General features: G+C 46.7%; 104 protein-coding genes and 1 pseudogene (1 of these 105 running past the window's edge). 58 read left to right on the plus strand and 47 right to left on the minus strand.

Annotated elements, in window-relative coordinates; translation table 11 throughout:
- Window positions 1–188 (plus strand): annotated as a pseudogene (locus FCL48_RS14150) (IS110 family transposase); the annotation flags it as partial.
- Between the two features lie 605 nt (window positions 189–793).
- Here FCL48_RS14150 and FCL48_RS14155 read toward each other — a convergent pair.
- Window positions 794–1330, minus strand: coding sequence for a WbuC family cupin fold metalloprotein (locus tag FCL48_RS14155; protein WP_136872944.1), 537 nt, complete (start codon window positions 1328–1330; stop codon window positions 794–796).
- A complete protein-coding gene (gene nudC / locus FCL48_RS14160; protein ID WP_136872945.1) occupies window positions 1323–2174 on the minus strand; it encodes an NAD(+) diphosphatase in 852 nt (283 codons plus the stop codon). Before nudC ends, FCL48_RS14155 begins: the two co-directional genes overlap by 8 nt.
- Window positions 2175–2447: 273 nt before the next feature.
- On the opposite strand from nudC, the gene FCL48_RS14165 reads away from it, so the two are divergent.
- Together FCL48_RS14165 and FCL48_RS14170 are read left to right on the plus strand one after the other, a co-directional pair.
- Window positions 2448–3026: a response regulator transcription factor gene (locus tag FCL48_RS14165; protein ID WP_136872946.1), complete on the plus strand. Its 579-nt coding sequence runs from the start codon at window positions 2448–2450 to the stop codon at window positions 3024–3026.
- Window positions 3027–3454: 428 nt separating this feature from the next.
- Complete coding sequence (locus FCL48_RS14170) at window positions 3455–6283, plus strand: FAD-binding and (Fe-S)-binding domain-containing protein (protein ID WP_136872947.1); 2829 nt, start codon at window positions 3455–3457, stop codon at window positions 6281–6283.
- 165 nt (window positions 6284–6448) lie between these two features.
- Here the strand turns inward: FCL48_RS14170 and FCL48_RS14175 are convergent, their stop codons facing one another.
- A complete protein-coding gene (locus FCL48_RS14175; RefSeq protein ID WP_136872948.1) occupies window positions 6449–7180 on the minus strand; it encodes a dienelactone hydrolase family protein in 732 nt (243 codons plus the stop codon).
- Window positions 7181–7461: 281 nt separating this feature from the next.
- Between FCL48_RS14175 and pyk the strand changes: the two genes are divergently transcribed.
- Entirely contained in the window at window positions 7462–8880 is a 1419-nt protein-coding gene (gene pyk, locus FCL48_RS14180; RefSeq protein WP_136872949.1) for a pyruvate kinase, read from the plus strand.
- A 55-nt stretch (window positions 8881–8935) separates the two neighbouring features.
- Here the strand turns inward: pyk and rsgA are convergent, their stop codons facing one another.
- Both rsgA and FCL48_RS14190 read right to left on the minus strand, forming a co-directional pair.
- Entirely contained in the window at window positions 8936–9871 is a 936-nt protein-coding gene (gene rsgA / locus FCL48_RS14185) for a ribosome small subunit-dependent GTPase A (RefSeq protein ID WP_240744849.1), read from the minus strand.
- Window positions 9872–9910: 39 nt separating this feature from the next.
- On the minus strand, window positions 9911–10549 hold the full coding sequence (locus FCL48_RS14190; RefSeq protein WP_136872950.1) for a LysE family translocator: 639 nt from the start codon (window positions 10547–10549) through the stop codon (window positions 9911–9913).
- A gap of 151 nt (window positions 10550–10700) precedes the next feature.
- Here FCL48_RS14190 and FCL48_RS14195 point away from each other — a divergent pair, with 151 nt between their 5' ends.
- The 5 genes from FCL48_RS14195 (at window position 10701) to FCL48_RS14215 (ending at window position 19193) form a co-directional block, all read left to right on the plus strand.
- Entirely contained in the window at window positions 10701–11234 is a 534-nt protein-coding gene (locus FCL48_RS14195; RefSeq protein ID WP_136872951.1) for a nitroreductase family protein, read from the plus strand.
- Window positions 11235–11410: 176 nt separating this feature from the next.
- Window positions 11411–14068 (plus strand): pyruvate dehydrogenase (acetyl-transferring), homodimeric type, encoded by a 2658-nt coding sequence (aceE, locus tag FCL48_RS14200; RefSeq protein ID WP_136872952.1) that lies wholly within the window; start codon window positions 11411–11413, stop codon window positions 14066–14068.
- 31 nt (window positions 14069–14099) lie between these two features.
- The gene (locus tag FCL48_RS14205) at window positions 14100–15383 is read left to right on the plus strand and encodes a 2-oxo acid dehydrogenase subunit E2 (protein WP_136872953.1); all 1284 of its coding nucleotides are present in this window, start codon (window positions 14100–14102) and stop codon (window positions 15381–15383) included.
- A gap of 11 nt (window positions 15384–15394) precedes the next feature.
- Complete coding sequence (gene lpdA, locus FCL48_RS14210; RefSeq protein WP_136872954.1) at window positions 15395–16807, plus strand: dihydrolipoyl dehydrogenase; 1413 nt, start codon at window positions 15395–15397, stop codon at window positions 16805–16807.
- Between the two features lie 82 nt (window positions 16808–16889).
- Window positions 16890–19193 carry a UvrD-helicase domain-containing protein gene (locus tag FCL48_RS14215; protein WP_136872955.1) on the plus strand — a complete coding sequence of 768 codons (2304 nt, stop codon included), beginning with the start codon at window positions 16890–16892 and terminating at the stop codon, window positions 19191–19193.
- 65 nt (window positions 19194–19258) lie between these two features.
- Here FCL48_RS14215 and FCL48_RS14220 read toward each other — a convergent pair whose 3' ends face one another.
- Window positions 19259–19474: a hypothetical protein gene (locus FCL48_RS14220; RefSeq protein WP_136872956.1), complete on the minus strand. Its 216-nt coding sequence runs from the start codon at window positions 19472–19474 to the stop codon at window positions 19259–19261.
- A 26-nt stretch (window positions 19475–19500) separates the two neighbouring features.
- Window positions 19501–19710, minus strand: coding sequence for a SlyX family protein (locus FCL48_RS14225; protein ID WP_136872957.1), 210 nt, complete (start codon window positions 19708–19710; stop codon window positions 19501–19503).
- Between the two features lie 137 nt (window positions 19711–19847).
- Between FCL48_RS14225 and FCL48_RS14230 the strand changes: the two genes are divergently transcribed.
- From FCL48_RS14230 to cooS, 6 genes are all read left to right on the plus strand, one after another.
- Entirely contained in the window at window positions 19848–20762 is a 915-nt protein-coding gene (locus tag FCL48_RS14230) for an AEC family transporter (RefSeq protein ID WP_136872958.1), read from the plus strand.
- 174 nt (window positions 20763–20936) lie between these two features.
- Entirely contained in the window at window positions 20937–21146 is a 210-nt protein-coding gene (locus tag FCL48_RS14235; protein WP_136872959.1) for a hypothetical protein, read from the plus strand.
- A gap of 256 nt (window positions 21147–21402) precedes the next feature.
- A complete protein-coding gene (locus FCL48_RS25005) occupies window positions 21403–21561 on the plus strand; it encodes a hypothetical protein (RefSeq protein ID WP_169309230.1) in 159 nt (52 codons plus the stop codon).
- A 315-nt stretch (window positions 21562–21876) separates the two neighbouring features.
- Window positions 21877–23052, plus strand: a complete 1176-nt coding sequence (locus FCL48_RS14240; protein ID WP_136872960.1) for an MFS transporter — start codon at window positions 21877–21879, stop codon at window positions 23050–23052.
- A 3-nt stretch (window positions 23053–23055) separates the two neighbouring features.
- The gene (locus tag FCL48_RS14245) at window positions 23056–23715 is read left to right on the plus strand and encodes a Crp/Fnr family transcriptional regulator (RefSeq protein WP_136872961.1); all 660 of its coding nucleotides are present in this window, start codon (window positions 23056–23058) and stop codon (window positions 23713–23715) included.
- A 168-nt stretch (window positions 23716–23883) separates the two neighbouring features.
- Entirely contained in the window at window positions 23884–25773 is a 1890-nt protein-coding gene (gene cooS, locus FCL48_RS14250) for an anaerobic carbon-monoxide dehydrogenase catalytic subunit (RefSeq protein WP_136872962.1), read from the plus strand.
- A 103-nt stretch (window positions 25774–25876) separates the two neighbouring features.
- Here the strand turns inward: cooS and FCL48_RS14255 are convergent, their stop codons facing one another.
- The gene (locus FCL48_RS14255) at window positions 25877–27487 is read right to left on the minus strand and encodes a YdiU family protein (protein ID WP_136872963.1); all 1611 of its coding nucleotides are present in this window, start codon (window positions 27485–27487) and stop codon (window positions 25877–25879) included.
- Window positions 27488–27660: 173 nt separating this feature from the next.
- On the opposite strand from FCL48_RS14255, the gene FCL48_RS14260 reads away from it, so the two are divergent.
- The 3 genes from FCL48_RS14260 to FCL48_RS14270 all read left to right on the plus strand — a co-directional run bounded on the left by FCL48_RS14260 (window position 27661) and on the right by FCL48_RS14270 (window position 29975).
- Window positions 27661–28491: an AraC family transcriptional regulator gene (locus FCL48_RS14260; RefSeq protein WP_169309231.1), complete on the plus strand. Its 831-nt coding sequence runs from the start codon at window positions 27661–27663 to the stop codon at window positions 28489–28491.
- 48 nt (window positions 28492–28539) lie between these two features.
- Entirely contained in the window at window positions 28540–29157 is a 618-nt protein-coding gene (locus tag FCL48_RS14265) for a LysE family translocator (RefSeq protein ID WP_136872965.1), read from the plus strand.
- A gap of 104 nt (window positions 29158–29261) precedes the next feature.
- Window positions 29262–29975 carry a hypothetical protein gene (locus tag FCL48_RS14270; RefSeq protein WP_136872966.1) on the plus strand — a complete coding sequence of 238 codons (714 nt, stop codon included), beginning with the start codon at window positions 29262–29264 and terminating at the stop codon, window positions 29973–29975.
- Window positions 29976–30009: 34 nt separating this feature from the next.
- Here the strand turns inward: FCL48_RS14270 and FCL48_RS14275 are convergent, their stop codons facing one another.
- The 5 genes from FCL48_RS14275 to FCL48_RS14295 all read right to left on the minus strand — a co-directional run bounded on the left by FCL48_RS14275 (window position 30010) and on the right by FCL48_RS14295 (window position 33299).
- Window positions 30010–30933 carry a P-loop NTPase gene (locus FCL48_RS14275; protein WP_136872967.1) on the minus strand — a complete coding sequence of 308 codons (924 nt, stop codon included), beginning with the start codon at window positions 30931–30933 and terminating at the stop codon, window positions 30010–30012.
- Between the two features lie 21 nt (window positions 30934–30954).
- On the minus strand, window positions 30955–31266 hold the full coding sequence (locus FCL48_RS14280; RefSeq protein WP_136872968.1) for a hypothetical protein: 312 nt from the start codon (window positions 31264–31266) through the stop codon (window positions 30955–30957).
- Between the two features lie 303 nt (window positions 31267–31569).
- Window positions 31570–32076, minus strand: a complete 507-nt coding sequence (locus tag FCL48_RS14285) for a DUF1992 domain-containing protein (protein WP_240744850.1) — start codon at window positions 32074–32076, stop codon at window positions 31570–31572.
- Window positions 32049–32711, minus strand: coding sequence for an alpha/beta hydrolase (locus FCL48_RS14290; protein ID WP_136872969.1), 663 nt, complete (start codon window positions 32709–32711; stop codon window positions 32049–32051). The genes FCL48_RS14285 and FCL48_RS14290 overlap by 28 nt, the downstream gene beginning before the upstream one ends.
- Window positions 32712–32780: 69 nt before the next feature.
- Window positions 32781–33299 (minus strand): (deoxy)nucleoside triphosphate pyrophosphohydrolase, encoded by a 519-nt coding sequence (locus tag FCL48_RS14295; RefSeq protein ID WP_205747723.1) that lies wholly within the window; start codon window positions 33297–33299, stop codon window positions 32781–32783.
- A gap of 46 nt (window positions 33300–33345) precedes the next feature.
- Here FCL48_RS14295 and FCL48_RS14300 point away from each other — a divergent pair, with 46 nt between their 5' ends.
- Entirely contained in the window at window positions 33346–33744 is a 399-nt protein-coding gene (locus FCL48_RS14300) for a GatB/YqeY domain-containing protein (RefSeq protein WP_136872970.1), read from the plus strand.
- A 177-nt stretch (window positions 33745–33921) separates the two neighbouring features.
- The gene (gene htpX / locus FCL48_RS14305) at window positions 33922–34785 is read left to right on the plus strand and encodes a protease HtpX (RefSeq protein ID WP_136872971.1); all 864 of its coding nucleotides are present in this window, start codon (window positions 33922–33924) and stop codon (window positions 34783–34785) included.
- Between the two features lie 94 nt (window positions 34786–34879).
- Here htpX and FCL48_RS14310 read toward each other — a convergent pair whose 3' ends face one another.
- Together FCL48_RS14310 and FCL48_RS14315 are read right to left on the minus strand one after the other, a co-directional pair.
- Window positions 34880–35719, minus strand: coding sequence for a 50S ribosomal protein L11 methyltransferase (locus FCL48_RS14310; protein WP_136872972.1), 840 nt, complete (start codon window positions 35717–35719; stop codon window positions 34880–34882).
- A 28-nt stretch (window positions 35720–35747) separates the two neighbouring features.
- Window positions 35748–36419: a hypothetical protein gene (locus FCL48_RS14315; RefSeq protein WP_136872973.1), complete on the minus strand. Its 672-nt coding sequence runs from the start codon at window positions 36417–36419 to the stop codon at window positions 35748–35750.
- A 343-nt stretch (window positions 36420–36762) separates the two neighbouring features.
- On the opposite strand from FCL48_RS14315, the gene FCL48_RS14320 reads away from it, so the two are divergent.
- Entirely contained in the window at window positions 36763–37179 is a 417-nt protein-coding gene (locus FCL48_RS14320) for a GNAT family N-acetyltransferase (RefSeq protein ID WP_136872974.1), read from the plus strand.
- A gap of 165 nt (window positions 37180–37344) precedes the next feature.
- Here the strand turns inward: FCL48_RS14320 and FCL48_RS14325 are convergent, their stop codons facing one another.
- The 3 genes from FCL48_RS14325 to FCL48_RS14335 all read right to left on the minus strand — a co-directional run bounded on the left by FCL48_RS14325 (window position 37345) and on the right by FCL48_RS14335 (window position 38602).
- Window positions 37345–37812: an Lrp/AsnC family transcriptional regulator gene (locus FCL48_RS14325; protein ID WP_136872975.1), complete on the minus strand. Its 468-nt coding sequence runs from the start codon at window positions 37810–37812 to the stop codon at window positions 37345–37347.
- A 104-nt stretch (window positions 37813–37916) separates the two neighbouring features.
- Window positions 37917–38204, minus strand: a complete 288-nt coding sequence (locus FCL48_RS14330; protein ID WP_136872976.1) for a hypothetical protein — start codon at window positions 38202–38204, stop codon at window positions 37917–37919.
- Window positions 38201–38602 (minus strand): HEAT repeat domain-containing protein, encoded by a 402-nt coding sequence (locus FCL48_RS14335; RefSeq protein ID WP_136872977.1) that lies wholly within the window; start codon window positions 38600–38602, stop codon window positions 38201–38203. Before FCL48_RS14335 ends, FCL48_RS14330 begins: the two co-directional genes overlap by 4 nt.
- 118 nt (window positions 38603–38720) lie before the next feature.
- Between FCL48_RS14335 and FCL48_RS14340 the strand changes: the two genes are divergently transcribed.
- Together FCL48_RS14340 and FCL48_RS14345 are read left to right on the plus strand one after the other, a co-directional pair.
- Window positions 38721–39191: an HAD family hydrolase gene (locus FCL48_RS14340; RefSeq protein WP_136872978.1), complete on the plus strand. Its 471-nt coding sequence runs from the start codon at window positions 38721–38723 to the stop codon at window positions 39189–39191.
- A 216-nt stretch (window positions 39192–39407) separates the two neighbouring features.
- Window positions 39408–39692 (plus strand): hypothetical protein, encoded by a 285-nt coding sequence (locus FCL48_RS14345; RefSeq protein WP_136872979.1) that lies wholly within the window; start codon window positions 39408–39410, stop codon window positions 39690–39692.
- A 53-nt stretch (window positions 39693–39745) separates the two neighbouring features.
- On the opposite strand, the gene FCL48_RS14350 is transcribed toward FCL48_RS14345, so the two are convergent.
- On the minus strand, window positions 39746–41581 hold the full coding sequence (locus FCL48_RS14350; protein WP_136872980.1) for an ABC transporter ATP-binding protein: 1836 nt from the start codon (window positions 41579–41581) through the stop codon (window positions 39746–39748).
- Entirely contained in the window at window positions 41578–43389 is a 1812-nt protein-coding gene (locus FCL48_RS14355) for an ABC transporter ATP-binding protein (RefSeq protein ID WP_240744851.1), read from the minus strand. Before FCL48_RS14355 ends, FCL48_RS14350 begins: the two co-directional genes overlap by 4 nt.
- Window positions 43390–43890: 501 nt before the next feature.
- Between FCL48_RS14355 and FCL48_RS14360 the strand changes: the two genes are divergently transcribed.
- Window positions 43891–44283 (plus strand): H-NS family nucleoid-associated regulatory protein, encoded by a 393-nt coding sequence (locus FCL48_RS14360; protein ID WP_136872981.1) that lies wholly within the window; start codon window positions 43891–43893, stop codon window positions 44281–44283.
- 315 nt (window positions 44284–44598) lie between these two features.
- On the opposite strand, the gene tenA is transcribed toward FCL48_RS14360, so the two are convergent.
- Window positions 44599–45294, minus strand: coding sequence for a thiaminase II (gene tenA, locus FCL48_RS14365; protein ID WP_136872982.1), 696 nt, complete (start codon window positions 45292–45294; stop codon window positions 44599–44601).
- 132 nt (window positions 45295–45426) lie between these two features.
- Here tenA and FCL48_RS14370 point away from each other — a divergent pair, with 132 nt between their 5' ends.
- From FCL48_RS14370 to FCL48_RS14425, 12 genes are all read left to right on the plus strand, one after another.
- Complete coding sequence (locus FCL48_RS14370; RefSeq protein WP_136872983.1) at window positions 45427–46107, plus strand: ABC transporter ATP-binding protein; 681 nt, start codon at window positions 45427–45429, stop codon at window positions 46105–46107.
- Entirely contained in the window at window positions 46107–48605 is a 2499-nt protein-coding gene (locus tag FCL48_RS14375) for an ABC transporter permease (RefSeq protein WP_136872984.1), read from the plus strand. The genes FCL48_RS14370 and FCL48_RS14375 overlap by 1 nt, the downstream gene beginning before the upstream one ends.
- Before the next feature lie 55 nt (window positions 48606–48660).
- Window positions 48661–49335 (plus strand): arylesterase, encoded by a 675-nt coding sequence (locus tag FCL48_RS14380; RefSeq protein ID WP_136872985.1) that lies wholly within the window; start codon window positions 48661–48663, stop codon window positions 49333–49335.
- Complete coding sequence (locus FCL48_RS14385; protein WP_136872986.1) at window positions 49335–50717, plus strand: sigma-54-dependent Fis family transcriptional regulator; 1383 nt, start codon at window positions 49335–49337, stop codon at window positions 50715–50717. Before FCL48_RS14380 ends, FCL48_RS14385 begins: the two co-directional genes overlap by 1 nt.
- A gap of 244 nt (window positions 50718–50961) precedes the next feature.
- Complete coding sequence (locus FCL48_RS14390; RefSeq protein ID WP_136872987.1) at window positions 50962–51342, plus strand: NifB/NifX family molybdenum-iron cluster-binding protein; 381 nt, start codon at window positions 50962–50964, stop codon at window positions 51340–51342.
- A gap of 67 nt (window positions 51343–51409) precedes the next feature.
- Window positions 51410–51739: a DUF5320 domain-containing protein gene (locus FCL48_RS14395; protein ID WP_136872988.1), complete on the plus strand. Its 330-nt coding sequence runs from the start codon at window positions 51410–51412 to the stop codon at window positions 51737–51739.
- 72 nt (window positions 51740–51811) lie between these two features.
- On the plus strand, window positions 51812–52192 hold the full coding sequence (locus FCL48_RS14400) for a hypothetical protein (RefSeq protein ID WP_136872989.1): 381 nt from the start codon (window positions 51812–51814) through the stop codon (window positions 52190–52192).
- Window positions 52193–52211: 19 nt separating this feature from the next.
- On the plus strand, window positions 52212–53063 hold the full coding sequence (locus tag FCL48_RS14405; RefSeq protein ID WP_136872990.1) for an ATP-binding protein: 852 nt from the start codon (window positions 52212–52214) through the stop codon (window positions 53061–53063).
- 2 nt (window positions 53064–53065) lie between these two features.
- On the plus strand, window positions 53066–53971 hold the full coding sequence (locus tag FCL48_RS14410; protein WP_136873076.1) for an ATP-binding protein: 906 nt from the start codon (window positions 53066–53068) through the stop codon (window positions 53969–53971).
- Window positions 53972–53992: 21 nt separating this feature from the next.
- Window positions 53993–54376, plus strand: a complete 384-nt coding sequence (locus tag FCL48_RS14415) for a NifB/NifX family molybdenum-iron cluster-binding protein (RefSeq protein WP_136872991.1) — start codon at window positions 53993–53995, stop codon at window positions 54374–54376.
- A gap of 120 nt (window positions 54377–54496) precedes the next feature.
- Complete coding sequence (locus FCL48_RS14420; RefSeq protein ID WP_136872992.1) at window positions 54497–54856, plus strand: NifB/NifX family molybdenum-iron cluster-binding protein; 360 nt, start codon at window positions 54497–54499, stop codon at window positions 54854–54856.
- Between the two features lie 29 nt (window positions 54857–54885).
- On the plus strand, window positions 54886–55329 hold the full coding sequence (locus tag FCL48_RS14425) for an iron-sulfur cluster assembly scaffold protein (protein WP_136872993.1): 444 nt from the start codon (window positions 54886–54888) through the stop codon (window positions 55327–55329).
- Window positions 55330–55513: 184 nt separating this feature from the next.
- Here the strand turns inward: FCL48_RS14425 and FCL48_RS14430 are convergent, their stop codons facing one another.
- Window positions 55514–55864: a DsrE family protein gene (locus FCL48_RS14430; protein ID WP_136872994.1), complete on the minus strand. Its 351-nt coding sequence runs from the start codon at window positions 55862–55864 to the stop codon at window positions 55514–55516.
- 271 nt (window positions 55865–56135) lie between these two features.
- On the opposite strand from FCL48_RS14430, the gene FCL48_RS14435 reads away from it, so the two are divergent.
- From FCL48_RS14435 to FCL48_RS14445, 3 genes are all read left to right on the plus strand, one after another.
- A complete protein-coding gene (locus FCL48_RS14435; protein WP_136872995.1) occupies window positions 56136–57011 on the plus strand; it encodes a DMT family transporter in 876 nt (291 codons plus the stop codon).
- 198 nt (window positions 57012–57209) lie between these two features.
- A complete protein-coding gene (locus FCL48_RS14440; protein ID WP_136872996.1) occupies window positions 57210–58625 on the plus strand; it encodes a pyridoxal-dependent decarboxylase in 1416 nt (471 codons plus the stop codon).
- Window positions 58626–58829: 204 nt separating this feature from the next.
- Window positions 58830–59381: a DUF2058 domain-containing protein gene (locus FCL48_RS14445; RefSeq protein ID WP_136872997.1), complete on the plus strand. Its 552-nt coding sequence runs from the start codon at window positions 58830–58832 to the stop codon at window positions 59379–59381.
- A gap of 7 nt (window positions 59382–59388) precedes the next feature.
- On the opposite strand, the gene FCL48_RS14450 is transcribed toward FCL48_RS14445, so the two are convergent.
- Entirely contained in the window at window positions 59389–60006 is a 618-nt protein-coding gene (locus tag FCL48_RS14450; protein ID WP_136872998.1) for a hypothetical protein, read from the minus strand.
- Window positions 60007–60011: 5 nt separating this feature from the next.
- The gene (locus tag FCL48_RS14455) at window positions 60012–60914 is read right to left on the minus strand and encodes a hypothetical protein (protein ID WP_136872999.1); all 903 of its coding nucleotides are present in this window, start codon (window positions 60912–60914) and stop codon (window positions 60012–60014) included.
- A 158-nt stretch (window positions 60915–61072) separates the two neighbouring features.
- Here FCL48_RS14455 and FCL48_RS14460 point away from each other — a divergent pair, with 158 nt between their 5' ends.
- Both FCL48_RS14460 and typA read left to right on the plus strand, forming a co-directional pair.
- On the plus strand, window positions 61073–62425 hold the full coding sequence (locus FCL48_RS14460; protein ID WP_136873000.1) for a DEAD/DEAH box helicase: 1353 nt from the start codon (window positions 61073–61075) through the stop codon (window positions 62423–62425).
- 339 nt (window positions 62426–62764) lie between these two features.
- Complete coding sequence (gene typA, locus FCL48_RS14465) at window positions 62765–64564, plus strand: translational GTPase TypA (protein ID WP_136873001.1); 1800 nt, start codon at window positions 62765–62767, stop codon at window positions 64562–64564.
- A gap of 394 nt (window positions 64565–64958) precedes the next feature.
- On the opposite strand, the gene FCL48_RS14470 is transcribed toward typA, so the two are convergent.
- The 6 genes from FCL48_RS14470 to FCL48_RS14495 all read right to left on the minus strand — a co-directional run bounded on the left by FCL48_RS14470 (window position 64959) and on the right by FCL48_RS14495 (window position 70613).
- Window positions 64959–65384 (minus strand): NUDIX hydrolase, encoded by a 426-nt coding sequence (locus tag FCL48_RS14470; RefSeq protein WP_136873002.1) that lies wholly within the window; start codon window positions 65382–65384, stop codon window positions 64959–64961.
- Between the two features lie 6 nt (window positions 65385–65390).
- A complete protein-coding gene (locus FCL48_RS14475) occupies window positions 65391–66014 on the minus strand; it encodes a hypothetical protein (RefSeq protein WP_240744852.1) in 624 nt (207 codons plus the stop codon).
- Window positions 65980–66924, minus strand: a complete 945-nt coding sequence (locus FCL48_RS14480) for a ketopantoate reductase family protein (protein WP_169309232.1) — start codon at window positions 66922–66924, stop codon at window positions 65980–65982. Before FCL48_RS14480 ends, FCL48_RS14475 begins: the two co-directional genes overlap by 35 nt.
- Before the next feature lie 10 nt (window positions 66925–66934).
- Window positions 66935–67750, minus strand: coding sequence for a DNA-binding protein (locus tag FCL48_RS14485; protein WP_136873004.1), 816 nt, complete (start codon window positions 67748–67750; stop codon window positions 66935–66937).
- 52 nt (window positions 67751–67802) lie between these two features.
- Window positions 67803–68324, minus strand: a complete 522-nt coding sequence (locus FCL48_RS14490; protein ID WP_136873005.1) for a GDSL-type esterase/lipase family protein — start codon at window positions 68322–68324, stop codon at window positions 67803–67805.
- Window positions 68325–68582: 258 nt separating this feature from the next.
- The gene (locus FCL48_RS14495; RefSeq protein WP_240744853.1) at window positions 68583–70613 is read right to left on the minus strand and encodes a glycogen-debranching protein; all 2031 of its coding nucleotides are present in this window, start codon (window positions 70611–70613) and stop codon (window positions 68583–68585) included.
- A 184-nt stretch (window positions 70614–70797) separates the two neighbouring features.
- Between FCL48_RS14495 and FCL48_RS14500 the strand changes: the two genes are divergently transcribed.
- Together FCL48_RS14500 and FCL48_RS14505 are read left to right on the plus strand one after the other, a co-directional pair.
- Window positions 70798–71739 (plus strand): DUF1566 domain-containing protein, encoded by a 942-nt coding sequence (locus FCL48_RS14500; protein WP_136873006.1) that lies wholly within the window; start codon window positions 70798–70800, stop codon window positions 71737–71739.
- Window positions 71740–72468: 729 nt separating this feature from the next.
- Window positions 72469–74184: a methyl-accepting chemotaxis protein gene (locus tag FCL48_RS14505; protein ID WP_136873007.1), complete on the plus strand. Its 1716-nt coding sequence runs from the start codon at window positions 72469–72471 to the stop codon at window positions 74182–74184.
- Between the two features lie 53 nt (window positions 74185–74237).
- On the opposite strand, the gene FCL48_RS14510 is transcribed toward FCL48_RS14505, so the two are convergent.
- The 5 genes from FCL48_RS14510 to FCL48_RS14530 form a co-directional block, all read right to left on the minus strand.
- Entirely contained in the window at window positions 74238–75059 is an 822-nt protein-coding gene (locus FCL48_RS14510) for an MBL fold metallo-hydrolase (protein WP_136873008.1), read from the minus strand.
- A 134-nt stretch (window positions 75060–75193) separates the two neighbouring features.
- Entirely contained in the window at window positions 75194–75940 is a 747-nt protein-coding gene (locus tag FCL48_RS14515) for an N-acyl homoserine lactonase family protein (protein ID WP_136873009.1), read from the minus strand.
- Window positions 75941–76368: 428 nt separating this feature from the next.
- The gene (locus FCL48_RS14520) at window positions 76369–76797 is read right to left on the minus strand and encodes a hypothetical protein (RefSeq protein WP_136873010.1); all 429 of its coding nucleotides are present in this window, start codon (window positions 76795–76797) and stop codon (window positions 76369–76371) included.
- A 93-nt stretch (window positions 76798–76890) separates the two neighbouring features.
- A complete protein-coding gene (locus FCL48_RS14525) occupies window positions 76891–81303 on the minus strand; it encodes a choice-of-anchor O protein (RefSeq protein ID WP_136873011.1) in 4413 nt (1470 codons plus the stop codon).
- A 345-nt stretch (window positions 81304–81648) separates the two neighbouring features.
- Window positions 81649–83016 (minus strand): PAS domain-containing protein, encoded by a 1368-nt coding sequence (locus FCL48_RS14530; protein ID WP_136873012.1) that lies wholly within the window; start codon window positions 83014–83016, stop codon window positions 81649–81651.
- A 390-nt stretch (window positions 83017–83406) separates the two neighbouring features.
- Here FCL48_RS14530 and FCL48_RS14535 point away from each other — a divergent pair, with 390 nt between their 5' ends.
- Window positions 83407–83667 (plus strand): hypothetical protein, encoded by a 261-nt coding sequence (locus tag FCL48_RS14535; protein WP_136873013.1) that lies wholly within the window; start codon window positions 83407–83409, stop codon window positions 83665–83667.
- An 89-nt stretch (window positions 83668–83756) separates the two neighbouring features.
- Here FCL48_RS14535 and FCL48_RS14540 read toward each other — a convergent pair whose 3' ends face one another.
- The 5 genes from FCL48_RS14540 to FCL48_RS14560 all read right to left on the minus strand — a co-directional run bounded on the left by FCL48_RS14540 (window position 83757) and on the right by FCL48_RS14560 (window position 88712).
- Window positions 83757–84698, minus strand: coding sequence for a glycerophosphodiester phosphodiesterase family protein (locus tag FCL48_RS14540; RefSeq protein ID WP_136873014.1), 942 nt, complete (start codon window positions 84696–84698; stop codon window positions 83757–83759).
- 14 nt (window positions 84699–84712) lie between these two features.
- Window positions 84713–85993, minus strand: a complete 1281-nt coding sequence (locus FCL48_RS14545; protein ID WP_136873015.1) for a TRAP transporter large permease — start codon at window positions 85991–85993, stop codon at window positions 84713–84715.
- Window positions 85994–86060: 67 nt separating this feature from the next.
- Entirely contained in the window at window positions 86061–86546 is a 486-nt protein-coding gene (locus FCL48_RS14550; RefSeq protein ID WP_136873016.1) for a TRAP transporter small permease, read from the minus strand.
- A 55-nt stretch (window positions 86547–86601) separates the two neighbouring features.
- Window positions 86602–87606: a C4-dicarboxylate TRAP transporter substrate-binding protein gene (locus FCL48_RS14555; protein WP_205747724.1), complete on the minus strand. Its 1005-nt coding sequence runs from the start codon at window positions 87604–87606 to the stop codon at window positions 86602–86604.
- Between the two features lie 65 nt (window positions 87607–87671).
- Window positions 87672–88712 (minus strand): LacI family DNA-binding transcriptional regulator, encoded by a 1041-nt coding sequence (locus FCL48_RS14560; protein ID WP_169309233.1) that lies wholly within the window; start codon window positions 88710–88712, stop codon window positions 87672–87674.
- 205 nt (window positions 88713–88917) lie between these two features.
- Here FCL48_RS14560 and FCL48_RS14565 point away from each other — a divergent pair, with 205 nt between their 5' ends.
- Window positions 88918–90204: an MBL fold metallo-hydrolase gene (locus FCL48_RS14565; protein WP_136873018.1), complete on the plus strand. Its 1287-nt coding sequence runs from the start codon at window positions 88918–88920 to the stop codon at window positions 90202–90204.
- 106 nt (window positions 90205–90310) lie between these two features.
- Here the strand turns inward: FCL48_RS14565 and FCL48_RS14570 are convergent, their stop codons facing one another.
- The gene (locus FCL48_RS14570; RefSeq protein ID WP_136873019.1) at window positions 90311–90505 is read right to left on the minus strand and encodes a hypothetical protein; all 195 of its coding nucleotides are present in this window, start codon (window positions 90503–90505) and stop codon (window positions 90311–90313) included.
- 926 nt (window positions 90506–91431) lie between these two features.
- Here FCL48_RS14570 and tyrS point away from each other — a divergent pair.
- Window positions 91432–92724 carry a tyrosine--tRNA ligase gene (gene tyrS, locus FCL48_RS14580; protein ID WP_136873020.1) on the plus strand — a complete coding sequence of 431 codons (1293 nt, stop codon included), beginning with the start codon at window positions 91432–91434 and terminating at the stop codon, window positions 92722–92724.
- 54 nt (window positions 92725–92778) lie between these two features.
- On the opposite strand, the gene FCL48_RS14585 is transcribed toward tyrS, so the two are convergent.
- Entirely contained in the window at window positions 92779–93135 is a 357-nt protein-coding gene (locus tag FCL48_RS14585) for an MGMT family protein (protein ID WP_136873021.1), read from the minus strand.
- 980 nt (window positions 93136–94115) lie between these two features.
- On the opposite strand from FCL48_RS14585, the gene FCL48_RS14590 reads away from it, so the two are divergent.
- The 7 genes from FCL48_RS14590 (at window position 94116) to FCL48_RS14620 (ending at window position 105171) form a co-directional block, all read left to right on the plus strand.
- The gene (locus tag FCL48_RS14590) at window positions 94116–96191 is read left to right on the plus strand and encodes a PAS domain S-box protein (RefSeq protein ID WP_136873022.1); all 2076 of its coding nucleotides are present in this window, start codon (window positions 94116–94118) and stop codon (window positions 96189–96191) included.
- Window positions 96192–96258: 67 nt separating this feature from the next.
- The gene (locus FCL48_RS14595) at window positions 96259–97956 is read left to right on the plus strand and encodes a sigma-54-dependent Fis family transcriptional regulator (protein ID WP_136873023.1); all 1698 of its coding nucleotides are present in this window, start codon (window positions 96259–96261) and stop codon (window positions 97954–97956) included.
- A 461-nt stretch (window positions 97957–98417) separates the two neighbouring features.
- Window positions 98418–102656, plus strand: coding sequence for a choice-of-anchor O protein (locus FCL48_RS14600; RefSeq protein ID WP_136873024.1), 4239 nt, complete (start codon window positions 98418–98420; stop codon window positions 102654–102656).
- Between the two features lie 102 nt (window positions 102657–102758).
- Window positions 102759–103385 carry a PEP-CTERM sorting domain-containing protein gene (locus FCL48_RS14605; protein ID WP_169309234.1) on the plus strand — a complete coding sequence of 209 codons (627 nt, stop codon included), beginning with the start codon at window positions 102759–102761 and terminating at the stop codon, window positions 103383–103385.
- Window positions 103386–103543: 158 nt separating this feature from the next.
- Entirely contained in the window at window positions 103544–103867 is a 324-nt protein-coding gene (locus FCL48_RS14610; protein WP_136873026.1) for a hypothetical protein, read from the plus strand.
- 63 nt (window positions 103868–103930) lie between these two features.
- Window positions 103931–104872: a hypothetical protein gene (locus tag FCL48_RS25220; RefSeq protein ID WP_205747725.1), complete on the plus strand. Its 942-nt coding sequence runs from the start codon at window positions 103931–103933 to the stop codon at window positions 104870–104872.
- Window positions 104873–104946: 74 nt separating this feature from the next.
- Window positions 104947–105171, plus strand: coding sequence for a hypothetical protein (locus FCL48_RS14620; RefSeq protein WP_136873027.1), 225 nt, complete (start codon window positions 104947–104949; stop codon window positions 105169–105171).
- A 180-nt stretch (window positions 105172–105351) separates the two neighbouring features.
- Here FCL48_RS14620 and FCL48_RS14625 read toward each other — a convergent pair whose 3' ends face one another.
- Window positions 105352–105861 carry a ferritin family protein gene (locus FCL48_RS14625; protein WP_136873028.1) on the minus strand — a complete coding sequence of 170 codons (510 nt, stop codon included), beginning with the start codon at window positions 105859–105861 and terminating at the stop codon, window positions 105352–105354.
- Window positions 105862–106227: 366 nt separating this feature from the next.
- Between FCL48_RS14625 and FCL48_RS14630 the strand changes: the two genes are divergently transcribed.
- The 5 genes from FCL48_RS14630 (at window position 106228) to FCL48_RS14650 (ending at window position 111494) form a co-directional block, all read left to right on the plus strand.
- Complete coding sequence (locus FCL48_RS14630) at window positions 106228–107376, plus strand: hypothetical protein (RefSeq protein WP_136873029.1); 1149 nt, start codon at window positions 106228–106230, stop codon at window positions 107374–107376.
- A 197-nt stretch (window positions 107377–107573) separates the two neighbouring features.
- Window positions 107574–108320, plus strand: a complete 747-nt coding sequence (locus FCL48_RS14635) for an ABC transporter ATP-binding protein (RefSeq protein WP_136873030.1) — start codon at window positions 107574–107576, stop codon at window positions 108318–108320.
- Window positions 108317–109489: an ABC transporter permease gene (locus tag FCL48_RS14640; protein WP_136873031.1), complete on the plus strand. Its 1173-nt coding sequence runs from the start codon at window positions 108317–108319 to the stop codon at window positions 109487–109489. Before FCL48_RS14635 ends, FCL48_RS14640 begins: the two co-directional genes overlap by 4 nt.
- Entirely contained in the window at window positions 109486–110760 is a 1275-nt protein-coding gene (locus FCL48_RS14645; RefSeq protein ID WP_136873032.1) for an ABC transporter permease, read from the plus strand. Before FCL48_RS14640 ends, FCL48_RS14645 begins: the two co-directional genes overlap by 4 nt.
- A complete protein-coding gene (locus tag FCL48_RS14650; RefSeq protein WP_136873033.1) occupies window positions 110757–111494 on the plus strand; it encodes an outer membrane lipoprotein-sorting protein in 738 nt (245 codons plus the stop codon). Before FCL48_RS14645 ends, FCL48_RS14650 begins: the two co-directional genes overlap by 4 nt.
- A gap of 129 nt (window positions 111495–111623) precedes the next feature.
- Here the strand turns inward: FCL48_RS14650 and FCL48_RS14655 are convergent, their stop codons facing one another.
- The 4 genes in view from FCL48_RS14655 to FCL48_RS14670 are tightly spaced (at most 15 nt apart) and all read right to left on the minus strand, a layout consistent with a single transcriptional unit that may run on beyond the window.
- Window positions 111624–113750 carry an FAD-dependent oxidoreductase gene (locus FCL48_RS14655; protein ID WP_136873034.1) on the minus strand — a complete coding sequence of 709 codons (2127 nt, stop codon included), beginning with the start codon at window positions 113748–113750 and terminating at the stop codon, window positions 111624–111626.
- Window positions 113751–113765: 15 nt separating this feature from the next.
- A complete protein-coding gene (locus FCL48_RS14660) occupies window positions 113766–114341 on the minus strand; it encodes an electron transport complex protein RnfA (protein ID WP_136873035.1) in 576 nt (191 codons plus the stop codon).
- A gap of 12 nt (window positions 114342–114353) precedes the next feature.
- On the minus strand, window positions 114354–114971 hold the full coding sequence (gene rsxE / locus FCL48_RS14665) for an electron transport complex subunit RsxE (RefSeq protein ID WP_136873036.1): 618 nt from the start codon (window positions 114969–114971) through the stop codon (window positions 114354–114356).
- Between the two features lie 15 nt (window positions 114972–114986).
- Window positions 114987–115343, minus strand: the 3' portion of a protein-coding gene (locus tag FCL48_RS14670) for an FMN-binding protein (RefSeq protein ID WP_136873037.1). The gene runs 231 nt beyond the window's last position; 357 of the gene's 588 nt are visible here — the last part of the coding sequence; its start codon lies off the right edge, out of view — the gene reads right to left on this strand; it ends in the stop codon at window positions 114987–114989.

A 115343-nucleotide genomic window follows, 5' to 3' on the forward strand; every position in this document is an offset into this window, starting at 1 on the left:
GTAAGCGGCAAGATAGATTGCCTAAAGAAGTAATTGATATTTCATGGAAAGCTCAGTGCCGACTGTGCACCCGTTATCAGTATTTAACAGCCAAGGGGAAAAAATCAAATGTTGCAAAAACAGCAATCGCCAGAGAAATTGCAGGATTTTCCTGGGCAATCGCACAGGTGCTCCCTAAGGCCGCATAACTTTTGAGCATCGGTAGCAGTGAATAGTCGGGGTGTCAAGGTCAAGCTTTGTGCTCGTACCTCGCAATCTTGACACCCCAACTATTCACTGCTCAACCTGAAGGTGGCGATGCGGAAGAGCGCCTCTGGCAGGGCTCTTCCAAAAGAGCTGACTTAACCATATTTACCAAAAATTATTTAACAACTTAACCTTACAGGATTTTTTGATAAACACACAGCCCTTCCAGTTTATTGCCAGGGGCGCGGTCACGGATAGGAGAACCCTCGAAGGTACTATGGGAATAAGCATAATAGCTGAAACACCCGTCTTTAGATAGAGGCAGCTCCACGACGAAGCCAATTCATTCGGTACCCAACCCGCGCATATCAGATTGATCAACCGTCGTTAAATGATGACCCCGTCTCTGGCCATGAACTGGAAAGATGTTGATTAACCTTTTTGCAAGCGCCGGGAAACCCGGCGAAAAAAGAGGCAATGGATAACTGTTTATTATTGACAGTGTCAACCATATCAGTACCTTGGAGAATTATTCGAAGACTGCGCTTATCTTTTTTATGAATGAATTTCGTGAAAGCGCTTGTCCCGTTTATCGGGGTTAGCATATTCAGGGAGTTTCTGCCTGCTTGCCTCTTTCATAGAGTTTTGTCATATATTTTTTCACCCCATGGGTACCTTCTACTGGTGCCCATGGGGCAAAGTCCTTGTCGTCTGCCTGGTTATATGGTCCTGGTTTAACTTCAAAAATAACCGTATCCGCCCGGGTGGCCAGAAAGGTGTGGTAGACACCTGGTTCTGAGTCGATGCCTATGGTCGCGGATCCCGCTGTAATGGTGTGCACCGTTTCAATCTGACCGCTCTCTGTAAAGATAAAAACAAAGATTTCACCTTGAAGAATAATGACTGATTCCGCTTTTGGGGGGAAGAGATGGCGGTGCGGCTGGATGTAGCTACCGGGTTGGATGGCGTTAAGCATCCTGTGCAGGTTTGCCGCAGGTGATTTATGTAGAGGCTGGATGATTCGCCCCCTGGGGCTTTGTCGGGAAGCCTTGACCAGCCTCTCTACAAGTTCTGTGGTGACAAGGGTGTTCTTTGTTGTCGGAGGAGACAGTGCTTTGGGGAAGCCGTCTTTTGTGTCAGTCATATTTTTCCTTGGCTGAACGGATAAACTTGTCGATGAGCAGCCGGGCGATGGTTATCCGCGAGGGCAATTGAGGCAGATCTTTGTAATGAAACCACCTTGCATCTTCAAGCTCTTGTGTGTCGATGTGGATTTCACCTTTGCGGTACCGGGCGGTAAAGCCTATCATGACAGAGTGTGGGAAAGGCCAGGCCTGACTTGTAACATAGCTTACCTGATCAATACTGATAGCTGTTTCTTCCTTGACCTCCCGGCAAACGGCCTCTTCAAGGGTTTCTCCTGCTTCCACAAATCCTGCCAGTGTGCTGTACATATCTTTTGCAAAATGAGGTCCCCGTCCGAGGAGAATATGCTCGCCATTGACAACAGACATTATGACCGCGGGGGATATTCTTGGAAAGCAGATAAAACCACAGGCAGGACAGAATCTTGCCAGCTCACCCCTGCGGTCCTCCAGTGAAGTTCCGCATTTCGAGCAGTATCTGTGCTCTCTTGTATGATGGAGTATCTGTAAGGCCCTGCCGGCGAGGCTGAAATAATCCTCATCCACAGCTCCAAACAGAGCCCGCAGGCTGACCGGAGACATGAAGGGTACATGTTGTGCTGGATCTATGGTTGCAAGGAAACAGGGGACAGACTCATAATAGCCGAAGAGCCGGGTGAAAGTGGTTTCTATCCCAAGTAACTTGGGGGTAAACGGTTTTTGGGTACCGGAGTTCGGCTCTGTCTCTGCAATCAGCAGCCGGTCTTCTGAAAAGATGAACCAGTAGCCCAACGTATCGGCTGATCCTTCTTCTACCGAGGGAATAAATCGGTTTTTTAAGGCAAAATGTTTGCTCTGTTTCATTTTAAAGGTTTATAATGATTTACATATCTTCGGATTTTGCAGCAGTCGTTTTACACCGGTGGTACCGGTGAAAACGTACCTGAAATGTTTGCCTCTTGATGTATTGACACTGTGATGGTAAAAAGTCAAGATAGGCGCTACGTATTGCCTGTAAACAGATGTAATTATTAAACTGCTATTGCAGCAAAGACCGGGCTTTTGTCTCAACAGTTTTCAGATGCATGCACCACTTACGGTCCAGTTGCTGTGTCATTGTAACACAGAGGAAAGAACTTGAAGATACTTATAGCTGAAGATGAATTTACCACGCGGATGATGGTCCAGGTGTGTCTTGAAAATTGGGGCTATACCGTCACCAGTGTGACCAATGGGGAGGAAGCCTGGCTCAAGCTGCAAAATGCAGACGCTCCTCAGATTGCAATCCTCGATTGGGAGATGCCTGAGCTGGATGGGATTGAGGTGTGCCGCCGCGTCAAAGAAATGGATCTCGAAAATCCCCCCTATGTTATTCTTCTCACCGGGCGTGACAGCAACACTGATATCGTCAGAGGCTTTGATGCAGGGGCTGATGATTATATGACCAAACCGTTTAATGACAATGAATTACAGGCGAGGGTTCGGGTGGCTGAGAGGCTGGTGAGAACTCAGACTTCGCTTGCCTCAACGGTTTACGAGCTGAAAGAAGCTCTCAATCAGCTTGAAATGCTCGAGACTGAAATAAATGTATGCAGTCAATGTCAATCCGTTTTCAGCCCCTATGATGGCGATTGGCATAGCATGGAAGAGATCATTAATCAGGGGGCCGATCCCAGATTTATCGTTTCTACCTGTCCGGGTTGCCAGCGGAAATAGCTCGCTTTCGTCAGCATGGTTGATCCTGTTCCATATTTTTGTGATATTTTTACAAAAAGGTGGCGGTTTTTTACTGTCATTTCCTCTGCTCTTTCACTCCTTTTTTAAATCGGTATCTCCCCGATTACTCCCCGCTTATTTATGTTTTCTGCTTCTTTTCCGGGAAGCATAGGACATGGCGGGGATTGGCTTCTGCCATTTCCTCTTGTGTCTCAGGTCTGAAAAGAAGGCAAATGTACTGTTATTTTCGGGTTACCGAAAATGTCTCACTATTATCGTAACATCGTTAGTATTGTGGGATTTTTTGTGCATAGCTCCTGTCTGGTACCTTCATTGTACCTGTGTGTTAGGGAGATTATATTTGTGGAATGATGTAATTTAATGAGTATTATTCTCATCTGATAATTAACCTTAGAAAGAGGCCTGCCATGTTACCTGAGCGATATCAGACGTTTTATCAAAAAATTATTGGAACTATTGCAGTTGATAATATTATTACAGATCCTTTAAAAACCATAACCTATGGGACGGATGCCAGCTTTTATCGTCTCATTCCAAAGATTGTCGTTAATGTGCAGGATGAGAAAGAGGTGCAGCTTATCCTTCGTGAAGCAAGTAAACTGAGGCTCCCTGTAACCTTCCGGGCTGCAGGAACCAGCCTTTCCGGACAGGCCATTTCCGACTCGATTCTTGTCCGACTTGGTGCGGGCTGGAGAAAGTTCAGGGTCTTTGAGAGTGCAACTAAAATTCAGTTAGAGCCTGGGATCATCGGCAGCCAGGCCAATGCGATTCTTGCTGAGTTCGATAAAAAGATCGGCCCTGATCCTGCTTCCATTGACAGTGCAAAGATTGGAGGCATTCTTGCCAACAATGCAAGTGGTATGTGTTGTGGGGTAGAACAGAACAGCTATCAGACCATTGACAGCATGCGGGTGGTCCTCGTTGACGGAACGGCTGTGGATACGGCCGAAGATAAGAGCAGGGCGGAATTTGAACGGGTTCACAGAGATATTCTGGAAGGCCTTGCAGCACTACGGGCAAAGGTCCTGGCGGATGAGCAGCTGAGCGATCGTATACGCTACAAATTTAAAATAAAAAATACCACCGGCTACAGCCTCAACGCCTTCGTCGACTTTGAAGATCCCTACGATATCATGACCCATCTGATGATAGGCAGTGAGGGAACCTTGGGCTTTATCTCCGATGTGGTCTATCGCACGGTGGTGGAACATCGCCATAAGTCAAGTGCACTGATCATCTATCCCGATGTAAAGACGGCCTGTGAGGCGATCCCGATCCTGCAAAAGCAACCTGTGGCAGCGGCTGAACTGATGGATCGAGCCGGGCTGAGGTCCGTCCAGGATAAAGAGGGAATGCCCACCTACCTTAAAGAACTCTCAGAAACGGCTACCGCACTTTTAGTGGAGACCAGAGCAGAGTCTGCGGATCTTCTCAAGGAGCAGATTGATGAGATTGTTGCGGCGATAAATGGTCTCACCACCGTTTTCCCCATTGAGTTTACGGACATTCCAGCCGAATATGGCAAGCTATGGAAGATTCGGAAAGGGTTGTTTCCAGCGGTGGGGGCCGTACGCAAAACGGGAACGACGGTAATCATAGAGGATGTAGCCTTTCCAGGAGAGCATCTGGCTGACGCGGCCCTTGACTTGCAGGAACTTTTTAAAAAATATGCATATGACGAGGCTCTCATCTTTGGCCACGCCCTTGACGGAAACCTTCATTTTGTCTTCACTCAGGATTTTTCCATTCAATCGGAGGTGGTTCGCTACCGCGATTTTATGGCTGATGTGGTACGGTTGGTTGTTGAAAAATATGACGGTTCGCTCAAGGCAGAACATGGAACCGGGCGGAACATGGCCCCATTCGTTGAAAAAGAGTGGGGTGAGGCCGCGTTTAATCTGATGCGCGAAGTAAAGGCACTCTTTGACCCCCTCAACCTGCTCAATCCCGGGGTTATACTCAATGAAGATGCCGAGGCCCATGTCAAGAATCTCAAACCTCTGCCAGCAACCCATGGATTGGTCGACAAGTGTATTGAGTGTGGTTTTTGTGAGCCGGTCTGTCCTTCAAAAGATATTACCTTTACCCCGCGGCAGCGTATTGTTGGGCGCCGGGAAATCAGCAGACAGATGGCCTCGGGTGCGGACCCTAAAATGCTCAAGACGTTGATAAAAGCCTATCAATATCCTGGAAAAGATACCTGTGCCGCTGACAGTCTCTGCTCAACCCGCTGTCCTGTTGGCATCGATACAGGCAAGATGGTTAAGGCTCTACGGGAGGAATCCAACGGCAAGCTTGGCAACATGGTTGCAGAGCTGGTGGCAGGAGGCTTTTCACCCCTGGCGAAAACAATCAGTACGACACTCAGTGTCGTTGATTCTGTACATAAGATGACAGGCACTTCATTTATGGAGGGGGCCTCTGGGATTGCCAGAAAGGCAACGCTTGACAAGCTGCCTCTCTGGAATAAAGAGATGCCGGCGGGTGTGCCGAAGATTGTCCCGCCAGCTGTCAACAGGGAGAACCCGCGTAAGGTGGTGTATTTCCCAAGTTGTGCCAGTCGGGCCATGAGTGGTCCTGCCCGTGAAGAGTCTGAGCGGGATGCCTTGCCGCAAAAGACCATGTCCCTGTTGAAAAAAGCGGGCTATGAAATTATTTTTCCGGAGAATCTTGATAAGTATTGTTGTGGTCAGGCCTTTGAGTCCAAAGGCTTTATGAAGCAGGCCGATGCAAAATCAAAAGAGCTGTCCGATGCCTTACTTGCCGTCTCGGACAATGGTGCAATTCCGGTGCTTTGTGACACAAGCCCTTGTCTGTATAGAATGAAAGCAAATAGTGATGAGCGTCTTGAGCTGCTGGAGCCCATTGAATTTGTCCTTACCCACCTCATGGATAAGCTCGAATTTACTCAGCAGGATGTTAAGGTGGCCGTTCATCCTACCTGCTCTACGCGCAAGATGGGGCTTGAGGAAAAACTTGAGAAGCTTGCCCGGGCATGTGCCAAAGTGGTTGTGATGCCTGAGGATATTTATTGTTGCGGGTTTGCAGGGGATAGAGGCTTTAATTATCCGGAGCTCAACGAATCAGCCTTAAAGGACCTGAAAGATCATGTCTGCACCTGTGATGCGGGGTATTCAACGAGTAAGACCTGCGAGATAGGTCTGTCCCTTCATGGTGGTATTCCCTATCGCTCGATTCTCTACCTTGTTGACGATGCCAGCAAGGCAAAAGTCTGATTGGCAGTTCTGGCATGAGAACCTTAGAATTTTTTCTGGCTTTTTGTGGCGGAAAAACTGCTGAAGGTGCGTATCCCGGCTTCTCAACTGATTATCGGGGGAGAGATCAAAGAGGGGGGAAAAATTCCCCCCTCTTTATTTTGAAGATGAGTGAGGCCAAAAACTTTACAGGGTAGCTTTGAGCCAGCGGGTAAAATAGTCCCAGGATTTTTTGTCCGCGTCTTCCCGGTAATTGCCTGTTCCAAAAACCGTAAAAGCGTGGGGCGCCCCACTATACGTTACCATTTCATGGGTGAGCTCTTCTGATTCCAGTTGTTCGGCAAGACGGGCAAACTCACTCATACTGACAACGGAGTCGGCTGTTCCGTGGAGAATAAGGTATCTGCCCTGAGCTGCTTCGTAGTTTTGACCTTCCGGAGTAGCAAGGCCACCGTGGAAGGTGACAAAACCTTTTACATCTGCGCCTGAACGGGCATATTCGAGAGCCGCAGCGCCACCAAAACAATATCCTGCCAGCACTGCATTATTGGTGTCAAGGCCCAGATCTTCAGCTGTCTGAAAGGCAGCAGTGATGAGAGTCCTCATTTTTTGCCGGTTTTTATAGAGGTCTCCTGTCAGCGCTTTTTTGTCATTGATCTCGACAGGACGAACACCTGCTCCAAACAGGTCGGCAGCAAAGACATTATAGCCAAGATCAACCAGCATTTTCGTCCTCATGATCTCGTATTCAGTAAGGCCGTCCCAGTCGTGGATGACCACAACGAGGGGGGCTGTTTTGTTTGCTCTCGCGTAGTATCCTTCGTAGTTTTTCCCGTCTACCGTATAAGGTACGGTTTCCCCAGCCAGGCTGCTGGAGGAACAGGCGAAAATAAATAAAAGTAGAAGTATTGGTTTCATGCATTACCTCCTTAGAGAAAAAGAGAGACTGCGTAGGCTGTCTATTTGGTGTATGCTGTGGCGCGTCTGCGCTTTGCAAACTCTGCAATTACACTAGTAACCATAGCAAGCGGTTGCAAGGTGCGCACTACCTCAAACAATTACCAACCAAGGTAAAATGCAGTGAAATAGATTGAGCACTATGTTGAAATGAAGCTATTTTGCTTTATAACTATATTGCTGTCGGAGAAATTACTCCTTTCTTGAAAAACACACAAAGAATCCCCCAGGAAGATAAATATATGCGTCGAAAAACAAAAATTGTAGCAACCATCTCCAGCCTGAATTGTTCCGTCCCTTTTTTAAAAGCCCTTTATGCCGCCGGCATGAACGTGGTTCGTCTTAATACCGCCCATATGGGGCATGACGATGCGCTCGAGGTGATCCGTAATACAAGGGCCGTGTCAGAAAATATTGGTATTCTTTTAGACACGAAAGGGCCTGAAATCAGGACGTGCTCAACAGACGAACCTCTAGCTGTAAAATTTGGAGATATTGTCAGGATCAAGGGTGCACCGGGTGAAAAGTCCAAAGGGGATGTGATCTGCGTCTCCCATGCCGATTTTGTAGCGGATGTTCCTGTTGGCAGTTCCATCCTCATTGACGATGGCCTCCTTGCCCTGGCTGTAGAGAACAAGGATGAAGAGTATCTCTATTGCAGTGTGGAAAATGATGGGGTTATCAACCCGCGAAAAAGTATCAATATTCCCGCTGTCCATGTGACCTTGCCAGCTCTGAGTGAAAAGGATAAGGGTTTTATTGCCTTTGCAGCAGAGAATGATCTTGATTTTATTGCTCACTCCTTTGTGAGAAATAAAGAGGACGTCATGGCCGTTCAGTCGATTTTGGATGAAAAAAAGTCCAAGATCAAGATAATTGCCAAGATTGAGAATTCGGAAGGGGTGGAAAATCTCTCTGAGATCCTGGATTGTACGTATGGTATTATGATAGCACGGGGAGATCTGGCGGTGGAAATTCCAACAGAGCAGATTCCTCTGGTACAAAAACGTATCATTAAAGCGTGTATCGAAAAAAGAAAACCTGTGATTGTGGCAACTCAGATGCTGCACTCAATGATTGATTCACCGAGGCCAACAAGGGCTGAAGTCTCAGATGTGGCCAATGCCTGCCTGGATCACACGGATGCCCTGATGTTGTCTGGGGAGACGGCCAACGGTAAATACCCGGAACTGGCCGTTCGCATAATGGCTAAAATTGCCCTGGAAGTGGAGGGGGACAACCCCCTCAGTATCGATGTTCCCTATAGCAGTAATAAACTTGCAGCCTATCTGGCCAAAGCCGCTGTCAAAGCTGCAATTCGTCTGCACACTAAAGCCATTGTTGCAGATTCGCTGACGGGAAAATCCATTCTTGCTCTCGCTGCTTATCGCGGTCCAAATGTGATTTATGCCCAGGTGTATGACAAGCGAGTCGCAAGGCAGCTCTCGCTCTCCTATGGTGTTCATGCGGAATACCAGCCATTGGATCTGACCAAGGCACAACCTCTCAGGTCGTCGATATGCCGTCTCATCTCAGAGAACCGCTTCAAAGACAACGATCTTATTGTCGTACTTGCCGGGAGTTTTGGTATTGCAGAAGGGGCGTCTTATATTGAGATAAGCTCGGCTGGAAATTTTAGGCGAAATTGCGGACGGATATAACGCTGCAATCCAGGAAAATGCCTGAGTAGGTTCTGAGAGAAAGAAGTATCTGCTTTTAGTTTTTCTTACGGCGGTTTCTTCTTTCTCTGTATTTTGGCTCCTGGTCGATGGTTTCCACCTCTTCGAGAATCTGCAGATAGGTATTGTAACGTGCCTGGTTGATAGTTCCTGCATTCAGCGCTTCAATGACGGAGCAGCCAGGTTCGTTTCGATGTTTGCAGTCCCTGAATTTGCATGGGGTTTCTGTGGCTTTTTCAAAGCCTGGAAAGTAGACGGTCAGCTCGGCCACACTGGTGTCAACCAGGCCAAAATCATTGAAGCCGGGGGAGTCTACAAGTTCGCCGCCGTCCTCGAGAAGGTGCAGGGTTGATACTGTGGTGGTATGTCGTCCCCTCTTTTTCGACTCACTGATCTCGCCGGTTGCCAGATTAATCTCAGGCAGCAATTTATTGAGAATAGAACTTTTACCGACTCCCGTGGAACCAACAAAGATTCCCCGGTGCCCTTTTGCAAAAAAATGTTTCAACTCGTCCAGATTGTCACTTTTTTCTGCACTTACTGAAAAGATCTCCAGAGAGTTCCTGTACAGCGGCCGTATCGACTCTTCGTAGTTCTTAAAGCAGGCCAGGTCGGATTTATTGAGTACCAGGACCGGCGTATGGCCGGAAGCCCTGGCTGCAACGATTGCCCTGTCAATGAAGCCAGGAGGGGGCAAAGGTTCGCAGGTCACAACGATACAGAGAATATCAAGATTGGCCCCGACAATGTGAACCCCGCCTCTGGCGTCCATCCGGGCGAGTTCTGAGCGTCTTTCAAGGCGTATAAGGGTGTCATCTTCAATCAGAACAGCGTCGCCGACAACGTGACCAGAGTTCCTTTTGACCCTCACCATGGCTCGGCTGCTGTCATCTGTGTACTGTACATCAACTGCGACACCGTAATGGGCGACAATGACACCTTCTCGTTTGCTGTTATCGTTTTCTTTTTTCAAAATTTTCTGGCCGGTCCTTATGGGGTTGCGGGATGTAGCTTATTGTTTTGCAGAGGCGAGTCGTACGCCAATATAAACAAGGATACTACCGCTGAGGCCGTTGAGCACTCTACCGGTAGTTCCACCTTTTATGAGTTGCTTTGCTTTTGTCACCATGGCCGCAAGGCTGCACTGATAAAACATGCCGATGCAGAAGTGGACAAGCGCCACCAGCAGCGACTGCTGCAGGTGTGGGCCTTCCGGGTCAATAAATTGCGGTAAAAAAGCCATGTAAAATAGAATCGTCTTAGGGTTCAGCACATTGGAGAGAAAGCCTTCTCTGAGTGAGCGAATTATTCTAAAGGGAGAAATCAAGGTCTCAAGAGAGAGTTTCTGGGAGGGGAGCCCATTCTTTGAGGCCTGGCGCAAACTGGAGAGTCCAAGATAGATAAGGTAGGCCGCGCCAATGTATTTCAGGATGTTAAAGGCCCAGGCCGTTTTTAAAAGAATAATAGAGATACCAAGGGCCGAGAGGGTTGCATGGACGAAGAGTCCGCAACAGATACCAAGGGATGTGGTGGCACCATCCCACCAGCCGCCCCTGCCGCTGTTGCGGATAACGAGCATGGTATCCACCCCGGGGGTCAGGGTGAGCATGGTAACTGCGATGAGGCAGGTAATAAATGTATGAGGATCCATTTATATTTCCAGATTGATGAACAAATTTTAAAATTGTTTGTTTTTGATTATTTTCATTCTTTTTTATCGGGGGAGAATGCATACTGTTTATCCCCATGTCATTTGGATGTTACACTTTTACTTACTCCATATCTACGAAAAAGGTGGAATAATGTTCCTTGATCTCCTCAGAAAAAGAAGAAGCATACGTCTATATGATTCCAGGCCAGTTGAGAAAAAACACATTGACCTTCTGATTGAAGCCATGCTGCGTTCCCCTTCCTCACGAAGTCTCAATCCGTGGCATTTTGTGGTGGTGACGGATCCAGGACTCATTGAAGGGCTGTCAAAGGCCAAACCCCATGGTGCCAAGTTTTTGAAAAATGCCCCACTGGCCATTGTTGTCTGCGCTGATCCATCTGTTTCAGATGTCTGGGTTGAAGATTGCTCTATCGCTTCTCTTCATCTTCACCTGGCGGCAACGGATCTTGGTCTTGGCAGCTGCTGGATCCAGATCCGGAAGCGACAGCACGATGAATCGCTCAGTTCTGAGCAGTACGTGGCCAAAATTCTCCATATACCTGAGGAGATGCGGGTTGAGGCAGTTATAGCGGTGGGTTATCCCAAAGAGGAAAAACAGGGCCAGCCCGGCTCCTCTCTCCTTTATGAACGGGTAAGCTATGATAAATATGGCCAGGCAAAGTAGGTTTTGCTGTTTTACGTTACCATTTTAAAATGTGTTATGAACATAATGTTGTATGCACGGTCCGGAACCTTTGAGATCTCTTTTTCCCCTCAGGTAGGCAGTGTTTTTTATTAGGGGTGGAAGAAAGTAAGGTGTTGAGGCTGTGGTATAATCAGAATAAAACCAAGAGGTGTTGAATGAGTTTTTATTTCCGTGATCAGGATCCCCAGGAAACCCAGGATTGGCTGGATTCACTCGAAGGTGTTGTCGTTCATGAAGGTGGGGAGAAAGCGGATTATCTGTTAAACCGCCTGACTGATTTTGCCCATTCCCTCGGTGTCTCAACCGCCCCTGGTGTTTTGACGCCATATTCCAATACTATCCTGCCTGAACATGAAGAACAGATCCCAGGAGACTCTCTCATTGCAAGAAATGTTGCCGCTTATGTTCGCTGGAATGCCATGGCGACGGTGGCCAAAGCCAATAAGGATGGCAAGGGGTTAGGGGGGCATATTGCCACCTTTACCTCGGTGTCGGCCATGTACGAAGTGGGCTATAACTGGTTTTTCAGAGGTCCCGATGCCCCCTATGGCGCTGATATGATCTATTTCCAGGGCCATTCATCCCCAGGTATTTACGCCCGTGCATTTGTGGAAGGAAGACTTGAGGAAGAGCATTTGAATAATTTCCGTCAGGAAGTAGATGGGAAGGGGCTGTCTTCCTACCCGCATCCCTGGCTGATGCCAGATTTCTGGCAGTTCCCCACTGTATCCATGGGCCTTGGCCCGATGGCTGCGATTTATCAGGCACGCTTCATGAAATACATGGACAGTCGTGGCTTAAAAGACAGTGGTGATCGAAAGGTCTGGGTTTTTATGGGAGACGGGGAGTCTGATGAGCCTGAGTCCCTTGGAGCCCTGTCTCTTGCCGCCCGGGAAGATCTGGATAATCTTATCTTTGTTGTGAACTGTAATTTGCAGCGCCTTGATGGCCCTGTCCGGGGAAACGGCAAGATTATACAGGAGCTTGAAGGCCGTTTTCGAGGTGCCGGCTGGCATGTGATCAAGCTCATCTGGGGCAGTGAGTGGGATAAGATCCTGCGCCGGGATACAGAGGGCTTACTTACCAGAAAATTCGGTACCATGGTTGATGGTGATTTTCAGACCATCCGTGCGCGTGGGCCGAAATACCTGCGGGAAAAAGTCTTTGGAGACGATCCAAAGCTTATGGCTCTGGTGGAAGATATCGATGATAACGAGCTCTGGCAGATGACCAGGGGAGGTCATGACCCCAGGAAAGTGTATGCGGCCTTTGCTTCAGCCACACAGTTTAAGGGCAAGCCTACGGTAATATTGGTGAAAACTATCAAGGGCTTTGGTATGGGCCAGGCAGGGGAATCGGTTATGGTTGCCCACAATGTCAAGAAAATGGATGTGGAGTCATTGAAAGTCTTTCGTGATAAATTCCACGTGCCGTTAGACGATGACAAGCTCATCGACCTGCCCTTTATCCGGCCTGAAAAAGATAGTCCGGAGGCTCTGTTTATAAAAGAAAGGCGGAAAGCCCTTGGTGGACCGGTACCCCACCGGGAGACCAGGCATATTCCCCTGGCAGCACCTCCTCTTGAAAAATTCAAGGCACTTCTCGCCTCATCCAAAGGGCGTGAGCTTTCAACCACCATGGCATTTGTTCGCCTTCTCGGCACCCTGGTCAAAGATAAAACGGTGGGCAAACATGTGGTGCCGATTATCCCTGATGAAGCGAGAACCTTTGGTATGGAAGGGTTGTTCCGGCAGCTGGGTATCTATGCCCCCACAGGACAGTTGTATGAACCACAGGACTCAGAGACTGTTTCCTGGTATAAGGAAGATCCCAAGGGACAGATTTTAGAAGAAGGTATTACTGAAGCGGGCGCAATCTCGTCCTGGCTTGCGGCGGCAACGGCCCATACAAATTATGGGGTACCGATGATTCCGTTTTATACCTTCTACTCAATGTTTGGTTTTCAGCGAATTGGAGACCAGCTCTGGGGGGCAGGAGACAGCCGGGCGCGGGGTTTTCTGATGGGTGCTACAGCCGGACGGACAACCCTAAACGGTGAAGGCCTCCAGCATCAGGATGGACAGGCATTGCTTTTCGCCTCTGTGTACCCCTCATGTGTGGCCTATGATCCGACATTTAGTTACGAGGTGGCTGTTCTGGTGCAAAAGGGTATTGAACGAATGTTTGAAAAGGGTGAAGATATTTTTTACTATATCACTCTGCTCAATGAAAACTACGAGCAACCTGAAATGCCCGCTGGGGTTGAGGAAGGCATAAACCGGGGCATGTACCTCTTTAGCAAGGGAGGTGACGGTGACCTGAGGGTGCAGCTCATGGGGTCCGGAGCTATTTTCAGAGAGGTTATCGAGGCAGCCGAACTTCTTCGGGAAGACTTTGGTGTGCAGGCCGATGTCTGGTCCATTCTTGGGGTGAATCAGCTTCACCGGGAAGGGATGCTGCTTGAAGACTGGAACCGTCTGCATCCGGAAGAACCACGCAAGATAAGCTATGTCGAAGAGCAGTTGGCGGGCCATGATGGGCCGGTGATCATCAGTACTGACTATGTGCAGGCTTACTCCGAACAGTTGCGCCGCTTTATTGACCGACCTCTGACCGTCCTTGGAACAGATGGATATGGACGGAGTGATTCCCGGGAAACATTGCGCAGGTTCTTTAAGGTGGACAGGTATCACGTGGTTATTACCGCACTGAAAAGTTTAGCGGATATGGACAAAGTACCGTATAAAATGGTAAGGGAAGCAATAGAAAAATATAGAGTAAACGCAGAAGAACCCCACGCGTTAGAGAGATAAATAACAGCGAAATTGACTTGGAGAAAAATTAATGGCTGTAGAAAAAATTGTTATTCCCGACTTTGGCGATGTTCAGGAGATTACCGTTGTCGAGATCTTCGTGGCAGTGGGTGATACCGTTGCGGTTGAAGATTCTCTGATTGCTCTTGAAAGTGAAAAGGCGGTGATGGATATCCCTTCGCCCCTGGCCGGCGTGATCAAGGAAATACTGGTCAAGGAAGATGATGTTGTAAAAAGTGGGGCGGTGATAGCTCTTGTTGAGACCGCTGGAAGCCCTGAAGAAAAAGAAGAAAAAGAAGAAAAACCCGTTAAAGAACAAAGTGCAGCAGAGCCTGCAAAAGAGGAAGCAGCGCCAAAGGCAACCAAGCCAGAGCCTGTAAAAGCTGAAGGTGGACCTGTGGTGACGCAGCAGAAGGGTGCCGTCTCCCACGCAACCCCTTCGGTTCGAATCTTTGCCCGGGAACAGGGCGTGGATCTCAGCCAGATTGTGGGCAATGGACCAAACGGCCGCATTCTACAGGAAGACGTTCTGGCAGCCGCAGGAAAGGCCCCTGCTGGTGCGAGTACTCAAGGGTTCTCCCTGCCAGCAGCACCACCTCTTGAAGACTTTAGTAAATACGGTGAAGTTGAAGAACGTGTTCTCGGACGTATCAAAAAAATATCAGGACCACACCTCCATAGAAGCTGGGTGACAGTTCCCCATGTGACCCATTTTGAAGAAGCAGATATAACCGAGATTGAGGAATTTAGAAAAGATCTGAATAGCACTACTAAAGAAGGGGCAGTGAAATTCAGTCCTCTTATCTTTATTACAAAAGCCGTTGCAGCAACTTTGAAAGCTTTCCCGTTTTTCAATTGTTCTCTGGTTCCGGAAGGAGACAAGGTTATTCTGAAAAAATTCTACAATATTGGGGTTGCCGTTGATACACCAGACGGCCTGGTTGTCCCTGTTGTTAAAGACGTCGATAAGAAGAGTCTTACTGAAATCGCCGAGGATGTACTAAAACTCAGCACGAATGCAAGATCTGGAAAACTTGGTATTGGAGATCTGCAGGGAGCAACCTTTACCATCTCGAGCCTGGGTGGCATCGGCGGCACCGGATTTACTCCGATTGTTTCCAGCCCCCAGGTGGCAATCCTTGGCCTTTCAAGAAGTTACATGAAGCCCCACTGGGATGGAGAAAAATTTGTTCCTCGTTTGACCCTGCCTTTCTCCGTCTCCTACGATCATCGGGTGATAGATGGAGCGGAGGCCGCCAGGTTCTGTAAGACCTTGCGCATGAATATTGAAGATATGAAAAGAACCCTTATCTAAGGAGCAGACAAATGGCTGATGCAGTGAAATATGATGTTGTTGTGTTGGGTGGTGGTCCTGGTGGATACACTGCCGCATTTCGTGCAGCGGACCTTGGTCTTTCTGTTTGTCTCGTTGAACAGCAGGGGAGGCTTGGAGGTGTCTGTCTTAATGTGGGATGTATTCCTTCCAAAACCCTGCTCCATGCAGCGGCGGTCATTGAAGAGGCCGAGGAAATTGGAGAGTATGGGGTCAGTTTTCAAAAACCTGCAATCGATGTGGAAAAACTTCTAAAGAAGAAAAATGAGGTGATTGAGCAGCTGACCGGCGGCCTGGACGGACTGTGTACCGCAAGAAAGATAACCCGAAAAGAGGGCAGGGGGGTCTTTAAAGATGCCACAACCTTGGTTGTTACACGAGAAGGAAAGGATGAAGAGATCAGTTTTTCAAATGCGATCGTGGCAACGGGCTCTTACCCTTTTGTCCTACCGGGTATTCCGGATGATCCCCGGATCTGGGATTCCACCGATGCGCTCGCCTTGAAGACCATTCCCAAACGCTTTCTTATCATTGGCGGGGGGATTATTGGTCTTGAGATGGCTCAGATCTACAGCGCTCTTGGTTCTGAGATCACCATCGTTGAGATGCTCGAGCAGATTATACCTCCAGCGGATAAGGATCTGGTGCAGCCGCTGTTTCTCAAGCTCAAGAAAAAATATTCCATTATGACCCAGACCAAGGTGACTGAGATTACCCCTGGGGACAAGGGTATCACAGTTGCTTTTGAGGGCAAGAAGGCGCCTGAATCCGGTGAATATGATGCGGTACTGGTAGCGGTTGGCAGGAGACCCAACACCGCTGATCTGGGGTTTGATACGATTGGTCTGGCGCTGGATGAACGGGGTTTTCTCCAGGTCAACGAGAGGCAGGAGACCTCTGTGAAAAATATCTACGCCATTGGTGATGTGGCGGGAGAGCCTATGCTCGCGCACAAGGCAACTCATGAGGGCAAGGTCGCAGCAGAGGTGATTGCAGGCCATAATGCCGCTTTTACTCCGATGACTATCCCATCGGTTGCCTACACCAACCCGGAAGTTGCCTGGATGGGGCTTACGGAAAAAGAAGCCAAGGCCATGAATATCGATTTTGAAAAAGGTAAATTCCCCTGGGGAGCCAGTGGTCGTGCTCTCAGTGCAGGTGTCTCAGGAGGTGTTACCAAGGCCTTGTTTGATAAAAAGAGCGGCCGCATTATCGGGGCGGGGATCTGCGGTATGAATGCCGGGGAGCTTATTCATGAGGCGGTACTGGCTCTTGAAATGGGCGCCACAGCTGAAGATATCAGTCTTACTGTTCATGCTCATCCGACCCTGGCCGAAACGTTTGCTTTCGCGGCTGAGCTTGTCGATGGTTCCATAACAGACGTTCTGCCACCTAAAAAGAAATAGTTCGACTGTCCAATATTACTCTCATTCTGGGCCGCAGGTTTTTCCTGGGGCCCTGTATCTTTTTACTACTGCTCAAACTCCAATGAACCTGACCGAGGAACAGCTGCGCATTGTAAAACACGGCCATGGTCATGCCCGGGTAAGTGCTGTTGCCGGTTCTGGTAAAACCACCACCATGGTGGCCCGAATCGGTCATCTGCTGGGGGCACATGTCCCGGCGGATAAGATTCTGATTCTCATGTTTAATCGCTCGGCGAGGGATGCCTTCGAAGAGGCTATGGTGAAAAGCCTTGCGCACCTCAACAGACCGCTTCCCGAGGTCCGCACCTTTCATTCCTTTGGGCTACGGCTGGTCAATAGTTTTACCAAAAAGGCAATGCTCCCCCAGCATCGTCTCGTCACCGATGAGTATATCCAGGAACGCATCGCACGAAAAGCGGCCAATGAGGCGTATAGGGAATCTCAGGATGAAGAGGGCTATCTTGTGGGGGATGATATTGAAGAGTTCCTCACCTTTGTGGATCAGGTGAAATCAACAGTGCGGGGTGCAAAAAAAGTCTTTGACGAACAGGATTTTGCCCCTCGCCTCGGGTTTTTCCCTCTGGCTTTTGAACGTTTTGAGGACATTCGTAAAAAAGAAAAGATACGCTTTTATTCCGATCTGATCTACGAGCCACTTATGGCAATGCTGGAAAAAGAGGAACTGGCCGCCTGGGTTGGCAACCGGATTGAGCATGCCATAGTCGACGAGTATCAGGATATTAATGAGTGTCAGCAGCAGCTGTTAAAAATAGTTGCGGGCGAGCGGGCAAGCGTTATGGTCGTTGGGGATGTGGACCAGTGCATATATGAATGGCGGGGGGCAAAACCAGAGTATATCACCAAACGATTTGCCACTGATTTCGCCAGCCCTTCAAACTATCAGCTTTCATACACCTTTCGTTACGGGCATCAGCTTTCACTTGCAGCCAACCATCTTATTGCCAACAATCGCAAGCGGGACCAGAAGCTCTGCGTTTCCCATGCCTCAAACAACCATACTGTTATCTGCTGTCTTGAAGAGCGAGGTGGCAAGGCGGTTCAGCAGGAGGTCGGCCGATGGATGAGCGAGGGGAGGAAGTTGTCGGAAGCCGTCATTCTTGTTCGCCTTTTTGCCCAGACGGTTCCCGTCGAACTGGCTCTTCTTGAAGCAGGTATTGCCTACCGTCTGGAAGGCGGGGCCGACGTGTTTGATTGCCAGGAAATTACAGCTCTCATGGGTTATCTCCATATTATTGTCGGTTCATTGGCTGAAAACACCCCAGAGGTACAACAGAAATATCTGGAGGCGATGTTTGCCCAGCCCCATCTTGGGGTGAGAAGGGAGGAGCTACAGCTTATTGCCCAGACCGTTGCAGAGGATCTGCACAGGGGGGCAGAAATATTAACCGACTGGTGCGAAGCTGAGGTGCCACCCTTCATAAAGAAAAGGTTCCGTGAGGCCGCTGAAACCTGGAAGTGGCTGGAAAAGAGTGACGCATCGGCCATGGCTGGTCCGTTTCTGAAAGTTCTGGTGGAAAAACTCAAGCTCTATGAGTTTTACCATTCTTTCTCAGCGCGAGCCGCAACGGCCGAAAACAGGGTGAAAACCTGTGAGGCCTTTATCAACTTTGCAATCAGCCATCATCTGACCATTGCGGGTTTGATTGAAAAAATTAATGAACTGCAACAAGAGAAAAACCCCCAACAGGATGAGACTCTGTTGATCACCTCGATCCACCGGGCCAAAGGACTTGAATGGCCTCTTGTTATAATTCCAGGGCTTGAGGAGGGAAGTTTTCCTTTTTTCCGGGAGAGAGGCAAGGAAGATGACCTTGAAGATGAACGTCGGCTATTTTACGTGGCAATAACCAGAGGGATTGAAAAAGTTGTCTGTATTCATCCCATGGATGCCCAGCTTAAAAGAAATATAACCAGGAATGCCAGTAAGGTACCGCCTGGAATTCTTCGGGCAAGCCGATTTTTATACGAAGCTAATCTTGGACTTTCTATTGGGCTTGGAGATTCCATCCTCGCCAGGGAAAATGGTAAAGGCCTGTGCGCTGATGAAGTTCTCATTGCGGAGAAGTATTTGAGTGCCCTTGGCCTGGAGGCAAGGCTGATACAGGAAAAAACAGAGGTCATCTCCGAGCCTGAAAGACCGGAAGGGAAAAAGACCCAATCCCAGCAAGTTTTAGGTATCGCTGAACTCACCGAGGGGCTTATGGTCTTTCATCCAACCTTTGGTCCAGGGACGGTGACGGCCATAAAGGACAGAAAGCAGGGGCGCCTCACCGTCCTCTTTGAAAACCATGGTGAGATGGTTCTTCTTGCATCCTATGCCAGACTCGAACCGCTGGCCGTGTAAAAAAGTTTGATTACCTCCTTTTCATGGCGTTACTTCCTCTATCGGTTGTTACATTGCTGTCCCGGTCAGCCCCTGAAGGGGGGCTCCACGCCTTTTTCTTTACACGACTGGATGTGGGCTTCAACGACTCTTTTGAAATCATCTTCCAGCTCGGCAAAGGTTTTTCCGCTATAACAGATTTCCTCATCGATAAAGAGAATAGTGCCAAAGAGTGAATAGTCCTCGGTGTTTACTTTGATTGTGCCGTGATATCCCTTGTGGATCACAGTTTTCTGGGCCATGCGGATTCTCCTGATGTTATGGGGTACTAATAGTGAGGCGGCGGAGGCTCTTCTCCGACTGGCAGTTCCTCCTGAGAGGCGGTGAGTTGCGATCTGAGTTGCTCCAGCTGTTCTGTGAGGAGTGTCAGTTGTTTCTGTTGATCGATTATCACTTCATTGAGGCTGTCTATGGTCAGCTCCTGATATTCGAATTTTTCTTCCAGACGCTGCAGCCGATCGCTATATTTGTCAGTCATATTGTTAATATCTTTTCCAAAAATGAATTTTTTGTTACCTCTTTTCTGTTGAAAACAATAGTATAGTCACTGCTATGAGTTCAAGAGTTAATTTGTTACGCTGTATACATCATATTTGTTTTTAAGAGGCCTTGGCTGTGATTGTACTCAATTGCTTGTTTCCTATTTTTGTTCTTCTGCTGCTTGGTCGAATTCTGAAGAGAAAAGGTCTCACCAATGATATTTTTTTACAGACATCCGATCGATTGATTTACTACTTCTGTTTTCCCATAATGTTATTTTGGAAAATCGGAGGAGCTTCATTTGAGGGAGGGATCGACTGGACCTACGTGATTGCAGGTGTGTCGCCTTTTCTCACTATGTTTTTCCTCTCTGTTCTGGCAATAAAAATCTTTGCAATAACCCCATACCAGGCAGGATCTTTTTCCCAGAGCTGTTATCGGTTTAATACCTATATCGGTGTCGCTGTTATTTTAAATAGTCTTGGCTCGGAAGGGGTAAAATATTTTGGTTTGCTTATAGGATTTGTTATTCCCCTGGTGAATCTTTTTGCTGTGGCGTTACTAATCTGGTTTTCCGGGGAAAAACTTCAAGCCAGGCAACGTATTGTAATAACATCAAGGGCAGTACTCTCGAATCCTTTGATTATTGGATGTCTCTCCGGAATTGCTTACAGCCGTGTAATAGGAGAATTTCCTGTTTTTATTGATAATTCCCTGTCCCTGATTTCCATGGTGGCTTTGCCTATGGCCTTGATTTCCATAGGTGGGAGTCTGACTTTTAAGGGAGTTCGTCAAAATGTGCGTCTGTCTCTTGTAGGAGCAGCCATGAAACTCCTGGTGCTGCCTCTGACCGGATACCTCTTTTTTCACCTGTTCGGGGTGACAGGTGTTCCCTTTAAAGTTGGCCTGCTGTTTTTTGCCCTTCCCGCGTCAACGGCAATTTATGTGCTGAGTTCACAGATGCATAGTGATACAGAACTTGCCTCTTCTGCAATAGTACTTTCAACGCTTTTATCTTTTATTTCCCTTTCTGTCATTCTGCTCCTGTAACGGTGAAGTAAGTAAACGACCACCGTTGTAGGGGAAACTCATTATAGAAAAGATCACTGTAGCTCGCTGTGATGGAAGACCATCAATGGTTGTGGCTTACCGGCCGCATAGTCTGCATTGTCAGGTTGCTCTCACAGAAAATGATTTCAGGCTTTTGTTGCTGAAGGTATCGCAATGCTTAAACCTGTTTTTTCTCTAAAGACTGGTAGCGCTGAACTTGGCAAGATTGATACCTGCCAGCTCGAAAGAGCAGTAGAAAAATACGGATCGGAATTACAAGGCTGGAGTGGAGGAAAACCGGATAGCCGGGTCATTGGCGGCGAATTGTACAGAAAAGGGGCAGTAGAGTCAAATTATTTAAGTAGGGCCGTAAAAATTGGGTAAAGAGATAGTAAATATTATTAATAAGGCTGGCTCTTAGTGATTTTAGAACATATACTTTACCCAGTTGCAGCAGTTCTGTGTATGAAGCCGTGCAAAAAGGGGAGGACCCCATAGCAGGTAACCGGTAGGGGGGAAATTACGTTACTCCAGTATTAACGTGATCTTGGGTGCCGCGAAGCGGTTGGTTTTTTAAATCGTATTCTGGTTAACAGTAGAAACTTCAAAAATGGTTTTTTAGAACATAAAGGAGTAGATCATGAGAGGCTCATACGAAGCGTTTATTTTGGTGAAAGTAAAAGATGGAAGAGAGTTTGTCTGTGCATTAAACAGGCAGGTGAAAAATCGAGATAGCGGTGAAAAACCAAGTTTGAAAGAGCAGGAAGAGTATCTCGAAACCATGGTTATCTGGAATTAAATCATGGCGTCTGTCGGCTGAAAAATGCACGTTTGCAGTGTGTTGTAAAAAGAAAACAAGTATAATTACAGTTTTTATAGAAACAGGCAGTATACAATGGCTACATGCAGTACCGGGGTTACATCTCAATCTGAGTTGTAACCCCTTTTGTATTGGTTTCATTCAATGTTGAGCAGGCAAGAGAACGAAGGTGATGTGTGAGGGTGTTGCCTTGCAACATTTTTCCCCTGATGAATATATGTGACATTTTTTTGAAGTCGCAGTAAGAAATGGGTAATGATTTAATTAAATACTCATTTTAAACAGCGGGATACAGTGCAAAAAACAACACATGATAACCAACCCTTATTTGATCACGGTAAAGTCCTCATCCTTTCACTGTGCCATTTTGTCCATGATGTCTATTCGAGTTTTCTGGCGCCACTGCTGCCGTTTATCATAGAGAGATTTGGCCTTTCGCTGACCCAGGCTGGTTTCCTGTCCACTGTGATGCAGTTTCCTGCATTGATGAATCCTTATATAGGTAAGCTGGCGGACCGGATAAGTGTTCGTTATTTCATTATACTGGCACCTGCCATGACCGCTATTCCAATGTCTCTTCTTGGGGTTGCACCCAGCTATGGTGTCCTGCTTATTCTCATGTTTCTTACAGGAATCAGCACCTCACTTTTTCATGTGCCTGCACCAGCCCTCGTTTATAAGGTTGCCGGGAATAAAACCGGGCGGGGTATGAGTTTTTATATGACCGGTGGTGAGCTTGCAAGGACCCTGGGTCCTGTTTTCATAATCTCCGCTGTCTCCCTCATGGGCTTTGATGGCTATTATCCCGTAATGCTGGTTGGCATCCTGGCCTCTGTTGTCATGTACTATAAGTTTAAGGACATGCCGGTCACGGTGAATCCAAAGTCTACTCCTTCCATTCGGAAAACCTGTATCGAAATGAAGGCGGTCTTACTGCCTCTCTCCGGTATTCTTGTTGTTCGTGGCTTCATGCATGCCTGTCTGACAGCGTTTTTACCTCTCTATATTCTCAAGCAGAGTGGAGATGTGTGGCTTGCTGGAATTGCTCTGTCTCTTTTTGAAGCGGCAGGGGTAGCAGGCATACTTGCTGTGGGCAGTCTCAGTGATCGTTTTGGCCGTAAACAACTCCTGGTTTTCTGCCTGGTGGTGGCCCCTATTTCTTTGTTGATCTTTACTGCAGTTTCTGGATGGTTACAGTTGCTTGTACTGCTTATTACCGGTTTTTCTCTTCTTTCCACGACACCTGTGATGCTGGCGATGATTCAGGAGTATTCTGTCAACGGCTCATCCGCTGCCAACGGTGTTTTTATGATGATCAGTTTTCTGGCCAGATCCGCTGTGGTGGTGCTGGTTGGTTATGTGGCTGATCAGCTCGGTCTGGAGAAGACATTTGTTATTTGTGGCGTGATTGGTCTTGCGGGCATTCCATTTGTATTTGGTCTGAAAGCACGCGCGCCAGGAGGTGTTTGACGTATGAAATTTCTCGAAGAAAATCTCCTCGACCACCTCCAGCGGCCGGAATTTGCCGACCTGTTTTCAGCCCTGTCTCCCCGCGCATATAGCAAAGGAGCTTATCTCAGTCAGCCGGGGCATGGAGAAAATCTAATATTTATTATGGCAAGTGGCAGGGTTCGGGTCTATCTCGGCTACGAAGAAAAGGAATTTAACCTCGGGATTCTCACCAAAGGTGATATCTATTCCACCCATACCCGAACGTTTGTACAGGCACTTGAGGACATAGAAATTCTGGTGACGGATGTGGCAACCTTCAGGCGTAACATGGTCAAGGATCCGGAGGTCACGGCTGCCATGGTACGTGTTCTGGGTAATATTCTTAAAACTTCTTTTTCCATTATTGACGGACTTGTTTTCAAAGATGCAAACTCTCGCCTTGTGGCTCTTCTTGCAGGGGAAGCGAGAAAGCACGGCGTGGAGAGTGAGGCCGGTATTAAAGTTTCCACTCATCTTTCTGTAGAGCAGCTTGCTCGCCTTGTTGGTTCGTCAAGACAAACCGTATCGACCCTGCTGGGTGACTTGGTTCGTGCTGGACTTCTTGTTCGGTCAGGTCGTGGCATTTTCATTATACCTGATCTTTTGTTGCTCGAATCTGTCGGTGGTGTTGAACATTCCTGAATTTTCTCTGTCTTATCCTCTACTATTTTTCTGTTTTGTCACCTGGGTGACAGTTTTTAAACAGTCCATGGAGTACTTTTACCAGGTATTGGCATGATAAGGTTTTCCTTTGCGCGGAGTATTGGGAAACGCAACTGATCCGAGATAATCAATTACCAGAGGTATACCATGGCAAAAGAACCAAGACCGGCGGCAGAACTCTCCATTTGGGAAGATGCACAGCAGATGATTGAAAAGGCAAGAAGAGACGGAGTTGAAACCGTCTGGGATCGTTTTGAACAACAGACTCCCTCGTGTAAATTTTGTGAACTGGGCCTCACCTGTAAAAATTGTAACATGGGTCCATGTCGTATCAGTTTCAAGGAAGATGGCAAGATGAAGCGAGGGGTGTGTGGTGCCGATGGTGACGTCATTGTCGCCCGTAACTTTGGCCGCTTTGTTGCAGGAGGTTCTGCAGGACACTCGGATCACGGGCGTGACCTGATTGAGGTGCTTGAGGCCATTGTAGAGGGTGAGGCACCCGATTACAGCATTGCTGACGAAGCGAAACTTCTGCGGGTTTCAGCCGAGCGGGGCATCGCGGTTGAAAAAAGAGAGGTGATGGATGTGGCCAGAGATCTGGTGGAGTCCTGTTTTTCAGACTTTGGCAGCAGAAGAAAAGAGCTGGGATTTATAGGCAGGGTTCCCGAGGTTCGCAAAGAGATCTGGCGTAAACTCAAGGTGATGCCAAGAGGTGTTGATCGTGAAATTGCCGAGATGATGCACCGCACCCATATGGGGTGTGATAATGACGCGATAAGCACCATGCTTCATTCGGCGCGAACGGCCCTTGCAGACGGCTGGGGAGGTTCAATGATAGGCACCGAACTCTCTGACATTATTTTTGGTGTACCAAAGCCGGTCAAATCGACGGTAAGCCTTGGAGTGCTGAAAGAAAAGGAAGTAAATATTCTTGTTCATGGTCATAATCCGGTGGTTTCTGAAATGGTGCTTGCAGCGGCTGGCTCTCCAGAAATGCTGGAACTTGCGCGGCAGGCAGGTGCGGAGGGTATTAATATCGGCGGTCTCTGCTGTACCGGCAATGAACTTCTGGGACGCCAGGGTATCCCCATGGCGGGCAACCATTTGATGACCGAGCTTGCCATTGTAACCGGTGCCGTGGAAGCGGTGGTGGTGGACTATCAGTGTATTATGCCAAGCATGGTGCAGGCGGCAGCCTGCTATCACACAAAATTTATAACAACAGCCGATAAGGCAAGATTCACCGGGGCAACCCACATCTCATTTAATCCAGCCACTGCAGGAGCCCAGGCTCGAGAAATTGTTGAGATGGCCATTGAGGCGTACGGCAGGCGTGACCAGTCGCGGGTAGAGATTCCAGGAAAGCCAGTGGATATTGTCGCAGGCTTCTCCAACGAAGCCCTTCTGGAGATGCTGGGTGGCAGCCTTGAGCCTTTGCTTGATGCTATAAAAGATGGCTCAATCCGCGGCGTTGTTGCAATTGTAGGTTGTAATAACCCTAAGTTTCAACACGATTCCCAGAATGTAGGTCTTGCCAAAGAACTCCTTAAAAGAGATATTCTCGTTCTCGTAACCGGCTGTGTCACCACTGCTGCCGGAAAAGCCGGGCTCTTGGTCCCAGAAGGAATCGAACTGGCTGGGCCTGGCTTGAAAAAGATCTGTTCTGCCCTCAATATCCCGCCGGTACTTCATTTTGGCTCCTGTGTTGATAATTCAAGGGTAATCCAACTCTGTGGTTTGATTGCTGACGCCCTCGGCGTGGATATATGTGATCTTCCTGTCTGGGGAGCATCACCTGAGTGGTATTCTGAAAAAGCGGTCGCCATCGGTGTCTATTGTGTGGCATCCGGAATTCCCGTGCAGCTTGGAACACCTCCCCAGATTACTGGCTCAAAACTTGTGACCGATCTTGCCCTGACGGGTCTTGAAGATGTTTTTGGTGCCTCATTTATGGTGGAGCCTGATTTTATGAAGGCGGTCGAAATCATGGATGCAAGGATCAGCCAAAAGAGGCTGGCCCTCGGCTTGTCTGCATAAACCACCAGCGAAATAACAGTAAAAAAGGTCCTGCAATATCACCCGTGCAGGACCTTTTTTGGTAGAAATTCTATCGGTGACTCTAAGTAAAACAGGAAAAACATCATGAGCTGCAGGAAAGCATGGAACAACCGGCTTTGTGCCTTGCCCACTCCGGCCTTTTTTCTGCATATTTTTCCATCTTTGGCTGTTCGTCGTATGGGTTTCTCAACAGTTGCAGGAGTTCTGTGACGAGTGAATTGTCTCCGGTCTCCGCCTTGTCGATTGCCAGCTGGGCCAGATAGTTGCGAAGCACATATTTAGGGTTGATGCGGTCCATTTTTTGCCTGCGTAACTCGTGGGGAAGATTGTCCTGCGCAAGCCTTTTTTGATAGCTGGTCAGCCAATTGTTCATTTTTTCTATATACGATCTATCCAGCTGTTCAGGCCGGTAGTAGGCGGCGCGCAGGGGGTGGTGTGCAGCACTGATGTCTGTCTCCTTGTCTTGGGCAAAGAGCCCACCGAGTCTGCGAAAGAAGATGGTCATGTCTGTTTCAACCAATTGTAAGATATCTATGAGTTCGCCAATGAGGGCGTCGTCGGTTGCAGGGTTACAATCTAAGAGTCCAATTTTTGCGCTCATCATATTATTCCAACCCAGCTGAAACTGCGCGGAGTATGAACGGAGAATCTCTTCAAGAGCCTCCTTTTCTGCAATGAGCGGGTAGATGGCGTTGGCAAGCTGCAACAGGTTCCACTGGCCGATATGGGGCTGGTTGCTGTAGCTGTACCTGCGGCCCTGGGCATCGGTGGTGTTGGGGGTCCAGTCCGCCTCATAGCCCTCCAGCCAGCCGTAGGGGCCATAATCGATGGTAAGGCCCAGGATCGACATGTTATCCGTGTTCATCACTCCATGAACAAATCCCACCCGCATCCAGTGAAGAATCATGGCCACCGTGGTGTCACAGATCTCCTGAAACCATTTGAGATACGTTGCCTTTGATGGGGCACCAAGATGCGGGAAATCTGTTCTGATTGTGTAGTCGGTGAGATCTTTCAGCAGGGAGAGATCCTGCCTTGATGAGAGTATTTCAAAGTTGCCAAATCGCAGAAATGAAGGCGACACTCGACAGACCACCGCTCCGGGCTCGTTTTTTGGGTGACCGTCGTAGAACATGTCTCTTAGTACCGACTCACCTGTGGTAATGAGTGAAAGGGCACGGGTCGTCGGGATTCCAAGATGGAACATCGCCTCACTACAGAGAAATTCTCTGACCGAAGAGCGGAGCACAGCAAGGCCATCTGCATTTCTTGAGTAGGGTGTAGGACCTGCGCCTTTGAGCTGCAACACCAGCCGCTGGTTATCTTTATTTATTACCTCTCCAAGGTTGATAGCCCGTCCGTCACCCAATTGTCCCGCCCAGCTGCCGAACTGGTGGCCACCGTAGCACATGGCGTATGGATCCATTGCAGGTAGAAGCGTATTGCCAACAAACACATCGGTAAAGTGTTGGGTGTTGCAGCTTGCCTCAGAGAGGCCCAGCTGGTGTGCAACCTCTTTGCTGTAGGCAACCAGCTGCGGGCTTGAGACCGTCTCTGGTCGTACTCTCGAGTAGCAGGCGTGCTGAACCTGACGCCTGAAATTATCAGGCTGTGTATCTCCGGGGAGGTCTCGGGTGAAGCTGTTATCAAAGTGGAGAGATTCCAGTTCGCTATTTGAAATAATTGTATTCATAGGAGTCCTTTTGATTTTTCTGGCCTTCATAGAGGCACGTTTCCTGTCTACCAAACTAAGCATCCTACATTGTGGTGCAAGTGTAGGGTGGTACTGGTTTTGACCTGGCAGGTGGAAAAGAGATGGTGTATTTCTCTAATACAATACAAGATACAGGTGATGTTTCCGCTTACATGATTCAGACGAAGGATATGATGAAATCAGAGAAATTTTTCAAAGACCCACGTATGCCGTTTGCTGAATGCCGCTATTCAAAAAGCAGTATTCGCCAGTTTAAGACGCACATGCACAAGGCCTTTAGTGTTGGCGCAGTGGACCTGGGTAAGGTTTTGTATACCGTTGGAGAAACGACAACAGAGCTGGCGGTGGGCTCACTTGCTTTAATTAATCCTGAGACTATCCACTCCTGCAACTGCATAGAGGGCAATGAGCGAAGTTTCTATATGCTCTATCTTGATGAAGACTGGTGTCTGGAGGTACAAAAATCCCTGTGGAATGTGCGTGTTTTCCAACCGGTGTCCTGTATTCGTCTTGATGGGCAGGAGATCTACGATCAGTATATCAAAACAATGCAGGTACTGATCGGCAATGAAGATCATCTGCTCAAAAAAGAGCAGGTCCTCGTTGAGCTTCTTTCTCAGGTTTTTCTATTAGCCTGCAAGGCCTGTGACGAGCAGGCACCGGTTTGTCAGAATGTTGAAGTTTTACGGCAAAAGCTGGGAGGAGATCTGCAAGCTGATCTGACCCTTGCAGGGTTGGCCGAAGAGCTGGCGGTAAATCCCTATACTCTTCACAGGCAGTTCAAAAGAATAACAGGCCATACGCCTCATGCTTATCGAATGAATTGCCGGATTGAACAGGCCAAAATCTATCTTCAACAGGGGCTTGATATTGCCGAAACGGCACTGGAGTGCGGTTTTTTTGACCAGTCTCATCTGCACAGGTACTTCAAGTCTATGACCACGGTCACCCCTCAGGAATACCGCGTCAATTTTGTACAATAAGTTGTAATGAGACTCGGGTAGTGTTCTCCCCTAAAAAAGGAGATAGTTATGGAGTTTCTACTTATTGCGTCTGCTCATTTTCTGGCTCTTTTAAGCCCGGGTCCGGATTTTTTTCTTCTCATGCAGGGGGCTTTTCGCCTGCCGGTCCGCTATTGTTTTGCTCTATGTGCCGGGATTGCGCTGGCTAACGGTGTCTACCTGCTTGTTGCAATACTCGGGCTTGCAGTTGTAAGTAGTTTTACGCCTCTGATGGTTGGTTTAAAATATTTGGGTGGCGCCTATCTGCTGTTTTTAGGGATCATGCTGTTACGGGCACCTCAGCGTTCTCTCAAGGCTGGAGACAGCCAGGGCGGTATTCATCTTCGAAGTTACCGCAGGCAGTTCACCCTGGGCTTTCTATCGGGAATTCTCAACCCCAAAAATGCCATATTTTATCTGGCGATATTCTCGGTTATGGTTTCGCAAGAGACCCCGCTCCTCATCCGGGGACTTTACGGTTGCTGGATGAGCTGTGTTGTCTTTATCTGGGATAGTCTTGTGGTGCTCTTTTTTAACCGGCAGGGGACAAAAGATACACTGAGACCTGTTGTCTATTATCTTGAGAAAATTTCAGGGATAGTACTTGCCTTCTTTGGCATCTTTCTTGCTTTTACTTGGAATACATGATGTTTTGCGGATGATTTATTTGCCTCTGCTCTCGATAAGAGTTACCCTTGTATCTAGGTTCAAGGGTCTTTTATTATTACAATTTAAAGGAGCGGAAAGAGATAATGATTGTGAGAATATTGATAGCGGCGTTTGCTTCATTTGTCTCAGGTTTTAGCTATCTGGTAGGTCTTCAACGTCTCATGACGGCATTGCTTGTGGGTTTTGGAGGCTTGAGTTCTCTTTTTTTCGGGGTTCTTTTTCTTCTGCCAGCGGATAAGGCACGGTTGATTTTTCCCATTTCTGAAAATGTCCCGTCCTGGCCATATTTTATACTCGGCCTCGTTTTACTGGGAATGGTAGGTGGGCTGTTTTTAGTAAAGGCATCCCCTGCCGATTTTGAAGAGGTCTCTTCGAAGCATTTTAAATACATGCTGGGTGGGATAGCTGGTTATCTGACAAGTTTATTTTTCTCTTCGGTGTTTTGGTTTCCCTCGGATGAAACCAGACGAAGCGTAGCTGAATCGACCTTAAGCATAGAGGTGCTGATTGGTACGGTGATTTTTATTCTGGGAGTCTGCGGCTCCTGTTACCTTTTGTACAGGGCCTCAAAAGGTAGCAGTGAAAGTAATCCGGATCTGATGCGTCGTTTTGTTCTGGCTCTGTTTGCTTTTTTTCAATTTGATAAAATGCCGTTGCTTGTCGCCTACCTTCTTCTTAATGCCCAGGAAACCGGGGTTGTTTTCCCAAATATTGCAGCGCTTGCTTTTGCTGCCTACATTCCTGTCTCGCTGTTTCTAATAAAGACAACATGGGATGCAAAGGCCATTGAAATGTAGGATTGTTGGGGTGCAAGACGGACGGATGGGCTGTTTACGCTGAGATTGTTGCAGGTGATGCAGAAGCGTGTGCTGCAAACAGATCAGAGATCTTTGCGAGTTTTTCAGCCGTGTTTATTAGGGCAAGAGAGGACAGGGACTTGGGGTAGAGCTCTGAAATCGGTAAAAAAGCCTTAAGGGCCAGCTGAACCTGGTGGTCTTCAGGGATCTCGCCCAGTTCAGGAATCTCAATCCCAAGATATTTTCTCACCATATTTTTTAATTTTCCCTTGTTTAATCTGCCATTTTCGCTGTCCCTGTTGACGATGAGCAGGGGGTGAAAATATTGGAGTGCTTCCTGGGCAAGTGTTCTTGAGCCGGGGCTTGTCTGTTCGGCAAGCTCGAAAACCTCTTTGAGGGAACTGAAGCTGGTGGTTTTAAGGATGTTTGCTACCTCACTTTTTGAGAGAAAGCTGGTGAGCATTTTTCTGATTGTGGCCAGTTGGAGAAAATTATACAAATCCATGATCGAGGTAGGATCCGGCAGAGTCACACAGATCTGGATATCGGAATGCATGAAGAAATCAAGGGCGTGGTAGCTTGTACCGGCTCCCACGTCCAAAAGTACAATGTCGGCATCTATATTGTCTATCGCCTTAAGAAGACGCATCTTTTCCTGAAAGTTCATGTTCGCCGTCTGCAGGGTGTTGCCGGTGCCCGGGATGAGCTGCAGGCCATTGTGGGCATAGAAGGTGTGGGCGATTTCCTGAATATCGTCTACTTTGCGGGTAATAAAATCTGTCAGTGTCTTGCGTGGATTAAAAAGGCCAAAAAGAATGTGTGCGTCGGCACCACCGATATCAAGATCAACGAGGCACACTCTTTTGCCTGACTTGGCAAGCAGCATGGCCAGATTGGCGATAATCATGGTTTTGCCCACTCCGCCTTTTCCTGAACCTATTGATATCTTTATTGCCATTACGCAGTGTGGGAGCGAAGGTTAGTTTTTCTGCCGGCGCAGACGAATTTCATAGATGCGTTTAGCCCGGGTTAAAATGGTCTGGAGCTCGGTGCTGGTGCCTTGCGTACAGCTCCATAATTCCCAGCCCTCTTGTGAGCGGAGGATGATTTTACCATTTTCAAGCGAGAGTGTTGTGGTGCCAAGAACACCTGCGTCAGCAGTCGGTTCCGTGGGAATGGGCACATGGATGATTTCGGCCTGTTTTTTATGCTGGATACATGCTGAGCAGTACTCTATTTCGCGATCACCAAAAAGGTTGAGCACTGCTCCACAGTCTTTACAAAATCGCATAAAATGTTTGCCTGCAGTTTTGGATTGGCGTTTGGATCTTCTGAAGGGGAAGACCTGCTTGAATTTAGTTTCTTTCCTATCTTAAATTCTATCAAAGATTCCTGCTCCAGTCATTTTTCCTGGGAAAAAAGCTGAGACCTCTTTCTTTTCGACCTAACCCGCTGAAATATTTAGCACCATACTTGTGCAATGCTGTTATAAAATCACGAAAGGCACTTTGGAAGAGATTGGCACCTAAAATGGCCAAGCTACGTACCTCCATAAAAATTTTCGAGTTTATCAAGATTAGCGGCTGAGTTGATGTTATTTTTTCTTCGACCTTACGGTAATTTTTTCGACAACCCTGCGGTAATAGTCATCCTGTGACGCAATATTTGAGCGAAATGATCGCTTTGCCTCGACTTTCATCAGGAGGACGTTCAGCTTTTTCATTTGCCTGAGACGTTCATGCTCGTCTTCGGTGCTGGCAATTAAATCTTCGATTCGCTTTATTTCTTTTCGCTCTTCCAATTCCGGAGGCAGATAGCCACTGTTTTTGAGTATCTTATAGGCAATCTTCAGGTCATCGGGTACGAGATGGTCATCTTCCAAGGGAAGGGGTTTGTTTTTCCACTCGGGAGAGTTGAGGTCACCTTCCTCCATGGCCTTGAGTATCCTTTGCTCAGCTATATAGGCGAGAGAATCCATAGTATGTTTTTCCTGTGTTGGTGTGGTAATCGGTGTGCGGTAATGTGATTTTGTCGTGGGGTACAAAATGCCGTACCCCTTGTCAGTATCAGATTTTATCCACGAAGTACAGATTGCAGCCATTTTGAAATATCCGCAATCTGTTCAGGGCAGACGGAGTGTTCCATAGGGTAACTCTTGTATTTAGGGGAGTAGCCTTTTTTCCTGAGATCTGTAATTGCTTTTTGTGCAAGGGCTTCAGGCACCACAGGGTCATATTTCCCGTGGTGGATCTCTATCGGGATTGTACTGTTGGCGGGGCTGTAAACGGTACTGTCTGCCGTTGCAAAGTAGGTGGACATGGCAAGGAGGCCAGCAAGCGGTTTATCGTAGCTGAGGGCAAGGTGATAGGCTACTGCACCTCCCTGGGAGAATCCTGCTATAACAATCCTTTGACTCTCTATGCCCCGTGCAAGTTCTTGGTCGATGAACCCTTTGATTGACTCCACTGACTCCAGCAGGCCTTTTGTATCAACCTTACGGTCAATCTCCATTTCGAGAATGTCGTACCAGGCCGGCATAACAAAACCTCCGTTGACGGTGACCGGAATTGAAGGTGCATGGGGAAAAATAAAGCGGATTGGCAGATCTTCAGGAATTGCCAGCTCCGGAACGATGGGGGCAAAGTCGTTACCGTCAGCTCCAAGGCCATGGAGCCAGATGACAGATGCAGTTGGGTTGCTTTGTGTTTCGGTTTCAATTGCGGCAAGCAGTGTCATGGTTGTTCACCAAAAGTATGCTGAATGAAATGATGTCATGATGGAGCACAGTATAGAGACATCACAGGTTTATCTCGTTTGTTCGACAAGTTTTTCCACAAGAGGGATGTCTGCTGGAGCCCAGCTGAGGGAAAGAAGCTGATGAGCGGGCAGCCACCTTATTTCATCGTGGTCATGTAACTCAAAATTGCCGCTCAAATAGTCGGCAAAATAGCAGAGCAGTCGTATCTGTTTTGTCCCGTAATCGTAGCACGATTCCCCAAAAAACGATCCTATATCTGAATCGATATTAAATTCTTCTCTCAGTTCTCTTTTAAGACATTGACGGGGTGTTTCGTTGGGCTCAAGTTTTCCACCGGGAAATTCCCAGTACCCTGCCATATGGCTTCCAGGTTTCCTGCGGGCGCTGAGGAATTTTCCTTCCCGCCTGATTATTGCGGCCGTTACGGTGAGCATGTGTTGCTGAAAAAAGTTAAAAATTGCAGGTAAATTGAGTGAAAAATAGTGGTGTATCTGCTCATCAATATGAAATTTACTGTTGTAAATTCCTAATGAATGGTATTCTGGAAACCTTTTTGGCCCGACCATCAACCCTTCAATATATAATACATATCTACTGTTTGCAGGAGAAAAAATGAGTTTACAGACACAGATGCATAAAGACCTTATTACAGCAATGAAAGCCAAAGACGTCGATAAAAAAGAAGCAATCCGGATTATAATTGGCGAATTTGGGCGTCAGAATGAAAAAGAACTGAGCGATGATCAGGTAATTGCTATCATCAAAAAACTGATCAAATCTGAGCGGGAGCTACTTGCGGCAAAGGGTGAAGAGGAGTCCGCATATATTCGGGTCCTCGAGAGCTATCTGCCGAAGCAGGCAAGCGAAGAAGAGATTCGTGCCTGGATCGAGGCCAATATCGATTTCTCGGCATTTGGTAACTTCATGCAGGCCATGAAACCTGTTATGCAGCATTTTGGTGCAGCTGCAGAAGGTAACCTTGTCAAAAAGGTACTGTCGACATTCAAATAAGTTGTTTTAGTTCATTGTTGGAATTCTGGTTCGATTTTGCCGGGAATTGTACCGTAGAAACTTGTCGCAGACAAAAGGATGTTTAATTTAGCTCTAATCAAATTGTACAGGTTTCTACTGAGGTTCGGTATGCCGTGATCAGTAGGGGAAAACGAGACTAAAAAATGGAGGTTTAACGTGTTACGAATTGTTCTGTTTCTAGCAACCAACATGGCTATTCTTGTCTTGCTCGGTATTGTAATGAGTGTTTTGGGGGTTGATAGCAGATCAACAACCGGATTGCTGATTATGGCGGGAATGTTTGGTATGGGAGGCTCATTTCTCTCTCTTGCCATGTCCAAATGGATCGCCAAGAAATCCACAGGTGCCGTTGTTATCGAACAGCCAAGGAATCAGACAGAAAAATGGCTTTACGATACGGTTCAACGTATGGCAAAAGAAGCTGAAATTGGCATGCCTGAAGTGGCCATGTACAATGCTTCTGATATGAATGCCTTTGCCACCGGAATGAACAAAAATAATGCCTTGGTCGCTGTTTCTTCAGGCCTGCTGCAAAATATGTCAAAGGATGAGGTCGAAGCGGTTCTCGCCCATGAGATTACCCATGTGGCCTGTGGCGATATGGTGACCCTGTCTCTTATTCAGGGCGTTCTCAACACCTTTGTTATCTTTCTTTCAAGGATTGCAGCAAATATTATCAGCAATTTTCTCAGCTCCGATGAAGAAGGCGAGGGGCTTGGCTTCTTCGGCTATATGGCGGTGACCATTGTCCTTGAACTGGTGTTGGGTCTTTTTGCCTCTATCATTGTTATGTGGTTTTCCAGAAAGAGGGAGTATACCGCAGATAAGGGAGCCGCTTATCTAACCAGCAAAGAAAAAATGATCGGTGCATTGCAGAGGCTGCAGGCGCATCATGAGCCATCGCATTTGCCTGATCAGGTTGCAGCTTTTGGAATACGTCCGAAAAAAGGCGGCATGGCGGATCTTTTTAGAAGTCATCCTCCTCTTGAAGATCGTATTGCGGCTCTGAGAAAGCTGTAATCATAGGTTGTAATCATCATGATAAAAAAAACGCCGGGGAATCTTTCCCTGGCGTTTTTTTGTGCCTGCAATTCGGTAGCGTGAAAGGTCTGTACTAACTGTTCTGGGTGATCCCGAGGATGGTGTGCCAGACTTCTCCCTGACCCCAGCGCTTCAGGATGAGTACTGGTTTGCTTTGTAAAAAGGTGAGTATTTTTTCCGCCTCACTGGTAAGCAGTCCCGAGAGGATGAACCACTTTTGGGTATAGAAACCTTCTTTGTTTAATAGCTCTTTCATTACATCGTAATGGATGTTTGCCACCACCAGGTCTGTTGCCACTGAAAGCTGTTCTTCCGCCTTGCCATTGATGACCAGAACCCTGTCTTCAAGTTTATTGAGAAAGACGTTGGTGAGCGCGGTTTTTGTTGCGAGAAAATTGTAGTCAACGGCAAGCACTTTTTTACATCCCAGCTTTGCTCCGGCCAGAGCGAGGACCCCGGTCCCTGAGCCCAGATCGAGCATGGTTCTGGTTTTGTTGCCAGAGCAGGCAATCTCCATGGCCTCAAGACACGCCTGGGTGGTTGGATGACCACCATTGCCAAAGACCACCCCTGAATCAAGGGTAATTGAAATATCATTTTCCTTGGGGGAGGCCTTGATCCAGGTCGGGTTGAGGAGAAACCGGCCTATACGCAGAGGTTCCACATTACCGCCCTGCCATTCCCCATAACTCATCTGGTACTGATCTATAAGAGAAAAACCCGGAAAGGCCTGCAGGGTTTCTAGAACCTCTTCTGTTGCTGGCTGGGTGAAGAAAAGAAAACTGAAATCATCTTCAACCCAGTTGCCTATAAAATAGTCGTTGTCGATTCTGTGATGGGCTGGAATGATGCCTTCTATATAATAGATAAAGAGTTCTGTGTCGGGTCGGAGAAGGGTAGATTTCTGCACCATAGTATCAACCAGAAAAGAAGTTGCAGGATTATAATGAGCAGCTCGCAAGAAAGCTCTGCATTCCGGTGAGCATCTGGCTTGCTTTGCTTGGGGTTATGTTCTCATCCTTGCCCGCTACAGCCTCGTTATAGAGTTCTAACCAGGCAATGATCATTTTGTTTTCCTGGCGCTCGTAAATTTTCTTTTTATAGGCTTCGCCGGTGAGTTGAAGACCTTTTTTTGCAACAGCCTTGCCTTGTATTTCGTTGTAGACTCGAATGTCGGCTTTGAGGCAGAGATTGCGCAGCAATTCCTCGAGGATGGCACCCATCATGATCACAGCAGCCTTGTCGTTGCTCTGGTCTTTTTGAATTTTTGCAAGTTTTAGCATATCAATGAGTACATCCTTGGTGACCGCGCCCCGGGTGGTTTCCAGCCAGTCCCCTTCAATATCCCTCTGTCCCGCTTTGATAATGCCAAGACCGCGCCGTGTTCTGCTGGCGGTGGCCTGGGTGACTTCGGTCTTAAAACTCTGGTAGTAGGTGCTGGTGTTGCCAAAGACCCTGCTCAGAAATGACAGTGCGGAAATTCGAAAGTCGTGAAACTTTTGTTCATTGACATGCGGGTTTGAATGTGATGGTTCGCTCTCGGTTTCGAGAACATTTTCTCCCAGCCTGATGATTGTTGCTGCCTGACCCTTAAGGTCCTCTCGGTTATTCATGGTTACTTCGACTCTGTATAAGATTAAATGTGATCCGTTATTTAAGTTTCTCCCATATACCCCGATATGGGAAATTTATCACCTCTTGAATGTACTAAACTGGAGAAGTCCAGATTCATCTTCTCATATGTGATTTTTTGGTTCATCCGACAAAAGTGTGCTTTGTTTCATCAAGTGCCATGATTTTCGTTGGAGTTATCTCCGATGGTGCTATGACCAAGTAATGCCAGATTCTCAGGTCGATACTGTTGTGATAGCTTGGCAAACCATCACCTGCGCTGTATAACATTTGTGAAATTATGTTCTATAGTTCTTGTTAAATCTCTCACCCTGCATAAAAAAGATGGAATTAAAAATAGTAACCGATTGCTCTGGAATTGATTGGTCAATAATCGCTGAATCACTGCGAAAAGTCGGCATGGCCTACCATTCACCAGAAGTTCATAAGCGTGCTTTCGAGGCCAGTTACACAACCGTTTTTATTTATGATGGCTCACAGTTAACTGGTTTTGGAAGAGCAATATCTGATGGTGAATATCAGGGGGCAATTTATGATGTTGCTGTTTTGCCAGAGGCTCAAGGAAAGGGAATTGGAAAGGTTATCATCCAAACCATCTTAGCTCAACTGCCAAACTGTAATATCATTCTGTATGCAACTCCAGGGATGGAAGGATTTTATAAAAAGTTTGGATTTGGGGTTATGACAACAGGAATGGCAGTTTTTACAAATCCAGAAGCAATGAGAAAATTTACAGTTTAATTTTCTCAACCACCAAGACGAATGGGCGTCCCCAAATGCAGCCGATGATAGGAAGCTCTCCCTCCATCCCCTATCATCTTGTCAGGTGGGGAAGATGCAAACTCCGGGACACCTTCTTGGCGGTATCCCGGCCCTGAAACAGAGAGAAAATCAGTCAGGTACGTTCTATTTGTCTGTTGGAAATCGAAGAGATGTACTGTTTTTCTTGGTTTCCAGGATGAAAGATGTCTTTACATTCTGGATTCCGGGGATACCTGAAAGTTTATTATTTACAAAATTGGTATAGCTTTCCATATCTTTGACAACAACCTTGAGGAGAAAATCCACTTCACCGGTGAGTTGATAGCATTCGAGGACCTCTTCCATACTGGTCAAACGTTTGATCACATTTTCAAGGGACTGTATCTGATGATGGCTGAGGCAGACCATGACAATGGTCTGTATCTCAAAACCTGCTTTTTTGCGGTCGAGTACGGCAACATATTTATCGATGACGCCTGATGACTCAAGGCGTCTGACACGTTCAAGGACCGCAGGGGGGGATAAGCCAATTTCCTGTGCTAGTCTGGAGTTGGTAATACGGCCATTGTCCTGGAGAATGGTCAGAATTTTTTTATCGGTGCCGTCAATCATAGCGTTGTCTTATAAAATTATCAGTTGTCAGTAAACATGAAACAGTAGCTTCTTTTCCAAATAAGCAAAAGAATTTTCTTCAGTTTGTAATCTTTGTAAAGGAACTACTCAGCCTCACTGTCACCTTCATTCTCTTTATTATTGTCCATTTTGGGAAGATCCTTATCGTACAGTTGCTTGGCCGCAAGAAGCAGAAATGGAATAGTAAAAACCGGTGCCAGGCTCGGACCAAGCTGAAACAACTGCTGTAAAGTTGCACTGGCGACTTTGAGTTCGGGAAATACATATTTCAGACTGCAGTAGGTTACAATTGCACCGATCACACTGAGCCACCATGGTGTAAACCTGTTTTTTTCTGGAACCGACGGGGACGGTTGAGGCACAGTTTTCATAGCTCCTCTGAAAGAACGAGTTTTACCATCTCCCGGACCTGGGGACTTGGGTCGCTGTACATTTTTTCAACATGTCTCAGGGCTTCAGGAGTTCCTATGAGAGCTAACAGAGAAACCGCTTCGCCACGAAGCAGGGGGTTGCCATCCTCAAGCAGTGGCAGGAGAGAAGGGACTGCCTGTACCAGAGTCTGGGGCTGAATTTCTTTGAGTTCCTCAAAGAGTACAGCCATGCCGAGACGGACGTTGAAGCGTTCATCCCGCAAAAGGTCACCACTCCATGCATAGTATCTGGAATCCTGGCGAAACATGGCTGTTATATTTTCTATGTGGCCCATTTCAAGAAAATCTGCGATCACCTTTTTTAATTCTTCATCGCTTACATCATGATTTTTTTGCATTGAAGTTGTACCCTTGGTTTTGAAAATGTGAGTGCCAACTACTGTGTATCTTCTTGGCCTTTATGGCAAGTGTAAATGCAGGAAGCACAACTATTAACAGCACCACGAAAGGAGCACAATGATTGACATAAATATACCCGGAGGGCCTGCACTGAAAATTCATCATCTTGTTCTGGATTATAATGGAACAATCGCACTGGATGGTGACCTTATAACAGGGGTGCCGGAGTTACTTAATCTTCTGGCAAAAGATGTTCAACTCCATGTTCTGACCGCTGATACCCATGGGACGGTAAAAGAGAAGGTTGCCGGTATTGCCTGTCATCTGCAGGTGATCGGAGAGGGGGCTCAGGACGAGAAAAAGGGGGCGTATGTCAAGAGTCTTGGGGAAAAGAATGTTGCTGCAATTGGGAACGGCAGAAATGATGCGCTCATGCTTTCGATAGCAGCCCTCGGCATTTCCGTTTTGCAAAACGAAGGCGCCTCCCCTGCTGCAATTGCCGCCAGTGACATCTGCTGCAAAGATATCTGGGATGCTTTGCAATTGATGCTGCGACCGGAAAGATTACAGGCAACGCTTAGGAATTAGTAGCATTCGCATCCTGATTTCACTGAAAGGGAATGGGTAAAAAATTGCTAGGGTGTGCAAAAAATTCTCCCGGCGTAGGAGCTGTGTGGCTTTTATGACTTGAAATAACCGTCTGAATATAAGAAATATTTATTGATTGTCGTGTCTGGCATGTTCTCTGCAGTTCGTTTTGAAATAATCTTTGATTAATTTATTTCTGAATATTGGAGAAATGCTATGAGTACACTATTGTGGAATCTGATTTTGCCGGCACTGATTGTTCTATCCACGGCCACTCCGGGGGCTGGATGGTATTATGTCGATCCAATTAATGAGGCGGTTGAGGTGAGTTCGCTGTACGATAGTGGTCCCCTTGTGGCCGGGACTCTGCTGGACTATCTTCCCGATGGAGCCCGGTCGGTTATGATAGAGAATACCCAGTATTTTATCTCCGGTGGTAACTGGTTTATTGCGGTTATTGAAGGAGATATCCAGTACATGGTTGTTCTTGCTCCAGTCTGAAGTGCTGGGTCCGACTGACCCAGCTGTTTGACCTTTCTGCTGTTCTCTCTTTTTTATCTGAGCGTCTCTACTGCCGGAGCCGTTACGTCGTTGGTTGATTGATCATTCTCAAGGTCCATCGCCACAAGCAGGGCGTAATGACCATTCTGGGCAAGCAGCTCATCATGGGTTCCGCTTTCCACAATTTTCCCCTGACGCATGACGACTATGTGATTTGCCCTGCGGATCGTTGAAAGACGATGGGCAATAACCAGACTTGTCCTGTTTTTAAAACTGTCGGCTATTGCCGTCTCCAGTATATTTTCTGATTCGGTGTCGATGGCCGCTGTTGCTTCATCAAGGATAAGGATTGCCGGATCCCGGCAGAGCACCCGGGCAAAAGCCAGAAGTTGTTTCTCTCCTGTGGAAAGAGTCATTCCTCCCTCTCCGATCAGCGTATCAAGACCCTGGGGCAGCTTGTTTGTAAATCTGTCGATCCCCGTCTGCTTGAGAATCTCTTCAACCTTTTGCCGGTTGCAACCGGTCTCCATGACAATATTGGCAAGCAATGTGTCCTGCAGGAGGAAGACGTCCTGTAAAATAACTCCAACCACTTGGCGAAGATTTTTCAGGCTCAGATCCTTTATATTGTGCCCGTCTATTAAAATATTTCCGTGTTGTGGCTCGTAAAAACGTAAGAGTAGATTGACAAGTGTTGTCTTGCCTGAGCCAGTGGTGCCGACAAGAGCGACTGTCTGGCCGGGTTCAAGAGAAAAAGATACATCAGAGAGTATCTGTGAATCGGGGGTGTAAGAAAAATGAATGTTCTGAAAGTCCAGTCTACCTTCGGGGTTGTGGAGTTCTGTGGCCAGGGGCGTTTCCTGAATAGCACTTTTTTTGTCGAGCAGCTGGAAGATCCGTTCTGCAGAGGCCATGGCGGACTGAACGACAGAATATTTCTGGGATAACTCACGCAGAGGTTGAAAAAACAACCGCATATAGGAAATAAAAGCGACAAGTTCTCCCAGGGTAAGCCTCTTTTGCAGTATTTCACCACCGCCATACCAGAGAATGAGCGCCACTGCAGCAGAGCTTAAAAACTCTGTAAGTGGCATGAAGGTACCAAAGAGTTTGATCTGCTTGAGTGTTTTCTGTAGATATTCCCCGGTTAAACTCTCAAAGGTCTCTTTGCATTCGGCCTGTCTGTTGAAGATCTGCAGGATCGAAATACCGGCAAGGGTCTCTGAGAGGTAGGAGTTTATCTTGGCAAGTTTCGTGCGTATCTCTCTGAATCTTTCGCGGGCAAATTTTGCAAATATGATTGTGATTACAAGAGCAACAGGCATAAAGAGGGTCATGACACCGGCAAGCCTTGGATTCATATAAAACAGGAGGAGAAGTATCCCGGCCAGGCGCAGCAAATCGTTGAACAGGGTCACGATGACGGAGGTGAACATCTCATTCATGTTCTGGATATCGTTGGTCAGCCTTGTGACAAGTCTTCCCGTGGGGTTGCTGTTAAAAAAAGTGAGATCAAGATTAAGGATGGTGGTGAAAAGTCGTTGTCTCACCGTGTGCATAACAGACTGTCCTACCCATTCCAGAATCAGGATCTGGATAAACGTTGCAAAAAAAACAGCGACCACCAGCAGACCGTACTGTAGTGCAATGTGACTCAGGCCCGCCATCCGCAAAGCTCTTTCCAGATGTTCCACGGTGATATAACTGTCTATCGCCGTCTGGACAAGGTGGGGGAGAGTCAGGGTACTTGCGGTGATGATGAACGAAATAAACACCGCAGCTATCAGGCCCGCTTTATATGGCGCTGAGAAACGGAGCACTCTTTTCCACAGACCAAAGTCGCTGAGAGAGCCTTGATGTCCCTCTTCACTGTAGCCGTAATCTCTCATGGAGCAGAGGTCTCCCCCAGATCGTTGTTTTTCATCTGTTTGTCGTGCATTGTTCTGTACAGTGGGTTGCGGGTGAGCAATTCGTCATGGGTGCCCTGTGTTTCCACCACGCCATCCTTTAAAATGGTAATTTGATCGGTCATGGAAAGAAGTTTGATCCTGTTGGAGACTATGATCACAGTTTTATTGGCCAGGTGTTGTTTAATACCGTTAAAAACATCATGCTCGGTTGCCACATCTACAGCTGAAAGACCGTCATCGATAATAAGAATCGGTCGGTCGCAGAGGAGGGCTCTGGCAAGGCCAAGGCGTTGCCGCTGGCCACCGCTCAGTTTTACCCCCCGTTCTCCGATGAGGGTGTTATACCCGTCTTTAAATTCTATAATGTCGGCATGAATGGCGGCGTTTTTCGCTGCCTGCTCGACCTCCTCAAGGCTGCTTTCAGGTCTTCCCAGGCGTATATTCGCTGCAATGGAGTCTGAAAAAAGGGTCGGTTCCTGGCTGACGTAGCCAATGTGTGAGCGGATAAATGCAAGGGGAAGGCTGTTGACCTCTTTGTCTGCAAAATAAAGCATGCCGTCCTCAAGAGGATACATACGGGTCAGCAATTTACAGAGGGTTGACTTACCTGAACCTGTTCTCCCAGTGATCCCGTAAATACCGGGTGGAAATTCAAGATTGATGGAGGAGAGGGCCGGTGTCGATGCTGCGGCGTAGGTAAAAGTCAGATTTCTGAGGGAAAACCCAAGCTTCTTGGAATCGATACCTTCAGGTAAATTGGAATTGTCTTTAAGGCTCGGTTCGGCGTTGAGAATATGCTGAATTCTGCCAAGAGAGGTAAGTCCCCGCTGTGCGAGATTCGCCACCCAGCCTATGGCCATCATGGGCCAGATCAACATATAAAGATAGGTGATAAAGGCAACAAAATCTCCCAGGCTGATGGTTGCATTAATGACAAGTCGTCCGCCAAAATAGAGAATCATGAGCATTCCGCAGCTGCCGACAAGGCTTGCCAGAGGACTGATAAGGCCTTGAATTTTAGCGACATTTATATTGGCGGTAGCGTATGCTTTGCCGAGGAGGTTGAAACGGCTGCCTTGAAAGTTTTCCATTGTGTAGGCCTTGATCAGACCAATGGAGAGAAGGGTGGATCTTGAAAATTCGGTAAGATCTGCAAACTGCTCCTGGACCGTGGCAAACCTTTTATGCAGTTTTCCCGAGAGAATCCGTGTCGAAATGGCAAGAAAAGGCATGGGGAGAAGGGCCAGCAGGGTAAGCGTTGGATCGATTGCAATCATAAAGGCGATGGCGGCAACGGACATGACAAGTGCATCGGCCGCTGCGACCATCCCCATGCCACAGGCCATCTGTACAGCAGAGAGGTCGTTGCCGAGGTGGGCCATAAGATCACCTGTTGAATATTTTTCAAAAAACTGAGCATCCATCTTCAGGATGTGACCAAAAAGCCGGTTGCGGATGGCACGCTCCAGTAGACGGGAAAAGCCAATTATCAGGTATCTCCAGCAGAAACGTAAAATAACGACCAGGATTCCAATGGCCACAATGGCAAGACCGACCTGGAAGAGGCCGTTTTGGTCTATGCTCTGTCGGGAAAGCCCGTCAACCGCTTTTTTGATCAGTCTTGGAATGACGAGCTGAAGTAAGTCGACCGTGATCAGGGCAGAAAAACCGAAAATGAGACGGTAGCGGTGGGTTTTGAAAAGTGGGACCAATAGATCTTTAAGCTCAGAGTATGAGATTATCTTCGCTCTCTTTTTATCCATGAGAGCTGATGGCTTTTTCTTCAAAGGAAGTCCTGCTTAAATTATGAAAATAAAGTGTGTATAGTCAAACTGTAAATGATAAGCAAATGCTTTCAGGATGTCACTGTAAATCTTCAAAAGTGCTTTGTATTGCTGTGAAGAGTAGTCAGATCACTATTTGTTATAATGATCTTTTTGGTAGCAATAGTGAAAAAGAAACGAGAAGGTATTTTTTTTTAAAAATAATTATAAACTGTAATGAAAGATATTGATCAGGCCTGTTAAATAAGGAAGAAAAAATAATTTATTACGGCAGTAATAAGTTATGATATGTTCTTTGAATATTATTAACAAACAATATATTTGCGGATGAACTATAATTGTTATTTGAAAATGGTGATTGGTCTTGTTATATTCGCAACAGACAAATAAAAGAAATATTGTTTATAGAAAATAATTTAAGAAGTGGATGCTCAGACAGACTATATTAAAAGAGACTGTGCTTTTATATTCAAAGACCAACAACCTCACTAGAAAGGAATTCACATGGATGAGTTTACAACGATACTTTGTCATGCTCGACGTTTCAAAAGTGCCGTTAAAGAATTAACCGTAGAGCAGTTAGAAGATGTAAGAAGTAAGTTAGATAAAATTATTGAAGTTCGAGCACTCGAATATGAAAAAATGCATAAAAAAGAGGCCGAGCGTCTTCTAAAGATTAAAAAATATCAGGAAATGCTCGCAGCAGATGGTATTGAGCCTGATGAACTGCAAGCCCAACCTGTAAAGAAAAAAGTGAAAAGAACTCCGCTTCCACCTAAATATGCAATAGTAAATGATGCTGGTGAACGTATTACATGGACAGGTCAGGGACGCATGCCGAATGTATTTAAGAGCCGTATTGCGCAGGGAGAAAACATAGAAAAATATCTTATTTGATTCTGATAATTTTTTTCTCCAAAAAACATTTTAAAAAATATTGCCGCTTGTAGAGCGGTAATATTTTTTTAGTTTCTGGCTTCTTTTAATAAGAGCCAATGGCGCCAATAGGTTTCTTGCTGGGGTGATGGTGACGTATTAAAACACAGGAATTGGGGATCGAGAGCTGGAAGTAGAGAAGCACAAAAGGTTTTGCCCTCCGTGCCCGATGATCGAGGCAACACAATAGGCATCCCCCTTCTTACCCTTACATAATAGAAAAATCTACGCACTGCTCTACGACCAGAAACTCACCGAGAAGAGCTCTCTGCTGGATTACATTTTTAAATACAGTCCCATTTCCCAAAAGCCTATCTCAAGTACCGTTGCCTGCTTAAACGTTTTGGCAAGATTTTTCATACGGTCAGCTCCTGCACGCGATGCGGCAAGGTTGTCCAGATTTTCTACGGCCTTTCTTGCAATATCCTGGTATTCATCACCTCCGTACATCTCAATCCATTCTCTGTAGGGGTTACCAGACAGACGGGTGGCGGGGTCTTCCATCAGGCGCTTGCAGATCACTGCATAGCCTATCACGCAGGGGGCAAGCGCCACGTGCAGGTCGAGAATATCTCCAGCCAACCCCCGCTCTAGGACATAGCGGGTATAAGCCATATTGGCGCTCGCCTCCTCTACTTCTTCCAGTTGCTTTTCCTCTATTCCCCAGCTCTTACAGTATTTGACATGGAGGCCCATCTCATAGTTCAGGTGCGCGTTAAGGGTCGTTGCTGCTGCTCGCATATCGGCAATCGTCTCGGACTTGTAAACCGCTAGTGCCCAGGCTCGGGAAAAATGGATGAGAAAGAGATAATCCTGCATGAGGTAGTGACGGAAACATTGCTCGGGCAGGGTTCCGTCAGCGATCTGACCAATAAATTCATGGTAACAATATGCTTGCCACTCCTGCTCGCATTGCGCATGCAATGTGTCAAATAGAGTTATCGGGGAGTGAGGCGGAGATGAGTCTGTCATGGTAAAAACCTTTGTATAAGAGTCTGGGGGTAAAAATGATCTGCCTACTATATCCCCTTTTGTTTCTTTTAACAGGTCTTATAGTAGTTCATTGTGATCTATATACATGAAAATAAAATGGAATAAATACTGATGTCTCAAATAATAAAAGCGGAAAACATCTCGAAACATTTCACCATTGGCTCCCAAAGGATTCAGATCCTCAAAAATATTTCACTTACCATTGGCAAAGGTGAATTTGTTGTGGTTGCAGGGAGTAGTGGCAGTGGTAAAAGCACACTTTTAAGTGTGCTTTCCGGTCTGGATAAACCTGATGGTGGTCGCGTTGAACTTTGTTTACGGGATATAACTCCGATGTCAGAAGATCAACTTGCACCAGTGCGAAATACCCTTATCGGTTTTGTTTTCCAATCCTTTCATCTCATTCCGTCTCTCACTGCCCTTGAAAATATCCAATTTCCTGCAGAACTTAAAAAAGACCCGGATGCGACCAATAAAGCCCAGGCCTTGCTGGAAAAAGTTGGTTTGAGTCAGCGGGCCAATAATTACCCATCTCAGATGTCTGGCGGTGAACAGCAGCGTGTCGCTATTTGCAGGGCTCTCATCAATGCGCCGCAAATAGTTTTCGCTGACGAGCCCACTGGAAATCTTGACTCGGGAAACAGTACGGCCATTATAGAACTCCTTGCCAAGCTTCACGAAGAACTCGGTATGACCCTGGTCATCGTTACCCATAGCAGGTCCCTTGCAGCCCGTGCCGATAGGGTTATCGTACTTCGTGATGGGGTTATTGAAGCAGGGAGCCAGCTGTAATGAATTTTCGTTTCATTCTTTCTGAAATCTCACACAGTCGCGGTCAGGGACTGATTTTTGTGGTCTGTGTCGCGCTGTCCCTGGTAAGTCTTGTTGCAATCAACAGCTTTCGCCGGGATGTCAATCAGTCCTTGGTCAGTGATGCCAGAAATCTCCATGGCGGTGATGTGATTGTAAGAAGCCATCGTCCCTTAAGCCCGGTAATCACCAAAGCACTTGCGGACCTGGAACAGGAACCAGACACCGAGGTGAGTCGAACCTGGGAGTTTTATTCGGTTGCCAGAAACGGTTCTGGGGATAAGACGGTACTTGCCAACATTAAGGCGGTTGATAGCATCTATCCTCTTTATGGGGCTGTAGAGCTTCGTTCGGGGAAAAATTTTCAACAGGTATTACAGCCGGGTACTGCGGTTGTTGGCTCATCGCTTCTGGTTCGCCTTGACGTTAAAGAGGGAGAACAGGTTCAGGTTGGTTCAAAGTCTTTAACGATTGTAGATGTGGTTGAAGGGGAATCACAACGGCCGGTGGAGTTTTTTGATTTTGGTCCACGCATCTTTGTTTCTTCGGCCGATCTCGCGGCGATGGATCTGATGAAGCCAGGCAGCAGGGTGCATTATAAGGCTCTGCTTCGTCTGGGTGAACCCAGTATGGTAGACGAAATCGCAGCAAAATTGCAGCACTATACAGATACCGGTCAGGAGCGGGTGGTGACCTATGCCAATGCGCCATCAAGGGTAAAACGATTTTTTGATAATCTCCTGTTTTTCCTCTCGCTCATCTCTGTTTTCACAATGCTTCTGGCAGGTGTCGGGATGCAGAGTTCCCTGGCTGCTCTATTTCGCCATAAAGAAAAGAGTCTAGCTATTATTAGAGCCGTGGGGGCAAGCGGCAGATTTTTATTCAGCCACTATCTTGTTATCGTCTTTGTCCTCAGTCTTACAGGCTGCTTTGTGGGTTTTCTGGGGGCTTATATTCTTGAAAAGAATTTCACCTTGATCTTCGCCGGTCTGCTTCCTGATAATATCAAGCTTGGCCTGTCCCCTGTTGATATTTTTGAAGGAACTCTTTTAGGCTTTGCTGTGGTTGCCTTCTTTTCATTTTTCCCACTGCGTTCAATTACTTCTGTCAAACCCATTGCGGTGATACGACATGAAAGTACGACCGAACAGTCTCCTACCACCTATCTGTTTTTTGTCTGTGGGGTGGTTTTGTTTACCGGTCTTATTATCCGGCAACTCGACGATGTGAAGATTGGTCTCTATTTTGTCGGGGGTACCTTCACCTTGGTCGCTATGATTACCCTGCTGGTAAGCTTGGTCATTGTTGGTTTACGGAGAATCTCAGGAGGTGGTCTTGCCTTGCGGCAGGCCCTTAAAAGTATGCTGCGACCGGGCAATGCGGCAAAGACTATAATGGTCACGCTCAGCTCGGCTTTGACCTTGCTGTTGTCCATTGGTCTTGTGCAGAATGATCTTCGTTCGACCTATATATCATCCTACCCCGAGGATGCTCCCAATCTTTTTTGTATTGATATTCAAAAAAATCAAAAACAAGGATTCATGGAACTGGCAGGAGATGATGTTGAGCTCTTCCCGGTAATCCGGGCCCGGCTTCTTTCAATGAATGATGAAAAAATTGTGAGAGAAAAGGAGCAGAAAAAAAGAGGAGACACTCTGACCAGAGAGTTTAATCTGACCTATCGTGCAGGGCTTTTGAGTGATGAGGTCCTCATTGAAGGGGATGCTTTATTTGGAACAGAGGAACTTGCTCCAGGAATCATTCCTGTCTCAATTCTTGATACAGTGGCTGAAATGGGCGATATGGTACTTGGTGATATTCTCTCATTTAATGTACAGGGACTGCCTCTGGAGGCTCAGGTTGTCTCTGTAAGGAGTCGTACCAAGTCGATGCTCTATCCTTTTTTCTATTTTGTTTTCCCAGAAAAATATCTCGGCCAGGCGCCGCAGACGTTTTTTGCGGCGCTCACCGTAGCGCCTGAGGACGTTGGCCAAATGGAGAATAAGGTGGTTGAAAAATTCCCCAACATATCAACTATAAATGTGGCTGAGACGGCAAAAGAACTCGGCCGGATTATGGAAAAGCTCTCTTCAGTTATCACCTTTTTTTCAATGTTTTCCATAGTGGCAGGGTTACTCATACTGGTGAGTTCAATTCTTGCTACCCGTCTGGCACGGATTCAGGAAGCGGTCTTTTATAAAATTTTAGGGGCGGATTCTGTCTTTGTCTGGAAGGTGTTTATACTGGAAAATCTTATTCTTGCCCTGATCAGCAGTGGCTGTGCTCTTGTGATTTCACAGGTTGCAAGCTGGGCGCTGTCGACCTATGTTTTTAATATTGAACATAAAGCATATGTTCTCTTTTGTGTTTTTCTGGTTGCCGTTTCCTGTTGTATTGTTGTGGGAACAGGGGTGGCATCGTCGATATCGATTGTGCGTCGTAAGCCAGGAGAGTTTCTCCAAAAAAGGAGCGTTGAGTAATGAAAGAAAAAAAGAGCTCGTTTTATGCAGAACCGTTGACCGGAGTGCGGCTGCTATGCTGACACACATGAGGTTTATCGTTATGTTGCTCACGATCCTGCTTCTGGCCGGTTGCAGTGAAGAACCACAGAACCGGGTTCAGCCAAAGAGAGAAGAACCTGTGAATATTGAGATGAAAACCATTGTTGCCATTGGAGATAGTCTTACCGCAGGTTTTGGCGTTGATCCCAGTGAGAGCTATCCCGCTCTATTAGAAAAAAAACTCCAGGCGCACAACTATCCTTATACAGTCGTCAACGCCGGGGTGAGTGGTGAAACCAGTTCCGGGACCCTTGCTCGAATTGACTGGATACTCACTCGAAAACCGGAGCTGGTTATCGTTGGCACCGGTGCAAATGATGGTCTGCGTGGAATAAGTGTCAATCTTCTGGAAGAAAACCTGCGTGAAATTGTCACCCAGCTTAAAGAAAACAATGTCGCGGTGCTTCTTGCCGGGATGAAAATGGTTTACAATCTTGGCCCTGAATATGTGTCTCAGTTCAATGCTGTGTATCCCCGCATCGCCCAGGAGATGGAGGTCGAACTGATGCCATTTTTCCTCGAAGATGTGGCAACCAGAACCAATCTTAATCTCGAAGATGGGATACATCCAAACAGTGAGGGGTACAGAATTATTGTCGAAAATATCTACCCATACGTCGTAGAGGTTCTTGATTCGGTAAAACAGTAATGGATAAGAAAAAACAGTTTTCAGAAGCCGCAAATGAAATCATACTCGAATCTATTTCTGACGGTGTTTTCACAGTAGACCATAACTGGCGGATTATGACCTTTAACCGGGCAGCAGAACAAATCACAGGAACGCCAAGAGAGGAGGCTATAGGTCGTTTTTGCTGGGAGGTATTTCGCTCGAATATGTGTGAAGGTGACTGTGCCTTAAAACGCACGATGAAGGAGAATAAATCCTTTGTCTCAACCTCTACCTATATTATCAATAACAGGCAGAAGCGAGTGCCCATCGGGGTGTCCACCTCGCCCCTGCAAAATGAAAAAGGTGAGGTGCTGGGAGGAGTGGAAACCTTTCGGGATCGAACCCTTGTTGAAGAGCTTCGTCGCGAGATAACAGCCAGTTACGCGCTGGGGGATATGGTGAGCCGTAGCGTTGTCATGCAGAAAATATTCAACATACTGCCCCAGGTTGCCGAGAGTGACAGCACCGTGCTAATCGACGGTGAAACCGGGACAGGAAAAGGCCTTATGGCCTCTGCGATTCATAATCATTCCGGGCGCAAAGATGAACCTTTTGTGGCCATTAACTGTGGAGCCTTGCCCGACTCCCTGCTTGAATCTGAGCTGTTCGGCTATAAAGCCGGAGCCTTTACCGGTGCAGATAAAGACAAACCGGGGCTGTTTCAGGCGGCGGGCAGAGGTACTATTTTTCTGGATGAAATCGGAGATACCAGCGCAGCCTTTCAGGTCCGTTTATTAAGGGTGCTTGAAGATAAAGAGTTCCAACCTCTTGGCAGCGTTGAAAAGTGTAAGACAGATACCCGGATTATTGCCGCCACAAATCTTGATCTGGAAGAAAAGGTGGCGGATGGCAGTTTCAGGCAGGATCTGTTTTACCGGATTAATATAGTTCGTTTTCGTTTGCCCCCTCTAAGAGAGCGTAAAGAGGATTTACCCCTTTTAGTGGAACATTTTATAGAAAAACTGAACCATATCAAGGAGCGTTATATTACCCGCTTGTCTAAAGAGGCAATGGCTCTGTTGCTGGCTCATGATTTTCCTGGGAATATCCGTGAACTTGAAAATATTATCGAGCATGGTTTTGTCCTTTGCCAGGAGGGCGAAATTGGCAAAGAACATCTTCCCGCATATCTGCAGGATGGTTCCGGGGCAAACGTCTCGCCGTCTTCTCGGTATCTTTTAACGAATCTTCATAAGAGTGAGGCGGATTGTATTGTGGAGACTATTGTTCGTTGTGGTTATAATCGCCTTGCCGCCGCAAAAGAACTCGGTATGCACAAAAGTACCCTGTTTAGAAAACTGAAAAAATACCGGATTGAGCTTCCGGGACCCGATGGGCGGAGTAACCGCTCCCGGAAGTAGTCCTTATCTTTTTTTGTATAACCCCGCCACAAGTATATGCATAGAGTCGCAGGGTTTCACAGTACGGTCGCAACTTGCGACTGTTGAGCGCGACAAGGGTCGCGTTCATGCGACTCAGTATCCCTTCCTGTTGAACTTCATATTTTAAAATAAATACATAAAAACAGTAGTTTGCGTTTTTATTAGGGTGGTTGGCCCTATCCTTGCTTCTCAGTGAACAGAAAAGGAGAAGGAGTACTGACCTATGAAAATTGCGATTACTGTCTGGGGCAACCGCATCTCCCCGGTTTTTGATGCGGCGAGTACCTTGCTTTTACTCGATGTGGACGGGAATGATGTCGTTGATCGTGAGGTCAGGGTATTCCAGCCGAATCGATACGAGAGTTTTCTTGCCCTGTTAAAAGAAAAAGGAATTGAGCTCCTTATTTGTGGTGCTATGTGTGAGACTGCCGTGAGGAGGGTTGAAGCGTCCGGGGTAGAGGTCGCATCATTTTTGGCGGGAGAAGTGGAAGCTCTCATAGAGGGGTATCTGAAAAAGAGAGATTTCTCCGAATTTTCCATGCCGGGCTGCCGTCATGGAAGATGTTGTCGTGGAAGATATAAGAGGGTGGAGAGTCAGGGATAAAGCTGGATGCGCCTAAAATATCTGGAACGCATCAATGACTGGTTAACCTTTAAAAGGAGGATACATCATGCCAGGATTAAATAGACAGGGACCTGAAGGTAACGGACCAATGACAGGAAGACAGCGGGGAATGTGCAATAGAACCGATGACCTCTATCTGGCCAGGCAAAGAGGTGGTCTTGGGCGAGGAATGGGGGGCCGATGCCGAGGCTCTTTTTTTCAGTCTGGACCAGGGAGATTTGCCCAGACAGAGGTTGGGGGGGATCAGCGTTTTTCTACCAGGCAGAACGATGAACTCTCGAATCTAAAGGCTGAGTATCAAAAGACCCAGGAGGCGCTTGCCTCACTTATGCAGAAGATAGAAGTCCTTGAAAACAGGGAGTCCGGTTCTGAGTAAACGGAAGGAAAAGGTCGGCTGGAAAGATCGATACCGCTCCCCGGTAGAATTTAAAATCAATTGGAGTAAAGAATGACACGTATATTGTTTGTGACCGGGGAGCCCGGTGAATTCGATACATTTATAACAGGATTGCCTCAAGGCTGGGATACCTCTCTGGGGGTCGTCAATACTGCTGCCAAGGCATTTGAGATAGTCGCAGCTGAAAAGGTGGATGTTGTCGTTGTTGGTAAAACAGCAGGCGATCAGACGAGTCTTGATTTTGTCAAAAAACTCATGAAGCACCATCCTTTGGTAAACTGTGCCATGGTAAGCTCACTTTCCCATGATGATTTCCATGAAGCCACCGAAGGATACGGACTCTTCATGCAGCTCACCGAGAAACCAGATGTGGATCAAGCACATAAAATGGTTGAAATTCTTAACTCAATAATGGGTCTCATGAATTCTTGAGATCTGGAGAGACAAGGTAATGATCATAAGTATTGCAAGCGGGAAGGGCGGAACAGGAAAAACAACGGTGGCGACCAATCTGGCGCTGTCGCTTAACGGCGATGTTAACCTCCTGGATTGTGACGTCGAAGAGCCCAATGCCCATTTATTTATAAAACCAACGATGGATAAGGTTGAGCCGGTTACCACCTTCATCCCTGTGATCGATAGCGAAAAATGTAACCTCTGTCGAAAGTGTACGGATATCTGTCGATTCTCGGCCCTCGCAGTTGCCGGGAAAACCGTTCTGGTATTTCCGGAGATGTGCCACAGCTGTGAAGGCTGTATTGAGGTCTGTCCTGAGGGTGCGATTTCAGCTTCCACCCGTGAACTGGGGGTACTGGAGTCTGGACACAGTGGAAACCTCGGCTTTTATCTGGGGCGTATGCGAGTCGGAGAGGCGATGTCTCCACCCCTCATCAAAAAAGTGAGGACCAAAGAGAGAGAGCGCGATATTACAATAATTGATGCTCCTCCTGGGACCTCATGCCCGGTAATTGCGGCAATGAAGGGAACGGATTTCGTTCTGATGGTGACAGAGCCAACACCTTTTGGTCTGCATGATCTCAAACTTGCCGTGGAAGCGGTAAAGGTGCTCGGAATTCCCAGTGGTCTGGTGATCAACCGGGCTGACATGGGAAACAGTGGGGTCAAAGACTATGCAGCAGAAGAGAATATTCCTGTTCTCATGGAGATTCCTTTCGACCGAAAGATTGCAGAGGCCTACTCACGGGGAATTCCAATCGTCGAGGCTTTTCCGGACTACGCTGATAAGTTTCGAGCGTTGTACGCAAAAATTGAAAAGTATAGTTCAGTTGAAAAGGAGTCATGATGATAAGGGAACTTGTAATCGTCAGTGGAAAGGGCGGAACCGGAAAAACCAGTGTAACAGCTTCTTTTGCAGCCCTTGCCGAAAACGGTGTCCTCTGTGACGCTGACGTTGATGCCGCAGATCTTCATCTTTTGATGGCTCCTGTCGTGAGAGAGCGCAATGCCTTTATGGGCGGTTCTATTGCAGCTATACGCCAGGATGACTGTGTCGAATGCGGCCGCTGTCTGGAACTTTGTAAATTTAACGCAATCTCCGAGGATTTCGTGATCGATCCCCTCAGTTGCGAAGGATGCGGGGTTTGCGTTGATCTCTGCCCTGAAACGGCTATTGATTTTACTGTTCAGCAGTGTGGTGAGTGGTACAAGTCGGATACCCGCTTTGGGCCTATGGTTCATGCAAGGCTTGGTATCGCGGAAGAAAATTCAGGAAAACTTGTCAGCCTTGTACGCCAGGAAACCAGAAAACTGGCTGAGGCCAAAGGTTGCGGTATCATTCTCACCGATGGCCCTCCAGGCATTGGTTGTCCGGTTATTGCCTCCATTGGTGGGGCAACTGCGCTGGTTATCATCGTGGAACCAACGGTCTCAGGGCTGCATGACATGCAGCGGGTGGCAGAACTTGCGGCACATTTCAAGGTGCCTGGCCTTGTCTGTGTCAATAAATATGATCTCAATTCCGATATGACCAGAGAGATTGAGGAATATGCCGCAAAAAGAAATATGCAGCTGGTTGGGCGTATTCCTTTTGATCCAGTTTTCACAGAAGCAATGATACAGGGGAAAAGTGTTTTAGAGCAGGCTCCGGAATCAGAGGCTGCAATAGCCCTCCTCGATACATGGAGGAAGATAATGAGTTCGCCATCGATGAACACGATGGGAATAAAGGATTTTTCAGCAGTAATTCAATAAACTAAAAAAGGAGTAGTGAGAATGGCAACAGTACGTATAGCAGTACCATCGGAAGGACAAGGCGGACTTGACGGCATGCGCGCAGGGCATTTTGGTCATTGTGACGTATTTACCCTGATTGATGTGGAAGATGGGCAGATCAAAGAAGTAACCATTTTACAGAACAAAGAGCATGTTCAGGGTGGCTGTATGGTCCCTGTAAATCTTCTGGCAGAAGCCAAGGTTCAGCGTCTGATCGTAGGCGGTATCGGTATGCGCCCCTTGCAGGGCTTCAATCAGGTCGGTATAGATGTTTACTACGATGGCGAGAGAAGAGATATCCGTCCGGTCGTTGAGGATATGATTGCAGAAAAACTGCCTATCATTGGTGATGATCAGGTTTGCGGCGGTGGTGGCGGTCACTAAAAGAAAAATTGTACCTTGCAGATGGTTTCCTGTAATGAAACAGGAGATGGTCTGCAAGGTCCTTATGTAGGCTTAATTTCCGTGAAACGGAATGAGGTCAATACTAAAAGAGGTAGACCAATGAAAGTAGCAGTTACTTCAAAGGGAGAAGATCTTTCTTCAGAGACAGATCCACGCTTTGGTCGTGCACCCTTTATCCTTATTGTGGATACTGAAACCATGGCGTTTGAAGCCTTGGACAACAGCACCAATGTAAATGCCTTCAAAGGCGCAGGTATTCAGGCGGCGACCATGGTTGCCGATAAGGGAGCAGGGGTTTTGCTGACGGGATACTGTGGGCCAAATGCTTATAAAACTGTAACGGCTGCAGGGCTGAAGGTGGTGAGTGATATTACCGGTACGGTTGAAGAGGTTGTTGCAAAGTTCAAAAGCGGCAATGTGACCTATAGTGAAGGGGCAAACACGGACGGTCACTGGTAGCATTTTTCGTGAATGAAGGAAGGACTGTAATGAATGACGATGAATTTGATGCCCTGATTAATCAAATTCAGGGCGAAGTCTTTGATGAGGCACGGCAAGCTCTTGGTGAAAAAGGTTTTGACCGCTGGAGAAATCCTAAGTTTTGTGGCCGTCTTGAAGATGCAGATGGCTATGCCAGGCTCACAGGAGATTGTGGCGATACGATGGAAATGTACCTCCGGATCGATGGTGAAAAAGTCGCAGAGGTGGGGTATTTTACCGACGGCTGTAGTTCCAGTTCCATTGCAGGTTCTTTTACAGCCGAGCTTGCAATGGGAAAGAGCTTTACTGAGGTTTTGGATCTCCGGGGCAAAGATGTTTTAGATGAGATAGGCCGTTTTCCAGAGTCTGAGGAGCACTGTGCCCATCTTGCCGTGCGTACCCTGCAAGAGGCTTTGAACAGCTACCTTATGGCGCAGGCCAAGATGAGTTAGAAAAAATACATCTGTACTGTATTGACAGGGGTGCATCCCCTGAAAAGATGAAAACCGGAATGGCCTGCTGGCTTTTCCGGTTTTTTACTGCAGTGAACTGTAGTTTGTTTACAGGCCATGAGAAAGTCTGCAACAGTAAAATGTACCATTCACTGTCGCTTTTCTTCTTACTCCTGGCCAGCCCTTAAAAGTTGAAGACTTTGGCTTCAGCAGCCAAATCAATTAGATGTGGACCGCCATCAAGTACCATGTTGGAGTTGAACTTTGCCTCATCTAGGTTTCGATTCTTGGCGCATGGAGTGCAGATACCTGTGGTAACCTCGTTTTCAATAAGGTAGGGGAGGTAGTCCGCAGGACAGTCACCGGTAACGGTTTTGTTACTGCCATCCTTTCCGGCTATTGCCCAGTCAACACCACTGTCTATGAAAAACATGTTCACCTTGTGGCCTTTAGAATGGGCAATCTTTGCAAACTGGAAACAACGGGTTGCTTTTTCGTTGTCATTGGATTGTAACACAAAAAGAAAATTTGCCATGGTAACCTCTCTAAAAAGAAATGACGACAACAGGAGCCACGGGTGACTCCTACGGGTTAGGGCTTGAATATCAAAATACCTCAAAAGAAAAAATATCCAAGCGGGAAATCGATTTTGTGTAAATATTTCTGTATCTTGTACTACGATGAAGGATAAGCTGGTCCTCGTCGCGCCGTTGTGGTATTACTCAGTCTGCCTTGAGTGTGTATTTGATAAGTTGGGGGGAGCAATCAACAGACATTGTCTGTGTCACTGGGGATTAATACCGGCCATGCTGCTTGAAAAAAAGACTGAAAATTTCCATCGGCAGCTGTTCGGCTGGCTTGCTGTTTTTGGCTCGACCTTCTGCTTTTACCTGGCGACTGTAGTTATCCGCAGGTCAAGTCTGTCGGTGTCTATAGAATCTTCCTATTTTGTGTTTGCGAGATTTCTCCTGGGCTTTGTTGTCGTTTCTTCAACAATGGCCATTCAAAAACAGCGTTTTCAGCCAAGGAATTATCACTATCTGCTGGGCAGAACCATAGCCAATACCGTTGCAGTTTTCTGTTTTTACAAGGCTGTCGCTCTTGGTTCCGTTGCAGAGGCAAATATTCTCAATATGACCTACCCACTTTTTGTAGCGATATTTTCCTGGATCGTTCTGAAGGGTCAGAGGGATCTCTTTTTGGTCTTTGTTGTTTTTATTGCCTTTATCGGGATATGGCTGGTTTTAGCGCCTGGAGATTTTAGCACTGGTGTTGGCAATATCTGGGGTTTGATCTCCGGTATCAGTGCGGCGATTGCTATTATTTATCTCAATGTCAGCAGACGCTGCCACGATTCCCAGACAATTCTCTTTGTCTTATTTGGTTTTGGTGCTGTATTTATGATCTGTTTTTTTCATGAAGATATTTTTTTGCCGGGGAAAAAAGAGCTGTTTTATCTTCTCACCTGCTCTGTGGCCGGTGTTATGGGGCAGTATCTTCTGACTTACGGTTTCCTTTTTGTCACGGCCGTGGAAGGCTCCATTATCTCGTCTTCACGAATTTTGCTTGCGGCACTGCTGGGACCGTTTATTGCCGGAGATGTTCCTCTTGAGTTTGCCGGTTGGTGTGGGGCAGTGCTTATTTTTGGTGCAAATGTGGTCCTTGCCATCAGAAAATCATAGTTGGCAAGGGAGTTGGGAAAAACATACTGATTATTTGGTTGCTAAAAATCTGATTCCAAATTAATTGGCAAATTGGATCATTATTCCACTTCTTTGGACTTTTTTCCTCTCTGGTGGGGGTGATAATATTCTTTACGATGCGCGTGTACCAGCTGCTGAGAGCGAAGCGTCGTTGTAATATATAAGTCGTGATAAACAATGAATGAGAGCGAGATATTCAGCCGATTACTGACGGTTATTCAAACCTACCGCGCTACAGAAAAAGAAGGGAAAGTTCTGGAGTATCGTAGCCCCAATACCCTTGCCGAAATCCTGAATTTGGATGGGCCGGAGAAAAATGGAGACTGGGATGCTGTCTTTGAATGGGTGGAAAAATATCTCACTTATTCTGTCAAAACCAACCATCCTGCCTTTGTCAATAGAATGTGGGTGGGGGCAAATCTGCCGTCGGTGGTGGGAGAAATTATAACTGCCGTAACAAACACCTCTGCCTGTACCTTTGAGTCCGGTCCGGTTTCAACCCTTATTGAAAAATATATGATCGAACAAATGCTGGAGATTACCGGCTTTGTTCAGGGGGAGGGGCAGATGACCACAGGCTCGTCGAATGCAAACATGATTGCCATGATGTCTGCCAGAAATACCTGGAACGCACAGGTGAAAATTGATGGGCTCACCGGCCAGAAAAAACTTTTTGCCTTTGTTGGTGCTGATGCCCACTATTCCATGGACAAGGCCGCGAATATTTTAGGGATTGGTACCGGCCAGCTCATCAAGGTGACATTGAATGATAACGGTGAGATGGTCCCTGAAGCGTTGCGGCAGAGCCTTGAAAAGGTTGTGGCTGAAGGGGGCGCCCCCTTTTTTGTTGCGGCAACTGCAGGCACAACTGTGCGGGGGGCGTATGATCCCATTTTGCCACTGGTTCAGCTGCGAAAACAATTTGGGTTCTGGCTGCACGTGGATGGAGCCTGGGGAGGAGCGGCTGTTTTTAGTCCGAAGTTGAAGGCGAAATATCTTGCCGGTCTTGAGGAAGCGGATTCTTTTACCTGCGATTTTCATAAAATGCTCGGTTCTTCCCTGGTGTGCAATATTCTGCTCATCAATAAGAGCGTCCATACCTTTGGCAATGTTCTGAGTGCTGGAGACGGCAGCTATCTGTTTAGAGATGAGCACGTCAGCGAAGTAGAGGACTTTGGTACGGTGTCACTGCAGTGCGGACGAAGAGTTGATAGTCTGAAATGGTTTCTCGACTGGAAATATTTTGGTAAAGAAGGTTTTGCAAGACGGGTAGAAGGGTATCTCCTGCTGTGTGAATATGCAGAAAAGCTTGTGAGAAAGAGTCCGGAGCTGGAAATGGTAGTCGACAGGACCGCCTTTAATATCTGTTTCCGTTATAAGGTTGCGGAAGAACGTGCAAACAGTTTCAATCTTGGCCTGCGAACTACTCTGTATCAGGAGGGGCTCAGTCTTGTGGGTGTTGCCTATATTGATGGTAAAATGGTTATGCGGCTTCTGCTCACCAATCCAGCAACGACTCACGTTGATGTGGATAAATTCTTTGAAAGAGTAATAGAAGTGGGTAACCGGTTGCTCAAACATGAAAACGGGTAGTGGGTAAGAGCTCATGACCGCAGTGAGGGGTTCTTGTTGACCTGTTGTGCCGTTGTGAAGACAAGGACCCAAAAGACTGTCTTTTGTGAAGCCCTGCTTTTAAAAAAGCAAAAAGTTCGCTACAATACCTTTTTTACAAATACCCTGGCCCATTGCTACAGGTCTGGGGCAAATCGTTTACTTATAAATTTGGTGTATATCGAGATGGGAAAATCATTTCAGGATCAGTTGTTGGCCCTTGGACTTGTTGACAAAAAGAAGGCGAAAGAGACCAAAAAGCAACAACACCAGACCAAGAAGCAACAGGGGAAAGCAGGGCGTAATACCCAGGTCATAGATGAGAATGTTCTTCTGGCACAAAAGGCAGAGGAGAAAAAGAAGGCCCGGGCGCGGCAGCTGAACCAGGAGCGGGACATCAAACTGAAAAAACGTGAGGAAGCGGCCAGGATAAAGCAGTTTGTTGAGCAAAACAGGGTAGAAAAAGATGAGAAGGGTATCGCCTATCGTTTTAACGTTTCGGGGAAGATCCAACGCATTTTTGTTGCCAAAGAGGTAGCGGACAAACTGAGTGACGGTCGTCTTGGGATCGTCGTTTTAAGTGAACAGTTCGAGGTTATCCCCCGTGCTATTGTCGAGAAAATAACCGCTATTGACAGTAAAACGGTCGTTATCTTAAATGACAGAACCGGTGACGATTCTGACGATCCCGATGATCCATATGCGGAGTATAAAATACCCGATGACCTGGTCTGGTAACCCCCCTTTATTGGGTTGAGATCATGGGATGGAGGCTGAGCTGTACTTCTTTTGGCTTAGCCTCTATGTTGGCGATTTTGGTGTTGATGGTGACGGTTTTCGCTCCAGCTTCTGCAACAAGCGGGTCGAGGTTTTTCATGCTTACAGGGTATTCTCTGCCGTTGAGCATGGCAATCAGAGCTTTTCCGATCTCACCATTTCCCCCGGTGTTGTTTTTAGCAACATCATTAATTACCGGTTTTATATAGAGTGTCTGCTTTTTGGGGTCAAAACGAAGGGCTGCATCACTTGTTACGTCGAGTTCTATAGCTCCCACCTTGAGACGTATATCATGACCTGCGATCTCTGTGAGCAGTGCAAGATTGTTTCCCGCCAGATGAAGGCGGCAGGCCAGATGTCCCTCTGTGAGTTGCAGGTTACTGATATTAATGATGGTGATATCCCCGTCGACTGATTTGGAATGGGTGTCAATATGGATGGGCAACAAGGCTCGTATCACCTGAGTGATCACGCTTTGGGGGATGGTCAGGCGTATTGGTTCTGACTGGTTCTGAGCTATCGCCCTCTGGTTAAAAGAAGCGAGAAGTAAGAGGGTAAAAAGAGTCAGTCTAAAAAAGAGATGCATGGACGCTAACCTTGTTGAGATTTATGAGAATAAAATTTGCCTAAGATTAAGGACTGAATGACTAAAACGCAAGCCATAAAAAGGCCAATGATTGATGCGAGATCTCTGTGGTCTGTATGGCAGTGGAAGTCGTGGATTGCAATGGTGTGACTGTCCTGAAAAACCCCTGAAAAAGAAACTCTTCCTGATTGCGGCGGTAGATTTCCAGTCAGATCCAGACGTTCACCGCTGTATATCTGCACATCTTTTGTCCCGGCAAAGTAGTGTGCCCGATCAAGCATAATGGTTTTACCCGGTCTATTCTCGACATCTTTCATGGTGTGGATAAAATAGGTGTCTGCCTCTTCCAGCTGGTCGATAAAATAGAACGGAGTGATAAAATAGAGGAGAATGAGAAGGCCACCTATACCTCGTTTCGTCGTATTTACACTGAGTTCCATGCTGCTGCCGGCAGAGAGTTTTTTCCAGTTGTACATCAGGTAGATAAAGCCTAGAACTGTGAAAAAAGTAATCCCAAGGTATTCCGGCCAGAAAAGATCGAGATGAAAAAGATGCCAGTTGACAGGTGAAATGATGTTAACACCATTGCCCCACTTTATCTGTAAAGAATCAAGCAGCAGGTGTATCAGACTGTTGAGGGCAAGGATGGAAAATATCGTAACAGAATTCCGGGTCCAGAGGCTTAGGCCTGCTCCGAGGAGTAAACAGAGGAGAAGGCTGGCCTGGGGCGTGCAGTACAGACGTAGATCGTACGGATTGATGGCTGTGCAGGCGAGAAGCACTTTGAGTTCAATCCACGGGAGATCGGGAATGATACAGGCGATAATGACCCAGAGAAGCAGTTTTTTATCGAGGACGAAGCCGTTTAGTGGCGCCTGGATTCCTATGTGGCACAGTGTATTTGGCAAGGGAGTACAGAATTCTTATGGTGTATGTTGTTGTGGATTGTTGAATTGAGCAGTTGCCTGCATGGTCTGCGTGGCACCCTGTCTGAGAATAAAGCACTCAGGTGCGAATAGCATTAAGAATTTTACCATACTAAACTATTAGACTGAGATTGTCACCTATGCCTCCTATTTTGACCGTTAGTTCAGACTGCCTGCTTACGGGAATCGAATTTGCTCTTGAGCAGGAAATAAAAAAGCGCCTGACCATCGATAACCCGCAGTACTCCGCCGCCAAAAAATATGGACGCTGGATCGGTAAAAATTTAAAACCGCAGTTGAAATACTACGACCCTGTTCCTGGTGGACTGCGCTTTCCCCGGGGTTTTTCCAATCAGGCTGTACTCCTTTGTCGTGAATTTGCGGGGTGTGACCCGGAAATTGTTGATAAAAGAAGACTGCTTGAGCAACTCATCTTAAATTTTAGTGGAGACCTCAGACCCTATCAGGAAGAAGCAGTAAAGAAAGCGGAGCACAAATCTTTTGGAGTGATCGAGGCGGGTACGGGCAGCGGCAAGACCGTGATGGCCCTGGCGCTTCTCGCCAGGCGACGTCAACCTACCCTTGTTGTGGTGCATACCAAAGAACTGCTGTACCAGTGGCAGGAAAGGGTGGCACAGTTTCTCGGGATTGAAGCCGGACTTGTCGGGGATGGACATTTTGAACTCCGGGCTGTGACCATAGCCATTGTTAATTCTGCGAGAAAAAAAGTGGAAGATCTTTTTCCCCACTTTGGTCAGCTGATCGTAGATGAATGCCACCGTGTTCCTGCCAGCCTGTTCACCGATGTTGTTTCGGCTTTTGACTGCCATTATCTCCTCGGGCTATCCGCCACCGCTTTTCGTAGTGATGATGAAATGACCAAATTGATTTATTTTTTTATGGGGGACAGAATTCATAGGGTGGATCGCGACGAACTTATGTCAACCGGGGCAATTCTTGCCCCTGAGATTATACGCACTTCCACAGCCTTTAACTATGGCTACAGAGGCGATTATCAGGCTCTTATTAAAGCACTGGTCAGACACGAAGGCCGAAACCTGCAAATCATAAATGATATTGTGAAGGTCTCAAAAAAAATAGATTGCGGAACAATTCTGGTCGTTTCTGACAGAGTGAGCCACTGCGAGCTCTTTGTCGAACAGCTTCAGAAAAAAGGCCTACAGGCGGAACTGCTCTCAGGGCAGTTGTCCGCTGAGCATAGAAATGAGGTTGTAGAAAATGTTCTAAGTGGCAACGTTCAGGTTCTGGTGGCGACACTGCAGCTTATTTCCGAGGGCTTTGACTGTCCGGGATTATCGACTCTTTTTCTCACAACTCCAATCAGTTTTGAGGGCAGACTGCTTCAGGTTATCGGCCGGGTAATGCGGCCTGCTAAAAACAAACGGGCCAGGGTCTTTGATTATGTTGACGATAACATCCCAACCCTGCTCCGTTCCGCCAATGCAAGGGCTCTTGTGCTTTCTGATTTATAGGACAAGTAGGCACTGGGGCTGATCCGCAGGAGGTAAAGGTTGCGAGAGTAAGCCTGGTGAATAGGTCTAAACTCTCTGACGATTTTGTCTCAATACTCTTTTATTTTCTCGGAACATTAAGAAGATACTGGGGCAGATTATGTGCCGGTTGGCCAAATTGCCTTGCAAGCTTTACTTGCAGGTGAATTCAATCCATGTTAAACTATAAAGTTTTCTGAGGCAAATGTTGCAATAATGGCGGTATCGGGTCCGGCATCGCCTTCTTTTTATATAAAATTGCAGTTACTGAGTTTTTCTATTTACAGGAAAGCTTTTCTTAAGACATCACATAGGTAGAACATGGATCAGAGTAAAATTAGGAATGTGGCAATTATCGCCCACGTTGATCATGGAAAAACAACACTTGTAGATCAGCTTTTCAAAAATTCAGGTATGTTCCGTGACAACCAGGAAGTTTCCGAGAGGCTCATGGATTCCATGGACTTGGAAAAAGAGCGAGGCATTACCATTACCGCCAAAAATGGTTCCTATAAATACCGGGATTACTGGATCAATATTATCGACACCCCGGGCCATGCCGATTTTGGTGGCCAGGTGGAGCGTGTTCTGCGGATGGCCGATGGCGCATTGCTGCTCGTGGATGCACAGGAAGGACCAATGCCCCAGACCTATTTCGTTTTGAAAAAGGCGCTGGAGAATAACCTGCCCGTCATTGTTGTCATCAATAAAATCGACAAGCCTGCTGCACGCTGTGAATGGGTGGTGGATCAGGTGTTTGACCTTTTTGTCAAACTCAATGCTCCAGACCATATTCTTGATTTCCCCATTGTTTATGCTTCTGCAAAAAATGGTTTCTCTCTGCTCGACCCAGAGGACCCCGTTGTTGACGGTGGTACGATGGAACACATTTCGCAGATGATTGTCGATCACACCCCTGCACCTTCAGGTGATAAAGACAAGCCACTGCAGATGCAGGTCGGTACCATCGACTACTCTCCGTATCTTGGAAGACTTGGGATCGGCAAGGTTGTCAACGGCACCATGGAACTCAATCAGCCCATCGTGGTTGCCCGTCGTGACGGTTCTATCAAGCCTGTACGGATTTCTAAAATATTCCGCTTTGAATGTGATGAAAAGGTTGCTGTAGATTCAGCCGGAGTCGGCGAAATTGTAGCCGTTGCAGGTATGGATGATGTAACCGTCGGGGTGACGTTTACTGATTCAGAAAACCCAACCCCACTGCCGCTTATCACAATCGATCCACCGACTATCTCCATGAACTTTGTTCCTAATGACTCCCCCTTTGCGGGTAAGGAAGGGAAGTTTGTTACCTCCAGACACATTGGTGAGCGACTGCAAAAAGAGGTACTTTCTGACGTTGCCTTGCAGTATTCTGTGCTTGAAGATGCTGTAGGGTTCCGGGTGTCGGGTCGTGGAGAATTGCATCTTTCCATCCTCATTGAGAAAATGCGCCGCGAGGGTTATGAGTTTCAGGTAACCCGCCCTCAGGTTATCTTAAAAGAGGTGGATGGCAGGACCTTTGAGCCGTTTGAAAAACTCACTGTGGATGTTGACGAACAATATCAGGGTGCGGTTATTGAAAAGCTTGGAAAGCTCAAGGGACAGATGGAAGAAATGAGTAATTTTAATGGAATGGCCAGGATGGTCTTCTCTATTCCTACCCGGGGTCTGCTTGGCTACCGTTCACAGTTTATGACCGATACCAAGGGTATGGGGATGATGGCCTACGTGTTTGATGAGTATGCCCCCTATGCAGGAGAAATCAGCCACCGCGTGAATGGCGTTCTTGTGGTTAAAGAAAATTGTACCGCAGTGGCTTTTGCCTTATTTAATCTGCAGGAGCGGGGCAAACTGTTTGTTGGGCCTGGTGCTCCACTTTACCAGGGACAGATTGTCGGAGAGTGCAGTCGATCAAACGATCTGGTGGTAAATCCAGGTAAAGGTAAGAAGTTGACGAATATGAGAGCCTCCGGTTCCGATGAAGCGGTGATTCTGACGCCTTATACTGATATGTCACTGGAAGACTGTATCGCCTATATCAATGATGACGAACTGGTGGAAGTTACACCAGAATCTATCAGACTCAGGAAGAAACCGGGCCCAAAAATCAGGGGGTAATACTCCAATGAAAGAGATAGTGTTTGTGGTAATTGCAGGCCTTTTGGGTCTTGCCACTTTTGCCGCCATAGCCAGGAAATACGGAAGCGAATGTATGCCTTGACTCATGATATATGGATCCATAGGTATGGGTCTTTTTGGCTACTGGGTTTTACATAGAATATTTTAGTACCGTACTTCAGTGATTTGAAGCCTCTGCTTAGCTCTTGTTTTTTGCGGAAAATCACTCTGTTTTAAGGTACTTATTTTGTGATACTAAAAATTATCCGCTTTATCGGTTACAACACTGTTGAATTTGTGCACCAAACAACAAAGGCCCCGTTTACCTTAAAAGTAAACGGGGCCTTTGTTGTTTGTAGTTTCTCTGCTTAAAAGTATTGCATAAATGAGTTCATTACTTGTTCCTGGCCTTGAAATAATCAGAGAGAATTATCTTATGATCAAAAACAAGTTCCGGCAAATTGTCTTCGGAAAAGAGCTCAGCACGCAGGGCATCATCTGCAGCAACGGGCCGGGTGTTACCGGTTGCAATGAAGACTGTCGAGGCCGTATGCTGGCGTGGATCTCTTTTTGGGTCTGAATAGGTTCTAAATTGCAACAGGTTGGATACTTTGATGCCGGTTTCTTCTTCTGCTTCACGTATTGCTGCCGTCTCATAGGATTCCCCGTAATCGACAAAACCACCGGGGATAGCCCATCCGTGTGGTGGGTTTTTGCGTTCGATAAGTACTATTTTCCCTTCAACTTCTATAATGATATCTACAGTAGGGACAGGATTTCTGTAGACTTCGATGTTTTCATGGCAGTGCGGGCATTTCATGGCGGATTACCGAGGTATGTTTATGAGAAGAGCAATATCTTCCCATCCAGAAACAGAGGCAAGATTGTGTCGGCCCAGATTCCAGGGCTGATTGTAGACGATGGGATGAATATCTTCGTTTATGAGGGACTGGCAGGTTGCCACACGATCATCGACAAAATACTTTATTCTGTTGGCGTGAATGTGCCGTATCTTGTCATCGTGGTCTCCTGTAGCGACAATGTGAATGTTGACAAGGAGTGAACTGTCAAAATAGGTTTCAAGCCAGTCATGAACGGGCTGATCGATGGGTCTGGCAGTGATTATGGTAAGTTTTGAGGACCTGGCAAATGTACTCAGTGTCTCAATGGCACCTGGCATGGGTTGCAGGCCGGTGCCAAGAGAGTCCAACAGGATTTCAGTGAAGATTTTTTCAACCGTCTCTTTGGGTATACTAAGACATTCCTCAAGCTCAAAGTTGGTGATATCAGTTTTAGAAAAAGAGTTGTAACCATATTTTTCTACGGCAATTCGCACAAAGGTCTCGGCTGTATCGGCAATAACACCGTCAAAATCAAAACCGATCTCGGAAAGCGGAATGGAATTTTCCGTTAATTTAGCTATGGGCCTGTTGGGTGTATGTACGTTCAATGTCTTTTACCTGCTGCATGAGTCGTTTATTTTGAGGGGTATCAATGCCGAGTTTTTTGCCAAAAGCGACCACCGCACCGTTGATGGCGTCAATTTCAGTTTTTCTTTTTTTCCGCACATCCTGGAGCATGGACGAGACATTACCCGCTGTTTTTTGACATACTGAACGGGCCGCCTCAACAGGGTTGCCTATGATCTCAATCTTTTTCGCATTTGCCACCTTGATGGCCTCCTGGATTGCATTTTCCATGCGCTCGCTGGCGCCGGGCAGGGTGAGAAGTTCTCCGTTTTTGCAGTCAAGAGTCGCGGTGAGGGCATTGATCCCTACGTTGACAAAGAGTTTTCCCCAGAGTTTTGTCAGGATAGCAGAGGTAAGATGGCTCTCTATGCCGCCGCGCTCAAAGAGATCGTTGGTTGCCTGCAGCAGGGTGTTGAAGTGGCTGGCGGGTGTATTGAGAAATCCGAGAAATGTGGTCCCTCTTCCGGCATGCAGGACATGGCCGTGGCCAAGGATAGTGGCGCCCTCGGTGGTTGTACCGTAGGCGGCTGCCGCTCCGTGCAGGGCCGCCTCACATGCCAGGTGGCTGATGCCATTCTGCATAAAAATCAGCAGGGTCTGCTCAGATAAGAAGGGGGTGCAGAAATCAAGACAGCTTTTAATGTCGTAGGATTTTACGCATAAAAGCACTACATCGACAGGGCTCAGTTGGTTGGGATCGGATACTGCATTTACGGCAAAAGAACTTGCTGTCTTACCCTCCTGGTAGAGAACTCCCTTTGCCGTTATCTGTTTTGCCCGTTCACTGTTATAATCGAGGATGGTTAAAGTATCGGCATTGCCTAATCCCTTCGCCGCAGTGCATGCAAGCAGACACCCCAGTGCTCCCGGGCCAACGAGTACGTAATGCATGTATTCTCTTTTATTTGATGACAGTCGCTTCTTCGACGATGGCGTCATACTTATATCCCGCACCGAAATCCTTGTTCGCGGTAATGACTCCCTCAAAGGTTACAATGGTATCAGGTTCTATGGTCTCATGAGTGGTCACCACGAGGTCATGGGTGTTTTTCATGGGGTCGCCTGTGCCATCCTGAATGTGAATCCAGTTTTTTCCCATGATTGCCGGACTGACTTTCATTACTTTGCCCTGGACCTGTATTTTTTTCCCTGTGAGTTCGTTTGCCTGGTTAAAAAGTTCTGATACCGTGTAACTGTTAGCCCCTGTAGCCTTTTCAACCGAAATCTCGGCGAGAGGAACGATAGCTCCTGCACTGCCCCCCGAGGATTGGGCTTCATTTATGGTGGCGGTAGCCGGGGCTGATTTTTCGGCTTTTACCACCGAGGCAAAAGAGTCATCTTCCTTGGTCGCAACAGTCTCTGGTTCTACCTGTTTATCAGATGCCTGAGCTAAACCTGAACTGAAGATAATTGAGGGGAAGGTACGGTTTAAGGTTTTGGAGTTGAAATCTTTCATTTCCATACCCTGGTAGTACTGGATTTCTGCACCTTTTTCCACTGGAGTTTCTGGAATGGCAACCCAGCTGTCAATGCCCGCTGAGCTAACCAGCATGTAGGTGTATCCGGAGGCATTCATTGTTTCTTTAATCGTTCCCGAGATGGTATCACCGCCTGACTGGGCTGATAAGCCTGGCATGGCGATGCCCGATTGAGGAGAAAGGGAAAATAAAAAAGTGAAAATTGCGGAAAAAAAGACAGTTGCAAATCTTGAGTACATGATAGGGCCTCTGAGTATGAAAAAATGGTTATTTTACTTACGATTGAGGAACTTAGTCATCTTCAATAAGAAAGGCAATATGTTCAAGTAAAGAACGTGACCAAATTTCGTAGGTTTCATCGGTTACATGGACACCATCTTCCTGAAAGATTGGATCCGCTGAGTTCACCAGTCGGCTGTGAATATCGAGAAAACAGCAACCTGTCTGCATGGTCAGCGCCTCGATATGACAGTTGAGACTTGAGATGGTGTTGTAGGGGAGATGGGGGAGAAAAATGGGGAAAATAGAGGTGATAAGTATTTCTGCTGCAGGGTAGTTATGACAGAGCTTTACACAGATTTTTCGCAGAGTATGAATAAACTCGAAATTGCCGGTCAGAATATCATTCGTTCCTACCATGAGCATGATGAGGTCGGCCTGAGGCTGGTCCTGTTTCACCTGATCAAGGGATGCGTAGACATCCGAAGTCATGACTCCGGGAATACCGAGGTTGGTCACCTGGCAGGAGTTCAGCCGTCTCTGCCAGTTGTGGGATGCAACGAGTGAATCTCCGAGCAACAACACCTGAGTCATTTCCAGTACGTTCCTGTTGTATGATACATCTTATTAATCCTTCTGCCCTTTGCTGGCTTATACATAATAGAGGCTCAGTGCTTCAACACCTATAGTCTTAACCTACAGTTGCAGTCTATCTGTCTTCATGAGATAAAGCAAATCGACCCAGTGTTATCGTGGGGTAAAGATGAGCATTGTACACTAGCACAGGATACTTTTTCTACCAAAGGATTTATGGTTTTGAGGGTAAAATATCTGTAATATTAGTAGTTTTAGCTATTTTCCTTGAAGTACCACGCAGCTAAAGGGCTTCACTGGTATTTTTTTGTTTGGCAGAAGAGGCACTATCCTGGGTATTTCAAGAAAATCATTTGGAGATGGCTTAGATGTGTCTATAAGGGTGTACCAGTATTTTTGTTGGTTTTCCGTGACGGGCGGCAGGAACGAGAGTTGATCTGAACCATTGTTTACCATGATAAAAAATTCCACCGATCCGTCCCCGTCTTCCCCGTAAAGATGAAAGGCCAGTCCATGGCAGTCATCCAGCCAGTTTTGCACCCCAGGTTCAAGGTATTGCCAGCGAATTGATGTAGTATAGTGGACCCCGCTATTATCTGTATCGGGGAGGAAAAACCTTTCAAGGCGAAAAATTTTATAGCTTTGACGTAGTTTGATGCAATTTTTATAAAAACCGAAAAGCTCACGGTTTTTCTCAAGAAGAGACCAGTCAATCCAGCTTGTTTCATTGTCCTGGCACCAGGCATTGTTATTACCGTGTTGGGTTCGGCCAAACTCATCTCCTGCAAGGAGCATCGGGACACCTTGGGAGAGAAGGAGCAGAACGGCAAAGGTCTTTGTTTTACGGAGTCTGAGCCGGATGATATTGGGATCGTTTGTTGGACCTTCTTGCCCGCAATTCCAGCTGAGATTATGGTTGTCACCGTCCTTGTTACCCTCTCCATTGGGCAGGTTGTGTTTTTCATTGTAACTGACCAGGTCGTAAAGGGTGAAACCGTCATGACTGGTAACGAAATTAATTGAGCAGAGCGGACTTCTGCCGCTGGTTTCATAGAGGTCGGAACTGCCGGCAATCCGTGTGGCCAGATGGGACACTGTTTTTTCTTTTCCGAGCATAAACGCCCGCACATCATCTCTGAAACGACCGTTCCACTCGGCCCAGCGGGAATCTGTAGAGAAACTGCCTACCTGGTAAAGACCTGCAGCATCCCAGGCTTCGGCAATCATCTTTGTGTCACGAAGCACCGGATCTTCACCAATGATTTCAATCATTGGTGGGTTGGAGAGGACATTGCCCTGTTGATCGCGGCCAAGGATGGAGGCAAGGTCAAAGCGAAAGCCGTCAACATGCATTTCAGTCACCCAGTATTGCAGTGACTCTTTTATAAGATCACGAACAACCGGGTGGTTGCAGTTAAAGGTGTTGCCACAACCGGAAAAATTATGGTAAGCCCCGTCCTTTCCAAGCAGGTAATAAATGGAATTATCTATACCACGAAAGCTGCTCGTGGTGCCATCATAACCACCCTCCGCGGTGTGGTTGTAGACCATGTCAAGAAAGACCTCGATTCCAGCCCTGTGCAATTCTTTCACCATGGTTTTAAATTCTGTTACAGCAAGATCCGGGTCGTAGGCATAGCCGGATTTGATGGCAAAAAAGGAGACCGGGCTATAGCCCCAGTAATTCTGCAGAGGTTTACCTGTTTCTGGGTTAACGAAAATAACATCGTTTTCATCGAACTCGGTGATAGGCATGAGTTCCACGGCAGTAATGCCAAGCTTTTTCAGGTAGGGGATCTTTTCTATGAGACCGAGGTAGGTGCCCGGTGCTTTCACTCCGGAGTTCGGGTTGCGGGTAAAGCCTCTCAGGTGCAGTTCGTAAATAATGGTATCGGACAGTGGTATCTTTAATGGCCTGTCGTCCTGCCAGTCGAAATTGTCTTCTTCAATTTTACAACAGGTCCTGCTGCCATAGGTTGCCGTTTGCCCCCAACGTCGTGGGAGGAGTGACTGGGCATAAGGATCTACCAGGATGGTGTCGGTTGGTTTTGTCTTTTTACTGCTATGGCTTATCTGATAACCGTAAGTGAATGGTCGATTGTTGGTCTGTAGCAGGATATGCCACATGTCACCGGTACGATTTTCCTGCGGATCCAGTGGGATGTAAAGGTTTTTTGCCTTTGTTTGGTTTGGGGTCTGGTATTCAATAACCAGAGTCACAGCTGTTGCATTTCTTGCAAAGAGTGAGAAGTTAATACCTTCTTTCAGGGAAGTGGTACCTCTAGGCAAAGAGTAGCCTCTTTGAACATTTTTACGCTTTTGGTTGCTCATGTGAATGATAATAATTATTGTAACTACCACAATGTAGTTTTATCTGTTCCGGTGAAGTGTGCAGTATATTAAACCAAGAGATATAGTAAGGTATCACTGGGAAAAGTCAAAACAGACTTAATCTGAAGAAGCGGAGGTTTATATGGGAATGTTCCATAAAGTAACGGTTGGAGATCAAATTATCAGCCCGATTGACTGGGAAATGGATCCTGCTTTGGCATTTGGAACTTTCGAATCCTGGGGTGGACGTGAAAGAGTACGCAATAATGACGAGTGCGTTTATTACTTTTTTGTGGACAACTGGGGGGATGTTCCAAAGCTGTGCCTCATGGAAAGAGCTGTTAAACATGCTAGAATAATGGCCGAGATCAAGGCGCCCTTAGAAATCATTCAGGATTGTGTGAAGGGGCAGGGTACGTCCTCAATCTTTGAGAAGAGTTATGCAATAAATGACAAAATTAAACAATGGCTCATTGACAATGTCCTCGATAAAGGGGAATCAAAACTTGTGATACCGGAAGTTGTAGAAGAGCATGTCGAGGATATGGGAGCCCAGCTTCCTGATATGGGTTGTTCAAACTATAGTGGTGAGGTCGTTGCACTGCCATCTGACTCGGCAGTTATCAATGATGATGACATTGTCCCTCTTATTAAAAAATGGAATTTCTTTGATCGAGAGCTGAATCCTTCTGGGCGATTTGATAACGCCTTGGTCTCCACAGCAGATGATGAGGTTGTTGTTGATTTACGTACCAATCTGATGTGGCAGTCGGGTGGTATTGATATCGGATCAATTCGACATGTACACAGGCAGATCGTTGAGACAAACAAGAACCAGTTTGGTGGTCACGCGGACTGGAGACTGCCGACGATGGAAGAGGCTATGTCTCTTCTGGAACCATTGAAAAATGATAAGGGTGTTTATCTCAACCCCTGTTTCTCCAAAGAACAACCGTTTATCTTTGTCGATAATCAGAGGAAACCCGGTGGATACTGGTTTGTTGACTTTAAACAGGGCCGTGCATTCTGGTCATCAGGGACTATTCCGGGTGGTTTCGGACGTCTGGTGCGATCTGTTAAATAAATATAGGACTCGATGAAACTAAAGGGGTCCAAAAATTTTACTATTCTTTTAATAATATAGGGAAAGTCATTTTCTGTGGCTTTCCCTTGGAAGGGGAACTTTAAAGTTTGCCGATCAAGAAACATGTCGAAAAAATGACTTTTAGCTAATCAGCCATAGAGATTAGCGGGTCGTCAAATATCTGATTGCCGATTCCTTAATGCAATAATCCAATTTTCCCCCCGCCAGTTACATCAGAATAAATTTCAAATCCTACATCGTTTGCTTGTCTGCATTACTGTTTTCCGCTGAGAGTAAGCCAAATATTTGCTCTGCAAGATTACAGATCATATTCCGGTCAATATACTCAGGAGGGTAAAGTCATTATCTCTCTTCATGTTGATATTATCTTCAGTTATCTTGAATGTGCAGTTTCTTCATTTTCGAACAATTCCAATGAAATATCCGTTGTGTCTTCTCTTTGCTCTCTGAGTCAGATGTGAGGGGCATGATACGAATTCGAACCTTACCCAAATTTTACCTGCCTCAACCTTACGTTTGCAAAAGCCGGACTGATCTGTTTTATCTCGCTAAATCAGCATGTTGAGTGTTTGCAGGCATTGCCGAAACGTTTTTCACCTCCCATAGCCAGAGTTCGATGGTTATTAATGTCTTGACTTCATTAAGCTATTTCCTGATAATTCTATTTTTCATGAACAGATTAACACAATATAAAAAGGAATTTTGGGAATGTTTAACAATTTGACAATCAAGCTCAAGCTTTATGGAATCATAGCAGCGATGGTTATTTTTGCCGGATTATTCACTATATTTACCTTATATGAAGTAAATAAAATCAAAATAGATGTAACTGAGCAGCTGGGGAACACTGTGCTTGAAAACCAAAAACAGAGACTTCAGACTGCGACGCAGAGTATGGCGGAATCCCTTTCTGCAATCCTAAAACCTCTTGAAAATGAACAGCAAAAAATTGACGTTATACGGTCGTCAATCAAAGATATTCGATTTGAAGCAGATGATTCCGGTTATTATTTTGTTTATCAAGGAACAGTCAATCGTGTTCATCCTATCTCTGCAAATCTGGAGGGAAAAGATCTGGCAGATCTCAAAGATGAAAATGGTGTGTATCCTATAAGAGAGCTGAAAAAAGTTGCCGAGAATGGTGGAGGATTTACCTATTTCACCTGGAATAAACCTGGGATAGGGCAAATCCTGAAACTGGGTTATGCTACAATGATTTCCGGTACAGAATATTGGATAGGTACCGGTATTTATTTAGATAATATTGACACATACAAAGCCACGACAAGTGATTTCTTTACTGAAAAAATCAAACAATTGACACTGTGGATTTTGACAATTTCGGGAATCATATTGGTTCTAATGCTGATCTTTTCTGTTTCTATTATTCGTGGGATTTCAAATTCCATCAATTCTCTGGTACAGCTGCTCAAGTTATGCATGGACGGCGATTTTACCCAGCGGATCAGTAGTGACGTTAAAGACGAGCTGGGAGAAGTCTCTCGTTCCTTTGATCAGTTTATAGGAAAGCTCGAGTATGCCATGACTGATGTGTCCAACCAGACACACACGCTGGATGAGCTCTCCGTAAATTTGACGACTGTCTCCAGCCAAATGGCATCTGAATTCGAGAAAACTGTGGACCGTTCGAGTCAGGTGGCCTCAGCTGCGGAGGAAATGAGTAGCAATCAAAATACTGTTGCTGCCGCAATGGGACAAGCTTCAGTGAATGTCACCACTGTGGCCTCTGCTGTGGATGAAATGACAGCTACTATTAATGAGATAGCAGAAAACTCAAACAAGGCTATTGATATTACTTCTCAGGCGGTCGATCAATCTCAAACTGCTTCCCATAGGGTAGATGAGCTTGGTAAGGCTGCAAAAGAAATAAATAAGGTAACAGAAACGATTACTGAAATTTCTGAACAAATTAATCTTCTTGCCCTTAATGCTACCATAGAGGCGGCACGAGCCGGTGAGGCAGGCAAGGGCTTTGCCGTTGTAGCGAATGAGATTAAAGATCTTGCAAAGCAGACCGCTGAAGCTACTATGGATATCAAAACCAAAATTAATGGAATCCAGGAAGCAACCGGTATAACAGTTAGTGAAATAAACGGAATAAGTAATGTTATCAGCAAGGTAGATCAAATTGTGGCAACCATTGCAACAGCAGTGAAAGAACAAACTGCGACAACCAAAGAAATCGCAGAGAATGTTCATCAGGCTTCCACTGGTATCAGTGAGGTAAATGATAATGTTGCGCAAAGTTCAATCGTTTCTCAGGAGATAGCAAGTGATATAGCAAAAGTAAGCGAGAGCACTCGTGAGATGCAAACCGTAGGTGCAAATGTACATAAAAACGCATATCAACTTGAACAGATAGCAAAAACACTGAAACAATTAGTGGCTAGTATCAGAGTGTGAGGACAATGTAATTGTAGGGTTCTTCTTGATTGAATTAAATATCGAAAGAGAGTTCATTTTGTAATGCTTTGAAGGGAGTTGAGCGATGATCTGATCATATGGGCAAAGCAGGCATTCCCCATAGTGAAGAGTTTGACTGGCAGATCATTTTTTATCCGCAGCCTACATATAATCTCTTTTTCGTCCATTCCTTTGTTATGGAGTTCGAGAACCTGCTGGTTAAAACGTATGAGATAATCGAGTTTTCGTTGTATACGGGTACGACCATCTTCCATGCAGGGGCGGTGCGAACAGAACAGTTTGTCAAAATCTAACGCTGCGATTTTCCGCAAAGATTCTATCTGCTGTGTGATGTCTTCGTCAATCCTGAAGAACTGTATCTTTTCGCCGACATAAAGGTCCCCAGAAAAGAGCCAACCTTCTTTTTTTGCATGGAAAACCGTATGATCCTTGCTGTGACCCGGAGTGTGTAGAGCGGTAAGAGTGAGGTTTTCATTTTCTATTGCTGCGGGAAAGATCTCTGCCAGAAAGAGTGGGGCCTTGCCAAACAGAATGTGTTGATAGGGCAGGATATTAAATCCTTTGTAGAGTTTTGATATTCCGTATGGATGCAGATATGCCGATGTGCTGAATTGCTTTTTCAGTAGGGCAGCGTTGCCGCTATGGTCCTCATGGTGGTGGGTCAGGAGAATTGAAGTAATCCTGGTGCCGCCGAGCATTGCACTCACCTTGGTACGCAGGTGATGGGGGCCGGTGTCTATTAGAATGGAGCCTATCTGGTAAAGATAAACCGACTTTATTGGGGTTCCCAGTGGGGCAATACCGACCTCAAAGCCTTTTACAGGTCCAAAGTCATGCTGTTTTGCATAAATCATCGAGGGAGATCTCTTGTGTAGAGAGGTGGTCGCGGAAGCCGGAGTCTATACCTTAGGTAGCCCTGGTTTTGTTCTACCTTGGCTTGCGGGCTATCTCACTTAAGCAAATATAAAGGCTTGCAAAGACAAATGGCTCAAGGGATAGACTCAACCGAGGCAAATGCCGGTTCATGCAGGGGTAGAAGGATGTCAGCCATCGCTTTGATTTGCAGCATGATATCGTAGGCCTCAAAGGAGTTGACCAGAGTGCCCGGAGGAATCACATCCATCTCCATGGCCCGGACTTCTTTGGGGGGCTCAAAGTTTTCCTGGATCACGCAAAAGCCGGTGATCACCGCCTTGCCTTTTTGGGTATCAATAACAACACTCATCCCGCCATCGGTATGCACCGGTGTATGTACACAACGAATCCCGGGTACGACCTGAGTGTCTTCTTTCATGATCTGAAGCTGGTCATTTTCTTCAACTTCCAGGATATAGTCCTCCAGATAGCGAAAATCCAGCGGATGCGGATTGTGGATACGTTTGAGTTCAAGCTCATGAACATAAACCTTCGCATTGGTGCATTTATAATCATTTTCACAATGATCATTATGCAGGTGGGTGTGGATGACGATATCTATGGCATCCGGAGTAAGGCCGAATCGGGCCAACCCCTCTTCAAAAGTATAGATTTTTCCACCAATTGATTTTTGCCTGGCTTCGGACTGGATGGGGCAGATCTCACCGGTATCAACGAGGATATTCTGGTTTCCGCCTTTGATATACCAACAATAGATAGGGATGGTATACGTCTCTCCCGCTCCGTGCTGGTAGGTCATCATGCTTTTGTCAAACACCTTTGTACCCACAACAATTGGATGGATCGTATATGTCGTCATTGCAGCTCCTCTTGCTTTATTCTATGGAGACGAGTGTTTACCCCTTCAAAAAGTTGGGCTAAACGGGACTAAAGGGTTTCCTAACGTGATTCACGTAGCTGAACTATCATAAACCTTAATCCCCGATACTAAAAGAACCATCTTGTATTAAATGTATAGTATAATAGATCATAAATATGCCTTAGCGCTCTACATTTATTCAGTGTAGCAGTGATTGAAAATTAATGGGTGTAATAGAAGACAGTTGTTTTTTTTCGGGCTATAGTGTGGGACGGGCTCTCTGGTGTATGGCTGAAAAACCATGTTTTTACAAACTAAGACTGAAAACCACGATTGATTGGCAAGATTCTGAGCGCAGGCGGAGTTTATTAAAGGTTGGGGGCGATTGACTTAGATATGAAACGAACGGAAGCCTCAGCTTTCTTTGGTTATCGTTTATTGTACAGAATACTGATATCTTGAACGTGCATATTTGATTTTATAATGAAATTATTTCCGTCTTCAGTAACAAGGGGTATATGGTAGATATTAAGGTCAAGGGCGTCATTGCAGCGCTTGCAGTGTGTACACATTGCATCGAGTCCGCTGGCTAAAACCTTTTTGGATTGGCAACAACTGCAGATACCGTTTTCTCCCATAAAATATTCGTAGCATCTACGATTGGCGCTGGGGCCAAATTTTTCTTCAACGGCCCGATTCGCATACACTATTGTATAGTTTTCATCGTGCATCCAGAAACATACCGGCAGTTCATCAAGAAGCGTGTTCAACGAAGCATCCTCTTCTCCCAATGTCCTGGGCCTGAATACTCGCGCCAGAATATCAGCGTAATCTCTTTGAACCTTTTTCTGTGACATAGCTTAAACCTCAAGGTAAACAAGGTTTTACTCGCAGGATTGGACGGCCTGGAAACCTCTCCAGGCCGTCCCTTCAGGCACTAATCGTTGTGATTAGTCTTCGTCACCGCCGCCGGAATCGCCAGTGTCGGAATCAGCATCTGAACCTGCTTCTACCGTCACTAACGTTGAATCGGTGCTATCCACTGTCACTGCAGCATCTTCCAGGAATACAGAAGGCATGATTCGGCGGAATACGATATCACTGCCTTCCTCTCCTTCATCCAGCCAGCTGGCATAGAACCGTGAGCCGTCCGGTGTCATGCGCAGTTGAACTTCACCCTGCTCCTGATCGCCTTTCGCCATCCATGGCCAGCCGGTTTTGATGTTTTCTGGATCTGTATTGGCGGTAAGTTCACCACCGTGCTTAACCCAGGTTTCCTCGTAATAGCTCTCACCCCTGTCAACTGAGACACTCCAGAAGAGATCCTGTGGGACCGGTTCCTCCTGCTCTCCGGTTTCAGGATCCTTTTTGGGGTTGGTAGATGTTCCATAGGCAACATAGAAAACATTTGCATCCTGCTGGTCTTCAGGGATACCTGTCCATTTGCCACCGGACTTGATCGTGCCTGGGACGGCTACAATACGCGGCTCGATTACCGACTCCTTGTGGTTCGGGAGTTGCGACAGGTTGCGCATTGCTTCAAACTCACCAGCAGCGTAGGGTGTGCACTCTTCAATCTTGGCACCAGCACTTTCCGTACCGCTCGGGTACGTCCAGGTTCGACAGTGCTCGACTCCGTTTCCGTCAGGATCGGTTATCCAGGTCTGACCACCATCAAATGACCGACGAATGTAGAAGTTGTAGTTATCGTTACCATTTCTGGCAGCGGCCCAGTTCGCGGTGTAGCTAAATCCCATCGTGACAAAGTCGCCACGGATGGCGCCGCGGTGGGCGCGGGCATCGTCGAAGGGGTTACCTTTCTCCCAGGTGCCGTCATAATCTTCCTTATTACCGGTCGGGTCGTTCAGGTTAGCCTCGGTCTGATCCCACTCGACAACCTTGACGGCCCCCCAGGGGTCGTCCTGCTCTGGCTCACCCTGGCTGGCAGTCGTGACCCTTGGAGTCACCGAACTCATATTCTGGACACCGTCGGCGTAGTAACCCTGGCCACTTTCTTCATCCACAACCCAATCACCGAGCAGACAGTAGACGCTGTAGGGGTTAATAAACTTGTCATCGGAAGCCTTGATGCTCAAACCGACAGTCGCGCCACTCGTGTTCTTGAAACTAACCTTCTTAGCACCAGCAGGAATAACCCACCGTCGCAGCAGGATATCCGAAGGACGGCCTGATCCCTCGGGACCTTGCTTATGGACCATTAACTGGGCAGTGCCACTCGCACCGAATGCGCCAATTCCCTGCGGGATGAAACGGCCGCGCCGGGCGTTCTCGTATGCCAGCTGGGGACGTCCTAAATAGTCCAGAATTTGCCCCCCTTCTTCGTCCACAAGATAAACAAGTTCCCCTGAGTCGATATAATTATCTTCGTCTACATCATCAAACTCAGGACGGTTAACGATACGACCGGCAGAAACCAGATCCGGGGTCTTGAAATCGAAACTGTGGTAGATCACATTCTTGCCCTCTTCAGGCAGATATGCGTCGTTACCTTCTCCGCTTCCGTCTTCCGGCTGTTCACCGGTTCCGACATCTTCCGGAGGTCCGGCGCCAGCGCCCTTGGTTTCCTCGTAGGTGATAATTGCCCAGGCACTGATGCCGATCGAATTATCCGCTTTGGTATAAGCGTACGGTTGCAGGAAGACGTTGCCACGTGACGCACCGGTGTCGCCATCGAGCAGACGGCCGTCTTCGGTAATAGCAACATATTTGGTTGCATCCTGATAGTTTTCAAACTGGTAAAATCCATTTTGGTTGATAGGGTTCTCAGTATCATTAGGTGCGCCACTGGCGTTATCGACATCGATCAATCCGGGGATCATGTACGCATAGGCATGGGTACCATCGGCAACATCAGACTGGGCGTCATCATTCATCTCCGGCGCATACCCTAAAGGATTATCCGGATTGTCAGTGGTAGGAAATCCGGTGGTCTCATCCAGTGCGACCATAATATTATCTGTATTGACAACATCATTGTCTGTCATGCGCACTGGCAGGGACATGGGCACCAGGGCCTTGGGCCGGTTTGACACCCATTCTTCATCCGTATCCACGTCTGCGTTATGCTCGACATCGCTGCCGGGAACAAAGTTCGTATCAACCTTGGTATGGTCCCCCCATGCAAGGTAACTGTACCAGATGTCGGTCTTATGGCTCGTTGTGGCGCCGCCCCAACCCGGTCCGGGACCGATTGCTTTGCCGGGCTTCACGCCATTGGGATCTTCCTGCCAGACCATGGCAAACCCGGCGCTTCCAGCCGCACCAACGAAAATCTGGTTGACGTCTCTACGACCGCTGGTGAGCCGCTCGGGTTTGAACCAGACAATATCACCGACAAAATCACCTACTCCAGCATTTACATCAGTTTGAGTGGCAATTATTCCACGACAGACCCACAATGCGGAATGAGGCACATCGAGTGCGGAAAAAGGCGTCTCGTCGGCATCGGTATAGCCATCTTCCGTGTAATCATGTGAGCGTTGCGGTCCGGCCACGCCCCAGATATCATTACCGACGAAGGATGGGTTAGTGTAAAGTGGTAGACCATTTTCATCAACAATATTGACACCATACTCGTCTTCAGCTTCTTCATTGATCGCATTACTATCTGCGTCATACAATTGTTCAGTCAAAAACTCTGATTCTACATAACCAGGCTTTCCCCCGCGTGCATATTTGCTTGACCAGGCTACGAGAATTTTATTCCCTTTCACCTGGAAAACCGGTTTTTTGCAGCCGCCGTAATATGGTTGACCATCGGCAGTCGTGAAAGAAGAGCGATCGGCCGTACGTGATAGATTCTTGCGCTTCCAGGTTGCTCCGTCATCTCTTGAGACCGCCGCATAGACGTCATGCTCACCTGTTATGGGATCTGCATCCGTATAGGTGACGATGAGTGGCTGGGCCTGAGTGCCGTCATAAGGTTTACCATTGGGATAGTTGACATCAGGGTAAGGAAGGACATTTCCGTCTTCATCAGTATATTCTATTGTAGCGGGTGTACCATCAGCCTTCATCGCTGGCAGCCAGACGGTTGCGGTGTTCATCTTGGCCTTTGCACTTGCCAGTTCCGGTGTTTTGGAGATGTTTTTGCGGAACATCGAGTTGTTGAGAGTGTCTTCGAGATGTGCCTTGGCATCTTCGACAGATTGCAACGTGAGTTGTACAGGTTCAGCATTAATTGCGGTTTGAATGATTATTCCCTGTACCTGTTCTTCATTTGTAAAATCAATCTCGGTCAGATTCTGATCGTTCATGGTTTGCTCAAATGCGGCCACTACCTCTGGAGTGATATTTATCCCACCCTTAGGATCGCCGTCAGCATCCAGACTTTGTAGCAGACGGGCCATGTTGAGGACGTCGCTGTCCTCTGTGTCAGAGATCGGAAAGATATCCAGAGGGGATATCTTGTGATCTGCAAGAGCAGAACCCAGATACATGGAACCAATGGAAATATCAACCGACTCCCCTGGGAAATAATCAAAGGCGGCATCTTCACCGGTTATGCCTTCGTATGTTGGTGTCTGCACTGAGAGACCTGCCACCGGCGAATCTATAAAATGGCCTCTCTCTGGATGGGCCATTTCATAACGGAACCAGTATCCCCAGCGGCCTCCATCAAAGGAGACCACTTCCTCTGTTTCTTCGACAACCCAGGACTTCTTTGCTTTCTGATGTTGAACCTTTGCAACCTTGTTGCCCTTACCAACCCACTTTATGGTAAGTACCTCGTCGGATATAACCTCACCATCTGTATCAGCAACAACTTCGTCCGTGATGAGATCCTCTATTGCTTCCGCTTCAGGTTCGTCAGACCAGACGATCAACTCGGGTACGGCCCAGGCCCCGGTTTCGGCAAGCACTTTGCCCTGATCGTCAATTTTTACCAGGGAAAGAAAGATTGCCACCCCTTGTGTGCGCAAATCAGCCCACGGTGTACCCCAGTGAAAACCAAGATCTTCTTCCAGGTTAAGAACCAGGGTTCGACGAAAGATATGATCATCAAGATTGACTTCATTGGTATAAGGAGTCGAAAAAGTGTCCTTATAAGCAAAGTGTCCTATCTTGGGATTACCTGTAGGGGTTAAAGGCGGTGTATAGTCTTCTCCGCCACCGAGGTCAATGTGGTATGCTGTTATTCGCCAGCCGTCTGCCGGGTCCAGCTGAATATGGAGTTTGTCGCGGGAGTTCCAGATGCCGCCATCTCCAACATCAGCATGGTCCCTGCCTGCAAAAATCTTCAGGCCAATCCTGCCCGGACCGTAGCCCTCACTGGCAAGGGCACTGCCACTGCATAGCAGCAGAGTGATAAAGCCAATAGCCAATAGCCGTAATTTTGCCATATCCTTTCCTCCTTTTGTTAATGAACGTTCGTCATTGAACACTTTTTGGAAAACTGTTACAGGCCAATAATCACTTGCAGCCAAAGACTTCCCTCGTAAATTTATTAAACGAAAGAGAGGTTTTGCCTCGGGTAACAGTCTGCCACCCCTTCTACCTATTTTTACTGATATAATGGATTAATCAATGGGGTATAAAACGGTATAGAGTGGATAGGTTGTGTATCCATTATGGGAGATGTATATATCCAGAATGCGGGACAAATGAAGAAAGTGGGTATGACAGTCATGTTGACTATAACACTGACTCTGGATGGATGGAACAGGACAAAAATGGAGTTGAGCTTTTCAGGAAAAGGAGCTGAGATATACTTGGAGATTTATTCCTTGCTGTGAAATACCGAGTTTTTTCCTGATACTCTTTCGATGGATACTGATAGTACCAGGTGAGAGATGCATGACCTCCGCTATCTCCTTGGTACTTTTGCCATGTTTTACAAAGTTGGCAACCTGAAACTCGGTCGGTGTAAGCTTGTTCATCAGGCTGGAGCCTGCCGGGGTAATTTGAGCTGTTAAGTCTTGTAGATTTGCGGTGAGTGTATCAAGCACTATTCTTTGTTGAACACTCAATCGGGATTGTTGGAGTTTCTCCAGGTAGGGGACTATATATTTTTCGATTTTCTCTGCTATGGTTTGTTCAATTTTGTATTTGTCTTTGCCCATTTTTTTCAGCAGAACTTTCAAGGCGACATGCACATCTTGTATTTCATTCGTCTTTTTTGCAACATTGTCTTCAAGAGTGTCTTTTATAGCCTGCAGTTCCAATTCATTTTCTTTATTTTTTGTGATTTCTGTATGGGTTCCGACTATTCGAAGTGGTTGACCTGTACCACTTCTTTCCACAACTTTTCCGCGGGAAAGGAACCATTGCCAACCGCCTGACCTATTGCGAAGTCGAACTTCAACTTCATATCTTCTCGTCAGTCCTTCAAGATGTGCTTCTATTGCTCTGATATACTTGAGGTTATCGTCAGGATGGAGCAACTTGTGCCAGGAAAGCATGTCCTGTTTTACATCCTGTTTTGTATAGCCAAGAATGTGATGCCAATTGTCACCAAAATATTCTTCATCCGATAACAGATTTTTATCCCATACTCCATCTGACGACGCTTCGAGCGCAAGGCGTAAACGTTCTTCGCTTTCCCTGACGAGTTCAGCATTTCGTTTTTGTGTGGTAATATCTCTGTTGCTCGCTCTTCTCCCCAAAAAGTGCCCTTCAGAGTTATATACAGGCTGACAACTGTGAGCAATCCACCGCAGGGAACCGGTTGAGGGCATAATTCTAAACTCTATATGGCTGGTCGCCTCGGAAGTATTGCAACTGCATTCCCTGTGCGCTGCAAACATGGGTCTGTCGTCAGGATGAACAATCGATAAAAAAAGCTCGGGATTGTTAAAGAAATCTTTGGGGCAGTACCCCGTCAGCCTTTCACAAGATGGAGAATTATAGAGCAGTTTAGTTTCGGGGCTTAACCAGTATTCCCAGTGATAGGTATAATCGGCGACGGTTTTAAATTTCTGTTCACTTTCTTTTAACCGGAGGATGGCCTGACCATGTTCTTCGAGAACTTTTTTGAGTTGCCGTTTGACAAGATGCAATTCAGAGCTTGCTTTGTCTTGATTGGTGAGCACATCTTTGCTGTTATCAATGCCCATTTGGTTTTGTCCGGAAACTTCCACAGTTTCTTTCCCCAGTTATCGATAGAACCTGTTTGGGACAACAATATAAGTTTGCAGGTTGTCCAACCAATTCGAGTTAGGCCACAAAACAACTTTATCAAAAGCATGAAACATGCCAGAAGACAATTAATGTTTTCTTAGGATGTAAGGGGAAATTCTATTTCCTTGTTTTTGTAGTTAATTTCAGGGACTAGTGGGGGAACATTTTTCAACGACATAAAATGAAATGAAGCAATAGAGATTTTATATATGCTAACTTAAAATAACTATTACTGACAGCCGAAACCTATTCCGGAAAACAGAAATATTCTGGTTTTATGTTATTCTTGGAATGTAGGACGATATTTTATAAATAGAAAAATTGGTGTGGAAAGGTTTTTTACGTATTCCGTGTTCATTGCGCCATATTGCATAAAGCCTTATGGCGCAATTCTTCTCAATAATTCTACTTTGAGTTTTGGTGCGTTGAGTATCTATACAATAATGCCAATCAATACCTTAGCTAAACTTGGGGCTTTTTATGAGTATCTTCTGGCTGGTTTCAGTAATATCATGGCTGAAATAAGTGTGAGCTACAACAGTTTAGCTGGCAGCAACTTAGAAAGTGAAAAGATCATTGATCCTTGAACATGAGGCAGATTGCCTGCGACACTGAGTTCTAGTAAGACGTACCATCTGGCTATGCTATCGGATTAATAATTGTTTTGCCACACTCCTTAGATCATTTGTCCTTCAAGTAAGCGTACAGAATCACTATAGTAATCGGTGAAGACGCCATCCACGCCCATTTCAACAACCTCCCGCAGCTCGTCTGGAGAATTCACCGTATAAAGCAGTACCTTTAGACCTTTTTGGTGGGCCTTATCAACAAACTGAGATGTAACTGTACGATACCAGAGATTTACAGACACCGCTTTCATTTCGCAGGCCGTATCCAGCAGTTCATCGGTATAGTACTGACCGGTCAGACACCGCTCAATCTCATCGGCCAGAAATGAACGGACCCGGGAGTCTGGGCATTCACGGTCGAGAAGTTGAAGGTTTTCGGCAAGATTGGAGTAGTGGGGAATCATATACTGTTCACGCCCATAGGCAAAGACACGTTCGAAATAGCATTCAGCCTCTGGTCCTGCCTGTTGAAGGAGTTCTCTGCGGCGTATGGCACCATCCAGTAGAGCTATTTGAATGGTCGGGCAGACGCTGCGGATCTTGTTAAGCTCCTCCCAGTTAAAGGAACTTATCAAAAAATCAGCATGGAGAAGCTTTGCGGATGTGACATAGTCGTTAATGAGTTCTCCGGTTTTTTTCCCAGTATTCTCACCCTTGAGTTCAAGATGGATTGCAGGTCTGGTTTCTGCTGCCTGCGAAGCAAAAAAATCCAGAACCTCAGTTAAAAAAGGGATACGGTCATGGCCTTGTGCTGTATCCCCGGCGTAAAGGCTTTTCAGGGTCTTTGAGTCAGTGCTGGAGACTTCACCCTTTCCCGTTGAGACTTCTTCGAGGTTGAGGTTATGGATTACAACCAGTTGTCCGTCAGCACATAACTGTACATCAAATTCAATGGCAGGAACGCCTTCGTCTGTAACTTTTGCAAAAGCGCGAATGGTATTTTGATTGTATCCGGGATAGTGGCATCCACGATGTCCGATGAGTAGCATTTAATTCTCCGAATTTACAGGATATTAGGTAAAAACATTACGACTCCAGGCATATAGGTAACCACGAGGAGCACCAGAAGCAATGCAACAATGAATGGCCATATTTCGAGAACAAACTCTCCGACCCTCACCCCTGTTATCGAGCAGGTGGTGAACATCATAGAACCAAATGGCGGTGTTATTCCGCCGATCATAATATTGACAATCATGATCAGGCCAAAGTGGATAAGGTCAATGTTCATGGCTTTGACAAGTGGCACCAGAAGAGGTGCAACGATAATCAAAAGAGCCCCACCCTCAAGGAACATCCCAAGCACCAGAAGCAGGACATTGATCACCATCAGGATGATCCATGGAGAGTCCGAAATAGCCAGGATACTCTTGGTCAGCAGGTGAGGGATCCGTTCCCAGCTCATGTATTGGCCAAAGACAGATGCGGCAATAATGATCAACATGACTGAGCTTGTTGCAAGCACGGTATTTTTCAGGATTATGGGAACGTGTTTCCACTTCAGCTCTTTATAGAAAAAGACCCCGATAATGATACAGAAAAGTACAGCCATAGCGCCGGCTTCTGTGGGAGTGAATATGCCAAAACGAATACCAAAGATAATGCCAAAAGGCAGGAGCAGGCCCCAGATCGACTCTTTTAATTGTTTGAAAATTTCTTTTGCCGGTGCTCTTTTGTCCCGTGATGGCTGGTAGTTTCTCTTGGCGGCGATGAGATGGACGGTGAGCATCAGGGCGCAACACATAAGAATTCCAGGCGTATAACCACCGATGAACATTTTTGCCACCGATACCTGGGCAATCAGAGCGTAGATGATAAGGTTGATACCAGGTGGAATAACCGGGGCGATGGCTGAAGATGCTGCAGTGATAGCCGTTGAAAAGGCAGCGCTATACCCCCGTTGCGTCATCTGAGGGACCAGAATCTTCGATTGCATGGCCGCATCGGCATTGGCCGAGCCTGAGATACCACCCATCAGGGTTGAGAGCAGGACATTGACCTGGGCCAGTCCTCCCCGCAGATGGCCTGTGAGTACGTCGGCCATTTTCATGAGATTTGAACTTATCCCGGAGTAGTTCATGATTTCGCCCGCCATTATAAAAAATGGTACAGCCAGAAGCGGAAACGAGGAAGCAGAAGTGATAAACTTCTGCAGGATAAGATCTGGAGGCGTTCCCGCATCACCAAAGGTGAAATAGGCAAGGGTCGCTGCCAAAAGAGCAAAAGCTATTGGAATACTGGTGAAGTAGAGCACCATTACGATAATTATGGGAAAAGTTGACATAGCTTTGTTTTCGAGGGGTTGCCACACCTTTTGGCAGGGTGTGAATGATTATGACTTTTTCTTATTGTTAACTTTTTTGCAAACCAAAGAGTTTACGGAGGTCCTGATAAAGAAAATTCAGTGCGTACAGGGTGATGAGGGTAAAACCGACGCTTAAGGCTGAATTGACATATATTGCAGGAATATCCAGAACAGGAGTCCGTTTTAAGCTGTTGGCCTGAATAAATTGGTAACTGAGATAGACGATATAGCCGTTAATGCCCAGCATAAGACCATCTATTATCACCGCAATGAGCGTGCGTAATGATGGCGGCCCAAAACGGGTAATGAAATCGATACCAATATGCATTTTATAGCGGTAGGCGGCAGCGGAACCGATAAAGACACTCCAGATAAAGGAGGCGGTAGACACTTCCTCAGCCCAGAATAAGCCGCCATGAAAAGCGTAGCGCAGTGTTACATTGACGATGACGACAGCCACTGTGATGCAGAGGAAAAAACCGCTGAGGTACAGGTCGAGATTACAGAAATGTTGTTTAGTTGTAGTAGACATTGCTCACACAGGAGGTGCACGGAAACTCGTTGGTTCCGTGCACCATTGAATCATTTTATCTCATGCTGTCAAGCTCTGAGAAGATCGTTTTGAAAACGCCTGGAGTCATACCTGGCTGCTCAATGTACAGTGGGGCCAGAGCGCTGCGGAAGGCGTCGCCATCAACATCGTTGAACTTCACCCCGTAGGACTCAAGTTCTTTCACAACGCCGCCGTGCTGAGATTTGAGAAGCTCAACCATGTCGTTTGCGCCTTTGGAGAATTCATCTTGAATAATTGCCTGATATTCTGCAGGAATTGAATCCCAGACCTTGGTGGAGATATAGACACCACAGGTGCCGAGGATGTGGTGAGTATTGGCAACATTCTTAGTTGGGCCTTCATACACTTTGGTGCCGATGTTGGTGAACTCAGAACCTTCAAGCCCATCCACAACGCCCTGCTGCACAGCAGACAGGGTTTCACCCCATGGCAGTGGAGTAGCAACCGCACCCATGGCAGTCAGGGTGTCGATGTAGGATTTAGAACCAGGGGTTCTGATCTTCATACCTTTTAAATCATCAGGGGTGGTGATGACTTTCTGGGTAATGAGATTTCTGAAGCCATAGATATAATCAAGGGCGAGAATCTTGATGCCCTGAGCTTCAGCCTTGGCCTTCATATCAGCTACGAGCTGGGTTTGGGTAAGTTTAACATATTCATCAAAACTGCGATACAGCATTGGTGCGTAGAGTGCTTTGAAATCGGGAACATAGTCACCTATGAAAGATGGATCTTCAACCGAGATAAAGTTGGCACCACGGACGACCTGCTCAACACCTTCCTTGTACGCAGGCAGCTGTGCCTGTGGAAAGGTCTGGATGGTGATAGCTCCACCCGTTTTTTCCAGAATAGACGCTGCTACAGCATCCATTGACTTGGTCAACTGTTCGGCTGGGCTGAACACGTGGCTCAGTTTCAACGTCAATTTGAAGTCTTCGCTCTGGGCGGCCATACTCTGGGTGCCCAAAGACAGGAGCAAACCTGCACAAAGGACGGAAAGAGTTTTTTTGATGGTCATAATGCTCTCCTTGTAAAAGTGATTTGTCTTTTCGTTATGGTTGCCGCAACATTTACGGCCACCTGTTATTGATTCTTGTTGATCCTGCTTTGATGACTGCTTGTGTGAGGGATCGCGGTCGTCGATTCCCGTACAATCAGGTTCGTTTCCATCATGTCCTGCAGCGGTTTGCCAGGGCTTTCTATCAGCTGAAAAAGCACTTCCGCTGCACGACGACCCATTTCATAGGCGGGCTGGTGGACCGTTGTGAGTGCTGGCACCATATACGAGGCCGTTTGCATATCATCAAAACCGACGATGGATAAATCAGCGGGCAGCGTAAGTCCCATGTCCCTTGCCCCTTTAAGTGCCCCCAGCGCTATATAATCATTTGAGCAGAAAACTGCGGTGGGAGGAGAGGGCAGGCAGAGTAATTTTTTTATGGAGGCTTCCCCACCTGACAGGGAATAGTCTGTCTGGACAAGAAGTTCTTTGCTGTACGTAAGCCCACTGTCTCTGAGGCAGCCCTTGTAGCCGTGCCAGCGATGGTAGCTCCTGTCAGTCATGGAAAAATTACCTGCGACCATGCCTATACGCTTATGGCCCAGATTTACCAAATGTTCGGTGGCCAGATAGCCGCCCTTGTAGTTGTCGATACCAACGGCTGAAAATGGGCCGCCCTTGACTGTACTAAAGAGGAGGACGAATGGAAATTTCTCATCAACCAGGTTTTTAAGGACATTACCCTTGAGGTTGGTGGTGGTGATGATGAGGCCGTCGATCTGACTTTCGCGCAGTACTTTTACCAGGTTTTCTTCCTGGGAATACTTGTAGTAGGAGTTGCCGAGTATGACCCTGGTATTTTTTTTATCGGCGTGTTCCTGGACGCCCATGGTGGATTCTGCGAAAACAGGATTGTTGATGTTCGGAATGATCAGACCGATTGTATTTGAGCGCTTGGTGACGAAGCCACGGGCGAGGGAGTTATATTTGTAGCTGCACTTCTCCATTGCCTGAAGGACTTTGTTTCTGGTATTTTCGCGCACGGATTCGGGCATATTGATGACCCTTGACACCGTAGCCGTCGATACCCCTGCAAGTCGTGCAACATCAAGAATAGTACTCACTGAACTCCTCCACATGTAAACGCTTACATTTCTATAACAGTGGAGTTTGTATCGTGTCAATAATTTTGTTGATTTTGAATTTAATTATTAATATAGCGTTAAAAATAAATTATTATTTCTTTATGGCATCATCGATATGTCGTAATTTGAATGGGCTAATATAACTAAAAATGTAAACATATACATTTTTTCATGGGATGTATGAATGAGTCGCAGTCGATTAACAACTCTTACAGAACGGGTTCAGCGAATAGGGTATTGTGGGCTGTATGTCGACCTCGTTACGACGAGTCAAGGTACGGTACGTGTCGGCAGTATGCCTGATATTGCAAAGTTTCTGGAGGAACATGGTTTTCGTGAGGAGATTGTTGTGGTGCCGGACTGGGAAGTGTCTCTCGCAGGAGACAATCGAACCGGTGAGGAGTTTATTCTCTGGCAGGCGCAGATTCGAGGTGGTCTTTGTAAAGAATATGTTGGGCAAAGAAATAACCTGGATCAGCTCCACCACCATCTGGACCGCATCTTCCCCTACTTTTTCGATGATAAACGTCTCGCAATAGTCAGGAAAAATTGGCTCGGTAACTGGTTTGGGCCAAGACCTGCCGAACCTCAATATAAAAAAGGAGCGGTGGAAGTACGGTGCGACAAAGATAATATCCTCATCACTGATGAGGGGAAGGGTGTTTACGACAAACGGGCCTTAATTCCATCCACCAACTCAGACGATGATATTGAATCCCTGCTCGGAACCATCCCCCGAGACAGGATGGCGAGGGATGGTCTGGAGATAACCCCTGTCGGTTGTGGGAATGGTTTCAGTGGGACGGTGGCCAACAGTCTGATTCGTTTTGGTCAGTATGTCATCTGGATTGATCCCTGTGGCTATCCAGCACACACCCTGGCTCGACATAATATTCATTGGGACGACATTACCCATTTTCTCTTCACCCATAATCACGAAGACCATGTTCAGGGCCTTACAGCATGCCTACAACGTGCCCGAAAAAAAGGGAGACGGCTCAACCTGTTGGTTGCAGACAGTGTGTTTCGAATCCTTGTTGACCTTTACTCCCCGTTGTTTCCGGATATACAAGACCTTGTGAACGTTCAGCTTTTGATTCCGGGAACTCCAATCAGTCTTGGTCCGGTGCAGATAGAAAGCCGCTGGAATCACCATATCCTGCCGTATGGAACTGTTGGTCTGAGGATATCTGCTGCTGGCAGATGTTTTGGTTACTCAGGAGATACGAAGTATGATGAGGCTATCAATGCTGTTTTAAACAGAGAAGAGCTGACAGCCAGCTGGTTTGCTCCCTGCGATCTTGTTTTTCATGAGATCGAATTTGATAATCCAAACAGTGTACACAGCCATTGGAAACAGGTAGAGTTATTGCAGAAGGCTGTTTCTGGCAAAGTTCTTGGCTATCACACCGCTTTTTTAGAGAACAGCCCGTTTGAGCTGGTCAAAGAAGGACACCGCTACCTGGTGTAAGATCGCTTTATAGTATGGAGTGTAGCGCGCCGGGAAGATAAATATAGCACTTCAGTATCGGATCAGGTGGCTGTTTTCCTGTCTCGAAGGGAGGAAGCAACAATTCTTATGCTGCTGTTTTCCCGGAATATCCCTGGTCAAGTACAAGGCGGGCGCTCATGCCGCAATGCGGACATATTTTTCCTGATTCAGATCCCTCGCAACTGGTGCAATATTTTTTAAAGCAGCGACAGCATCGGTAGAGCACATTGTTCTCTATTTCTTTATCGCAGATGGGACATTTTCCTGGTTGAGTATCCATGGTTGGTTTTCCCTCGTATTTGCACTGCTGGCATATGTAAAGTGTCGATGGTGGCCATCCTAGTTCATCCCCAGGCGATTGGCAATATTTCTCTTACATTTGAAGCAATTACCCTATTGCGGTGTCAGTTGGCAGAAAAGGTCTGCCTGTGTTGGGAAAAGGCAGAATTACCTGCGCACCCATTTATTGTACCGGTTCATGGAAACATCTGGCTTGCCAAGTTTGCAGAGAGGTTTTACGTTGCCAGCAGTTCGTTGAATCCTTATCAGTAAACGAGAAGACAAGTCAAAAGTGTTCCCAGATGTTACGAAAAAATAATTGTTTTCTGACATCTGGGCGGCGAAATATTTGATAGAGTTGCTGTCGTTGAGTGTTTGAATCGTGTTTGAGATAAGATAGCCTACAGGATAGGTCGTAGGTGGATGAACATAATAATTTGAATAAGGAGTTTCCCGTGAGTGATGGAATACCAATTGTAGATAACCTCTGTACAAACCCGGAAAATCACAAAACCCATCTCTGTGAACTGAAGTCGCTTAAAAAGATGGCTCAGGTTGAGAAATTGTCTGCAAACCCTAAATATATTTGTGGAAATTGTGGAAACCTTTCAAATAAAGAGGGTGCCCTCTGTGCCCCTGGCCCGTATCAGAAATAGCCCTGCTTGCAATTCATCTGTAGATATCAAAAATATCTGAGGCCAAAATGGCCTCAGATACTCCATTTTTTCTAAAGAAAACTTTGTGAAAACCTATCGGGGATGGAGCTTCTTGACCATTTAATCCTGATAGGTAAAGATGGGCAGGACAAAACTGCGCTCACATGGTAAAAGAGTAGTCCATATCGAATTCAATCTCATTTTTTCTAAGAGATATATGAAAAAGACGGCTCAACTACTACCCCAAACACATTACCTAAATAACTGAAAGATGAATTTTGTCGAAGAACTCACATGGCGCGGTATGATCCACGACATCATGCCTGGAACGGAAGAGCAGCTCAAAAAAGAAATGACTTCTGCATATATCGGCATAGACCCGACCGCAGACTCACTGCATATCGGGCATCTGGTAAGTGTGATGATGCTCAAGCATTTTCAGATTTCCGGACATAAGCCCATAGCCCTTGTCGGAGGCGCAACGGGAATGATCGGCGATCCATCGGGAAAATCGGCAGAGCGTAACCTTCTCGACGAGAAAACCCTTCGCCATAACGAGGATTGTTTAAAGAGGCAGCTCGCTAAATTCCTCGATTTTGAATCAGACGCAGCCAATGCCGCCGAACTGGTCAACAATTATGACTGGATGAAAGACTTCAGCTTTTTAGATTTTATCCGGGACATCGGCAAGCATATTACCGTCAATTATATGATGGCCAAGGATAGTGTCAAAAAACGTTTAAGTGATGATGCCAAGACAGGCATGTCCTTTACCGAATTTTCTTATCAGCTCGTTCAGGGAACCGACTTTCTTCACCTGTACCGGGAGAAAAACTGCAGACTGCAGATGGGCGGATCCGACCAGTGGGGAAACATCGTAACCGGCACAGAACTTATCCGCCGCAAAGAAAGTGGTGAGGCTTTCGCCCTTACCTGCCCGCTTATTACCAAAGCAGATGGTGGAAAATTCGGAAAAACAGAAAGCGGTAATATCTGGCTTGATCCAAAGCTGACCACACCCTATAAATTCTATCAGTTCTGGCTCAATGTCTCCGATGCCGATGCTGAGAAGTATATCAAAATATTCACCCTCCTTGGCAAGGAAGAAATTGCTGAGCTGATAAAAGAACAGGAAGCCGCACCGCACCTTCGACCCTTGCAGAAACGCTTGGCAAAAGAGGTAACCTGCATGGTTCACAACGAAGAAGAATACGACAAGGCCGTGGAGGCCTCAGAGATTCTTTTTGGTAATGCCACAACCGAAAGCCTTGCAAAACTCGATAAAGAGACGTTTCTGGCGGTATTTGAAGGGGTGCCAACCTTTGAAATCGATCATGCGAAGCTGGATGCCGGAGTGCCAATTATTGAATTACTTGCAGCTGAAACAACAGTCTTCCCAAGTAAAGGTGAGGCGCGCCGTACCATTAAAGGAAACGGACTCAGTCTGAACAAAGCAAAAGTCACGGATCAGGAATACCTGGTCACTGCCTCTGATCTGATCAACGGAACTTATCTGCTGTTGCAAAAAGGCAAGAAAAGCTACTTTGTTATCGAAGCTGTATAGCCTTGTAGGTGTATGACGCTTTATAAGAAAGCTGCGCCACTGCGTGGCTTTCTTTTAGCCTGAAAAGTCTCTTGTTCCATCACCAGGCTCCCCTGCAACTCTTCCCCGCCAAAGATAAAGATCAAGGTCGATCCTTCCTTTGGCGTCAAATGTAACACCCTCGTCTTCAAGCAGCATTCTTTGCTCCTCATATCCCTGCATAGGTTTCAAAGAGATACGTCCCTCCCGGTTTACCACACGGTGCCAGGGCAGTTGTTCTTTGCCGGAACAGGCGTGAAGAATTCGGGCAACCTGCCGGGCCGCTTGAGGACTGCCAGCCATGAAGGCAATTCCGCCATAGGTTGCAACAAACCCCCGAGGGATAGCGCGGATTATCTCAATTACTGTATTGCTGAATTCCTGTCTGGCCATTGTTGAATGTGCAAGTATTATCTTTGTACCTGAATTTTGCAATTGAGCAGTCCGACGGGGATGCACGGCAGCGAAGCTGGAGACGTATAAATATACTTCAAGGCTTCGGCAACAAAGCAGATTCGGTGGAATTGTCACTCCCGAAGGGTAGCAAATAACAGAAAAATAACACTCATGAAAAATGAGTTTCTAAAAATCATTATGATGAATGCAACATCTTGTTTTGCAATGGTAAATCATTTTTTCTGTACTTTGTGTATGCAAAATTCAGGTGTTAATGGATCAATGTGTGTATTAAAAGGAGGTCTTTCTCTTACATCTTGGCATGCAGGGTAAATAAAAACAACTTTCGATGATTGTAGATTGAAAAAAGTTAATTCATTTTTTCAACACCCCGAATAAAAAAATTCCGGAAATGTGTAAAATGTTTCACTGCCCTTCTGGTTGTTGAGAATACATGTAATATAAGGCTTGCGATGAAGCTTGAGTCATGGAATGGTGGATGAGTGGTCGGCTAGCCGGAAAATTTAACGTGCTTACAAAGCCCATAGTCGCGGCATTAAGGACTGCCCTGTAACTAATTACCGTAAATTCTTGATAACAATAAGAATAATCTCTGTTAGAGCACGGTTGAAGTGAGAAAGTTAATACGCTGTAGCTTAAGGTGGAAACCGTCGTTTTTGAAATTAAATATCAGGTTGATAACGCACTGATGTTTCACTAAACATCAAGGTCCAGGCATCATTTTATAACAAGTTTCTCATTATTGTCGAGGCCCCTAATTGTGCGACCTGAAAGATGAGAGGGGATGCTTACATTATTCGAGAGGTCTGATTTTTGCAAGAAGAGGACTCATTGCGGGGAAGTGGGAAAATAAACACGCTTGTTTGCGCAAAAATCATTGTGCAAAGTTACGAGAGTTTTGACTTTTTACCCCAAAAAGAGTTTTGCGGCAAAAGAATTTTTCCGAGGAATTGGAAATGCAAGTCAAATGGAAAAACGCTCCCAATAGAAGGTTCAACCACCTTGGGTGGGCAGGTGCTGTTTTCATTATCCTCTATTGGATAGCAGAATCGGCTATTCACAGTTATTTTTTTGGTGGAGGACAATTTCTTTCTCATCTCATTTCTCCCGATGGTCACGAGCTTTGGATGCGCTTCATTGTTGTAGCAATTCTGATCATTTTCAGCTCATATGGCCAAAATATCATCAACCGTCTCAGGCAAACGGAGTTGGCGCTTATAGAACGAGAGAAAGAGGCGCAGGGAATTCTAGAAAATAATCCTGCAGCCATTATCTTGATCGACAGCAAATCCCGAACAATCAGCTACGCCAATCATAACGCCGTAAACTTGATCGGCTCGCCCCTGAAAAGACTACAGAGTAAGATCTGCCATAATTACCTGTGCAATTCGCTGAAAGGGGAGTGCCCTGTCCTGGATATGGGGCAGAAGATTGACATCTCTGAGCGTCAACTCATCACTGCTGATAAGAAGATTATTCCCATCCTCAAAAGTGCGACTGAGGTTCAGTATCTAGGGAAACCACACCTACTGGAGGCTTTCTTTGATATCACTGAACAAAAAAGAATGGAACAGGCAATACGTCATGCTCATGCCGAATTACACCAGATTTTTCAGACAGCTACGGTTGGTATGCGTCTGATCGATAGCAACTTCAATATCTTAAAAGTTAACCAGACCTTCGCTGATTTGGCAGGCGTTGATCCTGAAGATGCGATCGGTAAAAAATGTTTCGATATCTTTGCCGGTAACATGTGCTACCACGAGAACTGTCCTCTCCAGCAGGTCCTTGATGGCAGGGAGTTGGCTAATTATGAGGTAATTAAAATTCGATCAGACAGCTCCATGCTCATCTGTGATCTCTCGTTCTCAACATTCGAGGGGGGCGATGGCGCGATCCGAATCGTCGAGGCTTTCAAGGATATTACTAAGATCAAGAGCATTCAGAGGGAGCTCCAGTTCGAACGGGATAAACTGCACAGCATCCTCTTTCACCAGATGGAGAGCGTTGGTATCATCAATGATAGGTATCAACTGGAATATAAAAATGAGGTGTTGAAAAAAAGTGCCAGTGCAACAGATTCCTGCCTTTGCTATGAAGTATTTCGCAACATGTCCCAACCCTGCGAGGAATGCTTTATGCAAAAGGCTCTCTCATCTTCCACAGTCGAGCGTTTTGAATTTGACACCTCATCAGGAAAAAGCTTCCAGCATACCTACACGCCATTTATCGATAACAATAATGGGCGCAAGGTTGTGGTTTCACGACTTGACGTCTCCGAGCAAAAGGCTTCTTTGGCTATGGCAATCAGCTCAGAACGCCTTGCAGCTCTTGGCGAACTGGCAGCCGGAGTCGCTCATGAAATAAATAATCCTATAAACGGTATCATCAACTATGCCCAGATACTGGTAAATAAAACCAGGAAGGAAGACCCACTCAATGCAATCGCCAGTCGAATCATAGGTGAAGGAGACCGGATCGCAGGAATTGTTGCCAGTCTACTGTCTTTTTCTCGACGAGAGGGTGAGAAAAAGAGCCTGGTCAGCATCAGAGACCTTCTTAAGGAGGCGCTAATATTGACCGATGCGCAGCTGAGAAAAGACGGCATTGTAACGTCTGTCAAAGTGGATGACAACCTGCTGCCAGTTACAGCTATTGGCCAGGAAATTGAGCAGGTTTTTCTCAATATTATTAACAACAGTCGCTATGCACTTAATGAAAGATTCTCTCACGGTGAAGACCTTAAACGACTGGATATTGATGTAACCGTCGTTTCCAGGGAAGAGGGGAGTGTCGTCAGAACTTGTTTCACCGATTATGGGATAGGAATACCAGCTGACCAGCTTGACAAGGTCGTCAACCCCTTTTTTTCCACAAAACCAAAAGGTAAAGGTACTGGGCTTGGTCTGACTATCAGTCATAGAATCATTGAAAATCATGAAGGTACCCTCATTATCGACAGTATTGTTGATGATTATACCAGGGTGACGGTTGAGCTTCCAGCCAATATGGCATCACTTCAGCCTAGATGAGAGATGCGCCATTTTCCAGGCTGTGGTCTGAGATTATTTTAATAACTTCTAGGATAAAGGGATCGTTATGCCTATGAAAATTTTGGTTGTTGATGATGAAGAAAGTATTCGTTTTACCTTTCGATCCTTTCTAACAGAAGAAGGGTATGAGATTGTTACAGCCAAAAATTATGAGGAAGCTGTAACCTTTCTGGCAGAGACTACGTTTGACCTGTTATTCATCGATATCATTATGGAGGGCAAGACCGGCATAGATTTACTGCGAACCGTTAAAAAAGGAAACCCCAATGCTCAGGTGATTATTATAACCGGGGCTCCAAGTGTTGATACTGCGGCAGAGGCTCTCAGGCACGGCGCACAGGACTACCTGGTCAAACCGGTTCGCCAGGGCGACCTCCTTAGGGTTGCAAGATTCGCATTTCGGCAAAAACAGTTGTCTGATGAGAAAGACCGTTGTCGTTCCAATATGGAAGCAATATTTAAAAATGTCAGAGACGGCATTATTACAGTAAATGCGCAGATGGGTGTGGTCGATCTCAATGACGCAGCTATGCGGCTTTGCGGTTTTAAAAAAGAAGACCTGATCAGTGGGTCTCTGGAGACAATGATTAGCGGCTGTGGTGGAGCCTGTGTGGACGTGGCCAAGGAGATCCTCTCCACCCGAAAAGCAGTAGAACTGCGCCATGTTGAGTGCCACCTGCAAAATAAGAATAAACAGATAGTCAGCATCAGCGGGTCTCCTCTTATTGACCATATGGATCGATTTACCGGTTGTGTCATGGTTGTCCGCGATGAAACCCGACTGTTCCACCTGGAACAAAATATTAAGGACAATCGAGTATTTGATCCATTGGTTGGCGTCAGCATGCAGATGCAGAAAATAAAAAAAACAATAAAGGAACTGGCAGATGTGCAGACCACCGTGTTGATCATTGGTGAAAGCGGCACAGGAAAAGAACTGATCGTCGAGGCCATACATGCAGCAGGTGATCGTCGTGACGGCCCGCTGGTAAAGGTCAACTGTGGGGCTCTAGCCGACTCTATTCTGGAAAGTGAACTTTTTGGTCATGTTCAGGGGGCCTTTACCGGCGCAGTAAACGATAAGATTGGCAGGTTCCAGCTGGCCGATGGTGGCATCATTTTCCTGGACGAGATTGGAGATATTTCGGCGAAGATGCAGCTGCAGCTCCTCCGGGTCATTGAAACCATGTCTTTTGAACGAGTGGGTAGTTCCATTGCAGATCAGGTAGACGTCCGTGTCGTTGCTGCGACCAATCGTGACCTGGCAGAGGCCGTTGACTATGGTTCCTTCCGCAAGGATTTGTATTACAGGTTAAATGTGGTCCAACTCAAGATTCCCCCACTCAGGGAGCGTAAAGATGATCTTCCCCTGCTGACCAATCATATGATTGAAAAATTTAACCGTAAATTCGGTAAAAAAATTAAGGCGATTTCTTCGGATATTGAGAAACTCTTCAGTCTACACTCATGGCCGGGGAATGTCCGTGAACTTGAAAATACCCTGGAGCATGCTTTCATTCTCTGCAATCAGAATGTGATTACAGTCTCTCATCTCCCGCTTGAATTCCAGAACCAGTCCAAGGCGGTTAACAACTATAAACTTCTTGACGAGGACAGCGAAGCTCAATCCATTGAGGAGGCCTTGGAAAAAACCGGAGGTAACAAGGCTAAAGCTGCACGGTTGCTGAGTATGAGTCGCCGAACGATTTATCGCAAGATCGATAAGTATAATATAGACGGTTGAGATTTTTTCCCGTGTATCCCCCCACTTCCTCCGTATTCACTTTTTCAACATGTAGTAGAAAATAAATCAAAAATCTCCTCTCTACCACGATAAATGGCACACTATGTCATGACACACACCTGTGTCATGGCACATGTTCGCTGGCCCCCTGGCATGCCTTGCCTAAGAATTCCAGTATATAAAATTTGGGATTAATATTAGTGCTTTTCCCCCTTGCGGCTCCTGGATGTGAGAGGAGGGAGTTTGCTTGGCATGACTATTGGAAGAGCAAGTACAAGTTCCTGTATTCGGTGCGAGAACAAAAATCAAAGGGAAATCAATCCACTCAACATATTTTTTTAAAAAAGGAGGTAATGGTTGAGCAAAATTCTGGACCATCTATTGGGAGGACTAACAGCAAGGTAGAGTTTGGAAATCTTAAAAAAAATCTATAGACTTGCAAAGGTTAAGGAGGGGACAGTATGAGGAAATTATTATTCTGGTTTTTTATATTTGTTTTTGGAGGAAGTTTCCTTGCCGAAATGGCCATGGCGGCCTGGGTTCCATCTGAAGACGATGCCATCACGGTCGCTGTCAGCTCTGGTGTAATTGATTCTGCGACGGAGACCGTCACCTTTACAGTAGCTGTCACTAATGGCAGTGAAGCTGATCTTGAAGGCAATATGCGGGTCTATATTCAGCTAGACGATGGTGTTGCTGGCCCGATCAATACCACGGGTACAACCGATGATGGCTCTTTATATTATGACTTTGCCACTGCTGCAGATGACTTATTTGCTGTTGATGAAACAGTTAGCATGGATGTAGTTTTTGCTGCAGGGGAGATTAATGATATTAATGTGCCACCTTTCCAGCCTGTGCTGAATATTAATGATGCTTCGCTATCAAATACTATTTTCAGAAAAATAATCTCAAAAACGCCAGAATTTTATAGCGGGGAAGCGAAGATTTCTGTCGTTCCACGGTATACCCAGGCTCGGAATACTAAGGATGAGTTGCTTTACAAGGATCCGGAGAGCGGCAGCTTTATCTCCTGCCCTGTTGCTAGCGATGGAACTGCTGACTGCCCGATTGACACGAAAGTCAAGCCTATTGTTGTGACCTATCTCCAGGAGCTGGAAGGGACTGAATTTAACAGCGTGCCTGACTACGATGCCGATGGTGACGGCATAAAAGATGGCTGGCGCTTGGCCCATGATGTCTATACGGCGGTTTCCCTTGACGAAGGTGCGACCTGGAAAAGAAAGAATATCTCAAAAACGGCTGTAAAATCGTCCTTTGAACTCCCAAACGAGGTGAAATATCCCGGTGATTCAGAAGTCGCTGATATGGCTGTTGCCGGAGAAAACATTCTGGTTACCTGGGTTGATAAATACTGCCGCAGTGGCAATCCCTGGGGCATTGAAGATGAGGATGACGACTACCAGATCATGGGGTCACAGCGTTCTGTCGACTATGAAGATGTGAAAGGTGATGAAGAACCGCGTCCAGATCTGGGCGTACGACCATTCAGTTGTGTATGGGCAGCTCGTGGAGTTCTCCAGTTAAATCAATTTTATGATGATGAAGAGAGTGTGCCGAATCCCGATTTCGGAACTGTTGTCTGGTACAGCGCCGAGCAGATCACCACAGGTCGAAGGGATGCCATACGGGTATTCCCCGCCGCTGAAGACCCCGACACAAAGGGTCCCGGGGGCTTTGCTATTACCTGGCAGGAAGACCCGAAGGGTTTAAAGACCGGAAAAGGGCGTGGTCCCGGCGCCGGAATGTCCGGTGCTGGTGTAAATCATAAAACAGATATCTGGTACACTTATCTGGAATTTGAAAATTTTGCAGAGATCGATGAAGGCTTTGTACCAAATGAAGATGCGGATAGAATCTTCTTATCGCCAGAGGTCAATGAAGATTTTGCAGCAGACGATACCAGAGCAACACCTCATGTAGATGTTACCTTTTCACCACCTGTACGTATTACCGACAATGCTGTGTGTAAGGAACGTGTTACAACTGATATCGTTGCTCATGTCCATGATCCAGCTGACACCACTACTTGTGACTATTACTATGAGGGGGGCACAAACAATGAGCCTATTCTCTGGGAAGATCTTCCTGAAGAATGGACTTGCCCCAAGTGCGGTTTACCAAAGGATTCTTTCCTGGAGGTTCCGGAAGTCGTCGGCACGCGTAATGAGGGAGCACCTTATTGTGCAGAATTTGCAAATAACCCCAGAGTCGATGGAGATGGAGAGGAAGTAACCTCTGAAGATCCTGCTTTTGAGATAGCCTACTATACCTCCGACGAAGGTGTGCCCCTGGATGGCAATACTGGAGCCTCCCGGGCCAACCTCTCACTTGTCAACTGGATGGGTGAGACTCTTGCTCTTGTAGCCTATGAAGAGACAAAGGGGATTGGTGTCGGAGGAGATAAAGAAGCTGCCGCCATGGAACAGGCCGCTGCATTTCCACTTGTGCATTATATTCCCGAAACAACATATGATACAACCTCTATGCAAGATGGAGTTGAGACAACTGGAACTCTGCTGGCCTCTCCCTATGCCGTTTATAAAAACGAGGATGGTACGGTTGACGAATACCACGGTGATGCGGGCTATCTGGGCGGTTTCACCAACCGGGATTGTCGAAGTTGTCACTATGATAATATTGTTCCGAAAAACCGTTTTATTCCCGTCGGAGACCGCAATGTGTGTATTTCAGACAAGGGTGGAACCTGGCTGAGCAATGCAGAAGCCTATTTCCCTTATAGCGGTTATCCGCTTGCAACCGAGCAACCTGTAGCGCTGCTACCCGACAGTGTTGATCTAAATACTTCCACAGGGCTTCTTGGCGGCTGTGTGAAATTTATCAGGGGTACGGCTATTTACCCAAGGGATTATGCCCAGACCGATCCCGACGCCTTATATGTACTCCCGGAACACCTGCCGGGCTGGCACTCAAAGAACATAGATTGCAGCAGTTGCCATGTCGCCTATAATACCAAGGATACCGACATGGACACAGCTCCGGACCGGTCTGATCTTTGTCTCGGTACACCTTTGCTTGAAGAACTTGAAGAAGGAGAGACAATAGATTTAGTAATTGGCAGTCCAACCTATGGCTGTGCAACAACTCAAACCGTTGGTGATCCTGACAACAACAAGGACGCCGAACCACGCTACCGACATGGCAAAAATATTTATTACCACAGTTTCGCTTTAGACAACCCTGACACCATTGCTCATGGTGCACAGATTAACATCCCGAACATGGACTGGACAGCACCAGGTACTTTAGATGGGCACGATGAAAATGCCCGCCGGGTACGAGTGGTACCAAATCCAAGGTATGGTGTTGATGGTGCTAATATCACCCTGGGTCTGCTCTACAAACAGGGTAAGGATGGTCAGGGTGCCCCTGCCGATGCCTTTATCCGCTTTTTCAGAAATGGTTTCGATGCTACTGACAATCTTGACACATATGCGATGAATCTGAGTTCATCAACTCCTTATATCTTTAAAGAAGAGGAGCTGGAGCCGGGGGAAGTTGATTACTCGGCAGCGGACGGAACTGGCGATCTCCTCAGTGGTCACCAAACACCCAATGTTGAGCACTTCTATTGGACTACTGACAATCTGGATGACTCTTCAGGCTATTGGAACATTGAGGATGGTGAGAAATTATGGGTGTCAGATGGAGCAGATGGCGAAATTCCAGATCTCGTGGATAACCCTTTTGACAATGTTTTCTCAACCCGACTGGAAATCCGCGGCAACTTTGTGGCTGTCGGTTTTGCCTACTCCACCAACTGGGCGGCTGCCAAAAAGGCAAAGGACCACTATGACTTTTATGTCAGGACCTCAGATGATGGTGGAGTGACGTGGACCCTGCCTGTTAATGTATCAGAGCTAAAGAACCATGAGGAATCGGTTTCAGACTGCCGTCTGCTGCTGCCACCGGATACCCTCTATCCACCAGGAGCAACATATGCCGACTACATGCTGCCTCCATATGATGGTATAGAGATACCGCTGCATGATTATTTCAATGAAAACAGCTTTTTTGTCGCACTCGGGACTAAGGAAAACACCCCTCAGCCGGCACCGAATGTGACAGAACTAGAGGAGGACGAGATTTTCCTCGACCTGAGCTATTCGAGGGCTACGCGTGATGAGGATGATGGTCTTTTCTATTATGAAGGTATCGAGAAGGAAAATCCAAAATATGTAAGCGGTTCTATGGAATATATTGATAATATTACAGGAGAACCAACCAACAATGCTGTCGATGAGTTCGAAATAGCAAATGAGATCAACCCAGCTTACGACGAATTCATAGTTGAGTTTGATTGGATCGCCAAAGGAGATGCCTTCCAGGGTGATATTCAGGTGGTGACGGATCCTTCGGCTTCGGCACTGCACTCAATATGGGAGCAGGAACTGGCTATTGATGAAGAAAGCAGCATGAGCCATTTTCAGGGTGCCGATGTCTGGTACAGGAAGGTGAAATATCCCCAACCGATTATGGGAGATACGGATAGTAACGGTATCATCGATATGACCGATATCTATGGGCTGATGTCTTACCGAAATCAGTATTCCGACAAATGTCCTGAGTGTGATATCGACGGAGACAAAATCATCACCGTGCTGGATGCGCGTAAACTGATGATGATGTGCACCTACCCAAGGTGTGCCAGTCAATAATTCGTAAGGCCTGCCCCCCTGTACATAACGTTGCAAACTTATGAACAGGGGTACAGATTGAGGATATTAGACCAACATAGATCGATGAGGAGAAACAGAAAAATGAAACCAAAAAATCTACTATTTTCTTTCGCCACGACCCTTGCGGCGACAACATTGATGTTCACACAACTGTGGGCTACCTCGCTCAGTTTTGTCCCCGGCGCTTCAACTATCGGTGTGGGTGAATCCACCAGCGTGGATATCGTAATTGAGGGGCTTGAGTTTGTTGATCTTTCAGCATTTCAGTTTGATATTACCTATAATGAGGCCGTCCTGTCCATTGATTCCTATTCATTAGGATTTGAACTGGGAATCAATGGAGGTATTTGGGACGAATTTATTGATAACAGTAAAGGCAGTGGTAGTGATTATGGACCAGGTCACTATGATCTGACGCAACTTTCTTTGTTGTGGAATTTTAGCAATCAGGCAGATTCATTCATACTTGCAACCTTAAACATTACTGGTCTGGGTCTTGGCCACAGTTCATTAGGGTTCAGCAATGTATATTTGGTTGATGCGGATCCTGATTGTCCAAATCCCATAGACGCTTCTTTTACAAACGGGGAGATCACTGTTGCCGCCCCTGTCCCGGAGCCTTCAACGATGCTTCTCTTTGGTGTCGGTGTTGCCTGCCTTGCAGGTTTCAGACGAAGAAATAATTCCAAGAAAAATGCATTGATCTAGTAGCAGATGAAAAGAAACGTTCAATAAGACTAACCGGGTCGGACTGCAAAGTGTCCTGCCCGGTTTGTAGATCGATGCTAGTGTTCCCTCCTGCGGAGGTGGGTTGTTGCAAAATCAAATACTAACCACCATGAAATCTTATCTTAAGAGGTGTGGTTGTGAAAGTATCAACTTTAGGGTGCATTGGTTTCGCTCTGGCTCTGGTCTCCTGTTCCAGCCATTATAGTATTCAAAATGGCAATCAACTCACCCTGTACCTGAAAAATAAAGAGGCAAAAAGCGTATTGTTTTACTATTCGCTGGATAGCTATACAGGTCAGCGACTCACACAGCAGAAAGGAATCTGGGATATAACCGTACCTGCACAACAACCCTTTAAATATTTTTACAGGGTTGATAACGAAATATTTCTCCCCTCATGCCCCATGACAGAAAAAGACGATTTTGGCTCAAAAAACTGTATTTTCGAACCAAAGATGTAACCTCTCTGATTTTCAGACGTTATATTGATATAACCAGTCTACATCCACAGAAGGGAGGCGCGTATGAAAACGACACGTTTATTTATTATTGTCTTTTTTATTATGTCCACATGGGTTTATGCTGCCGACCCTGAGGTACTGTCGGTTCAGCAACAGGAAAATGTCCGCCAAATTTCCCGGGAAATGAAGGCCCAGGGCATTGATGAAGAACAGGCAGAGAAAATGTTTCGCCTGATGTATCAGAATAGATACCAGGAGAGAAACATCATCCGGGCCAAACAGACCGTGCTCAATACTGTTAATGAGGAGCTGCCGACTTTGCCGGTGATGAATAAAGCCGTGGAAGGCATTGTAAAACAGGTGCCGCAGGAGAAGGTAGTTGCTGCAATGGAGACAGTACGGCATCGATACAGTCATGCCTACCGGCTTACAAGATCGCTATCATCTGACAAAAAAGCCAATGCGTCAATTGCAGATGCGATTGCTGACAGTCTGGCCGCAGGAATTTCGGCTGAGGAACTCGATGTGATAGTAGCTCGTTTAAGGGTACAGACTCGCCAGAAAACAAGAAATCATGCCGAGGACCTTACGCTTCAGACCATGCTGACAGTCCGAACAATGGCACGTTTGGGCGCTCATTCTACAGACATATCGGACACTGTTTGCCAGGCCTTGCAGAATGGCTACAATGTGCGACAAATGGAGCAACTGCGGCATAGATTTAACGAGGAGGCCCAGAATACACCTGCCAAGCAGTTAGCTCACCAATATGCAGGTACAATTGGAAAAAGCGGTGGTGTTGATGGCGATGGCTCAGGAGGTAGTGGCTCGGGCGGCAATGGTTCAGGCGGCAATGGTTCAGGCGGTAATGGCTCAGGCGGTAACGGCTCGGGCGGTAATGGCTCAGGCGGCAACGGTTCGGGTGGCAACGGTTCGGGTGGTAACGGTTCGGGTGGTAACGGTTCGGGCGGTAATGGTTCGGGCGGTAATGGTTCAGGAAAATAGCATAATCATTGAGACCTATAAGGACCCCTTTGATGTTATTTATGCAATAACATGCATAACTCGAGGAAATTGCAATGAGTGAAGACTTAATAATCGTGCCTGGAGCGACATGCCCTGATATTCCTGTCGACAAAGTTTTGCAGACTGCTATCGGTAAACTGAATGAAGTTGTTGTAATTGGTACCTATAAGGATGGCCGGGAGTATTTCGCCTCCTCAGTTGCTGATGGACCTAATGTGAACTGGATGTTAGATAGGGCGAAAAAGGCATTAATTGAGATTATAGATGAGGATCAGTAAAATCTTTTTGCTGTTAGCTGAAAAGTTGGTGTACGTGCATAACAGGAGGGAGGCTGAACGGCAAGGTAGGGTTGTTTATCCTCCCTTCATCATAAAACCCGACCAAGCATGAAGCGACCTGATCGGGATCAATTCTATAACGGCATATTATACAGATACAGTGCGTCGCAGTAAGGGAAACTACTCAACTTCAAGATTAGCTTCCATGAAATCGAACCATACACCGTTGTGCATTGCGTGATCGAGTTCAATCTGCACCACGTCCACATGGCGCTGTTCGATGTCGTAAAATTTTGTGAAGATGTCTTTAATTGGACCTTCGGTTTTCTGGATGGCGTCGTGGTAGAAGGCGGAGGTTTCTTTCTCAAGCTTTAGTGCGCGGTTCAGAACTGTTTTAATATCACCGAGCATTTGGCTGGGGATTTGAGCCTTCATTTTTTCAATTTTTTCATTAATCAGGTCGGTGTCAGGGATTGTCGTTTCCAGGCGTTTTTGATCAATCAGGTTTTCTGTACGGAGCTGCTCAAGGCTGTAATGCAGAAAATCAACATGGGACTGTTCATCATCGGCCAATGCCTTGAAAATGTTTTTGCCTCGATCATCATCTACCGTTGCCACTGCTGAGAGGTAGAGATCGCGAATCTTTTCTTCATATTCGAGGGCTGTTGTGAAAATGGCTATCGAGTCCATGGTGAACCTCTTAACGTAAAATGTTGGGGGAAGATCTCCCGGGTTGTTTGGAAAATTGTCAACGTGCTACTAAACCCAAACACACTTGGCGGTTTGTTGCAACGCAATGAATTGTCTCTCACCTAACATCTGTAAATCAGCTTAAATCGACTTGCAAGGATATATTCTTAGATTTCTGCCTTGCTCCCATACGCCTTTTCCAAACAGACGAATCTCTTTTTTGAAAATTCTTGACAATCCCATGATTACTGCTAGTCATAAAGGTGCGGCTTGTTTTACTGAGACGGTAGAAAATCATCCCAATACTCATACCAAAATTTTCGAGAATGCTTCATTCTGTCTCTGTATTGGTGTGTAAGGACGATTATGGTGCGATCGATTATACATGGGGGATTGACGGTACTGGCAACCTGTTACATTTTTTTCTGCCAGCCGGTTTATGCCGAGAATCCAGACTTTTCCGGGCAATTTTCTGGATGGCTGACGGCAACAGATGATCAAAATCAGCTCGGTCTTCGTTACATCCCTGAACTGTCCCTTTCCGGGCAGCTCTCACCTGATTATGAGATCAGCGGCGAATTTGCCGTAAATGCCCGTTGGTGGAGTGATTATGAAGAGTGGGACCACACGGATGATACGATAGATGTCGATCCCTATCGCATCTGGCTGCGTTTTGCTGCCCCGCAGTACGAACTACGGGCGGGTCTTCAGAAAATCAGTTTTGGTTCCGCCACCCTGCTTCGGCCGCTTATGTGGTTTGACACCCTGGATCCCCGTGATCCATTACAGCTAACGGAAGGGGTCTACGGCCTCCTCGGCCGCTATTATTTTCTTTCTAACGCCAATATCTGGTTCTGGGGTCTCACTGGAAATGAGGACCAAAAAGGTTGGGAAACGCTGCCTACGGATAAATGGAGTGTGGAGTATGGTGGGAGGCTTCAACTTCCTGTGCTCTCCGGTGAAATCGGCTTTGCCTATGACCATAGGACCGTAGACAGTAGCGATACTTCTTTGAGTGTTGCTGAACCGCGAATGGAGAACTTTGCCGAGGATCGGTTCGGTCTTGATGGAAAATGGGATATTGGGCCAGGGGTATGGTTTGAAGGAGCCCTCACTCGGCAGGATCTTGAGAGAGTGGAGCTGAACTACCAGAGACTGGTCACCGTCGGTATGGATTACACCTTTTCCCTTGGAAATGGCCTGCATTTGCTCGCCGAGCACTTTGACAGTGCTGCTGTAAAAAGCCTTTTTGATTCCGGAGAAAATTATACAATATCGGCAGTTTCAGCCGATTACCCTGTAGGCATACTCGATACCCTTCTGGCGATTGTGTATTACAACTGGCAGGAGGAGTACTGGTCGTCATTTATTTCCTGGCAGCGGAGCTATGATCAGTGGTCGCTCAACCTCAATTTTTTTTCGAATCCGGATGAGCCTCTTCTCGACCAGGATACGTCCCCGACCAGTGCTTTTCCAGGTAGGGGGATTCAATTGTTTCTGGTTTTTAACCATTGATGCTTTGTAAAAAGTACGATCTCCTTCATTGTCGTTTTTTTACAGTTTTACGACATATTAGATGCATAGTTGAGAACCATGAAAAAACATCATGCCTGGTATTTCGAACTTTTGTCAGAGCTGACTTGGGGTGATAAGAAAGTATTTGAGCAATGTGTCAATTCTCAGGAATTATTTTTATACAAGGGAAGGCAACTATGGACGATTCAGCCATCATTGAAATACGTGGTCTGTGCAAACGTTTTCCCATTGGTAACAAGCAGTTTACTGCTCTGAGTGAGGTCAACCTCACCATTGAAAAAGGTGAGTTTTGCGGTTTGATAGGGCCGAGTGGTTCGGGTAAGACAACTTTACTTAATATTATCGGTTCTTTAGATGTCCCTACAGAAGGAAGTGCCATTGTTCTCGGCCAATCTATTCTTCAATTGACTCATTTTCAGGCCTCCCAGTTGCGCAATAAAAGCCTCGGGTTCATTTTTCAAACCTACAATCTACTCCCGGTGTATACCGTCTACGAAAATGTAGAATTTCCACTTCTACTCCTGAAAACACCGGCAGCCAAGCGGCGTAAAATGGTTCTGGCGGCACTGGAGGCGGTTGATTTAGCCGATAAAGCCAAGTCCAAACCCGCCCAGCTTTCCGGAGGTGAAAGCCAGCGGGTGGCCATTGCCCGGGCTATGGTGAAAGACCCTGCAATTGTACTGGCGGATGAACCGACCGCAAATCTTGATGCCAAAAATTCCCACCGTATTTTGCAGACCATGGTGAAACTGAACAGGGACTTGAACACCACCTTCATCTTTGCAAGCCATGATGAGAAGGTTATCGGTTATCTTCGTCGGCAGATTTCACTTGATGATGGCAAGGTTGTAAGCGACCTGAAGATCGATACTCCCCTGCACAGTGCGGCCTTGGCGGCAAAAGACACGAGGATGTCCAAATGATCACCCTCAGGCTGGCCTATCGAAACCTTATGGGTGCGGGATTACGGACCTGGTTGAACACCATTGTCTTGTCCATGGCCTATGTCATTATCATCTGGCAGAAAGGACTTTTAGATGGCTGGAATTACCAGGCCAGGCATGACATGACAAACTGGGAAATCGGTGGTGGTCAATACTGGCAGGAAGATTACGATCCTTACGACCTTTTTACCCTGGAAAAAAGTCATGCACAAATTCCAGAGGCTCTAACAGGAATGAACCCCCAAAGACCTGTAGCACCGATACTTATAGGACAGGCAACAATATATCCCCAAGGCCGGATGCAGAGTTGTATTCTCCGGGGCATTGATCCGGAGCAGACAGTTCTTCATCTTCCGAGCGCAGCGCTTCAGCAGGATATTGCTGAGATTCCGGTTGTACTTGGGACCAGGATGGCAGAAAGTACCAATTTGAATGTGGGCGATACGGCCACGATCCGCTGGCGGGATGCCAATGGAACCTTCGATGCTGCTGATGCAAGGGTGGTGCGCATCATGAAGACCAACGTTCCGACGGTGGATCAGGGGCAGATCTGGGTTCCGCTTGCCCGCCTGCAGCAGATGATGCAGCTGCCAGGTGAGGCGACTATTATTGTCGTGGGCCAGGATACAAACGAGACTGGGCCGCAGGAAGGTTTTGTCTTTCGTGATAGAAAATATTTGACCAAAGATTTTGAGGATATGATGCAGGTGGAAAAGTTGAGTGGTTACATTATGTACGTTATTCTGCTCTCTCTTGCATTGCTTGCCATCTTTGACACCCAGATCCTGGCTATTTTCCGCAGGCGTAAAGAGATCGGCACTTTGATCGCCCTTGGCATGACCCGAGGTGCGGTCATTCGTCTTTTTACTATGGAAGGTGCCATGCACGGTATCCTCGCAGCCTTTGTGGCAGCTATCTATGGTATTCCACTTTTGACCATGCAGGCACGCTGGGGTATTCCGATGCCTGATATAACCGATAATTACGGCCTTGCCATCAGTGACAGAATCTTCCCCATCTATAGTGCGGGCCTGATTACAGGCACGACTTGTGTCATCATGGTGGTTGTGACCATTGTCAGTTTTATTCCTGCCAGGACAATTTCCCATCTCAACCCCACAGATGCTATAAAGGGGAAACTCTCATGATAGTTTTTCTCATAAAAGGGTTACTGCGAGACAGGTCCAGGAGTCTGTTTCCGGTAATTACCGTGACCATCGGGGTGATGCTGACTGTTTTTTTGCACGCCTGGCTCAAGGGAGAAATGGGCGATATAGCACGGTCTAATGCGAATTTTACCACAGGTCATGTCAGGATCATGAGCAGGGCCTATGCGGAAAATAAATCGCAGATACCAAATGATCTGGCACTCCTTGGTGTTGAAGATCTCCTTGGGCAACTGCGCCTGCAGTATCCGGATTTGCAATGGGTTAAGCGGATTCGTTTTGGCGGTCTGCTTGATGTACCGGATAGTCGAGGTGAAACCAGTACTCAGGGGCCTGCCATAGGGCTTGCCATTGATTTGCTTTCTGAGGAAAGTTCCGAGGTTCAAACGCTGAACATTGAAGCTTCTCTTGTGCGCGGACAGCTTCCAAGCATGTCTGGAGAGGTCCTGGTCAGTGATGAATTTGCCGAAAAACTCAAGCTTCAGCCTGGTGGAACCCTGACACTTATTGGTTCCACAATGCACGGTAGTATGGCCATGCAGAATTTTGTAATGGCAGGAACTGTTAAATTTGGCATCAACGCCATGGACAGGGGAGCATTTCTGGCGGACATTACAGATATTCAACAGACTCTTGATATGGATGACGGGGCAGGAGAAATTCTGGGCTATTTCCAAGATGGCATCTACCATGATTCCCTCTCGCTTAAAATCGAAGAAGATTTTAACCGTCAGTATACGCATTCAGGTGATGAATATGCTCCTGTGATGTTTGCCCTTAGAAATCAGGATGGCCTTGGTGAGTATCTTGATCTGGCCAATTATATCTCATTTATCGCCGCCTCCATTTTTGTAGGGGCAATGTCCATTGTCCTCTGGAATGTCGGCTTGATCGGCAGTCTGCGCCGCTATGGCGAAATGGGACTGAGGCTTGCCATTGGCGAGGATAAGCGACACGTCTACGGTTCAGTTATTATCGAATCTCTTATAATCGGCATTATTGGTTCTGTATTTGGCACCTTGTTGGGACTGGCGGTGGCCTACTACTTCCAGGTTCATGGCTTAGACATTGGGTCCATGGTCAAAAATTCCAGCATGATGATGTCAAATATCATACGTGCTGAAATCACCCCGGTAACCTTCATCATAGGGTTTATCCCGGGTATCCTTTCAACCTTGCTTGGGGCTGCACTTGCAGGTCTTGGAATATATAAGCGCTCCACTGCACAACTTTTTAAGGAACTGGAAACATGAAATTTATTTTCATCCTTGCACTTTTGCTTTTCCCAGTACCTCTTCATGCACAATTTCCAGATGGCGCAGCTGTGCTGGAAAAGGTTGATCAAAACCTCAACTCGACAACCCAGGTGATCCGCTCGAAGATGATCATCCATAGCAGACGGGATACAAGGACTGTAGAATCCAAATCATGGACTGAGGGAGATAAGCGGGCCTATACAGAATATCTGGCTCCTGCCAGGGAAAAGGGTACAAAGATGCTCAAGATACAGGATCAACTCTGGATGTACTCGCCCTCAACCGACAGAATTATCCAGATTTCTGGCCATATGCTTCGGCAATCCGTCATGGGCTCAGATCTGTCTTACGAGGATATGATGGAAGACCAACGACTCGCAGGCCTTTATGGGGCCGAGATTATCGGAACAGAGATAATTGATGGACGGACCTGCTGGATACTGCATCTTGTTGCCAAAAAAGATGATGTGGCCTATCACTCCCGGACAATGTGGGTGGACCAGGAGCGTTATGTACCCATGAAAGAAGAGCTTTATGCCAAGAGTGGCAAACTCCTGAAGAAAACGGAACTCTCTGATTTCAGGCAGATAAACGACCGGTGGTACCCCATGCACATGAGGTTTAAGGATGTTCTGAAAACCGGTGACGGCACGGAATTTGTCGTGGATTCGATTGAATTCAACACCGCTGTTCCGGAGCATCTCTTTTCAAAAGCCGCGCTGCGCAGATAAAATAAAATGGTGTTGGGCAATGATGAAAAATCGTGAAATTGAGCCAGCTGCGGCAATAACTATTGCTTCAGCTATTCGGTAGAAAACCAGCAGCTTGTGCATGGTAAACAAGCTGCTGGTTGAGAAGGCTTAGACTGTCGCTTCTTCTTTTTCTTTTTTCTGAACCTTGTCGATACGCGGAGCAATTATACGTACCTGGGAGGAAGGGACAGCGTCCTGATCGTAGCAGTAGATTCCGCAGTTGAGACAGCGTTCGGCTTCTGCAACACATTGCTGCTCGGTGATCGTGCCTTCAACTTCTCTGAAAGTACTCATCCGTTCTTCAAGTGAAATCATTGGTTTGATGGCGCTTGTGGAGATAGGATTGACGTTGATCAGGGAATCCACCATGGCAGGTGGCATCATTTCACGCTGGCGGTTATCTATCGGTGGAACGGAACCGGTGGTAACATAGTAGTGAATCGATCTTGCTGCGTACCTGCCGCCTGCAACGGCTTCAACAAGCAGACGTGGGCCGGTAAAACAGTCACCTCCTGCAAAAACTCCGGGAATATTGGTCTCCAGGGTATCTTCGTTGGCATCGACTGTGCTAAACCGTGTCTTCTCAAGACCGTCCGACTCAACAATGGCATCAAGATCCGTTCCCTGGCCAACCGCTTGAATGACAACATCACAGTCAAGGATTTCAATCGTACCTTCCACAGGTATACAGTCTGGCATTCCTCCTGGATTGAGCTTGAGTTCGACCTGCTGAACCTCAACTCCGGTGAGGGTGTCGTTTTCTCCAACAAAACGCATTGGGGATATCAGACACCGCATCTCCACGCCTTCTTTTTCTGCATCGACAATCTCATGGGCATTAGCCTCCATCATATCCCTGGAAAAGCGGAAAATGAGGAGTACGCTTTCAGCACCGGCGCGTAGCGCAGAACGGGCACAATCCATAGCCACGTTACCTGCACCAATAACGACAAACCGTTTACCTGTAATGAGATCTTCATCGGTATGAAACCGTCTGAGATAATCGATACCGCTGTAGACACCTTTTAAGTTGACACCATCAAAAGGAATCAGACGGCCGTGCCAGCAGCCAAGTGCGAGATATACGGCATCAAAGCCAACGGCCTTCAAGGAGCGGATAGTGATATCCTTACCAAGAGTAACCCCGGTGTGGGCCTTTACGCCAAGCTGTAGAACACCATCGATATCCCATTGGTACTGTTCTTCAGAGAGCCTGTACTCAGGAATACCATAAAGAGGCATCCCGCCGAGTTTTGGCATCATTTCAAAAATTTCAACCTCATGACCCAAACGGGCAAGGTAATAAGCAGCACTTAATCCTGATGGACCACCGCCGACAACGGCAACTTTATGTCCGGTCGGGGCACAGACCGGAACCTGCAGTCTCTCACCGCTGTCGCGTTCCCAGTCAGAGAGAAAACGTTTAATGGCATTGATTGCAAGGGGATCGTCCTGAATCTGCCGACGACACTGGGTGGCACATAATTCAGGACAAACACGGCCAGTGGCAATCGCCAGTGGATTGTTGTCTTTTACAGTGGCAAGGGCCGCTGCGTATTCACCTTTTCTGGCGTGGGCCAGATATTTGGGAATATTAATCTGGGCAGGACATCGTTGCCTACAGGGAGAAAGACATTCGGTGTACTGATTCCAATGCAGAATCTTGGTCTTTTCTTCAACAAGATTGATGATTCCCTTAGGACAGGCGGCAACACAGGCGCCACAGCCAACGCAACGATCGGGATGAAAAACGGGCAGGCCGGTTTCTTCGTTCATGGTGATGGCTGAGAACTTACAGGCTTTAAAGCAGGAGCCAAGCCCCAGGCAGCCGTTTTCGCAGCGAACCGGACCGTGATAAAGCTGGAGCGCGGCTCTGCAGTCCTGCAGGCCTGAATATTCAAATTTACGGGCGGCACGTGCCCCGCCTTCACAGGTTGTACAGGCGAGAGACGGTTCTGCGCCACCCACATCATATCCCAGATAGAGGCCGATGGCCTCGGCGGTTTCGGTTCCACCAACAACGCAGGCGTTTACGGGGATTTCACCCTTGACCATCGCTTCGGCAGAGGCATTACAGCCTGCCATTCCACAGCCGCCACAGTTGGCACCTGGCAAAAGATCTGCCACTGCTTCAATTCTTGGATCTTCTTCAACATGAAAAACTCTTGCTGCTATGCCGAGAATAATAGCCGCCACAAAGGCGATTCCGACTAACAGGAGTACCGGTGCAATCACAATAATTCTCCTTAATTAAGAGGCCATTCCCTGGAAGCCCATGAACGCCATTGCCATGATTCCGGCAGTTACAAGCGCAATTGAAGTGCCCTGCATGCTTTTAGGGACCGGGGAGATCAGCAGTCTTTCACGGATACCCGCAAAAAGGATCAAGGCCAGACCGTAACCAATTGCACTACAGCAGGAAAAAACCAGCATTTCAGTAAAGCCCATTTCATTTTTAGGGATAAGCAGAGCAACACCCATAACCGCACAGTTGGTGGTGATCAGTGGAAGATAGACTCCCAGGGCGTTGTAGAGGCCACGACTCTTTTTCTTGATAATGATCTCAACCAATTGAACGAGTGAGGCTATAACCAGAATAAAGGTAAGGGTCTGGAGGAATTCGAGACCGTAAGGATTTAACACGTAGGTGGAGACAGACCAGGTACAAATGGAGGCCAAAGCGGTGACAAAAAGAACTGCAGCGGCCATGCCGACAGCTGTCTCTATTTTTTTGGAAACGCCAAGAAAAGGGCAGTTGCCAAGATACTGGGCAAGCAGGATATTGTTAACAAAAGTGGCTGATATTGCTATATAAATGAGTTCCATTAATTTCCCCTTTTATCCCTGAATAAATTTCTCACCGCTCCAGCGGGAGAAGAGATTCTGTAGAGCCAGTAGTGTACCAATGGTAAGGAAGGCGCCGGGAGCTGATACCAGAAAGGACATTGGCTCAAAGGAATCCGAAAACACCCGCATACCAAACCAGGTTCCTGCTCCAAAAATTTCCCGAATGGAACCGATGAGAGTAAGAGACATTGCGTACCCTGTTCCTACACTGAAGCCGTCTACCATCGAAATGAAAGGGGGGTTTTTAGAGGCAAAACCTTCTGCCCGGCCAAGGACGATACAGTTGACCACAATGAGGGGAATATAGATGCCAAGCTGCTGGGCCAGGGGGAAAAAGTAGGCCTTCATCAGAATTTCGACGATGGAAACCAGGGTCGCAATAATGATAATGTATGAGGCTATGCGAACCTTGCTGGGAATTACGTTTCTCATAGACGAGATAGCAAGGTTAGAGAGCGTGAGGACAAACGCGGTGGCAAGGCCCATACCCATTCCGTTTTCTGCGGACATGGTTACTGCAAGTGATGGACATAAACCGAGGACCAGACGAAAAGGTGGAATACGTCTCCACCATCCTGCCGTGAGTGTAGGTAAAAATTTCTCTGCCATGATTATGAAATCTCCTTAGAGCTCAGAGATGGATTTAAGAATGTCATCTTTGTGGTCGCGGACAAAGAGAAGCACCTCGTTGGTACCTCTTACAGCCGCACCTGAAGTCGTCGAAGCACCACTGATGGAATCGATTGTGCCACCGTCCTTGGTCAGGGCAATAGGAGTCTCAAGGGACAGTCCCTGCCATTGACGACGAAAGCCAGGCTCAACGATACGTGCACCAAGCCCCGGGGTTTCACTGTGGCTGACGACCTCCATCCCATTGGTGAGTCCGGCGTTGAGGTCGATGCCCACCATGATTTTGAGATCGCCACCAAAACCACCCTTGCCGATAGCCTCTACCGCCAGGCTGGATACTTTTTCGCCGTC

Source organism: Desulforhopalus sp. IMCC35007 (assembly GCF_005116575.1).
In the GTDB taxonomy this organism is placed as follows: Bacteria; Desulfobacterota; Desulfobulbia; order Desulfobulbales; family Desulfocapsaceae; genus Desulforhopalus_A.

Bases quoted from the DNA above. Each gene is read 5' to 3' on its own strand.
- FCL48_RS14155 (WP_136872944.1), bottom strand. From the start codon at position 1,330: ATGACTGACACAAAAGACGGCTTCCCCAAAGCACTGTCTCCTCCGACA.
- nudC (WP_136872945.1), bottom strand. From the start codon at position 2,174: ATGAAACAGAGCAAACATTTTGCCTTAAAAAACCGATTTATTCCCTCG.
- FCL48_RS14170 (WP_136872947.1), top strand. From the start codon at position 3,455: ATGTTACCTGAGCGATATCAGACGTTTTATCAAAAAATTATTGGAACT.
- FCL48_RS14175 (WP_136872948.1), bottom strand. From the start codon at position 7,180: ATGAAACCAATACTTCTACTTTTATTTATTTTCGCCTGTTCCTCCAGC.
- pyk (WP_136872949.1), top strand. From the start codon at position 7,462: ATGCGTCGAAAAACAAAAATTGTAGCAACCATCTCCAGCCTGAATTGT.
- FCL48_RS14190 (WP_136872950.1), bottom strand. From the start codon at position 10,549: ATGGATCCTCATACATTTATTACCTGCCTCATCGCAGTTACCATGCTC.
- FCL48_RS14195 (WP_136872951.1), top strand. From the start codon at position 10,701: ATGTTCCTTGATCTCCTCAGAAAAAGAAGAAGCATACGTCTATATGAT.
- aceE (WP_136872952.1), top strand. From the start codon at position 11,411: ATGAGTTTTTATTTCCGTGATCAGGATCCCCAGGAAACCCAGGATTGG.
- FCL48_RS14205 (WP_136872953.1), top strand. From the start codon at position 14,100: ATGGCTGTAGAAAAAATTGTTATTCCCGACTTTGGCGATGTTCAGGAG.
- lpdA (WP_136872954.1), top strand. From the start codon at position 15,395: ATGGCTGATGCAGTGAAATATGATGTTGTTGTGTTGGGTGGTGGTCCT.
- FCL48_RS14215 (WP_136872955.1), top strand. From the start codon at position 16,890: ATGAACCTGACCGAGGAACAGCTGCGCATTGTAAAACACGGCCATGGT.
- FCL48_RS14220 (WP_136872956.1), bottom strand. From the start codon at position 19,474: ATGGCCCAGAAAACTGTGATCCACAAGGGATATCACGGCACAATCAAA.
- FCL48_RS14225 (WP_136872957.1), bottom strand. From the start codon at position 19,710: ATGACTGACAAATATAGCGATCGGCTGCAGCGTCTGGAAGAAAAATTC.
- FCL48_RS14235 (WP_136872959.1), top strand. From the start codon at position 20,937: ATGCTTAAACCTGTTTTTTCTCTAAAGACTGGTAGCGCTGAACTTGGC.
- FCL48_RS25005 (WP_169309230.1), top strand. From the start codon at position 21,403: ATGAGAGGCTCATACGAAGCGTTTATTTTGGTGAAAGTAAAAGATGGA.
- FCL48_RS14245 (WP_136872961.1), top strand. From the start codon at position 23,056: ATGAAATTTCTCGAAGAAAATCTCCTCGACCACCTCCAGCGGCCGGAA.
- cooS (WP_136872962.1), top strand. From the start codon at position 23,884: ATGGCAAAAGAACCAAGACCGGCGGCAGAACTCTCCATTTGGGAAGAT.
- FCL48_RS14255 (WP_136872963.1), bottom strand. From the start codon at position 27,487: ATGAATACAATTATTTCAAATAGCGAACTGGAATCTCTCCACTTTGAT.
- FCL48_RS14260 (WP_169309231.1), top strand. From the start codon at position 27,661: ATGATTCAGACGAAGGATATGATGAAATCAGAGAAATTTTTCAAAGAC.
- FCL48_RS14265 (WP_136872965.1), top strand. From the start codon at position 28,540: ATGGAGTTTCTACTTATTGCGTCTGCTCATTTTCTGGCTCTTTTAAGC.
- FCL48_RS14270 (WP_136872966.1), top strand. From the start codon at position 29,262: ATGATTGTGAGAATATTGATAGCGGCGTTTGCTTCATTTGTCTCAGGT.
- FCL48_RS14275 (WP_136872967.1), bottom strand. From the start codon at position 30,933: ATGGCAATAAAGATATCAATAGGTTCAGGAAAAGGCGGAGTGGGCAAA.
- FCL48_RS14280 (WP_136872968.1), bottom strand. From the start codon at position 31,266: ATGCGATTTTGTAAAGACTGTGGAGCAGTGCTCAACCTTTTTGGTGAT.
- FCL48_RS14285 (WP_240744850.1), bottom strand. From the start codon at position 32,076: ATGGCTGCAATCTGTACTTCGTGGATAAAATCTGATACTGACAAGGGG.
- FCL48_RS14290 (WP_136872969.1), bottom strand. From the start codon at position 32,711: ATGACACTGCTTGCCGCAATTGAAACCGAAACACAAAGCAACCCAACT.
- FCL48_RS14295 (WP_205747723.1), bottom strand. From the start codon at position 33,299: ATGGTCGGGCCAAAAAGGTTTCCAGAATACCATTCATTAGGAATTTAC.
- FCL48_RS14300 (WP_136872970.1), top strand. From the start codon at position 33,346: ATGAGTTTACAGACACAGATGCATAAAGACCTTATTACAGCAATGAAA.
- FCL48_RS14310 (WP_136872972.1), bottom strand. From the start codon at position 35,719: ATGGTGCAGAAATCTACCCTTCTCCGACCCGACACAGAACTCTTTATC.
- FCL48_RS14315 (WP_136872973.1), bottom strand. From the start codon at position 36,419: ATGAATAACCGAGAGGACCTTAAGGGTCAGGCAGCAACAATCATCAGG.
- FCL48_RS14320 (WP_136872974.1), top strand. From the start codon at position 36,763: ATGGAATTAAAAATAGTAACCGATTGCTCTGGAATTGATTGGTCAATA.
- FCL48_RS14325 (WP_136872975.1), bottom strand. From the start codon at position 37,812: ATGATTGACGGCACCGATAAAAAAATTCTGACCATTCTCCAGGACAAT.
- FCL48_RS14330 (WP_136872976.1), bottom strand. From the start codon at position 38,204: ATGAAAACTGTGCCTCAACCGTCCCCGTCGGTTCCAGAAAAAAACAGG.
- FCL48_RS14335 (WP_136872977.1), bottom strand. From the start codon at position 38,602: ATGCAAAAAAATCATGATGTAAGCGATGAAGAATTAAAAAAGGTGATC.
- FCL48_RS14340 (WP_136872978.1), top strand. From the start codon at position 38,721: ATGATTGACATAAATATACCCGGAGGGCCTGCACTGAAAATTCATCAT.
- FCL48_RS14345 (WP_136872979.1), top strand. From the start codon at position 39,408: ATGAGTACACTATTGTGGAATCTGATTTTGCCGGCACTGATTGTTCTA.
- FCL48_RS14350 (WP_136872980.1), bottom strand. From the start codon at position 41,581: ATGAGAGATTACGGCTACAGTGAAGAGGGACATCAAGGCTCTCTCAGC.
- FCL48_RS14360 (WP_136872981.1), top strand. From the start codon at position 43,891: ATGGATGAGTTTACAACGATACTTTGTCATGCTCGACGTTTCAAAAGT.
- tenA (WP_136872982.1), bottom strand. From the start codon at position 45,294: ATGACAGACTCATCTCCGCCTCACTCCCCGATAACTCTATTTGACACA.
- FCL48_RS14370 (WP_136872983.1), top strand. From the start codon at position 45,427: ATGTCTCAAATAATAAAAGCGGAAAACATCTCGAAACATTTCACCATT.
- FCL48_RS14375 (WP_136872984.1), top strand. From the start codon at position 46,107: ATGAATTTTCGTTTCATTCTTTCTGAAATCTCACACAGTCGCGGTCAG.
- FCL48_RS14380 (WP_136872985.1), top strand. From the start codon at position 48,661: ATGCTGACACACATGAGGTTTATCGTTATGTTGCTCACGATCCTGCTT.
- FCL48_RS14385 (WP_136872986.1), top strand. From the start codon at position 49,335: ATGGATAAGAAAAAACAGTTTTCAGAAGCCGCAAATGAAATCATACTC.
- FCL48_RS14390 (WP_136872987.1), top strand. From the start codon at position 50,962: ATGAAAATTGCGATTACTGTCTGGGGCAACCGCATCTCCCCGGTTTTT.
- FCL48_RS14395 (WP_136872988.1), top strand. From the start codon at position 51,410: ATGCCAGGATTAAATAGACAGGGACCTGAAGGTAACGGACCAATGACA.
- FCL48_RS14400 (WP_136872989.1), top strand. From the start codon at position 51,812: ATGACACGTATATTGTTTGTGACCGGGGAGCCCGGTGAATTCGATACA.
- FCL48_RS14405 (WP_136872990.1), top strand. From the start codon at position 52,212: ATGATCATAAGTATTGCAAGCGGGAAGGGCGGAACAGGAAAAACAACG.
- FCL48_RS14415 (WP_136872991.1), top strand. From the start codon at position 53,993: ATGGCAACAGTACGTATAGCAGTACCATCGGAAGGACAAGGCGGACTT.
- FCL48_RS14420 (WP_136872992.1), top strand. From the start codon at position 54,497: ATGAAAGTAGCAGTTACTTCAAAGGGAGAAGATCTTTCTTCAGAGACA.
- FCL48_RS14425 (WP_136872993.1), top strand. From the start codon at position 54,886: ATGAATGACGATGAATTTGATGCCCTGATTAATCAAATTCAGGGCGAA.
- FCL48_RS14430 (WP_136872994.1), bottom strand. From the start codon at position 55,864: ATGGCAAATTTTCTTTTTGTGTTACAATCCAATGACAACGAAAAAGCA.
- FCL48_RS14435 (WP_136872995.1), top strand. From the start codon at position 56,136: ATGCTGCTTGAAAAAAAGACTGAAAATTTCCATCGGCAGCTGTTCGGC.
- FCL48_RS14440 (WP_136872996.1), top strand. From the start codon at position 57,210: ATGAATGAGAGCGAGATATTCAGCCGATTACTGACGGTTATTCAAACC.
- FCL48_RS14445 (WP_136872997.1), top strand. From the start codon at position 58,830: ATGGGAAAATCATTTCAGGATCAGTTGTTGGCCCTTGGACTTGTTGAC.
- FCL48_RS14450 (WP_136872998.1), bottom strand. From the start codon at position 60,006: ATGCATCTCTTTTTTAGACTGACTCTTTTTACCCTCTTACTTCTCGCT.
- FCL48_RS14460 (WP_136873000.1), top strand. From the start codon at position 61,073: ATGCCTCCTATTTTGACCGTTAGTTCAGACTGCCTGCTTACGGGAATC.
- typA (WP_136873001.1), top strand. From the start codon at position 62,765: ATGGATCAGAGTAAAATTAGGAATGTGGCAATTATCGCCCACGTTGAT.
- FCL48_RS14470 (WP_136873002.1), bottom strand. From the start codon at position 65,384: ATGAAATGCCCGCACTGCCATGAAAACATCGAAGTCTACAGAAATCCT.
- FCL48_RS14480 (WP_169309232.1), bottom strand. From the start codon at position 66,924: ATGCATTACGTACTCGTTGGCCCGGGAGCACTGGGGTGTCTGCTTGCA.
- FCL48_RS14485 (WP_136873004.1), bottom strand. From the start codon at position 67,750: ATGTACTCAAGATTTGCAACTGTCTTTTTTTCCGCAATTTTCACTTTT.
- FCL48_RS14490 (WP_136873005.1), bottom strand. From the start codon at position 68,324: ATGACTCAGGTGTTGTTGCTCGGAGATTCACTCGTTGCATCCCACAAC.
- FCL48_RS14500 (WP_136873006.1), top strand. From the start codon at position 70,798: ATGGGAATGTTCCATAAAGTAACGGTTGGAGATCAAATTATCAGCCCG.
- FCL48_RS14505 (WP_136873007.1), top strand. From the start codon at position 72,469: ATGTTTAACAATTTGACAATCAAGCTCAAGCTTTATGGAATCATAGCA.
- FCL48_RS14510 (WP_136873008.1), bottom strand. From the start codon at position 75,059: ATGATTTATGCAAAACAGCATGACTTTGGACCTGTAAAAGGCTTTGAG.
- FCL48_RS14515 (WP_136873009.1), bottom strand. From the start codon at position 75,940: ATGACGACATATACGATCCATCCAATTGTTGTGGGTACAAAGGTGTTT.
- FCL48_RS14520 (WP_136873010.1), bottom strand. From the start codon at position 76,797: ATGTCACAGAAAAAGGTTCAAAGAGATTACGCTGATATTCTGGCGCGA.
- FCL48_RS14525 (WP_136873011.1), bottom strand. From the start codon at position 81,303: ATGGCAAAATTACGGCTATTGGCTATTGGCTTTATCACTCTGCTGCTA.
- FCL48_RS14530 (WP_136873012.1), bottom strand. From the start codon at position 83,016: ATGGGCATTGATAACAGCAAAGATGTGCTCACCAATCAAGACAAAGCA.
- FCL48_RS14540 (WP_136873014.1), bottom strand. From the start codon at position 84,698: ATGCTACTCATCGGACATCGTGGATGCCACTATCCCGGATACAATCAA.
- FCL48_RS14545 (WP_136873015.1), bottom strand. From the start codon at position 85,993: ATGTCAACTTTTCCCATAATTATCGTAATGGTGCTCTACTTCACCAGT.
- FCL48_RS14550 (WP_136873016.1), bottom strand. From the start codon at position 86,546: ATGTCTACTACAACTAAACAACATTTCTGTAATCTCGACCTGTACCTC.
- FCL48_RS14555 (WP_205747724.1), bottom strand. From the start codon at position 87,606: ATGACCATCAAAAAAACTCTTTCCGTCCTTTGTGCAGGTTTGCTCCTG.
- FCL48_RS14565 (WP_136873018.1), top strand. From the start codon at position 88,918: ATGAGTCGCAGTCGATTAACAACTCTTACAGAACGGGTTCAGCGAATA.
- FCL48_RS14570 (WP_136873019.1), bottom strand. From the start codon at position 90,505: ATGGATACTCAACCAGGAAAATGTCCCATCTGCGATAAAGAAATAGAG.
- tyrS (WP_136873020.1), top strand. From the start codon at position 91,432: ATGAATTTTGTCGAAGAACTCACATGGCGCGGTATGATCCACGACATC.
- FCL48_RS14585 (WP_136873021.1), bottom strand. From the start codon at position 93,135: ATGGCCAGACAGGAATTCAGCAATACAGTAATTGAGATAATCCGCGCT.
- FCL48_RS14590 (WP_136873022.1), top strand. From the start codon at position 94,116: ATGCAAGTCAAATGGAAAAACGCTCCCAATAGAAGGTTCAACCACCTT.
- FCL48_RS14595 (WP_136873023.1), top strand. From the start codon at position 96,259: ATGCCTATGAAAATTTTGGTTGTTGATGATGAAGAAAGTATTCGTTTT.
- FCL48_RS14600 (WP_136873024.1), top strand. From the start codon at position 98,418: ATGAGGAAATTATTATTCTGGTTTTTTATATTTGTTTTTGGAGGAAGT.
- FCL48_RS14605 (WP_169309234.1), top strand. From the start codon at position 102,759: ATGAAACCAAAAAATCTACTATTTTCTTTCGCCACGACCCTTGCGGCG.
- FCL48_RS25220 (WP_205747725.1), top strand. From the start codon at position 103,931: ATGAAAACGACACGTTTATTTATTATTGTCTTTTTTATTATGTCCACA.
- FCL48_RS14620 (WP_136873027.1), top strand. From the start codon at position 104,947: ATGAGTGAAGACTTAATAATCGTGCCTGGAGCGACATGCCCTGATATT.
- FCL48_RS14625 (WP_136873028.1), bottom strand. From the start codon at position 105,861: ATGGACTCGATAGCCATTTTCACAACAGCCCTCGAATATGAAGAAAAG.
- FCL48_RS14630 (WP_136873029.1), top strand. From the start codon at position 106,228: ATGGTGCGATCGATTATACATGGGGGATTGACGGTACTGGCAACCTGT.
- FCL48_RS14635 (WP_136873030.1), top strand. From the start codon at position 107,574: ATGGACGATTCAGCCATCATTGAAATACGTGGTCTGTGCAAACGTTTT.
- FCL48_RS14640 (WP_136873031.1), top strand. From the start codon at position 108,317: ATGATCACCCTCAGGCTGGCCTATCGAAACCTTATGGGTGCGGGATTA.
- FCL48_RS14645 (WP_136873032.1), top strand. From the start codon at position 109,486: ATGATAGTTTTTCTCATAAAAGGGTTACTGCGAGACAGGTCCAGGAGT.
- FCL48_RS14650 (WP_136873033.1), top strand. From the start codon at position 110,757: ATGAAATTTATTTTCATCCTTGCACTTTTGCTTTTCCCAGTACCTCTT.
- FCL48_RS14660 (WP_136873035.1), bottom strand. From the start codon at position 114,341: ATGGAACTCATTTATATAGCAATATCAGCCACTTTTGTTAACAATATC.
- rsxE (WP_136873036.1), bottom strand. From the start codon at position 114,971: ATGGCAGAGAAATTTTTACCTACACTCACGGCAGGATGGTGGAGACGT.